Origin of the sequence: Lentzea sp. NPDC092896 (assembly GCF_044754905.1) — a bacterium.
GTDB lineage: Bacteria > Actinomycetota > Actinomycetes > Mycobacteriales > Pseudonocardiaceae > Lentzea.
The window spans coordinates 731,761-847,103 of record NZ_JBIVPX010000001.1 but is presented as its reverse complement, the minus strand read 5'-3'; the positions used below and the strand labels follow the sequence as shown (position 1 = coordinate 847,103).

At 70.2% G+C, this 115,343-nt stretch carries 34 protein-coding genes and 1 pseudogene (2 of these 35 only partly in view); 13 read left to right on the top strand and 22 right to left on the bottom strand.

The window, feature by feature from the left end; genetic code table 11:
- On the bottom strand, positions 1-337 hold the 5' portion of the coding sequence (locus ACIQF0_RS03585) for a S8 family serine peptidase (protein ID WP_401024028.1). The gene continues 1,487 nt to the left of window position 1, outside the view; the window shows 337 of its 1,824 coding nt (coding positions 1-337); it begins with the start codon at positions 335-337; its stop codon lies off the left edge, out of view.
- Between the two features lie 238 nt (positions 338-575).
- On the opposite strand from ACIQF0_RS03585, the gene ACIQF0_RS03580 reads away from it, so the two are divergent.
- A complete protein-coding gene (locus ACIQF0_RS03580; RefSeq protein ID WP_401024025.1) occupies positions 576-1,532 on the top strand; it encodes a hypothetical protein in 957 nt (318 codons plus the stop codon).
- A 329-nt stretch (positions 1,533-1,861) separates the two neighbouring features.
- Here the strand turns inward: ACIQF0_RS03580 and ACIQF0_RS03575 are convergent, their stop codons facing one another.
- On the bottom strand, positions 1,862-2,443 hold the full coding sequence (locus ACIQF0_RS03575) for an NUDIX hydrolase (RefSeq protein ID WP_360030614.1): 582 nt from the start codon (positions 2,441-2,443) through the stop codon (positions 1,862-1,864).
- 86 nt (positions 2,444-2,529) lie between these two features.
- On the opposite strand from ACIQF0_RS03575, the gene ACIQF0_RS03570 reads away from it, so the two are divergent.
- Positions 2,530-3,672 (top strand): helix-turn-helix domain-containing protein, encoded by a 1,143-nt coding sequence (locus ACIQF0_RS03570; protein ID WP_401024022.1) that lies wholly within the window; start codon positions 2,530-2,532, stop codon positions 3,670-3,672.
- On the opposite strand, the gene ACIQF0_RS03565 is transcribed toward ACIQF0_RS03570, so the two are convergent.
- On the bottom strand, positions 3,669-4,562 hold the full coding sequence (locus ACIQF0_RS03565) for a ParB/RepB/Spo0J family partition protein (RefSeq protein ID WP_401024019.1): 894 nt from the start codon (positions 4,560-4,562) through the stop codon (positions 3,669-3,671). The two genes, ACIQF0_RS03570 and ACIQF0_RS03565, sit on opposite strands and share 4 nt — an antisense overlap.
- A gap of 77 nt (positions 4,563-4,639) precedes the next feature.
- The gene (locus ACIQF0_RS03560) at positions 4,640-5,032 is read right to left on the bottom strand and encodes a CoA-binding protein (RefSeq protein WP_401024016.1); all 393 of its coding nucleotides are present in this window, start codon (positions 5,030-5,032) and stop codon (positions 4,640-4,642) included.
- A gap of 118 nt (positions 5,033-5,150) precedes the next feature.
- Here ACIQF0_RS03560 and ACIQF0_RS03555 point away from each other — a divergent pair, with 118 nt between their 5' ends.
- The gene (locus ACIQF0_RS03555) at positions 5,151-5,573 is read left to right on the top strand and encodes a YciI family protein (protein WP_401024014.1); all 423 of its coding nucleotides are present in this window, start codon (positions 5,151-5,153) and stop codon (positions 5,571-5,573) included.
- On the opposite strand, the gene ACIQF0_RS03550 is transcribed toward ACIQF0_RS03555, so the two are convergent.
- Positions 5,567-6,331 carry a PucR family transcriptional regulator gene (locus tag ACIQF0_RS03550; RefSeq protein ID WP_401024011.1) on the bottom strand — a complete coding sequence of 255 codons (765 nt, stop codon included), beginning with the start codon at positions 6,329-6,331 and terminating at the stop codon, positions 5,567-5,569. The genes ACIQF0_RS03555 and ACIQF0_RS03550 overlap by 7 nt on opposite strands.
- Before the next feature lie 114 nt (positions 6,332-6,445).
- Complete coding sequence (locus ACIQF0_RS03545; protein WP_401024009.1) at positions 6,446-7,366, bottom strand: PucR family transcriptional regulator; 921 nt, start codon at positions 7,364-7,366, stop codon at positions 6,446-6,448.
- 108 nt (positions 7,367-7,474) lie between these two features.
- On the opposite strand from ACIQF0_RS03545, the gene ACIQF0_RS03540 reads away from it, so the two are divergent.
- Both ACIQF0_RS03540 and ACIQF0_RS03535 read left to right on the top strand, forming a co-directional pair.
- Positions 7,475-8,185: a Crp/Fnr family transcriptional regulator gene (locus ACIQF0_RS03540; RefSeq protein WP_401024006.1), complete on the top strand. Its 711-nt coding sequence runs from the start codon at positions 7,475-7,477 to the stop codon at positions 8,183-8,185.
- A 25-nt stretch (positions 8,186-8,210) separates the two neighbouring features.
- Positions 8,211-8,615 (top strand): DUF6069 family protein, encoded by a 405-nt coding sequence (locus ACIQF0_RS03535; protein ID WP_401024003.1) that lies wholly within the window; start codon positions 8,211-8,213, stop codon positions 8,613-8,615.
- A gap of 48 nt (positions 8,616-8,663) precedes the next feature.
- On the opposite strand, the gene ACIQF0_RS03530 is transcribed toward ACIQF0_RS03535, so the two are convergent.
- The 10 genes from ACIQF0_RS03530 to ACIQF0_RS03485 form a co-directional block, all read right to left on the bottom strand.
- The gene (locus tag ACIQF0_RS03530; protein ID WP_401024000.1) at positions 8,664-9,665 is read right to left on the bottom strand and encodes a beta-ketoacyl-ACP synthase III; all 1,002 of its coding nucleotides are present in this window, start codon (positions 9,663-9,665) and stop codon (positions 8,664-8,666) included.
- A 13-nt stretch (positions 9,666-9,678) separates the two neighbouring features.
- Positions 9,679-11,034: an aldehyde dehydrogenase family protein gene (locus ACIQF0_RS03525; RefSeq protein ID WP_401023997.1), complete on the bottom strand. Its 1,356-nt coding sequence runs from the start codon at positions 11,032-11,034 to the stop codon at positions 9,679-9,681.
- A 6-nt stretch (positions 11,035-11,040) separates the two neighbouring features.
- Positions 11,041-11,712 (bottom strand): PAS domain-containing protein, encoded by a 672-nt coding sequence (locus tag ACIQF0_RS03520; RefSeq protein ID WP_319973429.1) that lies wholly within the window; start codon positions 11,710-11,712, stop codon positions 11,041-11,043.
- A gap of 351 nt (positions 11,713-12,063) precedes the next feature.
- Positions 12,064-14,736: an ATP-binding protein gene (locus ACIQF0_RS03515; protein ID WP_401027676.1), complete on the bottom strand. Its 2,673-nt coding sequence runs from the start codon at positions 14,734-14,736 to the stop codon at positions 12,064-12,066.
- Complete coding sequence (locus tag ACIQF0_RS03510; protein ID WP_401023995.1) at positions 14,736-17,333, bottom strand: LuxR C-terminal-related transcriptional regulator; 2,598 nt, start codon at positions 17,331-17,333, stop codon at positions 14,736-14,738. The genes ACIQF0_RS03515 and ACIQF0_RS03510 overlap by 1 nt, the downstream gene beginning before the upstream one ends.
- Positions 17,334-17,486: 153 nt before the next feature.
- On the bottom strand, positions 17,487-17,936 hold the full coding sequence (locus ACIQF0_RS03505; RefSeq protein ID WP_360030638.1) for a hypothetical protein: 450 nt from the start codon (positions 17,934-17,936) through the stop codon (positions 17,487-17,489).
- Positions 17,937-18,010: 74 nt separating this feature from the next.
- Positions 18,011-19,708: a 3-hydroxyacyl-CoA dehydrogenase family protein gene (locus ACIQF0_RS03500; protein ID WP_401023992.1), complete on the bottom strand. Its 1,698-nt coding sequence runs from the start codon at positions 19,706-19,708 to the stop codon at positions 18,011-18,013.
- A 14-nt stretch (positions 19,709-19,722) separates the two neighbouring features.
- Complete coding sequence (locus tag ACIQF0_RS03495; protein ID WP_401023989.1) at positions 19,723-49,503, bottom strand: SDR family NAD(P)-dependent oxidoreductase; 29,781 nt, start codon at positions 49,501-49,503, stop codon at positions 19,723-19,725.
- Positions 49,504-49,527: 24 nt separating this feature from the next.
- Positions 49,528-76,875, bottom strand: a complete 27,348-nt coding sequence (locus tag ACIQF0_RS03490; protein WP_401023986.1) for a type I polyketide synthase — start codon at positions 76,873-76,875, stop codon at positions 49,528-49,530.
- 36 nt (positions 76,876-76,911) lie between these two features.
- A complete protein-coding gene (locus ACIQF0_RS03485; protein ID WP_401023984.1) occupies positions 76,912-84,711 on the bottom strand; it encodes a type I polyketide synthase in 7,800 nt (2,599 codons plus the stop codon).
- 276 nt (positions 84,712-84,987) lie between these two features.
- On the opposite strand from ACIQF0_RS03485, the gene ACIQF0_RS03480 reads away from it, so the two are divergent.
- The 3 genes from ACIQF0_RS03480 to ACIQF0_RS03470 are packed head-to-tail and all read left to right on the top strand — an operon-like array spanning position 84,988 to position 88,854.
- Entirely contained in the window at positions 84,988-86,010 is a 1,023-nt protein-coding gene (locus tag ACIQF0_RS03480; protein WP_360030648.1) for an FkbO/Hyg5 family chorismatase, read from the top strand.
- A 35-nt stretch (positions 86,011-86,045) separates the two neighbouring features.
- Entirely contained in the window at positions 86,046-87,254 is a 1,209-nt protein-coding gene (locus tag ACIQF0_RS03475; protein WP_401023981.1) for a 3-deoxy-7-phosphoheptulonate synthase, read from the top strand.
- A 25-nt stretch (positions 87,255-87,279) separates the two neighbouring features.
- Positions 87,280-88,854: a bifunctional 3-(3-hydroxy-phenyl)propionate/3-hydroxycinnamic acid hydroxylase gene (locus tag ACIQF0_RS03470; RefSeq protein ID WP_401023979.1), complete on the top strand. Its 1,575-nt coding sequence runs from the start codon at positions 87,280-87,282 to the stop codon at positions 88,852-88,854.
- Here ACIQF0_RS03470 and ACIQF0_RS03465 read toward each other — a convergent pair.
- Entirely contained in the window at positions 88,851-90,095 is a 1,245-nt protein-coding gene (locus tag ACIQF0_RS03465) for a DUF222 domain-containing protein (RefSeq protein ID WP_401023977.1), read from the bottom strand. The two genes, ACIQF0_RS03470 and ACIQF0_RS03465, sit on opposite strands and share 4 nt — an antisense overlap.
- Positions 90,096-90,181: 86 nt before the next feature.
- Positions 90,182-92,932: an AAA family ATPase gene (locus ACIQF0_RS03460; RefSeq protein ID WP_401023974.1), complete on the bottom strand. Its 2,751-nt coding sequence runs from the start codon at positions 92,930-92,932 to the stop codon at positions 90,182-90,184.
- 285 nt (positions 92,933-93,217) lie between these two features.
- On the opposite strand from ACIQF0_RS03460, the gene ACIQF0_RS03455 reads away from it, so the two are divergent.
- From ACIQF0_RS03455 to ACIQF0_RS03440, 4 genes are read left to right on the top strand one after another with little or no spacing between them, the layout of a single operon-like run.
- Positions 93,218-94,591: a glycosyltransferase gene (locus ACIQF0_RS03455; RefSeq protein WP_401023972.1), complete on the top strand. Its 1,374-nt coding sequence runs from the start codon at positions 93,218-93,220 to the stop codon at positions 94,589-94,591.
- Between the two features lie 7 nt (positions 94,592-94,598).
- Positions 94,599-95,654, top strand: a complete 1,056-nt coding sequence (locus ACIQF0_RS03450) for a DegT/DnrJ/EryC1/StrS family aminotransferase (RefSeq protein ID WP_360030660.1) — start codon at positions 94,599-94,601, stop codon at positions 95,652-95,654.
- A 3-nt stretch (positions 95,655-95,657) separates the two neighbouring features.
- The gene (locus ACIQF0_RS03445; RefSeq protein ID WP_401023968.1) at positions 95,658-96,827 is read left to right on the top strand and encodes a cytochrome P450; all 1,170 of its coding nucleotides are present in this window, start codon (positions 95,658-95,660) and stop codon (positions 96,825-96,827) included.
- A gap of 10 nt (positions 96,828-96,837) precedes the next feature.
- A complete protein-coding gene (locus ACIQF0_RS03440; RefSeq protein WP_401023965.1) occupies positions 96,838-97,032 on the top strand; it encodes a ferredoxin in 195 nt (64 codons plus the stop codon).
- Between the two features lie 3 nt (positions 97,033-97,035).
- Here ACIQF0_RS03440 and ACIQF0_RS03435 read toward each other — a convergent pair whose 3' ends face one another.
- Positions 97,036-97,749, bottom strand: coding sequence for a LysR substrate-binding domain-containing protein (locus tag ACIQF0_RS03435; protein ID WP_401023962.1), 714 nt, complete (start codon positions 97,747-97,749; stop codon positions 97,036-97,038).
- A 56-nt stretch (positions 97,750-97,805) separates the two neighbouring features.
- On the opposite strand from ACIQF0_RS03435, the gene ACIQF0_RS03430 reads away from it, so the two are divergent.
- A complete protein-coding gene (locus ACIQF0_RS03430; RefSeq protein ID WP_360031271.1) occupies positions 97,806-98,168 on the top strand; it encodes a DUF5997 family protein in 363 nt (120 codons plus the stop codon).
- A gap of 6 nt (positions 98,169-98,174) precedes the next feature.
- On the opposite strand, the gene ACIQF0_RS03425 is transcribed toward ACIQF0_RS03430, so the two are convergent.
- From ACIQF0_RS03425 to ACIQF0_RS03415, 3 genes and pseudogenes are all read right to left on the bottom strand, one after another.
- On the bottom strand, positions 98,175-99,359 hold the full coding sequence (locus ACIQF0_RS03425) for a cytochrome P450 (protein ID WP_401023959.1): 1,185 nt from the start codon (positions 99,357-99,359) through the stop codon (positions 98,175-98,177).
- Positions 99,356-104,443: pseudogene (locus tag ACIQF0_RS03420) on the bottom strand (SDR family NAD(P)-dependent oxidoreductase); the annotation flags it as partial. The pseudogene ACIQF0_RS03420 and the gene ACIQF0_RS03425, both read right to left, overlap by 4 nt.
- Before the next feature lie 30 nt (positions 104,444-104,473).
- Positions 104,474-115,343 carry the 3' portion of a type I polyketide synthase gene (locus ACIQF0_RS03415; RefSeq protein WP_401027672.1) on the bottom strand. Its footprint extends 8,915 nt past the window's final position, so only the last 10,870 of its 19,785 coding nucleotides appear in the window; its start codon lies off the right edge, out of view — the gene reads right to left on this strand; it ends in the stop codon at positions 104,474-104,476.

Here is a 115,343-nt window from a genome sequence, read left to right as displayed (position 1 = left end):
CGGCCTTCTGGTCGCGCTCGTCCTGCTCGACGAGCGTGATCAGGTAGTCGGAAGCACCGCCCAGCGCCATGATCTGCGGCTGGGCCTGGAACGGGCGCACGTCGGCCACGTAGCTCAGCCGCGAGACGCGCGCGGTGCTCGTCATGCGGGCGAGGTAGGTGCCGTCCTGGACGAACGCGCCGAGCCGCACGCCGAGGCCCTGGAGCTGGTGGCGCTGGCCGTCGTTCAGGGTGGTGCGGAACTGCAGCAGGTAAGCGCTCTCCGCCGGTGCGGCGACGGCAGGAACGCCGCTGATCAGGGAGAACACGGCGGCGACGGACAATATTGTGCGCAGCACGAAGACAACCTCCATCGGCAGGGGTGGCGGCGACCGGAGGGAGTCACCGCCCGTGACCAGCACGTTACCGCTCAGGACCAGGTCAGGACATCAGTCGTTCGGCGGTGATCATCTAGCGGGACGATGTAGAAGAATCCGTTCGGCCGCCCGCATTCGTTCACCCGGATGGTGCATCCGGAGTAACGTCCGATCGGGTAAGCCCGACATGCCCGGCAAAGCATTTCCGCGCGGAGGACGGATGCCAGTCTCACCTGAGCAGCTGATGGAAGAACTGCGCACCTTGTGCCGTGGGCGCGGTGTGCAGACTCCCGGTATCGACTTGCACGTCGGACCGGCGCTTCGGCAGGTGTGCGGCATCGTCGAGACGGACGGCGCGGAAGCCGTGCGGACGAAACTGCGCGACTGGGTCCTGAACGCGACGCGCGGTTTCCCGGTCGAGGTCCGCAACGCCGTTCTGGCGCCGCTAGGACTGCACGACGACGCGCAGTTCCGGTTCCTCAACGAACGCATCGAGTGGCTCGCGAAGCAACAGGACCGCGGGGCGCGCACGGTGCGCAGACGGATGGACGCCGGACTGCAGCGCCTGGTGGAGGTGGCGCTGCAGCCGGCTCCTTCGACGACGCACGTGGCGCCATCGGAACTGTGGCACGTCAAGGAGTTCGACGCGCTGCTGAAGCTGGACGGTCCGACGCCCGCGTGCACGGAACGCCGGACCGTTGTGGCCGACACCGACGGTGTCAACGAGATCGCGTGGTCGATCACGATCCCCTCACCCACGCCCGACGGTGCTCCAGGTGACCTGGACGTGGAGGTGTTGCACGGGGTCGAGCTCATCGGCCACGAACGTCCGTCCCCGCGACGCTTCCTGATGAAGCTGCGGTTGCCCCGACCCCTCAACGCGGGACAAACGCACCAGTTCGCGCTCGAAGTGCGCGTGCCTCGGGGACAATCGATGCGTCCGACCTACGTGTTCTGGCCGGAGCGGATGTGCGAGTCGTTCCGGTTGCGGGTGCGGTTCGACCGGGACGACCTGCCTGATGCGGTGTGGCGCGTCGAAGAGGCTCTGGCACGCGACACCGACGACCTGACGCCTTGGCCGCAGGCGCTGCCACTGGACGAGATCGGGGAGATCGACGTGCAGTTCCCCCATCCCCGCCAGGGCCGCGGCTACGGCGTGCAGTGGACGCCACGCTAGAAGCCGTGCGGGTTCAGATCATGTCGATGCAGAAGTGCGGTTCCACGGCTGACACCTCCCTTTGATGGCCAGGGAGAACCGCAGTCCGAAACGAAGTCAGATCACCGTTGCGATGAAGACGCTTCCTGCCATGAAACCGAGGAAAAGGCAGACAGCGGCAACCTTCATGACGGTGGCGAGTGAGCAGATCATTCTCATCGAAGAATTCACCTTCTCATTCTGACTGGCTTTCGGGCTGTTGTTCTCGCCGATGCACCAAGAGTGGCTTTTCGCCAGTCGAATGAGAACGGGTTTCCTGTTTCCAGCGAAATGAGGAAACCCTGGGAATGCTATTTCTGGGTCGTGCGGCGCAACGCCATCACGAGCAGCGCGTGCGAACTGCCGGCGTGCGGGAGCATGCCCTGCCGGACGAGGTCGAGCGCGTGGCAGAACGGCATGGTCCGCACGCGCAGGTCCGCCTCACCGGGCTCGAGCGCCGCCTCGCCCTGGGTGAGGTCGGTGGCGAGGAAGATGTGGTCGACGTGGTTGCTCAGGCTGTCCGCGCCGTGGATCTGGCCGAGCCGTTCCCACTTCGCCGCCCGCAGCCCGGTCTCCTCCGCGAGCTCACGACGTGCCGCGGCCAGCGGATCAGCGTCCGAGTCGTCGACGGCGCCGCCGGGCAGCCGCCACTCGGTGCCGCCGTGCGTGTAGATCCACTGCCGGGTCAGCACGACCTCGTCGTCGTCCTGGATCGCGAGGATCGTGACCGATCCCGGCGCCACGACGTGCGTGTAGGTGCCATGTCCGCCATCGGGTCTGACGACGCTGTCAGAGCGCACCTCGAACCACTGCGACCGGTGGACCACGTTGGTCGCCAAGCGCTGCCAGACCATCACCACACCAGCCGCCTCGTCGAGCCGCGTCATCACCATGACTCACATGGAACCATCGCCGACCGTTCCAGATAGCCCCAGTTGATCGTCAATCAACGGCCAATAAGTGGACATTCGGCATTCGGGTGTTTGGCGACGTACACACTTCCGGGGGGAGGGGGGTGAAGCCGTTGTCGCCCACGTTCGCCCAGGAGGTTCGCCGCCTGCGCAACGAGCGCGGGCTCTCACTCAGTCAGATGACCGGCCTCGTACCGTACAGCAAGGGACACCTCAGCAAGATCGAGAACGGCCAGGTTCACCCGAACCCCGAAATGGCCAGGCTCTTCGACAACGTCCTTCAGGCTGACGGTCACCTGATCGAACTAGCGGACGCGCCGGCCCGCCCGATTCCCAGTGACCACACCACTCTTCTCACCTTCGACTCGATGTTCGACCACCACCGCGCGCTGGGCCACCGGCTGAGCCCCGAGGTGGTGTTGTCCAGTCTCCGCCCCCAGGTGGACGCGCTGAGTTCGATGGCCCGCTCGGCCGACGACCCCGGTCTCGGCCGCGGCCTCTGGTTGCTGGCCGCCCGCTACGCCGAGTACGCGGGCTGGATGGAACAGGAACGCGGCGACGACGCCTCGGCGGCCGAACTCACCCGGCGCGCCGTCCAGTACGCCGCGCGAGGCGGTGACCCGGACCTGGAGGCCTACGCCTACGTCCGGGCCTCGGAGTTCGCCCTGTACCGCGGCGACGCCCACGCCACCGTCAACTTCGCCCGCAAAGCGGGCAAATCCCGTTCCACCGCGGTGAAAGCCGTGGCCGCCCAACGCGAAGCCCAGGGCTACGCGCTGGCAGGTGCCGCGGACCGCTGCCAGGCCGCCCTCGACCGCGCCGCGGAACTCCAGGGAGCGCTGGGCGAAACCCGTTACGGCACAACGAGCATCGTCGACCAGGTGGCCATCGCCCGCGCCTGGTCGTTCCACGACCTGGGCCGCCACGCCGAGGCCGCCGTCATCCTCGACGACCAGATGCCGCTGATCGCCCCCACCGCCCTGCGCGCCCGCACCCGCTTCGGCCTGCGCAGGGCTCTGGCCCACGCCGCGGCGGGCGACGTCGACCACGCCTGCGACCTGGTGGTCGACCTGCTCGACGACATCCGGCAGGTGCAGTCCGCGACCGTCCACATCGACCTGACCGCGTTCAGCAAGTTGTTGTCCCGCTTGAGACCCGCGGCGGGGCGCGAGGTGGCGGGCGAGATCGGCGAGATCCTGTTCGAGTCCTAGACGGCGGCCCGGTCCTCGCGTTCCAGCGCCTCGGCCATCTCCACCCAGGCCTCCGCGACCCCGCGAGCCATGTCCGCCACCAGTTCCCGGCAGTGCGAAGGCACCCCGGACACCACGGTGGCCCACTCCCCGGACGACACCGCGTGCGCCTCCAGCCACCGCAGGACCAGCCGCCCGTGCTCGTTGAACCGCAACGACGGGTCCCGTCGCAGAATCGGCAGGGTGGCGTCAGGATCGCGGACGTCGGCACGTCCGGCGGGCAGCGCCTCGCCGGCCCGCTCGGAGGCGCGCATCCGTTCGGGCACCGGGTCCAGCCCCGCGCTGAGCCGGCGGCGGACGTCCCGGACGGTGCCCGGCGACACCCCGGAGGCACGGGCGATGTCGCGCAACGAGGCGTCGGGCCGTTCGGCCACCAGCCGCCCGGCGAGCCTGCGCCCGGCGGCGGAGTTGACCGGCCTGACCTTGCCGTCGCGGCCCACCCGCACCGGGGCCTGGCCGCCCACGGCGCGCCGCAGCACGCCGACGGACTTGGCGGCGAGGCCGGTGGAGGCCGCGATCGCACGGTCTGAGCACTGCGGGTGCGACCGCAGCAGGCGCCGGGCCGCGGCCTCGCGGTCCGCGGTCGACAGCGTCGCCAGGTTCAGCGACACCGACAGCCCGAACAGGTCCTCGACGGGCCCGTCGACGTACTCGACCTCGACGGAACGGCAGCCGCGCAGCACGGCGGCCTTCAGGCGGTGGGTGCCGTCGACGACCCTCATCGTCGGGCGGTGCACCACGATCGGTGGCAGTGAGGCGCCGGACGACGCCAGTGAACGAACGAAGTCGTCGCTGCAGCCGCGAAGGCGCGGCGATTCGGCGGACCGCAAGGCGGTGATGTTGACGAGCATGCGAAATCAAGCCCCCCAGGCTGATTGTCTCCAGAACCCCCAGGTGTCCGGACGACCAGGCCAGGTTAGCTAGTCGTTCAACGGGAGCGCCACTCGATCGCGGGACACACGTCCATCACCATGCGCAGGCCGGCGTCGCGAGCGCGCGCGTACGCCGCGTCGTCCACCACGCCGAGCTGGAACCACACGGCCTTGGCACCGATCTCCGCGGCCTCGTCCGCGAACTGGCCGGCGTCCTCCGAGCGGCGGAACACGTCCACGACGTCGACCGCGAACGGGATGTCCGCCAGGGTCGCGTAGCCCTGCTCACCGTGCACGGTCTCGGCGGACGGGTGCACCGGCACGATCTTCTTGCCGCGCTGCTGGAGGAAGCGGGCGACGCCGTGGGCCGCGCGGGACGGGTTGTCCGAGAGCCCGACGATGGCCCAGACCTGGCAGTTCTCGAGGATCCAGTCGACGTCTTCGCGCATGCTTCCCACAGTAACCCTGTGACGCCGGTCACAATTGACGGAAGCCGGTCGAAACGCCGGGGTCCCCGATCGACGCCTGGGTAGAAACGCACCAGACACCAGGCAGAGGAGACCCGAGATGCGCTTCATGGTCATCGTCAAGTCCACCCCGGAGACCGAGCAGGGCGTGATGCCGACGTCCGAGGAGCTCGCCGCCATGGGCAACTTCAACGAGGAGCTCGTCAAGGCCGGCGTGATGCTCGCGGGCGACGGCCTCTACTCGAGCGACAAGGGCGCGCGGGTCAGGTTCGACGGCAAGGGCGCGACGACGGTCATCGACGGTCCGTTCACCGAGTCCAAGGAGCTGATCGCGGGCTTCTGGATCTGGGAGCTGCCGAGCCTGCAGGACGCCGTCGAGTGGCTGAAGAAGGCGCCGTTCCAGGAGGGCGAGGTCGAGATCCGCCAGGTCCACGGCGACGAGGCGTTCGGTGACGCGCTGACGCCCGAGATCAAGGCGCAGGAGGACCGGCTGCGCGAGCAGATCGCCTCGCAGAGTCAGTGAGTGCGCGGAAGCGGCACTTCCGGCGCTGAGTGCGCGGTCAGCGCGACGCTCAGGGTCAGCAACGCACGCGGCGAGGTCGGACGGCAGCCCGTCAGCCGTTCGATCAGCCGCAGGCGGTGGTCGAGCGTGCTGCGGTGGATGTCCAGCCGCCGCGCCGCCGCCGCGCGGTTGCCGTCCTCGCCGATGAACGCCCGCAACGCGTCCAGCAACGGCTGTCGCGCCACCACGGGTTCGATCACGCGGACCAGCCGTTCGGCGACGTGCGGCTGGCGCAGCACCGCGAAGTCCGCCAGGACGCCGCGCAACTCGTAGACGCCCGGCGCGCGGCGGGAAGCGATCCGCAGGACGTCCTCCGCCGTCGCGCGGGCAGCCGCGAGGTCGCGCCGGGGCGCCCAGGCGACGCCCATCCACACGTCAGCGCCGAGCCGTTCGTACAGGTCACGTGCCAACGCGAGCTGGCCGTCCTGGGCGCACGGCAGCAGCACGTATCCGCCCTGGACGCCGTCGAGCACCAGGGCGTCGGGGTTGTCCCGCAACGACTCCAGCACGCGAGCGGCATCGTCCTCAGTGGACGCGCAGAACGCGATCACCGCGTACGCGAGCGCCAGTCCGTCGAAGGAACCGTTGTCACGCCCGGAGAGCAGGGTTCTGGCGAGCTGACGGCGGGTCGCCACGTCCTCGACCGGGGGAAGGCCGAACGGACGGAGGATGTCACGCAGCACGTCTCCCAGCAGCCTGCTGTCCAGCACGGTGGTCACGCGTCGCCTCCTTGAGGTGGCCTGCGGTGTCGCACCGAACGGTAGGGAACTGTCGACAGTTGGCACAGACGGCTTGAGGGAGGCTTGACGTTCACCGCGGCGAGCTGAATCCGTTCAGCCCCAGGCGTTCGCGCGGCTCATCCCGATCGCCGTGCCCAGAACCGCGAGGTCACGCGGGTTGACGGGGCTCAGCCCGGTGAGCTCCTCGATCTGCCACAACCGGTAGTCGATGGTGCTGCGGTGGATGAACAGCTTCCTGACAGCTACCGCCCGGTTGCCGTCGGCCTCCAGCAGCGCCAGCACGGTCTCCACCAGAACGGGGTTCGCCAGCAGCGGCGCGACGACCTTGTCCAGCTCGTCGCGGACCTCCGGCGTCTGGACCATCGCGCTCTCGAACAGCACGTCGTCGATCCGGTAGACACCGGGCGGCCGGCCGAGCGACGACACGAGCGCGTCGATCTCGTCCACCTCCCGACGCGCCAGGGGAACGCGCGCGGCGGGCCGTTCCGCGACGCACAGCCACATCTCGCCGCCGATCTCCAGGCACACCTCCCGGCACAACGCCAGCGCGGCCCCTTCGGAGACCGGCAACAGGAGATGACCGGACGAAGCGCACAGCACGGTCCCACGTCGGCGGAAAGCGTTTACCACTCTATCTGTCAAGGCCCCGCGCACCGAGACGACGGTGTAGAACGCGGCCGCGCCATCGGGTGCGCCACCGCCGAGCACCGCGTCCGCCAGCCCGTCGTCGGCGGCGCAGAACGACGCCATCAGCTCGGCGGCCAGCGCGGTTCCGGCGGCGGCCAGCGCGCGGGCGTCACCGCCGTCGTCCAGCATGGCCTCGGTCAGCAGCCTGTCGGTGGACCGCAGGGCCACGACCACGTGCGCGACCGGGACCTTCGCCGAACGCAGCCGTGAGCCGACGCGGTGCGCCACCGTCACGGCGGCGTCCTCCCAGCCCTCGGCGTCAGCGGCGGCGGCCCGGTAGACGGCGAGGAACTCCTCGTGCAGCAGGCGACCGACGTCGAAGAGCACGGGTCCCTCCCATCTTTCGCACCGCTGAAGGATTTCAGCGCGGGCAGTGGGGAAACCCCCAGCGTTCTCCAGCGGTACGCCAGTGCCCGCGACCCTAACGTCGGGTGCATGGCACCTCAGCTGCTCGCCCCGGCGCGGCCGCCGATCCTCACGCCTTCGCAGGAGGCCTGGCGCCAGTTCGCGCAGGCCCTCTCCCCCGTCGAATTCGGCCGCGGCGAGGTCATGCTCCGGCTCGGAGTCCCCGCCGACGACCTGATCGTGGTGCGCTCGGGCAAGGCGAAGACGTGCTGCACCTCCACCGACGGCCGCGAGCTGGTGCTGGACTTCCACTGCGCCGGCGATCTCCTGGTGGAGCCGACGCTGTTCGACGCGGCGCCGTCCGTGTCGACGACGGTGGCGATCACCGACGTGCGGGCGGGCCGGATCTCGCGGGCGGACCTGACGCAGTGGCTCGCGCTGTGCCCGGAGATCACCGAACGGCTGCTCGGCCAGATCGCCCGCCGGCAGCGCGAGTCGCACCAGATGCGCATGGACCTGGTGCAGATGGACTCCCCCGCGCGCCTCGCGAAGGCGTTGCTGCGCCTGGCAGGACGGTTCGGCACCGACCGCCGCGGCGGGTTGCTGATGATCGAGGACCTCACCCAGGAAGAACTCGGCCAGTACGTCGGGTCGCGCCGCGACACCGTCAACAAGACGCTCTCGGACTTCGCCCAGCGCGGCTGGATCTCGATCGAGCGCAAGAGCATCTTCCTCACCGACCCGGCCCAGCTGTCCCGCCGGGTCCGCGTGGGCATGCCCGCCGTGCCCGCGCAGCGCTGATCCGACAACGCAGGGAGATCCTCAGGTGACAACAGAAACCAAGGCCGGCACGGGCAAGGTCGTGCTGGGAGTCGTGGCCGCGATCGTGGTGGCCTCGATCGGCAACGCCGTCGTGTCGTACCTGGCGCAGGCGCTCGGCGCCGACCCGAACGCCGTCGAGGGCCTGAAACCCCAGGGCTACGTCGTGCTGACCGCGCTGGGAGTGATCATCGCCGCGATCGCGTGGGCGACGATCCGCAAGCGCGCCAAGGATCCCGCGCGCACGCTCGGCAAGCTCGTCCCGATCGTCGTCGTGGTGTCGTTCCTCGCCGACGTCCCGGTCTTCTTCCTGCCGGGGTCTTCAGTCGTCGGCGTGCTCGCGCTGATGGTCATGCACGTCGTCGTGGCCGCGGTCTCGGTGCCGATCTTCCGTCGCGTGCTTCCGGTGTAGCAACAGGAAGAACGGCCGGGAGGTGCGTCCTCCCGGCCGTTCTCGTGTTCACTCCGAGAGACCGAGCTCCGGCCACACCAGCGTCGTGGCGCCCCACGTGAGGCCGCCGCCGAACGCAGTGAGCAGTACCTTCTGCCCCGCCGCCAGCTCCCCCGACCGCACGCCGTGCGCGAGCGCCAGCGGGATCGAGGCGGCGGAGGTGTTGCCGACGTCGGTGATGTTGGAGACGAACTTGTCGCGCGGCACCCCGAGTTCCGCCGACACCGCGTCCAGGATCCGGGTGTTGGCCTGGTGGGCGATGACTCTGTCCACATCGGACGCGACCCAGCCCTGCCGCTTGATCGCGTTGCGCGACGCGGCGGACATGCGCGCGACCGCGTTCGCGAAGACCTCGCGGCCCTCCATCTGGAAGAACTTGTCGCCGTGCGGCACGATGTCGCGCGACGATCGTTGCCGCGAGCCACCGGCCGGCACGGTGATCAGGTCGGACAGCTCGCCGTCCGAACCGAGGTCGAACGGCCCGAGCGCGCCCGGCTCGTCCGGTGATCCCGCCCGCAGCACCACCGCTCCCGCGCCGTCGCCGAAGATGACGGACGTGGTGCGGTCCTGCGGGTTGAGGATCGTCGAGTAGGCGTCTCCGCCGATCATGATGAGGCTGTCCACGATGCCGGCCGTGATCAGCCCGGCGCCCACCCCCAGCCCGTACACGAATCCCGTGCACACGGCCGCGATGTCGAACGCGGGGACGTCGATCAACCCCAGCCGCGACGCGATCTCCGGAGCCGTCGCGGGACAGGGCCTGTCGGGTGTCGTCGTCGCGAGGATCACCGCTCCCGCGCCCGGCACGCCCGCCGAGCGCAGTGCCCGCCGCGCCGCCTCGACCGACAGGTCCGAGGTCGCCATGCCGGGTTCGACCACGTGCCTCGTGGCGACCCCGATCCGCGACCGGATCCACTCGTCGGTGGTGTCCAGCTTGGCTGTCAGTTCGTCGTTGGTGACCACTCGCGGCGGGAGCCATGACCCGAGTCCCGCGACCACCGCTGCGCGCATTCTCCGACCTTCCTCACCGTTCGTCAGCCAGGACTTCCGGGAGGAAGTGGCTGGGAAACCCTTGGAACACCACGGGACGCTGGAACCGTTCGACGGCTCGTACGCCCACCGAGGTGTGGAACGGCGACGTGGTCGCGGGCCAGGGACCGCCGTGGTGCATGGCCGGGGTCGTCGCGATGTCGTTGGGCCACTGGTTCCACACGATCCGCCCGGCACGCCCGGTCAGTTCGCTGACCAGTTCGGGCAGAAGGTCGTCGTCCTCGCCGTGCACGGTCGCGGTCAGCTGCCCCGGCAACGCGGCGGCGAGCTCCAGCAGTTCGTTGCTGTCGCGGTAGGTCACCACGACGGACACGGGCCCGAAGCACTCGCTGAGCACGTCGTCGTGGCCGTTCAGCACGTCGGCGGCGGTGGTGCGCAACAACGTGGGCGCGTGCCCGCCCGCCCCGGAGCCGCCCTCGACGAGCACGTCGAGGAACTCCGTCAACGCCTCCACGCCGGTCTCGAACCGCTTCGCCACGAGCTTGTTGAACAACGGCTCCGCCCGCAACGCGCGCACCTCGGCGGCGACGTCGTCGGCGAAAGCCTCTGGTACGACGAGAAGTCCGGGCTTCGTGCAGAGCTGCCCGCTCTGCTGTGCCAACGCCTGAGCGAACCCGCGCGCGATCTCCTGACCGCGCCTGCGAACGGCCCGAACGGTCACGAACACCGGGTTCACGCTGCCGAAGCCGCCGTAGAACGGGATCGGCTCGGGCCGGGTCGAGGCGAGGTGGTGCAGTTCGCGGCCCACGCGGCTGCTGCCGATGAACGCGACGGCCTTGATCCGCGGGTCGAGCACGAGCTGACGGGCCTGGCGCCGGCCGTGCACGAGCGCGAACACGCCCTTGGGCAGCACCGCCTCGACGATCTCGGCCGTGCGGTCGGCGAGGTCGGGATAGCTGTGGCTCGCCTTGACCACGACCGGGCACCCGGCGGCCAGCGCCGACGCGGTGTCGCTGCCGGCCACGGAGAACGCGAACGGGTACGAGGTGGAGCCGAAGACGGCGACCGGTCCGAGCGGGACCAGCACGCGGCGCAGGTCCGGCCTCGGCCCGGCGGGCCACGCCGGGTCCTCGCGGTCGACGACGACCCCGTTGACCGCGCCCGAGCGCAGGTACTCGGCGAACGAGCGCAGCTGGAAGGTCGTGCGGGCGACCTCCGCGCGCAGGCCCTCGCCGGGGAGCCTGCACTCCCACTCGGCCAGCGCGACCAGGTCTTCGGTCTCGCGGTCGAGCGCCTCGGCGACGGCGTCCAGTGCCGCCGCCCGCTCGTCCGGCCGGGTCGTGCCCCACTCACGGGCGGCGTCCGCCGCCCGGTCGAGGATCTCCTCCACGACGGCCTACTTGATGTAGTCGGCGGAGACCCGGGGCGGCCAGCTGGCGACGCTGAGCACGCCGAGGCTGTAGGCGCGCGAGACGAGGGCGGCGCGGTTGGGGGCCTTGAGCTTCTTGAGCATCGTGCCGACGTGGTACTCGACGCCCTGGCGCGACAGGAACAGCCGCGACGCGAGGCGCACGGTCGACTCGCCGGTGGCGATGCCCTCGAGGATGCGGGCGTCGAGCTCGGTGAGGATGCGGTTGCGGTCGACCACGACGGCGTTGGGCTGCTCGCCCTTCTCCGGGTTCACGACGACGACGAACTGCACCAGGCCGCCGTGCACGTCGTGGACGGCGATGCCGGTGATGTCACCGGTGAAGACGGCGTGGCGCGGGCCGATGCCGGCTAGGTGCTCCACGAAGCGCTGGCGGCGGCCCTCGACGAGGCGGTCGAACTGCTTGCGCATCGGGCCGTGCACGCCGGGGTGCAGCAGCTCGTAGAAGCTGCGGCCGAGCAGTGACTCGCGGGAGTGGCCGAACTGGGTCACGAAGTCGTCGTTGGCCTCGACCACGCGCAGCTGCAGGTCGAGACGGGCGAGGCAGAGACCGGAGCGTTCGAGCAGTGAGCGGAACACGTCCGCGTCCGGAACGGCGATCTGGTCGGTTGCGAGAGAACCAGCGGCAACAGTGTGCATCAGAGAGAATCCCTCTCGTGCAGAAGTGAAACTTGAGGCGGCCACAAGGCGATCTAGAACTATTTCCCGATTCTCACCTTGACACGTTGAATCGTAGGAAGATCTGCCGAACCCGGTCAACGAGGTGTGAGGGGTGGCCCCTAATGTTGTGGTAGGGGTGGGCCGGGGGTTCGGGGAGGCGTCCGCGTATTTCGGTAGGGCGTTTCGGGTGCGTCTCACCTGATGGCGCGCCACGGCCCTGAACTGCGAAGATGCCCACGCGACCGATCGAGACGCCACCGCGCGGTAACTGAGGCACAGCTCAACTGTGCGGCACATGCGCACAAGAAATTCGTAGATGTGTCGCCGGTGTTACGCGTGGGGCGGGTAGGCCCTGGCGAGTGCGCCGGGCAGTTCCGTGCGCCGGCGGATGCCGAGCTTGCGGAACGAGTTCGTGAGGTGCTTTTCGATCGCCCGCGAGGTCACGGCGAGTTCGTCCGCTATTTCCGCGTTGGTGAGACCGCGGATCACGAGTCCGGCGACTTTGAACTCGGCGCGGGTCAGCGCCACGACGATGCCGGGTGAATTACCGTCGAGTTCCTTCGCGATTCTTTGAGCCAGTCTTTCGGCGCCGCTTTCCAGCGCGAGCTGATACGCGTCGCTGAGACGGCGTTGCGCCTGAGGGTCGCCGTCGGCGCGTTCGCGCGCGCCTAGGTGCAGCAGCGTCTTGGCCCGTTCGAACGGGTTGGCGTGCAGGACCTCGACGGCCTCGCGCAGCATCTCGAGGCCCTGGCCGCCGGGCGTGTAGCGGCCGAGCACGGTGAGGGCCCGCCCGATGCCGAGCGGCGCGCCCCACTCGACGGCGCGGTCCCAGCCGGCCATCGCGGCTTGTCTCGCGGCCGCGAAGTCGCCGAGCTGAGCATGTAGCCGTGCGACGTACACGCACCAGGGCAGCAGCACGGGATTGCGCCACCCGGCTGCGTCGAACACGCGCCCGCAGTCCTGGAGGCGTTCGAGCGCCTGCGCGTGCTCCCCCGCCAACGCCTCGCCCATCGCGTGCAGCATGCGGTACACGGCCTCCACGCCGGCGGGTTCGTCGCGATCGGGCCGGGAGGCGAGGAGTTTCGCGATCAGTCCGGGGTCACGCAGGTCCACGGCGACGGCGATGAGCCCGATCGCGGCGGTCGTGGTGTCGCCGCGCCAGTCCAGCACGGCGAGGTCGACGGCGTGTTCGGCGGCCGCGCGGGCCTCCCCCGGTTTGCCGAGGTGCATGAACACGAACGACTGCTGGGCGCGGATCAGGGCCTGCTCGACGGTGGTCGTCGCCTGCCCGAACGCCTGGTCGAGCCACGGCACGGCCTCGTGCGCGGCGTCGGCGGCGGCGAGGACCTTGATGAGCAACGGCAGTGCGGTGTGCACGTGCGTGGGGTGCGGCGGTTCCTGGCGCAGCACGGTCCGTGCGATCGCCGCGACCTCGTGCGCGGGCAGGCGGGCCGTGAGCATGGCGGCGTCGAGCAGCACGATCTGCAGTTCGCGTTCGCCGGGGGTGGCGCCGCTGATCTGCTGGAGGCGGTGCGCGGAGTCGGCGAGCAGCGCGGGGTCGGAGTGCCAGGCATACCGTTGCCGAGCCTCGAGCCGGTACGCGAGTTCCTGGTTGTGGGTGAGGCCGGCGGCGACGTGGTCGATGAGGTCGCGCACGGGCCGGGGCGCGGAGCCGAGGGCGGTCGGCGCGATCCGCACGAGCGCGGCCGCCCGTTCCTCGACCTCGCGGAACAACGGCACCGCGTAGGAGATGTGCCGGACGGAGGCCGCGGGGTCGAAGAGGCGTTCGGCGGTGGCGAGGTCGACGAGCAGCCGGGCGCGTTGCTCGGAATCCCTTGCCACGTCCCGCAACGCGCGGCGCAGATAGCGGGCGGCGACCTCGGGCGCGCCCCTGCGCAACGCGGTCGCGGCGGCTTCGCCGAGCGCCTCGATCGCCCACGGACCCTGCGCGGCGGTGACGGTGAGCAGCCGGGCCGCGACCTGTTCGGCGGGCCTGCCGTTGTCGTGCAACAGCTTCACGGCCTTGGCCTGCCAGTCGTCGCGTTCGCCGACGGGCATCGACTCCTCGATCGCGTCCCTGATCACCGGCCTGCCGAGGACGAGACCGGCCTGGTCGAGGACGCGCTGGGCCTCGCCCGCCTGCCGGTCGGTGAGCCCGGCGAGCCTGCCGACGAGCTCGTCCTCCCCGAGCACGGCCGCGGCCTTGGCGAAGTCCTGGGCGAAGAACGGCTGGGTGGCAAGGTCGCGCACGAGCCGTTCCTTGAGCCGCGCGGGCCGCAGTTCCCGGACGTGCGGGACCTGGTCGGCGGTGGGGCTGGTGACGTGGTGCAGCACCGCGCACAGGAACATCGGGTTGCCGCCGGTCACGGCGTGGCACGCGGCGACGAAGTCCTCGTCGGGGCGCCGGCCGGTGCGGTGTTCGACGAGTTCGGCGACCGCCCGCGGCGACAGCGGTTCCGGGCGGATCTCGGTGCTCCCGGGCAGTCCGCGCGTGCTGTCCCTGGTGGCCGCGACGAGCAGCACCGGCTCGCTGTCCAGCACCGCGGCGACCGTCACCAGCCAGTGCAGCGACGGGTCGTCGGCCCACTGGAGGTCGTCGATCAGCAGCAGTACCGGCTGCTCCGCGCCGATCGCCCGCAGCAGCGCGGTGAGTCCGCTGATCGCCGCCTCCTGCACGGCGAACACCGAGTCGACCGGCGTGTCCTCCTCGAACACCGGTCTCGCGAGGCCCGCCGGGCCGCTGAGCAGGCGAGCGCCGTCCTGAGCCAGCACGGGGTCCAGCAGCTGGCGGGCGACGCCGAACGCGAAGTCCCGCTCCAGCGCGGAACAGGTGGCCGTGAGCACGCGGAAGCCGGTGGCCCGCGCCCGCAGCGCGTCGAGCAGCGCGGACTTGCCGCAGCCGAGCGGTCCGGTGACGACGATCCGGCCGCCGCTCCCCCGGCGGGCGCGGTCCAGCGCCTCAGTCAGCCGGCGCAGTTCGCCGGTGCGTTCGAGCAGGATCATCACGAGGCCAGGTAGTCCGCCAGCTCCGCACGGCTGGAGATCCCGAGTTTGCGGTAGGCGCGGGTCAGGTGCACCTCGACGGTCCGCAGCGTGACGAACAGGTGGTCGGCGATCTCCCGGTTCGTCACGCCGGCCGCCGCCAGGTCCACGACCTTGCGCTCGCTGGCCGTCAGCACCGCCAGTCGGTCCACAGTGGACGGCACGCGCATCCGCCCTCCGACGCCGAGCAGCAACGTCCTGGCCGAGTCCGCGAGTGCTCCGCTGCCGGCCCGCAACGCCAGCCCGACGGCGGCCCGCAGGTGCGCTCGCGCCTGCCGGGGATCGCCCGCGCCGGACCACCGCTGGCCCAGCAGCAGTTCGGTCCGCGCCTGCTGGATGAGCGACGGCACCGCGGCGAACCCGTCCGCGGCGGCCCTGGCCATGTCCATCGCGCCGGGCCCGATCGTCGTGTAGGCGCGTGCCAGCAACGAGAACGCGGCCGACTCCCTGGTCGGCCAGGTCCTGGCCAGCCGGTCCGCCTCCCGCGTGGCGGCGGTGGCGTCCCGTCCGGCCAGCGTCATCACCTGCACGACGTCGATCCACGTGGGCAGCGCGCCGGGGTCGCTGAGCCCGACCGCGGACATCACCGCCTGGCAGGCCGCCATCCGTTCGGCCGCCAGCGGGACGTCGTCCTGCACGAACGCGAGCCAGCCGGACGCGCGCAGGTACTCGCGGTGCACCGGGGTGAGGTGCCGGACGTCGTCCTCGTCGACCTCGTCGAGCAGCTTCTCCGCGAGCGGGGTGTTGCCGGTCTGCAACGACAGCCAGGCCAGCAGGACGATCGCGCGCGGCAGCCGCCAGCCGCCGTCGCGCATCGCCTGGACCGCCGTCGCCGCGTCCTGGGTGGCGCGCGGGAGGTCGCCCAGCGACATGTGGACGAGCGCGCGCTGCACGAGCGATCGGCAGCGGGCGAGCGAGTCCCCGTTGCCGGCGAAGGCGTCCACGGCCCGATCAAGCACGGAAAGCGCTTCCCCAGCATGGCCCGCCACGCGCAGAACCGTTGCGGCGGAGAGCATCGACCAGTCGGTGAGCGCCTCGGAGTCGACGAGGGCGGCCCGCGCGTACCCGACGGCGGCGTCCATCGCTCCCCCGCCGCGCATGACGGCCTCCGCGACGACGCCGAGCAGACACCGTTGTGCCGTGGTGTCTCCCGCCGGCGGTGGCGTGGCCCTGGCGACGGCCGCCGCGACCACGCGGGCGTCGTCGAGGTCGATCGACAGCTGCACGGCGTCGAGCAGCGTCACCAGGTCCGCGGACAGCGCGGGATCCCTGGCCAGCCGCAGGAACGTGCGGGTGCGCCCGGTCAGCGCGTGCTTCACGGCGAGCGCGGCCCGCAGCTCCGGATCGGTGGTGCGGTGGAACGCGGCGGCGAGGTGTTCGCACGCCTGCGCGGGGTCGTGCCGGGACAGCTCGGTCGCGAGGTTGACCCGCAGCTCGACGTCGTCGGGGCTGAGCTCGACGAGACGGCGCAGGTAGCGGGACGCGTCCCTGGGCTGCCCGCCCGCGGCCGCCTCGTGCAGCACCTGCGACATCCAGGGCGCGTCGACGGCGGGCAGGTGGACGAGCTGGTCGGCCACGGCGCCCGCGTCGTGCCCGAACTCGTCCAGCACGACGGCCGCGCGGTGCCGCAGTTCGGCGGCCTCGGCCGGGCCGAGCACGTCGAGCACGCCCGCCCGGTACCACGCGCGGACGTGGTCGGGCAGGCCCTCGCCGAGCAGGTGGTGACGGCGCAGCGTGGAGATCCCGTTCTCGGCCACCCGCGCGGACACCCCGGCGAGCGGCCCGACGAGTTCCTCCCGGTCGACGACCACGAGCGCGGTGGCGATGGCGCGCAGGTGTTCCGGCTCGTCGCGCAACCGGCGGGCGGCGACGAGTTCGACGGACTCCTGCCGCAACGCCCGCGCGGCGCGGATGTCCGCGAGCACGGTCGTGAGGTGACTCGGGACGCCACCGGACAGGCGCAGGCACAGGTTCGTGAACACCGCGTCCGGCGGGAAGTGCAGGGTCGTGGAGATCATGTCGGCGACCTGCGGCGTGGTGAGCGGCTGCAGGTCGACCACGTGCGCACGGGCCAGATCCACGTGCAGCGGCGAGTTCTGCGACAGCACCAGGCTGACCGGTTCGGCGCCGAGCCTGCGCAGCACGAAGTCCACCCAGCGCACGGTCGCGTCGTCGCACGCGTCGAGGTCGTCGAGGACGAGGCAGACGGGCGACTGCCGCGCCAGCGCCACGACATCACGCCACATGCACCGGTACGCGCGGTAGAGAGAGGCGGCGGACGTGTCCGGCAGTTCCGGAACTCCTATGTCGGCCTGGGCGAGCATCCGGCGGGCGACGGTGAGCGGCAGGCGTTCGCCGCGGCCGCCCGCGCTCAGCACCGTTGTCCCGGCCCGGGTCTCGGTCCCGGTGGCCAGGCGCAGGACGGCGGACTTGCCGGAGCCACGACCACCGCGCACGAGCACGGCCTGCGCGCCCCTGCCCCGACGGGCCGCGGTCGTGTGGTGCGCCACCGCGGTGAGCACGCTCTCACGACCGAAGAGCTCCGACTGGTCGTCCACCACCTACCGCCTCAGGCTCGAAGAGTGACCCTGCGCCGAGGATAATTGCCCCAGGTGACCGGACCGCAAACTCCGCGAGGCAAGTGTCAAAGTCTGGCACGGTGATTCCGCATTGTGCGGGTGGCGAATCCACCGCCGGTTCCAGTCAGTGAACTAATACGCCACAACGCGGCCGGGCACAACCCGGTAGAGGCTCGGTTTCTCCGGGAGGAACGCGAGCCCGAAGCGGGTGAGGAACTCGCCGAAGGCCGCGTCCACGAAGTCGTCGTCCGGCAGGCCGTCCCACGTCTCGGCGGCGGCCCGCGCGACGTCGACGGCGGTGCTGTCGTAGACGACGAGATCCGGCAGGTCGCCCGCGAAGTAGCCGCGTGCCAGCGAGATCGGCGACGAGCTGTCGTCGAGGAACCCCACCACGTCCCACCTGCCCTCGGTCGCCTCGCTCAGCGCGAGACGGGCGGCGACCTCGGACGAGGTGGCGTAGGTGACGCGGTAGCCGCGGCGCACCAGTTCCTCGATCACCGCGAGCGCCGGTAGTGCCTGGCCCTGCGCGGGATTGGCGAAGATCGCCACGTGCCGCCGTCGGGTGCCGACCTCCTCGGCCATCGTTGATGACCACCTCTCTGCGAACGACGTGCTGCCTGATGCCGTTGTACGGCATTCAATGCCAGGGGAATGCCTCACTTTCCTTTGTTCCCGAGCCGGAATCCGCTGCCCGTTTTCTGCCCGAGGTGACCTGAGGCGACGAGCCGTCGCAGTTCCTCTGCGGGTGCGGGTTCTCCGGTGGGAGAGGCCGCGCTCAGCGTCTCCAGAATGGCGAGCGAGATGTCGAGCCCAATGGTGTCGAGGAGGGTGAAGGGGCCCATCGGGTGGTGGAACGCGGTCACGATCGCGGTGTCGATCTCGTCGACCGTGACGTCGGTGCGGCCGAGCATGCGAATGGCGTCGTTCAGGTACGGGAACAGCACGTGGTTCACGATGAACCCGACGCGGTCCGCGCAGTCCACTCCGGTCTTGCGCAGCCACTTCACCAGCGCGTGGGCGGTGGCGTGCACGTCGTCGGCGGTGTGGCTGGTGCGGACGATCTCGACGAGCTTCATGACCGGCGCGGGGTTGAAGAAGTGCAGCCCGATGACGTCCCGCGGGCGGCTCGTGACGTTCGCGCAGTCGGTGACGGAAAGGCTCGACGTGGTGGTGGCGATGATGGCGCCGGATTTGACGGCGGCGTCGATGCCTTGCAGCACGGCGCTTTTCACGGCCATGTCCTCGGCGACGGCCTCGATGACGATGTCGGCGTCGGCGAGCGTCTCGTAGCCCGTGCCGGCGGTGAGCCTCGCGAGGACGTCCTCACGGTCCTGTTCGGACATCCTGCCCTTCTGCACGAGTCTGGTCAGGGACGAACAGATCTGCTGGCGCGCGGCCTCGGCCTTGTCCGGGGTGCGGGCGACGAGCGTGGTGGGAATGCCCGCCACGATCAGGACTTCCGCGATGCCCCTGCCCATCAGCCCGGCGCCGACGACACCGGCACGGCGGATCTCACGTGGTTCGCCGTCGCTCACACGGTTGCGGGGCGGGGGCTGGATCTCGCCGCGGCCGTCGTACCGGTGGAAGCCCCTGCCCGTTTTCCGCCCGAGGTGCCCTTCCTCGACCTTGCGGTCCAGCAGCGGGGACGGGACGTAGTCGGCGGAGCCGGTGCTGTCGTGGAGGTGGTGGAGAGCGTTGCGGACGGTGTCCAGTCCGATCAGGTCGAGCAGGTGCAGCGGGCCGAACTTGAGGCCACAGCCCAGTTTCAATGCGGCGTCGAGGTCCTCGACGGTCGCGTAGCCCTCGTCGGCGAGGTTCATCGTGCGGTTCATGCACGCGTACAGCAGCGCGGTGGCCGCCTCGACCGGCCGGCAGCCGAGACTCACGAGCTCGGTTCCCGCCAGCCGGACTGCCTTGCGTGCCAGGTGAAACGCCTCCGGGGAGACCATGGACGTGCCGATCAGGCTCGCGTGCCGCCCGTACGGCGGAGGGATGGAGTAGCGCAGTCCGACGACGCGGTCCGGCGCGCCGGACGCGATGGCGAGTTTCGCCACGGACAGCGTCGAGGTGGCGGTGAGGAAGACCGTGCCCGGCGCGCACTGGTCGGCGAGCTGCCGCAGCACGGTCTCCTTGACGCCGAAGTCCTCCGGCAGGGCCTCGATGACGAGGTCGGCCCGCTTGAGGTCGACCAGCTCCGTCGCGAGGCCCAGCCGGGAACCGCCGAGCCTGTCGTGGACGCGCGCCAGCACCTCGAGATCGCTGTCCACGCCGATCACCTCGGCCCCGTTCGCGAGCAGGACCTGCGCGAGGCCCTCACCGAGGCTGCCGAGCCCCACCACACCGATCACGAGCATGTCCGTCTCCTAGCCTAGAGACCGAGTTCTTCGTCGAGCATCGCGAACATCTCGTCGTCCGAAGCCGACTCGAAGTCCTTCTCGGTGCTGGTGTTCTTCGCCCACTTCGTGCGCAGGACGTCGAGCCGTCCGGCGATCTGCTGGTGCAGCGCGGGATCCACGCTGGCCGCGGCGAGCGCCTTCTCGAACGCGTCGAGGTCGGCGAGCACGCTCGGCAGCCCGGCGGCCGGCGCGTCGGCCAGCAGCTCGGTCCTGAGGTGGGCCACCAGGTCGTTCGGCGTCGGGTAGTCGAACACCAGCGTGGCGGGCAGCCGTAGCCCCGTCGCGCCGCCGAGCCGGTTGCGCAGTTCGACCGCGGTGAGCGAGTCGAAGCCGAGCTCCTGGAACTGGCGGTCGCCCTCGATCTGCTCGTTCTCGCCGTGGCCGAGCACCTCGGCGACCTGGCCTCGCACCAGGTCCAGCAACGCGTCGGTGCGTCCCTGGTCGGTGAGCGCGGTCAGGCGGGCGATCAGCGAGTCCGCCGTTTCCTGGCCTGCCACGGCCTTCTTCGACCTGGTGCGCACGAGTCCGCGCAGCAGCGGTGCGACCTCGTGGTTGCGCAGGACCGCGAAGTCCAGCTTGACCGGAAGTGTCGCCGCGGCACCGGTTTCGAGCGCCTCGTCGAACAGGGTGACGCCGAGTTCCCGCGTGATCGCCGGCATGCCGGAGCGAGCCATGCGTTCGGCGTCCTGGGCACTGAGCATGCCGGTGTCCCAGGCGCCCCAGGCCATGCTTGTCGCCTTCTTGTTGTGCGCCTTGCGCAGTGCCGCGAGGGCGTCGAGGAAGGCGTTGGCCGCCGCGTAGTTGGCCTGACCCGCGTTGCCGAACGTGCCGGCGACGCTGCTGAACAGGATCAGGGTGGCCTGCGGTGCCAGTTCGTGCAGGTACCAGGCGGCGTCGACCTTCGGCTGGAGCACCGGGCCGATGCGGTCCAGCGTCAGGGATTCGATGGTGGCGTCGTCCAGGACGCCCGCCGCGTGGACGATCGTCGCCGGGTTGTGCGCCTTGAGCAGCGCGGCGAGATCGTCGCGGTCACTGACGTCGCAGGCCGCCACCATGACGTTCGCCTCGAGGTCGCTGACGTCCGCCTGGCCGGTGCGGCTCGCGAGGACGAGGTCCTGGACGCCGTGGTTCTCGACGAGGTGCTTCGCGATGATCCGGCCGAGACCGCCCGTGCCACCGGTGATGAGCACCTTGCCGTAGTCGATGGTCGTCTCGCCGCGTTCCGCCCTGGCGAGGCGGCCGCCGAGGATCTCGCCGTCGCGGACGACGATCTGCGGTTCCTCGGCCTGGATCGCCTGCCGCAGCACGGCGAGGCTGGAGCGCTGGTCGTCGACGTCGAGCAACCCGAACGTGCCGGGGTGCTCGGACTGCGCGGCCCTGACGAGTCCCCAGACCGCCGCTGCCACGGGGTCGGGTGCTTCCCCGCTGGTCGCCGCGATCGCGTTCTTCGTGACGAACCAGAGCCTTCCCGGCCTGTTCGCCGTGATCCACTGCTGGACGTTGACCAGGGCGTCGCTCACGGCGGCGTGCGTGGACTCCACGACGTCGTCCGAGAGCGCCTTGACCTCGGTGAGGACGACCTCGGCGTCGGCGGTCTCGATGGAGTCGTAGACGCGTCCGGCGACGAAGTGGTCGACCAGTCCGAAGTGGTCCTCGCCCGCGATCGCCACGGTGGCGTTGACGGGTTCGGTGGCGTCGATCGGCGTCCAGCCGAGCGTGAACAGGGCGTCGCGGGTGGTGTTCTCGTTGAGCTGCCCCGTGTTGACGGCGCGGACCACGAGCGACCGGACCTCGGCGACCGGGTTGCCCTGCGGGTCGGCGACGACGACGTGCATCGCGCCGCTGTCGTTCCTGGTCATCCTGACCCGGACCGCTGCCGCACCGGTGGCGTGGATCTTCACGCCCTCCCAGCTGAACGGCAGCCCCGCTCCCCCGTCGCCTTCCTGCAGCAGCGCGGTGTGCAGCGTGGCGTCGAGCAGCGCCGGGTGGAGTCCGAACGCGCCGGGTTCGACGCCGTCGGGCAGCGCGACCTCCGCGAGGACGGCACCTTCGTGGCGCCACGCGTTCTTGAGGCCCTGGAACGTGTCCCCGTAGGCGAACCCGATCTCGGCGAACTTGTCGTAGACCCCGTCCAGTTCGATCGGCTCCCCTAGCGGCCACTCGGTCAGCGCGGTGCCGCGGCTCGCGCTGCTGCTGAGCGTGCCGCCGGCGTTCTCGGTCCACGGCAGGTCGGTGTCCTCGGGCCTGCTGTAGATCGTGACCGAGCGCCTGTCGTCCTCCTCGGCGCCGATCGCGACCTGGATCTGCACGCCGCCCTGCTCGGGCAGCAACAGCGGTGCCGCGATCGTGAGCTCTTCCAGCGTGTCGAGCCCGAGTTCCTCACCGGCCTTGAGCGCCACCTCGACCAGCGCCGCACCGGGCACGAGCGCCCGTCCCATGATCACGTGGTCGGCGAGCCAGGCGTGCGTCCGCAGCGAGATCCGGCTGGTGAACAGGTGCCCGTCCTGCCCGGCGAGCTGCACCGCCGCACCGAGCAACGGGTGCCCGACGCTGCCGAGACCGGCCGCCTTCACATCGGTCGCACCCTCCACGACCTTCGGCCAGTACGACTGCCGGCGGAACGCGTAGGTGGGCAGGTCGATCTTCCTGGCCTGGCCGAGCAACGGCGTCCAGTCGACCTTGGCGCCCTCGACGTGAGCCTGGCCGAGCGCGGTGAGGAACCGCGTGACCTCGTTCTCGTTCCGCCTGATCGTCGGAATCGCTCCGTCGACCAGCGGGGTGAGCGCCGCGTCGGGCCCGATCTCCAGGAACGTCTTGTCTCCCAGCGCGGTCACGTTGTCGTGGAACCGCACGGCGTCCCGGACGTGGCCGACCCAGTAGTCGATCGTCGTCGGGTCACCGCTGGTCTGGAACGCGATCGCCGGTTCGCTGAAGGTGATCTCGCTGATCGCCTCCCGGAAGTCCGGCAGCATCGGCTCCATCAACGGCGAGTGGAACGCGTGACTCACCTTGAGCTGCTTGTACTTCCACTGCTTGGCGATCTTGAGGACCTCGTCCTCCTCGCCCGCCAGCACCACGGTCCGCGGCCCGTTGACGGCCGCGATCGACACGTTGCCCGTCAGGTACGGCGTCACCTCCTCCTCCGAGGCGATGACGGACACCATCGCGCCGCCCTGAGGCAACGCCTGCATGAGCGCGGCCCGCGCCGTGATGAGCTGACAAGCGTCTTCCAGCGTCAGCACCCCGGCGACGTGCGCCGCCGCGACCTCACCGATCGAGTGCCCGGCAACGTGATCCGGCCTGACCCCGAACGACTCGACCAGCCGGTACAACGCGACCTCGACGGCGAACAGCGCCGGCTGCGCGAACCCGGTCTGGTTCAGCGCCTCCTGGTCCTCACCCCACATGACCTCGCGGAGTGCGGGGTCGAGGTGCTGCAACGCGTCGTCGAGCGCCTCGGCGAACACGGGATACGCCTCGTACAGCTCACGGCCCATGCCGATCCGCTGCGACCCCTGCCCGCTGAACAGGAACGCCACCGGCTTCCTGCTCACCGCCCCACGAGCCACGACCTCACCGCCGAGCACCACGGCCCGGTGATCGAACAACGTCCTGGCCGTCAGCAACGAGTACGCGACGTCCTTCGCAGCTCCTCGGGCCTGCCTGATCCGCTCGACCTGGCCGTCCAGCGCCGCCTCGCTCCGAGCCGAGACGATCCACGGCACCAGGCTGCGTCCCTGGGCCGAGTCGCCCCCGAGCGCCGAGTTGTCCACAGCCGCCGAGTTGTCCACAGATTCCCGCGCGTCCCCCTGACCAGCATTTTCATCGCGTACGCTGGAAATTGGGGGGATCCCCAAGCCTCCAGGCGCTTCCAAGATCACGTGCGCGTTCGTGCCGCTGATGCCGAACGACGACACCGCCGCCCGCCGCGCCCGCTCCACCGCAGGCCACGCGGTGTTCTCCTGCACCAGCTCGACCGCGCCCTCGCTCCAGTCGACGTGCGACGAAGGCGTCGAAGCGTGCAAGGTCCGCGGCAACACCCCGTGCCGCATCGCCTGCACCATCTTGATGATGCCCGCGACACCGGCCGCCGCCTGCGTGTGCCCGATGTTCGACTTGATGCCACCGAGCAGCAGCGGCACGTCCCGATCCTGCCCGTACGTCGCCATCAGCGCCTGCGCCTCGATGGGGTCACCCAACGAAGTACCCGTGCCATGCGCCTCGACAGCATCGACATCAGCAGCAGACAACCCAGCAGACGCCAACGCCTGCCGAATCACCCTCTGCTGCGACGGCCCGTTAGGCGCCGTCAGCCCGTTGGACGCGCCATCCTGGTTGATCGCAGAACCACGCACGACCGCCAGAACCGTGTGCCCCAAACGCACCGCATCCGACTGACGCTCCAACACGAGCAGACCAACACCCTCAGACCAACCGACACCATCAGCCGTGTCCGAGAACGCCTTGCACCGCCCGTCCTCAGACAACCCACGCTGACGGGAGAACCCGACGAACGACCCCGGCGTCGACATCACGGTCACACCACCGGCCAACGCCAACGAGCACTCACCGGCCCGAAGAGCCTGCATCGCCCAGTGCAGCGCCACCAACGACGACGAGCACGCGGTGTCGATCGACACCGACGGCCCCTCAAGCCCGAGCGCGTAGGACACGCGCCCAGAGATCACCGAAGGCGACGCACCGGTCGAACCGAAGCCCTCGGTGTCCGCACCGCCGATGAGCTGCGTGTAGTCGTTGTACATGACACCGGCGAACACACCGGTGGAGCTGCCACGCAACGATGCCGGCGCGATCCCGGAACGCTCCAACGCCTCCCACGCGGTCTCCAGCATGAGCCGCTGCTGCGAGTCCGTAGCGACGGCCTCACGCGGTGACATCCCGAAGAACTCCGGATCGAACTGGTCCGCGTCGTGCAGGAAGCCACCGGCCCGCACGTACGACGTGCCGGGGTGGTCGGGGTCCGGGTGGAACAACGTGTCCAGATCCCACCCGCGGTTCGTCGGGAACGGCGTGATCGCGTCGACGCCGGAAGCCACGAGGTCCCACAGGTCCTCCGGCGACGACACTCCACCGGGGTAGCGGCAGGCCATGCCGACGATCACGATCGGATCGTCCGAAGTGGACACCAGCGCGGGCAGGTCCGAGACGTCCGTGACCGCTCCGAGCAGCTCGTCCTTCAGATACCCGGCCAGTTGCGCCGACGACGGGTAGTCGAACACCACGGTCGCCGGCAGCTTGAGCCCGGTGACCGCCGTGAGCCGGTTGCGCAGCTCGACCGCGGTCAGCGAGTCGAACCCGAGCTCCTGGAACGCCCGCGCCGGGTCGACCGCCGCGATCGTGTCGTAGCCGAGCACGGCCGCGACCTCGCCACGAACCAGGTCCACCAACGCCTCGCCCCGTCCGGCTTCGTCCAGAACGGACAGTCGCTGCACCAGCCCGGACGCCGTCTCCGATCCGGCGACCTTGCGCCGCGCCTTGACCCGGATCAGCCCGCGCAGCAACGGTTTCACGTCGCCGTTCTGCTTCAGCGCCGCCAGGTCGAGCCGCACCGGAACCACCGCGGGTTCCGTTCCGGCGACCGCCGCGTCGAACAACCGCAGCCCCAGCTCGGACGAGATGGCCGGCATGCCGGAGCGCTGCATCCGTTCGGCGTCCTCGGCCGACACCATGCCGGTGTCCCAGGCGCCCCACGCCAGCGACACGCCGGGCAGCCCGTTGAGCCGCCGGTGCGCGGCCAGCGCGTCGAGGAACGCGTTGCCGGCGGCGTAGTTGCCCTGCCCGGCGTTGCCGAACACTCCGGCAGCCGACGAGAAGACCACGAACTTCGACGCCTCGCCGGCGAGATCGTGCAGGTTCAGCGCCGCATCCACCTTGGCACGCAACACGGAATCAACCCGCTCCGGCGTGAGCGACTCGATCACACCGTCGTCCAGCACACCGGCAGCGTGCACGACGCCGCGAACCTTGTGCTGCTTCAGCACCTCCCACAACGCGGCCCGGTCAGCGGCATCGCAGGCGACGACAGAAACCTTCGCACCCAACGCTTCCAGCTCGCTCACGTCGCCAGAACCGCTGCGACTCACCAGCACCAGCTCGGTGACCCCGTGCGTCTCCACCAGATGCCGGGCCACGATCCGGCCAAGTCCGCCAGTGCCGCCCGTGATCAGCACCGGGCTCTCCCAGCCGGCGTCCTCAGTCTCGCCCGCGACCCGTCCAAGACGCGCCGCCCGGGCCTCGCCGTCCCGCACGACCAGCTGCGGTTCGTCGAGGTCCAGCACCCCGAGCAGCGTCGCGAGCGACGACTCCTCGGCGTCCAGGTCGATCAACCCGAACCGGTCCGGGTGCTCGGTCTGCGCGGTCCGCAGCAGTCCCCACACCGCCGCGCCGGCCAGGTCATCACCCCCGACCGCACCGCGCGTGACGAACACCAGCCGCCCGTCGCGGTCCTCGCGAATCCATTCTTGGACCAGCTCCAACGCCCGGTGCGTCACGGCCCGCACCGACTCCGCGTTCTGCTCCCCCGCGACCGGCACGAGCACGACGTCCGTGTCCGCCAGGGAAAGCAGGCCCTCGACCCGTCCGACGGACAGCCCGAGCGCGTCCGGCCCGAGCACGCTGACCGTCTTGCCCGCCTCGGCCGGCGGCACCGCGACAGGCGTCCACCGCACCGCGAACATCGCGTCCAGCTCTGCCGGCTGCTCGGCCGCGACGGCCCGCATCACCAGCGACTCAACGGACGCCACCGGGTTGCCGGCCGGGTCGGCGAGCGCGATCCGCAGCCCGTTGCCGTCGCGGGTCATCTTGACCCGCAAAGACGTCGCCGCGGTCGCGTGCAGCGACACGTTCTCCCACGCGAACGGCAGCCCGGCCGACCCGCTCTCGTCGAGCAGCGAGGCGTGCAGCGCGGCGTCGAGCAACGCCGGGTGCAGCCCGAACGGCTTGACGTTGACGTCGTCCGGCAACGCCACCTCGGCGTACGTGGTGTCACCGTCCCGCCAGGCCGCCCGCAGCCCCTGGAACAGCCCGCCGTAGGCGAACCCGGCCTCCGCGAACTTCTCGTAACACCCTTCCACGTCAACGACTTCAGCCTTCGGCGGCCACACCGAGGCGTCGAACTCGACGCGCAGCTCGCCCTTGGCCAGCACGCCGCTGACCACCTGGGTCCACGGCGCGTCGGTCACCTCGTCAGGCCGCGCGTGGATGGTGAACGTCCGTCGGTCGTCACCGGCCGACACCTTCATCTGCAGCGCGAGTCCACCGTGCTCCGGCAGGATCACCGGCGCCGACAACGTCAGCTCCTCCAGCCGGTCCAGCCCGACCTCGTCCCCGGCCCGCATCGCGAGCTCGACAAGTGCCGCCCCCGGCACCATCACGCGTCCCATGATCGTGTGGTGGCGAATCCACGGATGCGTGCGTGCCGCCAGCCTGCTCGTGAACAGGAACCCTTCCCCGTCAGCGAGTTCCGCCGACGCGATCAGCAAGGGGTGCCCGACGGCGACCATGCCGATGCCGGACGCGTCGTCCCCGCCGATCCGCACCGCGGGCCAGTACCGCTGGTGGTCGAACGCGTACGTGGGCAGGTCGATCTTCCTGCCACCGACGTGGAACCCACTCCAGTCGACCTTCACCCCTTCAACGTGCAGACGGGCCAACGCCGTCAACGCCGCAACGCGCTCATCCTTGTCCTTGCGCAGCAGGGGAATCGCGTCCTCGACCAGAGCACTGAGCACCCCGTCCGGCCCGACCTCGACGAACGTGGTCGCGCCGCCATCCCTGAGCCGCTGGACGTTGTCCGTGAACCGCACCGCGTCCCGGACGTGGTTCACCCAGTAGTCAACGGTCGTGACGTCCCCACTGGCCACCACAGGAATGCCAGGCTGGTGAAGCGTGATCTCCGCGAGCGACTCGCGGAAGTCGTCCAGCATCGGCTCCATCAACGGCGAGTGGAACGCGTGCGACACCTTGAGCCGCTTGCTCTTCCACCGCCCAGCGATCGCCAGCACGTCCTCTTCCGCACCGGCGATCACCACAGACCGGGGCCCGTTGACAGCCGCGATCGACACGCCGTCCGTGAGGTGCGGCAAAACCTCGTCCTCAGATGCCTGAACCGACACCATCGCGCCACCCTCGGGCAACGCCTGCATGAGCGCCGACCGAGCCGTGACGAGCAGACACGCGTCCTCAACGCTCAACACACCGGCAACGTGCGCCGCCGCGATCTCGCCGATCGAATGCCCGGCGACCTGATCGGCCTTGACGCCCCAAGACTCCAGCAACCGGTACAGCGCCACCTCAACGGCGAACAACGCCGGCTGCGCCACCCCGGTCTGGTTCAACGCCTCCGGGTCATCTCCCCACATCACGTCCCGAACGGCGGGGTCGAGGTACATCAGCACCGCGTCCAGCGCCTCAGCGAACACGGGGAACGCCTCGTACAACTCACGCCCCATGCCAGCCCGCTGCGACCCCTGCCCGGAGAACAACACCGCGACCGACCGCTGCGACAACGCGACCCCGGACGCCAGCACCTCACCCCCGAGCACCACGGCCCGGTGGTCAAACCGCGCCCGAGTGCTCAACAACGAGTACGCCACGTCCTCAGGCGTTCCCAGAGCAGTCCTGGCCCGCTCAATCTGCCCAGGCAACGCCTCTGCAGTCCGCGCCGACACCACGAACGGCACCAGTCCGCCCCCGAGCGCCGAGTCGCCCGCGAACACCGAGTTGTCCACAGCCGCCGAGTTGTCCACAGATTCGTCTACGACCCCCTGACCAGCATTTTCATCGCGTACGCTGGAAATTGGGGGGATCCCCGAGACTCCCGGCGCTTCCAAGATCACGTGCGCGTTGGTGCCCGAGAGCCCGAACGACGAAACGCCGGCTCGGCGCGGTCGCGACACCGCAGGCCACGGCGTCGCCTCGGTGACGAGCTCGACCGCCCCCTCGCTCCAGTCGACGTGCGACGACGGCGAAGTCACGTGCAGGGTCGGCGGCACAACGCCGTTCCGCATGGCCTGCACCATCTTGATCACGCCCGCCACGCCCGCGGCGGCCTGCGTGTGCCCGATGTTCGACTTGATACCACCGAGCAGCAGCGGCACCTCCCGATCCTGCCCGTACGTCGCCAGCAACGCCTGCGCCTCGATCGGGTCACCCAAGGTCGTACCCGTGCCGTGCGCCTCAACCGTGTCGACATCAGCAACGGACAACCCAGCAGACGCCAACGCCTGCCGAATCACCCTCTGCTGCGACGGTCCGTTAGGCGCCGTAAGCCCGTTGGACGCACCATCCTGGTTGATCGCAGAACCACGCACGATCGCCAGAACCGTGTGGCCAAGTCGCACCGCATCCGACTGACGCTCCAACACGAGCAGACCGACACCCTCGGACCAGCCAACACCATCAGCGGAATCGGAGAACGCCTTGCACCGCCCGTCCTCCGACAACCCGCGCTGGCGAGAGAACCCGACGAACGCACCCGGCGTCGACATCACCGTCACACCACCGGCCAGCGCCAACGAGCACTCACCGGCCCGAAGTGCCTGCGCCGCAAGGTGCATCGCGACCAGCGACGACGAACAGGCGGTGTCGATCGACACCGACGGCCCCTCGAACCCGAACGTGTAGGACACCCGGCCCGACACCACCGAGGGCGACGTCCCGGCCCCCTGGTGCCCTTCGGAATCGGACTCCAGGATCTGCGCGTAGTCCGAGTACATGACACCGGCGAACACACCGGTTCGACTACCGCGCAACGACTGCGGGTCGATCCCGGCCCGTTCCAGCGCCTCCCAGGTCGTCTCCAGCAGGATGCGCTGCTGCCCGTCCGTGCCGAGCGCCTCCCGCGGCGACATCCCGAAGAACGCCGGATCGAACTGGTCCGCGTCGTGCAGGAAGCCACCGGCGCGCGCATAGGACGTGCCGAGATGGTCGGGATCCGGGTGGAACAGCGAGTCCAGATCCCAGCCGCGGTTCGCCGGGAACGGCGTGATCGCGTCCGTGCCCGACGCCACCAGGTCCCACAACGTCTCCGGCGACGTCACGCCACCGGGGAACCGGCAGGCCATGCCAACGATCACGATCGGATCGTCCGAAGTGGACACGAGCGCGGGCAGATCCGCCACCACGTCGGCCGAACCGAACAGCTCGGCGTGCAGGTGATCGGCCAGCGCGATCGCCGTGGGGTAGTCGAACACCAGCGTCGCCGGCAGCCGCAGCCCGGTCGCCTCGGTCAGCTGGTTGCGCAGCTCGACGGCGGTCAGCGAGTCGAACCCGAGGTCCTGGAACGCCCGCGTCGCGTCCACCGCGTCGATCGAGGCGTGGCCCAGCACCGAGGACACCTGCGTGCGCACCAGGTCGACGAGAGCCGAGTGCCGGTCGGCGACGTCCATCGCGCCGAGCTTCTGCACCAACCCGGAAGCGGTGGCGGACCCCGCCGCCGCACGCCGCGCCCTGACCCGGATCAGCCCCTGCAGCAACGGTGCCACCGCACCCCGTGCCCGCAGCGTCGCGAGGTCGAGCCGCACCGGAACGGTCAGCGCCGCCCCGCTCGTCACAGCCGAGTCGAACAGCTCCAGCCCCTGCTCGACCGTGATCGGCGGCATGCCGGCGGCGGTCATCCGCGCGGCCTCGGCCTCGGTCAGCTCGCCGGTCATCCCGCTGACACCGGCCCACACACCCCACGCCATCGACGTCGCGGGCAGCCCGGATGCCTTGCGGTGCGCGGAAAGCGCGTCGAGGAACGCATTGCCCGCCGCGTAGTTCGCCTGCCCGGCGTTGCCGAACACACCAGCGGCCGACGAGAACACCACGAACGCCGTAAGGTCCTTGGCCAACTCATGCAGGTGCCACGCGGCATCAGCCTTGGGCTTGAGCACGTTCGCGACGCGCTCCGACGTCATCGACTCGATCACGCCGTCATCCAGCACACCGGCCGCGTGCACGACACCTCGGATCTCGTGCTGAGCAAGGAGTTCCGCGACAGCGTCCCGGTCAGTCACGTCACACGCGGCAACGGTGACTTGCGCTCCCAACGCCTCCAGCTCGGCCGTGTCGGCCTGACCGCGACGACTGACGAGCAGCAGCTCCCGAACCCCGTGCGCCTCAACGAGATGCTTCGCGACGACCGCACCCAGCCCGCCGGTACCGCCGGTGACCAGGACCTTGCCTTCCCACCGAACCTCGGACTCACCGGTGACCCGCGCCAGCCGCGCGGCCAGCACCTCGCCGTCCCGCACCACCAGCTGCGGCTCGTCGACCCCGAACGCCACGGAAACCATTGCGGTGGAGAGGTTGTTGCCGCACAGGTCGATCAGTCCGAACCGCTCCGGGTGCTCGGACTGCGCCGACCGCACCAGCCCCCAGACCGCCGCGGCCCCCATGTCCTCACCGCTGGTCGCACCGCGCGTGACGAACGTGAGCCTGCCGTCCTTACCGCTGCTGATCCACTCCTGCACCAACCCCAGCACGCGCGACGTGTTGCGATGCGTGCTGCCGAGCACGTCCTCCGACCCCACGATCGGCACCAGCACAAGCCCCGCGTCGGTGTCGGCGATCGAGTCGACGACCGGGAACCCGAGGTCGAGCACGTCCGGCCCGAGCACCGCGACCGACGCGGGCGCGGCGACGTCCTCCTGCGTGACCGGCACCCACTCGAGCCCGAACAGCTCGCTCTGCCTGGCCTCGCCGAGCTGTTCGACGTTCACGGCCCGCACGATCACGGCCTCGACCGTGGCGACCGGTGCACCCGTGACGTCGGCCAGCGCGATCGTCCTGCGCATGCCGCTCTCGTCGCGGGTCAGCTTGACGCGCAGTTCGCTCGCCCCGGTGGCGTGCAGCGTCACGCCCTCCCACGAGAACGGCAGACCGGCGTCGAGCGTCTCGTCCAGCAACGCGGCGTGCAGCGCCGAGTCGAGCAACGCCGGATGCAGCCCGTACGCGGCACCGTCGACGTCCTCCGGCAACGCGAGCTCGGCGTAGATCTCCCCGCCGGCCCGCCAGGCCGCCTTGAGGTTCTGGAACGCGTGCCCGTAGGCGAACCCGGCACTCGCGAACCGCTCGTAGCACTCCTCGTAGTCCATCGCCACGGCCCCGGCAGGCGGCCAGACGGCGGCGTCGAAGTCGCTGCCGCTCGTGCCACTGGCCAGGAAACCGGTCGCGTGCTGCGTCCACGGCAAGTCCGGCGCGTCCTCAGGCCGTGAGTGGATCGCGTACTGCCGACGACCGTTGCTCTCCGCACCGACCTTCAACTGCACCTGCACGGCGCCGCGCTCCGGCAGAACGAGCGGCGCGGCCAGCGTGAGGTCGTCGACCCGGTCGAGCCCGACCTCGTCCCCGGCCCGCATCGCGAGCTCGATCAGGACGGCGGCCGGCACCAGGTTGCGCCCCATGATCACGTGGTCCGCGAGCCACGGGTGCGTGCTCAGCGACACCCGGCTGGTGAACACGACGCCTTCGCCCTCGGCCAGTTCCACCGACGCGCCGAGCAACGGGTGCCCGACGCTGACCAGCCCGAGCCCGGACGCGTCCGACGCCTTCCCGGCACTCGCCGGCCAGTACCGCTGCCGGTTGAACGGGTAGGTGGGCAGCTCGACGCGCTTGCCGCCACCGTAGAACCGCGCCCAATCAACATTGATTCCGTCAACATGTACATGACTCAGTGCAGTCAACATTGACTCAACATCGGACTTGACCCGCGTCAACGTCGGAATCAACCCGTCAACCATCGCCGTCAACTGCGCGTCCGGCCCGACCTCGACCAGCGTCACGTCACCCAACGCCGTCACGTTGTCGTGGAAGCGCACGGCGTCCCGAACGTGGTTCACCCAGTAGTCGACGGTCGTGACATCGCCGGATGTCGACATTCCTACAACCGGCTCGTGGAACGTCAGCGCGCTGATCGCCTCGTGGAAGTCCTCCAGCATCGGCTCCATGAGCGGCGAGTGGAACGCGTGCGACACCTTCAGCCGCTTGCTCTTCCACCGCTCCGCGACTGCCAGCACCTCCGCCTCAACACCGGCGATCACCACAGACCGCGGCCCGTTGACGGCGGCGATGGACACACCGTCCGTCAGGTGCTCACGCACCTCGTCCTCGGACGCGATGACGGACACCATCGCGCCACCGGCCGGCAACGCCTGCATGAGCGCCGAACGCGCCGTCACCAGCAGGCACGCGTCGTCCAGGCTCAGCACACCCGCGACGTGCGCGGCGGCGATCTCACCGATGGAATGCCCGGCAAGCTGCGAAGGCCGCACCCCGAACGACTCCAGCAACCGGAACAACGCCACCTCGACCGCGAAGATCGCAGGCTGCGCGTACCCGGTCTGGTTCAGCGCCTCGGCATCATCGCCCCACATGACCTCGCGCAACGCGGGGTCGAGGTTGACCAACGCGGCGTCCAACGCCTCGGCGAACACCGGGAACGCGTCATACAGCTCACGCCCCATGCCAACGCGCTGCGACCCCTGCCCGGAGAACACGAACGCAAGCGGCCGGTTCCGCACCACACCACTGGCAAGCTCGACGCCGTTCCACACCACCGCCCGGTGGTCGAACAACGCCCGCGTGGTCGCCAGCGAGAACCCGGCGTCCACAGCGGACACACCACTCGCCACGAGCGCGCCGACCTGCTCGACCTGCGCCCGCAACGACGCCGCCGACTTGGCCGACACCACCAGCGGCGCCCCCACGACCTGAATCGATCCCGGCTGGCCGGCCCCCAGGGGGCTCGAGGCCCCCATCTCAATCATCTCAGGCAGGTCCGACAATTCCTGAGCGTCCGGGGCTTCCAAGATCACGTGCGCGTTCGTGCCGGAAACACCGAACGACGAGACGGCGGCGCGGCGGGCACGAGACACCTCGGGCCACGAAGCGTTGCCGGTCAGGAGCTGAACCGACCCCGCCTCCCAGTCCACGTGGGACGACGGCGCGTCGACGTGCAGCGTCTGCGGCACGACGCCGTGCCGCAGCGCCTGCACCATCTTGATCACGCCGGCGACACCGGCCGCGGCCTGGGTGTGACCGATGTTGGACTTGATCGAACCGAGCAGCAGCGGCGACGGCCGGTCCTGCCCGTAGGTCGCGAGCAGCGCCTGCGCCTCGATCGGGTCACCCAGAGACGTACCGGTGCCGTGCGCTTCGACGACGTCGACGTCCGCAGTGGACAGACCGGCGGACGCCAGCGCCTGCCGGATCACCCGTTGCTGCGAAGGTCCGTTGGGCGCGGTCAGGCCGTTGGAAGCGCCGTCCTGGTTGACCGCCGAGCCGCGCACGACAGCCAACACGTTGTGGCCGTTGCGAACAGCGTCAGACAGTCGCTCCAGCACGACCACGCCGACCCCCTCGGACCAGCCGACGCCATCGGCGGAGTCGGAGAACGCCTTGCAGCGGCCGTCCGGCGACAGCCCGCGCTGCCGCGAGAATCCGATGAACGCGCCGGGAGAAGCCAGCACGGTCACACCACCGGCCAGCGCCAGCGAGCACTCACCGGCGCGGAGAGCCTGCATCGCCCAGTGCATCGCGACCAACGACGACGAACACGCCGTGTCGAGCGTGACCGCGGGCCCCTCGAAGCCGAACGTGTAGGAGACACGGCCCGACACCACCGAAGGCGAACCGCCGGTCGTCTGGTAACCCTCGGAATCTCCTTCGAGCAGCAGCGAGTAGTCGTTGTACATGACACCGGCGAACACACCGGTCGGGCTGCCCTTCAGCGCGACGGGGTCGATCCCCGACCGCTCCAAGGCCTCCCACGACGCCTCGAGCAGCAGACGTTGCTGCGCGTCGGTCGACACCGCCTCCCGCGGCGACATGCCGAAGAACTCCGGGTCGAACTGGTCGGCGTCGTGCAGGAAGCCGCCGGACTTCGTGTACGAGGTGCCGATGTGGTCGGGGTCCGGGTGGTAGAGCGAGTCGAGGTCCCAGCCGCGGTTGGACGGGAACTCGGTGATGGCGTCGCGGCCGTCGACCACGAGGTCCCACAGCTGTTCCGGTGAGGCAACGCCGCCGGGGTAGCGGCAGGCCATGCCGACGATCACGATCGGATCGTCCGAAGTGGACGTCAGCGCGGGCAGCTCCGGCACCGCGTCCGAGGCGCCGAACAGCTCGTCGCGCAGGAAACCGGCGAGCACCGCGGACGTCGGGTAGTCGAAGATCAGCGTGCTCGGCAGGCGCAGGCCGGTGACACCGGTCAGGCGGTTGCGCAGGTCGACCGCGGTCAGCGAGTCGAAACCGAGGTCCTGGAACGCCTTCGCCGGGTCCACCGCGGCGACGCCGTCATGCCCGAGCACTGCCGCGACCTCGGTGCGCACCAGGTCGAGCAGCGCGGTGAGCCGTGCCTCCGGCGCCATCGCGGTGAGGCGCCGCACCAGTCCCGAGTCGGCCTGGGCCGCCGCGCGACGGGCCTTCGTGCGGATCAGTCCGCGCAGCAGCGGGCGGATCTCGTGGTGGCCGCGCAACGTCGCGAGGTCCAGGCGCAACGGCAGCAGCACCGCGTCCTCACCGGCGATCGCCGCGTCGAACAGCGCGAGCCCCTGCTCCACCGACAGCGGCGGCGTTCCGCCCCGTGCCATGCGTTCGGCGTCGGCCTCGGACAGCATGCCGGTCTGGTCCCACGCGCCCCACGCCAGCGACACCGCCAGCAGCCCGGCCGAACGCCGGTGCTGTGCCAAGGCGTCGAGGAACGCGTTGCCCGCCGCGTAGTTCGCCTGCCCCGCCGCACCGAACGTGCCGGCGGCGCTGGAGAAGAGAACGAAGTTGTCGAGGTTCTTGGTGAGCTCGTGCAGGTTCCAGGCAGCATCGACCTTGGGCTTGAGCACGGCCGACAACCGCTCCGGCGTGAGTGACTCGATCACGCCGTCGTCCAGCACGCCGGCGGTGTGCACGACGCTGCGGACCTTGTGCTTCTTCAACACCTTCTGCAACGCCTTGCGGTCACTGACATCGCACGCGACGACGGCGACCTTGGCGTCCAAATCGGACACTTCCGCCTTGCCGGTGCGACTGACCAGCACCAGTTCCTGGACGCCGTACCGTTCGACGAGGTGCTTCGCGATCACCCGGCCCAGCCCGCCGGTACCGCCGGTGATCAGCACCGGCCCGGTGAACTCGCCCGGCTCCGCCGCCTCGGCCCGCGCGAGCCGTGCCACGGAAACCTGACCGTCCCGCACCCGCAGTTGCGGCTCGTCGATCGCGAGAACCCGCTCGGACACCTCGGCATCGGTGTCGATGAGAGTGAACCGGCCGGGGTGCTCGTTCTGCGCGGCACGGACCAGTCCGTGCACCGCGCTCGCGGCCAGATCGTCCTGCCGTGTCACGAACACGAGCCGTTCAGCGCGCTCCTCGGCAACCCAGCGCTGCACCAACTCCAGCGCACGGGCAGCGAGAGCGTGCGTCTGCGCGACGACGTCCCCGTCGCCAACGAACTCCTCCACACACACGGCGGCCGCACCGGCGTTGGGCAGCGACACCGGCACCCAGTCGAGCCGGAACAATGAGTCGCGATCCACCGCGCTCACCTGCTGCCCGGACACCGCCCGCGTCACCAGCGACGCGATCGTCGCGACCGGAGCGCCCGTCGTGTCGGCGACCGCGATCACCCACGCGTCCCCGTCGCGCCGCAGCCTCACCCGGACCGACGCCGCGCCGGTGGCGTGCAGCGACACGCCTTCCCACGAGAACGGCAGCCCTGCCTCGGCCCCGTCGAAGAACCCACCGGCGTGCAGCGTGGCGTCGAGCAGCGCCGGGTGCAGGCCGAACGCCGCCCCGTCCACGTCCTCGGGCAGCGCGACCTCGGCGAACACCTCGCCGTCCCCGCGCCACACCGCTCGCAGTCCCTGGAACACCGGCCCGTACTCGAAGCCGTTCTCCGCGAACCGCTCGTAAGCCCCTTCAACGTCAACGTCAACGCTCTCCGCGTCCGGCGGCCAGGCGGTCGCGTCGAAGTCACCGGCAGACGCGCCACTCGCCAGGAAGCCGGTGGCGTGCTGCGTCCACGGCGAGTTCTCGCCATCCGGTCGTGAGAAGACTCCGACCGTGCGACGCCCGTTCTCCTCCTCGCCCACCGCGACCTGAACCCGCACCGCACCCTGCTCGGGCAGCACGAGCGGCGCGGCCAGCGTCAACTCGTCGACGCGATCGAGCCCGACCTCGTCACCCGCGCGAACCGCAAGCTCCAGGAACGCGGTGCCCGGCAACAACACCTGTCCGAACACGCGGTGATCCGCGAGCCACGGGTGCGAGCCCAGCGACAACCGGCTCGTGAACAGCACCCCGTCCGCTCCAGCGACGTCGACCGCCGCCCCGAGCAACGGGTGCTCCACCCGCGTGAGCCCGAGCGCGCCGACGTCACCGGCCCTGCGCACCGCCTTCGGCCAGAACATCTGGTGCTCGAACGCGTAGGTGGGCAGATCGACCTTCCGTCCACCTGTGTACAGCGGCGTCCAGTCAACATTGATTCCGTCAACATGTACTTGACCGAGTGCGGTCAACATTGACGCGACTTCACCGCGGTCACGCCTCAACACGGGCGTCGAGCCGTCCACCATCGCGCTCAACTGGGCGTCCGGCCCGACCTCGACCAGCGTGACGTCACCCAGCCGAGTGACGTTCTCGTGGAATCGCACCGCGTCCCGGACGTGGTTCACCCAGTAGTCGACGGTGGTGACATCGCCGGAGGTCGACATTCCGACAACGGGATCGCGGAACTCGATCCCGCTGATCGCCTCACGGAAGTCGTCCAGCATCGGTTCCATCAACGGCGAGTGGAACGCGTGCGACACCTTCAGCCGCTTGCTCTTCCACTTGGCCGCGACAGCCAGCACCTCGTCTTCAACACCGGCGATCACGACCGTGCGCGGCCCGTTGACCGCCGCGATCGAGACGCCAGCGGTGAGGTGCGGGGTGACCTCGGCTTCGGAAGCGATGACGGACACCATCGCGCCACCGACCGGCAACGCCTGCATGAGAGCCGCCCGCGCCGTGACAAGCAAACACGCGTCCTCAAGGCTCAACACACCCGCGACGTGCGCCGCCGCGATCTCCCCGACCGAGTGCCCGACCAGGTGGTCCGGCCGCACCCCGAACGACTCGATCAACCGGTACAGCGCCACCTCGACGGCGAACAACGCCGGCTGCGCGACCCCGGTCTGGTTCAGCGCCTCCTGGTCGTCGCCCCACATGACCTCGCGCAGCGCGGGGTCGAGGTTGACCAGCGCGGCGTCGAACGCCTCCGCGAACACCGGGAACGCCTCGTACAGCTCACGCCCGGCCCCGATCCGCTGCGCCCCCTGCCCGGAGAACAGGAACGCCAACGGCCTGCCCGCCGCCACACCTTCCGCGACGACCTCACCGCCGAGCACCACGGCCCGGTGGTCGAACAGCGCTCGCGTGGTAGCCAGCGAGAACCCGACGTCCACAGCGGACACACCACTGCCCACCAACGCCGTGATCCGCTCAACCTGCGCCCGCAACGCCGCCGCGGACTTCGCCGACACCACCAACGGCACCGCTTCGAACAACGGCACAGCGCCGACCCGCGGAATCGATTCGGACTGGCCGGCCCCCAGGGGGTCGCGAGCCCCCATCCCAATCATCTCAGGCAGGTCTGACAATTCCGGAGCGTCCGGAGCCTCCAAGATCACGTGCGCGTTCGTGCCAGAAACGCCGAACGACGAGACGCCAGCGCGACGTGCGCGCGACACCGAAGGCCACGTACGCGACGAGGTCAGCACCTCGACGGCGCCGGACTCCCAGTCGACCTGCGTGGTCGGCGTGCCGACGTGCAGCGTCTCGGGCAGCACGCCGTGGCGCAGCGCCTGCACCATCTTGATCACGCCCGCGACACCGGCGGCCGCCTGCGTGTGGCCGATGTTCGACTTGATCGAGCCCAGGTAGAGCGGCTCGGCGCGGTCCTGCCCGTACACCGCCAGCAGCGCCTGTGCCTCGATCGGGTCACCGAGCTTGGTGGCGGTGCCATGCGCCTCGACGGCGTCGACATCCGCCGGCGACAACCCGGCCGAAGCCAGCGCGGAACGGATCACGCGTTGCTGCGACGGACCGTTCGGCGCGGTCAAGCCGTTGGACGCGCCGTCCTGGTTGACCGCCGAGCCGCGCACGACCGCCAGCACCGTGTGGCCGTTGCGAACAGCATCAGACTGGCGTTCCAGCACCAGCAGACCGACGCCCTCGCCCCAGCCGGTGCCGTCCGCGTCGTCGGAGAACGCCTTGCACCGTCCGTCCACGGAAAGCCCGCGCTGACGGGAGAACTCGACGTAGGTGGTGGGCGTCGACATCACCGTCACGCCGCCGGCCACGGCCAGCGAGCACTCCCCCGAGCGCAACGCCTGCGAAGCCAGATGCAGTGCCACCAAAGACGAAGAGCACGCGGTGTCGACCGTGACGGCCGGGCCCTCGAAGCCGAACGTGTAGGAGACACGGCCCGAAGCGATCGAACCCGCGCTGCCCTGACCCTGGTGCCCCTCGAACTCGCCACCGTCCAGAATGGACGCGTAGTCGTTGTACATGACACCGGTGAACACGCCGGTCGCACTGCCGCGCAACGAGGCCGGGTCGATCCCGGAGCGCTCCAGCGCCTCCCAGGTGGTCTCGAGCAGCAGGCGCTGCTGCGAGTCCGTGGCCAGCGCCTCGCGCGGCGACATCCCGAAGAACGCCGGGTCGAAGGCCCCCGCCTCGTGCAGGAAGCCACCGGCGATCGAGTAGGTCGTGCCCGCGTGGTCGGGGTCCGGGTGGTAGATGCCGTCGACGTCCCAGCCTCGGTTGACCGGGAACTCCGTGATCGCGTCGACGCCCTCGGCCACGAGCCGCCACAGGTCCTCCGGCGACGACACGCCTCCGGGATAGCGGCAGGCCATGCCGACGATCACGATCGGATCGTCCGAAGTGGACACCAGAGCGGGCAGAGACGACACCGCGTCCACAGCCCCGAACAGCTCGTCCTTCAGGAAACCGGCGAGCACGGCGGCGGTCGGGTAGTCGAACGTCAGCGTCGCGGGCAGGCGCAACCCGGTGACCTCGCCGAGGCGGTTGCGCAGTTCGACCGCGGTCAGCGAGTCGAAGCCCAGCGACTGGAAAGCGCGCGACGGGTCGATCGTCTCGCCGTCGCTGTGTCCGAGCACCGCGCCGACCTCGGCCCGGACCAGGTCCAGCAACGCCTCCAGACGGCCGGTGTCGTCGAGGCCGGTCAGCTTCCGCACCAGCGACGACGACGTGCCGGACGCCGCCACCCGACGAGTGCGGACCTTCACCAGCCCCTGCAGCACGGCCGGAACCTCGCCGCGCGCACGGAACACCGGCAGATCCAGCCGCAGCGGCAACACGAGCGCGGCACCCGAAGACAATGCGGCGTCGAAGAGTTCGACGCCTTCCGCGGGCGTGATCGGCGGCATGCCCGACTTGGCGAGCCGCTCGGCATCAGCGCCGGACAGCATGCCCGTCTCCGCCCACGCGCCCCACGCCAGCGACACGCCCGGCAGGCCCAGCGAACGGCGGTGCTCGACCAACGCGTCGAGGAACGTGTTGCCCGCCGCGTAGTTGCCCTGGCCCGAGGAACCGAAGATGCCCGCACCGGACGAGTAGACGACGAACGCCGAAACGTCGCCTGCAAGCTCGTGCAGGTTCCACGCGGCATCGACCTTGGGACGCAACACGTTCGACAGACGCTCTGGCGTGAGCGACTCGATGACGCCGTCGTCCAGAACGCCCGCGGTGTGCACGATGGAACGGATCCGATGCCCCGCAAGGAGGTTCGCGACGGCGTGCCGGTCGACGACATCGCAGGCCGCGACCGTGATCGACGCGTCCAGCTCCGCCACCCAGTCCGGCGTCTCACCGCGACGGCTGGCCAGCACCAGTTCGCGAACACCATGTGCGGCCACGAGATGCCGCGCGACGACCTGGCCGAGCCCACCGGTACCGCCGGTGATCAGCACAGGTCCTTCCAGCACAACGCTCTCGCCGGCGGCGACGCGGGCGACGCGCGGCACGAAGACCTCGCCGCCCCGCACCCGCAGCTGCGGCTCGGCACTCGCGAGCGCCGCGTCCGGCAGGTCGCCGTCGATCTCGATCAACGCGAATCGTCCGGGGTGTTCCGACTGCGCGGCCCGCACGAGTCCCCAGACCGCCGAAGCACCCAGATCGCCTTGCCTCGTCACGAAAACGAGCTTCTCGGCACGTTCGGCCGCGATCCACTCCTGGATCTTCGCGAGCGCCTGAGCCGTCACCGCGTGCGCGGCCTCGACCGGAGAGCCTTCCGTCTCGACGCGTTCGACGACGTGGGCCGCCGGAACCGCCTCGGTGAGGGTGATCGGCACCCAGTCCAGCCCGAACAACGCGTCCTGCGCGGCGCTGAGCCGCGGTGCCGACACGGCCCGCGTGACGAGCGACCCGACCGTCGCGACCGGCGTACCGACGGTGTCGGCGAGGGCGATCTCCATGGAACTGTCGCTCGTGGTCCGCAGCCGCACCCGCAACGACGTGGCGCCGACCGCGTGCAGTGCGACGCCTTCCCACGAGAACGGCACCGCGCCCTCGGTCCGCTGGTCGGCGAACGCGACCGCGTGCAGCGCCGCGTCCAGCAGCGCCGGGTGGATGCCGAAGCCGGTGGCGGTGACGTCCTCGGGCAGCGCGACCTCGGCGAACACCTGGTCGCCCAGCCTCCACGCGGCCCGCAGCCCCTGGAACGCGTGCCCGTAGTCGAACCCGAGTTCCGCGAACCGCTCGTACGCGCCGTCGATCTGCACGGCTTCCGCGCCCGTGGGCGGCCACGTCGAGGTGTCGAAGTCCGCGGTCGTGGCGCCGGACGTCAGGAAGCCGGACGCGTGCTCGGTCCACGGCAGGTCGCTGTCCTCTGGACGGCTGTGGATCGCCACCGCCCGCCGGTCACCGTCCCCGCCGACCCGGATCTGCACCTGAACGGCACCGGACTCGGGCAGCACGAGCGGCGCCGCGATCGTCAGCTCGTCCACTCGATCGAGGCCCACCTCGTCCGCGGCGCGCAGCGCGAGTTCGACGAGTGCCGCGCCGGGCACGAGGACCTTGCCGTGCAGCGAGTGGTCCCGCAGCCACGGGTGGGTGCGCGGCGACAGCCTGCTCGTGAACAGCAGACCTTCTCCCCCGGCGAGCTCGACGGCGGCACCGAGCAGCGGGTGCTCGACCGCGCCGAGACCGGCCGACCGGACATCCGAGCGCGTGGACACCTCCGGCCAGAACGTTCGCTGCTCGAACGCGTAAGTCGGCAGGTCGATCTTCCGGCCATGTTGACAGAACCGGTTCCAATCAACGTTGACGCCGTCAACGTTGATTCGACTCAATGCCGTCAACATTGACTTGACCTCGTCAACGTTGCGCCGCACCGCGGGCACGCAGCCGTCCACCATCGCGGACAGCACGCCGTCCGGCCCGATCTCCACGAACTTCAGATCACCCAACGCGGTGACGTTGTCGTGGAAGCGGACCGTGTCGCGGACGTGGTTCACCCAGTAGTCGACGGTGTCGACATCGCCGGATGTCGACATTCCTACGACCGGCTCGTGGAACGTCAGCCCGCTGATCGCCTCGCGGAAGTCGTCCAGCATCGGCTCCATCAACGGCGAGTGGAACGCGTGGCTGACCTTGAGCCGCTTGTTCTTCCACTTCTGCGCGATGGCGAGCACTTCTTCTTCGACGCCGGCGATCACCACGGACCGAGGCCCGTTGACCACCGCGATGGACACGCCATCGGTCAGGTGCTCGCGCACCTTCTTCTCGGAGGCGACCACGGACACCATGGCGCCACCGGCAGGCAACGCCTGCATGAGCGACGCACGCGCCGTCACGAGCTGACAGGCGTCTTCGAGGCTGAACACGCCGGCGACGTGCGCGGCGGCGATCTCGCCGATGGAGTGGCCCGCGATGTGGCGCGGCTTCACGCCGTAGAACTCGAACAGCCGATACAGCGCGACCTGGAACGCGAACAGCGCAGGTTGCGCGACCCCTGTCTGGTTGAGCGCCTCCTGGTCGTCACCCCACATGACCTCGCGGACGGCCGGGTCGAGGTTGGCCAGCACCGCGTCGAGCGCCTCGGCGAACACGGGGAACGCCGCGTACAGCTCACGCCCCATGCCGATCCGCTGCGACCCCTGCCCGCTGAACAGGAACGCCGTCTCGCCGGGCGTGGCGACACCGCGAGCCAGCACCTCACCACCGAGCACCACGGCCCGGTGGTCGAACAACGCGCGCGTGGTCAGCAACGAGAACGCGATGTCCGCCGCGTCTCCCGGCCACGCCTTGATCCGCTCGACCTGCCCGGCCAACGCGTCCGCCGAGCGCGCCGACACCACGTAGGGCACGAGGTCCTGCTGAATCGATCCCGGTTGGCGGGCCCCCAGGGGGCCGCGAGCCCCCATCTCAATCATCTCAGGCAGGTCTGACAGTTCCGGCGCGCTCGGCGCTTCCAAGATCACGTGCGCGTTCGTGCCCGAGACGCCGAACGACGAGACCCCGGCGCGACGCGGGCGGGAGACGGAAGGCCAGGTCGTCGCGGCCGTGACCAGGGAGACCTCGCCCGCGGTCCAGTCGATGTGGGTCGACGGCTGGTCGACGTGCAGGGTCGCGGGCACGACGCCGTGACGCATCGCGTGGACCATCTTGATGATGCCGGCGACACCGGCGGCGGCCTGGGTGTGGCCGATGTTCGACTTGATGGAGCCGAGCAGCAGCGGCGACGGCCGGTCCTGGCCGTACACGGCGAGCAGCGCCTGCGCCTCGATCGGGTCACCCAGGGTGGTGCCGGTGCCGTGCGCTTCGACGACGTCGACGTCGGTCACGGAAAGCCCGGCCGAAGCCAGCGCGGAGCGGATCACGCGTTGCTGCGACGGGCCGTTCGGCGCGGTCAGGCCGTTCGAGGCGCCGTCCTGGTTGACCGCCGAGCCCCGCACGACCGCCAGCACGGTGTGCCCGTTCCTGACAGCGTCGGACTGGCGTTCCAGCACCAGCAGACCGACGCCCTCGCCCCAGCCGGTGCCGTCGGCGGCGTCGGCGAACGACTTGCAGCGGCCGTCCATCGCGAGACCGCGCTGTTTGGAGAACGCGACAAACGAGCCCGGCGTCGACATCACGGTCACGCCGCCGGCCAGTGCCAGCGAGCATTCGCCGTTGCGCAGAGCCGAAGACGCGAGGTGCAGTGCCACCAAAGAAGAAGAGCAAGCCGTGTCGACGGTGACGGCGGGGCCCTCCAGTCCGAAGGTGTAGGCGACACGGCCGGACAGGACGCTCTGTGCGGTGCCAGTGCCCTGGTAGCCCTCGAAGATGTCGTCGGACACCAAAGTCGAGTAGTCGTTGGACATCACGCCCGCGAACACGCCCGTTTTGGAGCCACGAACGGAAGCCGGGTCGATGCCCGCACGCTCGAAGGCCTCCCACGCGGTGCGCAGCAGCAGCCGGTGCTGCACGTCCGTGGCGAGTGCCTCGCGCGGGGACATGCCGAAGAAGTCCGGGTCGAACGACGGGGCGTCGTGCAGGAACCCGCCCTGCATCACGTGGGTCTTGCCGGCGGCGTCCGGGTCCGGGTCGAAGAGCCCGTCGAGGTCCCAGCCGCGGTTCGACGGGAAGCCCGTGACGCCGTCGCGCTCCTCGAACACCAGGCGCCACAGGTCTTCCGGCGACGCCACGCCGCCTGGGTAGTGGCAGGCCATGCCGACGATCACAATCGGGTCGTCGGAAACGGCTCCAGCGACCACTTCCGGCACGAACACGTCCGCGCCGAACAACTCGTCCACCAGGTAGGAGGCGAGGGCGCCCGCGGTCGGGTAGTCGAAGATCAGGGTCGCGGGCAGGCGGATGCCGGTCGACGCGGTCAGGCGGTTGCGCAGCTCGACGGCGGTCAGCGAGTCGAACCCGAGACCCTGGAACGTGCGGGTGCGATCCACTTCGGACGCGCTGCCGTGGCCGAGCACGGCGGCGACCTCGGTGGCGACCAGTCCCAGCAACGCTTCCAGCCGGGCGTCGGAGCCGAGCCTCGACAGTTCGGCGACAAGTCCTTCCGCGGCAACGGACTGGGCGGCTGCGCGCCGCTTCGGGGTCTTGATCAGGCCGCGCAGCAACGGCGGCGGCGTGCCCTGGGCGCGCAACGCGGGAAGATCCAGGCGAAGCGGCAGCAGGAAAGCGTCCGATCCGGCGGCACCGGCGTCGAACAGGGCCAGGCCCTCGGCGACCTTCAGCGGAGGCATGCCGGACCGGGCGATGCGCTGCATGTCGGCGTCCGACATCGCGGCGGTCATGCCCGAGGTCTGTTCCCAGGCGCCCCACGCCAGCGCGACGGCGTGTTGCCCGGATGCGCGGCGGACACGAGCGAGAGCATCGACGAACGCGTTGGCAGCGGCGTAGTTCGCCTGTCCAGCGCCGCCGAACGTACCCGCGGCCGACGAGAACAGCACGAAAGGCACGTCGGGCAGCAACTCGTGCAGGTGCAGAGCCGCGTCCGCCTTCGGGCCCAGGACAACGCCGATGCGCTCCGGCGTCAAAGATTCAACGACACCGTCGTCCAGCACTGCGGCCGTGTGCACGACGCCGCCGACGGAGTGCCGCGACAGCAACGATTCCAGCGCCGAACGGTCGGAGACGTCACACGCCTCGACGATCACGTCCGCGCCCAGCTCCCGCAACGCCGAGACGTCAGCGGAGCCGCTGCGCGAGACCAACAGCAGCTCACGAACACCGTGCTCCGCAACGAGGTGCCGGGCCACCAGCTGACCGAGCCCGCCGGTCCCACCGGTGATGAGCACGCGACCCGACCAGGACAACTGCGAGGTGGGCAGCGCGGCACGGGCGAGGCGGGCGGCCAGAACGACACCGTCGCGGATCGCCAGCACCGGCTCGTCGGTCGTCAACGCGTGCAGCACCGCACCGACGGAGGCGTCGGAGAAGTCCAGGTCCACCAGCACGAAACGGCCGGGGTGCTCGGACTGCGCCGACCGCACCAGTCCACGCGCGGCGGCCGCGGCGAGATCGTCGCCGTCCACCGCGCCGCGCGTCACGAACGCGAGCCTGCCCTCAGGCCGCGTCACGAACTCCTGGATCAGCGCCAACACCCGCGCACACGTCTCGCGAACATCCGTGCCGACCACAGGAACCAGCGTCAAATCGGCATCGGTCAACTCGGAGACGACCGGACCGGCGGCCAGCGACAGCACGTCCGGCCCGAGCACCACGACGGACTGCTCCCCGAACCCGGCCGGCAACTCGACAGGCGCCCACTCGATGCGGAACAACGAGTCGCGCTCGACCCCGGACCCCAGCTCGTCAACGGGAACCGGCCGCGTCTGCAGAGCCTCCACGGACGCAACAGGTGCGCCGGTCGCGTCGGCGACGGCGATCTCCATCGAGCCGTCCTCGCCGCGCGACAGCCGCACCCGCACCGCGGAAGCACCTGACGCGTGCAGCGACACGCCCTGCCAGGAGAACGGCAGTCCACCGCGGCTGATCGAGCCGAGGTCACCGAACCCCGCAGCGTGCATGCCGGCGTCCAGCAAGGCCGGGTGCAGCCCGAACGCGCCGCCATCAACGTCCTCGGGCAGTGACACCTCGGCGTAGACGACGCCGTCACCGCCGCGCCAGACCGCTTGCAGGCCCTGGAAAACCGGGCCGTAGTCGAAGCCCATGTCGGTGAAGCGCTCGTACGACCCGGCGATGTCGACGGACTCGGCACCGGCGGGCGGCCACACCGAGGCGTCGAACGACACCGCGTTGGTGCCCGAGCCGAGCACGCCGGAAGCGTGCTGAAGCCAAGGCGTGTCAACGGAACCCTCGGCTCGCGAGAAGATCGCGACGCTGCGCTTGCCCTCGGCGTCGGCCGCGCCGACGGAGACCTGCACCTGGGCGGCGGTGTCCGGCGTCAGCACGAGGGGCGCGGCGAGCGTGAGTTCCTCGACGCGGTCGCAGCCGACCTCGTCCGCCGCGCGAACGGCGAGTTCCAGGAATGCGGTGCCGGCGAACAGAACCCGGCCCGTCACGACGTGATCCGCGAGCCAGGGGTGCGTCGCCAGCGACAACCGGGACGTGAACAGGTGGCCCGACGAGCCGGCCAGCTCGACGGCCGCGCCGAGCAGCGGGTGACCGACCGAGCCGAGGCCCGCGCCGCGCACGTCGCCTGACTGCGTCTTCGGGCGCGGCCAGAACCGCTGCCGCTGGAACGCGTAGGTCGGCAGGTCCGCCTTCTGCGCCCCGGAACCCTCGAACAGCCGGGTCCAGTCCACCGGAACGCCCGCGACGTGCAGCCGCGCCAGCGCCGTCACGAACGCCAGTTCCTCGCCGCGGTCCTTGCGCGCGGTCGGGATCGCGTCGTCGACCATCGCGGCGAGCACGCCGTCCGGACCGACCTCGACGAACGTCTTGTCGCCCAGCGCGGTCACGGTGTCGTGGAACCGCACGGCGTCGCGAACGTGCCGAACCCAGTACTCAGGTTGTTCAACAATCCCACGACCCAACAAAGGAATTGAGGGATTGTTGAACGAAATGCCGGAGATCGCCGCGCGGAAGTCGTCCAGCATCGGCTCCATCAGCGGTGAGTGGAACGCATGGCTGACCTGCAGCTGCTTGACCTTGCGCGGTGCGGCGCCGGCCGCAGGATCGTTGAGTTGTTCAACAATCCTACGTGCCTCTTGTTCCACACCGGCGATGACCAGCGACGCCGGGCCGTTGATCGCGGCGATCGAGACGCCGTCGGTGAGGAGCGGGAGGACCTCGTCCTCCGTGGCCTGCACGGCGATCATCACGCCACCGGCCGGCAGCGCCTGCATGAGCGATGCGCGCGCGGTCACCAGCGCGCAGGCGTCCTCCAGCGAGAACACCCCGGCGACGTGCGCGGCCGCGATCTCACCGATCGAGTGGCCGGCCACCTGCTCCGGCACGAGTCCGAACGACTCCAGCAACCGGAACATGGCGACTTCGAAGGCGAACAACGCGGGCTGCGTGTAGCGGGTCTGCTCCAGCGCCGCGGGGTCGTCACCCCACATCACCGAACGCAGCGCAGGGTCGAGGTGGGTAAGAGCAGCGTCGAACGCGGCGGCGAACACGGGGAACCGGGCGTGCAGCTCACGTCCCATGCCGAGACGCTGCGATCCCTGTCCGGAGAACAGGAACGCGAGCGTGGTCTCGTCGGCGGCCACCCCGCGGGCGAGCTCGGTGCCGTCCGGCAGCACCACGGCACGCTGCTCGAACGACGCCCGCGCCGTCGCCAGCGTGAACGCGATGTCCAGCGGAGACAGGGAGTCCACGACCGCTTGCAGCCGATCCCGTTGCGCGTCCAGGGCAGCCGTGGTGCGACCGGACAGAACCCACGGCAGCACAGCGGGAGCGGACACGACCGGGGCGCCTTCGACGACCAGCGCGGGAGCCTGTTCGAGGATCACGTGCGCGTTCGTGCCGGAGACACCGAACGCGGACACTCCGGCACGCAGCGGGCGGTCGACCGAGGGCCACGGCCGCGCGTCGTGCAGCAACGACACGTTGCCCTTGGTCCAGTCGACCTGGGTCGAGGGCGTGCCGAGGTGCAGGGACCGGGGCAGCAGTCCGTTCTGCAGCGCCATGACGACCTTGATCACACCGGCGACACCCGCGGCCCCCTGGGGGTGACCGATGTTGGACTTGATCGACCCGAGGTAGAGCGGCTCGGCGCGGTCCTGCCCGTACACCGAGAGGATGGCCTGCGCTTCGATCGGGTCGCCCAGCGTGGTTCCGGTGCCGTGCGCCTCGACGGCGTCCACATCGGACGGTGCGAGGCCGCCGTTCTGCAGTGCCTGACGGATGACGCGCTGCTGCGAGGGCCCGTTCGGCGCGGTCAGGCCGTTGGAGGCACCGTCCTGGTTGACGGCGGAACCGCGCACCACGGCGAGGATCTTGTCGCCGGCGCGCTGCGCGTCGGACAGGCGCTTCAGCACCAGCACGCCGACACCCTCGGACCAGCCGGTGCCGTCCGCGTCGTCCGAGAACGCCTTGCAGCGCCCGTTTCCGGCGAGCCCGCCCTGCGAGGTGAAGGCGGCGAACCCGGCGGGCGTCGTCATGACCGCGACACCACCGGCCAGCGCCAGGTCGCACTCACCGGCGCGCAGCGCGGACGAGGCGAGGTGCAGTGCCACCAAAGAAGAAGAGCAGGCGGTGTCGACCGTGACGGCGGGACCTTCCAGTCCCAGCAGGTAGGAGATGCGGCCGGAGAGGACGGAAGCGGCGAACGCGGTCGTGGCGTACAGGCCGACGTCCTCGCCCGAGCGCGAGAGCAGGTCGGCGTAGTCCTGCGAGGTCGTGCCCATGAACACGCCGGTCTTGGTGCCGCGCAACGACTGCGCGTTCACGCCCGCGCGTTCCAGGGCCTCCCAGGCGGTTTCGAGCAGGAGGCGCTGCTGCGGGTCCATGACGACGGCTTCGCGGGGCGAGATGCCGAAGAACCCGGCGTCGAACGACGCCGGGTCTTCGAGGAAACCACCTTCGACGGTGGCGGAGTGGAGATCGGTGACGTCCCAGCCGCGATCGGCGGGGAATCCGCCGATCACGTCCCTGCCTTCCGCGACGACCTGCCAGAGCTCCTCGGGCGAGGCCACCCCGCCGGGGTACCGGCAGCCGATGCCCACGATCGCGATCGGTTCCACCGCTGCGGCGATCAGCTGCTGGTTCTGCTTGCGCAGCCGGTCGATCTCCTTCAGTGACGACCGCAGAGCCTCGACGTACTGGTTAGCAGAGGTGGTCATCGCGCTTCCTTCTCGGATCGCCCGCTAGTCCATGGCGTCCCCGATCGCCAGACGCAGGAGGGCTTCGCCGTCCATGTCGTCGATCGATTCCGCCTCGGCTGCAAGCACAACATCTCCGGCGCTGTTGTTTTCCCCACTGTCCTGAGCAAGTTGGAGCACCAGGTCCAGCAGCCCCGCCTGCCGCAGACGGCTGATCGGGATCGCCGCGAGCGCGTCCCTGATCGGCGCGTCGGGGTCGTTGGCGGTGGTCGCGGCCTCACCGAGCAGTTCCGTGCGGATGAACTGGGCCAGCGCGGCGGGGGTCGGGTAGTCGAACACCAGCGTCGCGGGCAGCGCCACGCCGGTGACCACCTTGAGCCGGTTGCGCAGATCGACCGCCGTCACCGAGTCGAAGCCGACGTCGCGGAACGCCCTGGTCGGCCCGAACGCCTCCGCGCCGTCGAAGCCCAGTGTCGCCGCGGCCTCCGTCCGGACGAGGTCGAGCAGTGTGCGTGCGCGTTCCGCCTCGGGCAACGCCAGCAGCCGTTCCCTGAGTCCTGAGTCCGTCGTTTCCGGCTCTTCCAGGGCCTCCCTGACCGTCGGGATGCCCATCAGCAACGGGCTCGGCCTCGACGCCGTGAAGCTCGGCGCGAACTTCTCCCAGTCCATGTTGGTGATCGTCAGCGACGTGTGGCCGTCCTCGACCGCCTGCTGCAGCGCGGTGATCGCGAGTTCGGGTTTCATCGTGTGCACGCCGCGGCGGCGCAGCTGTTCGGCGCCTTCCTCGTTCTCCGACGCCATTCCGGAGTCCGCCCAGGCGCCCCACGCGATCGACGTCGCCTTGAGGCCCTGGGAGGCCCGGAAGTGCGCGAGGCCGTCGAGGTAGGCGTTCGAGGCGGCGTACGCGGGTTGCGCGCCACTGCCCCAGCTCGCCGCACCGGACGAGAACAGGATGAACGCGTCCAGGTCGCTCGTCAGCTCGTGCAGCAGCCAGGCCGACGTCATCTTGGCCTGGAGCAAGCGATCCAGCTGATCGATGCCCACCGCGTCGGTGGTCGCGTTGCCTTCGACGATGCCGGCCGCGTGCACCACGGCTCGCAGGTCGGGCACCGCGTCGATCACCGCCTTCAGGCTCTGCCGATCCGACGCGTCGCAGGCCGCGATGGTGACGCGCGCTCCCAACGCTTCCAGTTCCTCACGCAGTTCCGCGGCCCCTGGTGCCTGATCACCGCGACGACTGGTGAGCAGCACGTGCTCGGCGCCTCGTCCGGCGACCCAGCGGGCGACGTGACCGCCCAGCGCGCCGGTGCCGCCGGTGATCAGGACCGTGCCGCGCGGGACCCACTCCGTGGACCGGGGCGCGCGCTGGGCCGGGACGAGCCTGCGGCCGTGGACGCCGGTGTCACGGACCGCCAGCTGGTCCTCACCGCCGCCGTTCGTGATGGCGGCGACCAGGCCCTGCTCGATCTGGCCGTCGATGGTCCCGGGCAGGTCGACCAGGCCACCCCAGTGCCGCGGCAGGTCGAGCGCCGCGACCCTGCCGAGGCCCCACAACGCCACCTGCTCGGGGTGGTGCACGGGATCGGTCGCGCCGGTCGAGATCGCCTGTTTCGTGACCGCCCAGAACGGCGCGGTGCTGCCGGCGTCACCGAGTGCCTGCAGGAGCAGGACGTTCAGCGCGAGACCGAGCGGTGTAGCGGTGAACTCGTGGTGCGGCGCGTTCTCCGTGCCGAGCAACGAGATCACGCCGACCGGTTCGATGCCGATCAGCTCGGTGGCGAGCAGCGCGCGTTCGGCGTTGGAGCGGACCGTGATCCGCACGAGGTCGCTGCCGAACGTCCGCAGCACCGCCTCGGTCCACTCGTCGACGTGCTCGGGAACGGCCGCGAGCCAGGTGCCGTTGATACCGGTGGCCTGGACGCCGCGCAGGAGCTGCCACGAGTCGCGGTAGCGCCAGCCATCCACAGTGGACTGCGTCTGCTGCTTCGCACGCCATTCCCTGAGCGCGGGCAGCACGTTCTCCGCGTCGACGCCGAGAGCACCGGTGAGCTCGCCGTTGTCGACCAGCTGCCAGAACGCGCTGTCCTCGGCGTTGACGACCTTGGCGCCCGCCTTGGGCCAGAACCTGCTGCGGCTGAACGGATACGTCGGCAGGTCGATCCTGCGGCCGTCGCACTTCCACCGCACGTCGAGGCCCGCGACCCACGCCTCGGCGAGCGAGGTCGTGAACCGGCGGCTGTTTCCCTGGTCGCGGCGCAACGAGCCGACCGTGACCAGTTCCGTGCCGTCCGCTTCGGCCGTGGCCTGCGCGGACATCGTGAGCACCGGATGCGGGCTCGCCTCCACGAACACGCGGTAGCCGTCCTCGATCAGCTTCCTGGTGACCGCGACGAACTCGATGGGGCGGCGCGCGTTCTCGTACCAGTAGCCGGCGTCGAGGGTCGCGGTGTCGACGCGTTCGGCCTTGACCGTCGAGTAGAACGCGATGTCGGTCGTGCGCGGCGTGATCGTGCCGAGCAGGTTCATCAGCTTCTCGCGCAACGGTTCGACCTGCGGACCGTGCGACGCCACCGTCGACGCGACGACACGTGCCCGGATCTCCCTGGCCTGACACAGTTCCACGAACTCGTTGAGCTCCTGCAGAGCACCGGCGACCGTGCAGGCGTTGGGGCTGTTGATGCCCGCGATGGACAACACCGGCCACTGCTCGATGAGCTCGCGCGCTTCCTCGACCGGCAACGCGACGCTTGCCACCGCGCCGTTCCCGACGAGCTCGTCGGCGAACAGCTGCGACCGCAACACGACGATCTTGGCCGCTTCGTCGAGGCTGAGCGCCCCGGCGACGTAGGCGGCGGCGATCTCGCCCTGCGAGTGACCGACGACCGCGGCGGGTTCGACGCCGTTCGCACGCCACGTCTGAGCGAGCGACACCATGACCGCGAACAGCGTCGGCTGCAGCACCTCGATGCGTTCGAGGAGTGCGGCCTCACCGCGCAGCACGTCGATCACCGACCAGCCGACGAGCTCGCCGATCGCCGCGTCGCACTCGGTGATCCAGTGCGCGAACGTCTCGTCCTCGTCCAGCAGCGCGACCGCCATGCCGTGCCACTGACTGCCCTGACCGGGGAAGATGAACACCGGCGCACTCTCTTGCGCGACGCCTTGGACCACTTCGTCCCCGATGAGCACCGCACGGTGGTCGAACACCGACCGGGTCGTCAGCAACGAGAACGCCAGATCGTTCGCATCGCTCTCCAGCGCGCGCACCTGCTCGATGCGCGCCTTCAACGAGGCCGGCGACTTCGCCGACACGACCAGCGGCACCACGCCGCTCTGCTGAATCGATCCCGGCTGGCTGGCCCCCAGGGGGCTTTCATCCCCCATCCCAATCATCTCAGGCAGGTCTGACAATTCCGGCCGGCTGGCCTGAGCTGGGGCTTCTTCGAGGATCATGTGCGCGTTGGTGCCGGAGATGCCGAACGCCGAGACGCCCGCGCGGCGCGGGTGGCCGTTGGTCTCCCACTCGCGGGCCGACGTCAGCAGCTCGACCGTGCCCTCGGACCAGTCGACGTGCGAGGACGGCGCGGCGACGTGCAGCGTCTGCGGGAGAAGGTTGTGGCGCAGCGCCAGCACCATCTTGATCACGCCCGCGACACCCGCGGCCGCCTGCGTGTGGCCGATGTTCGACTTCACGGAACCCAGATAGAGCGGTGACGACCGGTCCGCGCCATAGGTGTTGATCAGGGCCTGGGCCTCGATCGGGTCGCCCAGCGCCGTGCCGGTGCCGTGCGCCTCGACGACGTCGACATCGCTCACGGACAGACCGGCGTTCGCGAGAGCAGCGCGGATCACGCGCTGCTGCGAGGGGCCGTTGGGTGCGGTCAGGCCGTTGGACGCGCCGTCCTGGTTGACCGCCGAACCGCGGATCACCGCGAGCACCTGATGCCCGTTGCGCACCGCGTCGGACAGCCGCTCCATCACGACCATGCCGACACCCTCGGACCACCCGGCACCATCGGCGTCGTCGGAGAACGCCTTGGACCTGCCGTTCGCCGCGAGAGCACCCTGCCGGGTCAACTCGGCGAAGGCGAACGGCGTGGTCATGATCGTCGCGCCACCGGACACGGCCAATGAACACTCACCGCCGCGTAGCGCCTGCACCGCGAGATGCATCGCGACGAGAGAAGCGGAACATGCTGTGTCGACGGTGACCGCGGGTCCCTCGAAGCCGAACGTGTAGGACAGGCGGCCCGAGATCACCGATGCCGCGAGACCCGTGGCCGCGTGCCCCTCGGTGTCCTCGGCCGACGACGTCAGCAACGTCGCGTAGTCCTGGCCGTTCGTGCCGACGAAGACACCGGTCTGCGACCCCCGCAACGACAGCGGATCGACGCCGACCCGTTCCAGCGCCTCCCACGTGGTCTCCAGCAGGAACCGCTGCTGCGGATCCATCGCCATCGCCTCACGCGGCGAGATCCCGAAGAACGCCGGGTCGAAGTCCGCGGTCCCGGCGAGGAATCCGGCCTCGCGCGTCACCGACGTGGACAGCACCGACTCCACGTCCCAGTCGCGGTCGACCGGGAACGCGCCCATGCCGTCCCGCCCGTCGACCAGCAGCTGCCACAGCTGTTCCGGCGTGGTGACGTCACCGGGGAAACGGCAGGCCATGCCGACGATCGCGATCGGTTCGTCGCCCCGCACGACGACGTTCTCCAGCGACTCGGCCGCTCCACCACGCAGGTGGTCGGCGAGCCGGCGCGGCGTCGGGTAGTCGTAGACGAGCGACGCGGGCAACGTCCGGCCGGTCGCCGCCGACAGCTGGTTGCGCAGCTCGACCGCGGTCAGCGAGTCGAACCCGAGGTCGCGGAACTCCTTGTCCACGCCCACCGCGTGCGGTCCGGCGTAGCCGAGCACCGACGCGACGGCCGTGCGGACGACCTCCAGCACGTCACCGCTGACCTCGATCTTCTTGCGCGCCTTGGGCTTCTTCTCCGGCAGGATCGCGATGGCGACGGTCGGCGCGTCCTCCGCGACCGCCCGCCACATCGACTCCACCGCCAGGTCGGGACGCATGGTGATCGCGCTCAGGTCCGCTCCGACACCGTCCGCCATCCCGGAACCGGCCCACGCACCCCACGCGATCGACGTCGCGTTGAGGCCCTGCGCACGCCGGTCCCGCGCTATGGCGTCGAGCACGGCGTTGGCGGCCGCGTAGTTGGCCTGACCGGGGTTGCCGAGAGCGCCCGCGACCGACGAGAACAGCACGAACGCGTCCAGCTCCCGATCGCACGTCAGCTCGTCGAGCACCAGGGCGGAGGCGACCTTCGATCGGAACACGTCCGCGAACCGTTCCGGCGCAAGGCCTTCCAGCACGCCGTCGCTCAGCACGCCGGCGGTGTGCACGACGGCGTTCGGCGAGTACGTGTTCAGCAGGTCGGCAACGGCCGCGCGGTCCGCGACGTCGCACGCCACGATCTCCGCGTCCAGTTCCTCCTGGAGCTGGGCGGCTCCCGGCGCGTCGAGACCGCGCCTGCTGACCAGCACGATCTTCTCCACGCCGCGCTGCTTGAGGTCACGGGCGACGTGCGTGCCGAGCGCACCCGTGCCACCGGTGACGATGACGGTGCCATGCGGCTCCCACATCGCATCGGTGGGCTGTGCCGCGTCGTACCGCCTCGCGAACACTCCGTCCGCCCGGATCTCGACCTCGGCCTCGTCGCCGGCGAGTACCGCTGCCAGCTCGGCGACGTCACCGGTGATGTCGACCAGACCGCCCCACTGCGCGGGCAGCTCCAGCGCGGCGACTCGCCCGAGGCCCCAGACCGCGCTCTGCGTCGCGCTGGTCGCGGCACCTCGCGTGACTGCCCAGACCGGAGCGCTCACACCCTTGCGCGCCAACAACTGGATCAGCTCCATCGTCGCGATCACGCCGTGCGGCACGCCGTTCTCGTCGGCCTCGCCGTCCAACGCGAGCAGCGACACGATCCCGTCGACTGGCGTCTCCGGCAGTTCCTGCACCACCGTGCCGTTGACGGCCGACGCGACCTCGCGAGCGAAGTCGTCCTCAGCGCCAAGCACCAGCCACGTCCCGGAGACGTTGCCACGCGGGGTGATCCGCTCCCACGACTCGCGGTGCCGCCATGAATCCACAGTGGACTTGGCGCGGTCGACCGGCGCGACGTCGAGCACGGTCGGCCAGTAGCGCTCGTGCTGGAACGCGTACGTCGGCAGGTCGACCCGCCGTGCGCCGGTGCCCTCGAACAGCGCGCCCCAGTTCACGGTCGCGCCGCTGACGTGCAGGCGGGCAAGTCCGGCGACGAACGCCTGTTCCTCGCCGCGGTCCTTGCGCAGCAACGGGATTCCGCTGACCATCGCCGACAGCACGCCGTCCGGTCCGATCTCCAGGAACGTGCTGCCGTCGAGCGCGCGCACCGTGTCGTGGAAGCGCACGGTCTCCCGTACGTGCCGCACCCAGTACTCGGATTGTTGAACAATCCCACCAGTCAACAACGGGATCGTCGGATTGTTGAACGAAATCCCGGCGATGGCGGCGCGGAAGTCGTCCAGCATCGGCTCCATCAGCGGCGAGTGGAACGCATGGCTGACCTGCAACTGCTTCACCTTGCGCGGCCCAGTGCCAGACGCGGCACCGGACGTAGGATCGTTGAGTTGTTCAACAATCCTACGTGCCTCTTGTTCAACACCCGCGATGACCACGGCGTTCGGACCGTTGACCGCCGCGATCGACACGCCCCCGGTGAGCAGCGGGGCGATCTCCTCCTCGCCGGCCTCGATCGCGAACATCGCGCCACCGGTCGGCAGCGCCTGCATCAGCGAGGCGCGCGCGGAGATCAGCGTGCACGCGTCTTCGAGGCTGAACACGCCGGCGACGTGCGCGGCCGCGATCTCGCCGATCGAATGCCCCGCGAGCCGGTCGGCCTTGATGCCGAACGACTCGGCCAGCCGGTAGAGCGCCACTTCCAGCGCGAAGATCGCAGGCTGGGCGTTGCCGGTCTGGTTCAGCGCGTCCGCGTCCTCGCCCCACACGATCGATCGCAACGCGGGGTCGAGGTGCGCGAGCACGGCGTCGAAGGCGTCCGCGAACACCGGGAACCGCTCGTACAGGTCCCGGCCCATGCCGAGCCGCTGCGACCCCTGTCCCGTGAACAGCAGCGCCAGATCGCGCTCACCCGTCTCTCCCCTGGCGATCTCCACGCCGTCCACCAGCACCACCCGCTGCTCGAACGCACTGCGCGACACCGCCAGCGAATAGGCCAGGTCGAGCTGCGAGGCGTCGACTGAGCCAAGACCCGCGAGCTGATCGGCCAGCGCCTCCTCGGACCGGCCTGACACCACGAGCGGCACCACCGCAGCGGTCGCCGTGACCTCGGGAACCGCGGCCGCGAACTCCGGCGCCTCCTCGATGATCACGTGCGCGTTCGTGCCGGAGACACCGAACGACGAGACACCGGCACGGCGCGGGTGGCGGCCAACAGGCCAGTCCCGGCGTTCCATGAGCAGCTCGACGTTGCCGGTCTGCCATTCGACGTTGGACGACGGCGCGTCGACGTGCAGCGTCTGAGGCAGCACGCCGTTGCGCAGCGCCATGATCATCTTGATCACACCGGCGACACCGCCGGCGGACTGCGGGTGGCCGAGGTTCGACTTGATGGACCCGAGCAGCAGCGGGGTCTCCCGGTTCTGCCCGTACGTCGCGAGCACGGCCTGCGCCTCGATCGGGTCGCCCAGCGTCGTACCCGTGCCGTGCGCTTCGACAGCGTCCACTTCGGACGGTTCCAGACCGGCGTTCGCCAGCGCCTGGCGGATCACGCGCTGCTGTGACGGGCCGTTCGGCGCGGTCAGGCCGTTCGAGGCGCCGTCCTGGTTGACCGCCGAACCACGCAGCACGGCGAGCACCTCGTGGCCGTGGCGGCGAGCGTCCGACAGGCGTTCCAACAGCACCACACCGGCGCCTTCGGACCAGCCGGTGCCGTCGGCGGACTCCGCGAACGCCTTGCAGCGGCCGTCCGGCGCGAGTCCACCGGCTGCCGTGAACGCCGAGTAGGCGTTCGGCGTGGTCATCACCGCGACGCCACCGGCCAGTGCCAGGTCGCACTCACCGTTGCGCAGAGCCTGCGCGGCCCAGTGCATCGCGACCAGCGACGACGAGCAGGCCGTGTCGATCGTGACGGCCGGGCCCTCGAGGCCGAGCAGGTAGGAGATGCGGCCGGACAGCACCGACGCGGAGAACGCCGTCGTCGCGTACGGGCCGGTCTCCTCCAGCGAGCGGGTGAGCAGCGACTCGTAGTCCTGGCCGGTGGTGCCGACGAAGACGCCGGTCAGGCTGCCCTTCAACGACGTCGGGTCGATGCCCGCTCGTTCCAGCGCCTCCCACGAGGTCTCGAGGAGCAGGCGCTGCTGCGGGTCCATCACGACGGCCTCGCGCGGCGAGATGCCGAAGAAGCCCGCGTCGAAGTCGGCGACGGCGTCGAGGAAACCGCCCTCGAACGTCGAGCTGGCGAGCCGTTCCAGGTCCCAGCCTCGATCAGTGGGGAACCGCGAGATCACGTCCCGCCCCTCGAAGACCAATTCCCACAACGCTTCCGGTGTCGTCACGCCGCCTGGGTAACGGCAGCCGATGCCGACGATCGCGATCGGGTCGTCGGTGGCGATCGTGGCCGCGCGGACCTCGATCTGTTGCGCTCCGCCGAACAGTTCGTCGCGCAGGTGCTGCGACAGCGTCGTCGCGGTCGGGTAGTCGAAGACGAGCGTCGCGGGCAGGGCGAGCCCGGTCGCGGTCTTCAACCGGTTGCGCATCTCGACCGCGGTGACCGAGTCGAAGCCGAGCTCGCGGAACGCGCGGGCCACCGGAACCTGGTCGCTTTCCTGGTAGCCCAACGTCTTCGCGGCCTCGGCGCGCACGAGGTCGAGCAGTGCGCGGTCGCGTTCGGCCTCGGTCAACCGGGAGAGTCGCTGCTTGAGCTCCGACTCCTCGACGACCTCGTCGGCCAGCGCCGCCCGCACCTCGGCGATACCGCTGAGCAGCGGGCTCGGGCGTTCGGCGGTGAAGCTCGGCGCGAACCTGGCCCAGTCGACGTTGGTGACGGTGAGCTGGGTCTGGTCGTCGGCGACGGCCTGGCGCAGCACCTTCATCGCGAGTTCTGGGGGCATCGCGCCGATGCCGATCCGTTGCAGCGCCTCGTACATGCCGTGATCGGCCGCCATGCCGGCGTCCGCCCACGCGCCCCACGCGATCGACGTCGCCTGCAGACCCCGCGACCGGCGCAGGTGAGCAAGTCCGTCGAGGTAGGCGTTGGCCGCGCCGTACGCGGGCTGGCCGCCACTGCCCCAGCTCGCCGCACCCGACGAGAACAGGATGAAACGGGCCTGTGGCGCGAGTTCGTGCAGGTGACGGGCCGCGGTGATCTTCGTGTCGAGCAACGCGGTGACGTCCTCGTACCGGATCTCGTCGATCGGGGCGTCGCCGGTGCCGATGCCCGCGGCGTGCACGACCGTCGTGAGGTCGTCGATGTCCGCGAGCAGGGCTGCCAGTGCGTCCCGGTCCGCCGCGTCGCAGGCCGCGATCGTGACGCGAGTGGTCGTTTCGAGCTCCGCCTTGAGTTCGGCCGCGCCGGGTGCGTCGAGGCCGCGGCGGCTGGTGAGCACCAGGTGCTCAGCCCCGGCCTCGGCCATCCAGCGAGCCACGTGCCCGCCGAGCGCGCCTGTGCCGCCGGTGATCAGCACCGTGCCGGACGCCTGGAAGTCCGGGCTGTGGTGGGCGTTCGTGCGGACGAGACGGCGGGCGAACACGCCGTTGTCGCGGATCGCGACCTGGTCCTCGCCGCCGGTCAACGCGGCCGCGAACCGTTGCGCGGCCTTGTGGTCCAGCGTGCCGGGCAGGTCGATCAGGCCGCCCCAGCGGCGGGGCAGGTCGAGCGCGGCGACGCGGCCGAGGCCCCAGATCGCGGTCTGCGCCGGGTCTACCTCCTCGCCGCCGACCGCGACGGCGTTGCGGGTGACGGCCCAGATCGGCGCGCTGACACCGGCTTCCGCCAGTGCCTGGACCAGCGTGATCGTCGCTTGCAGGCCGGTCATCGCGATGACGCCGTCGATCGTCTCGGGCAGGCGCGCGGTGAGGTCCACGCGGGTGATCTGCTCGTCGACGTCGAGGTGAACGGCGTTGAGAGCGTCGATCACGTCCTGAGCAGCTGTGCCGGACGTGACGACCAGCCAGGAACCGGCCGGGGTTCCGCTGACGGTGACCGGCGTCCACTGGTCGCGATACCGCCAGGTGTCCATTGTGGATTCGGACTTGCGGCGGCTGCGCCATTGCGCGAGCGTGTGCGCGACACCCTGCCCGACACCCATGTCCTCCAGGCCGCCGTTGTCGACGAGCTCCCAGAACTCGGCGTCGACCGGGTCGGAGGTGTCCTTGACGAGCGGTTCGGGCCAAAACCTCTGGTGGTCGAACGGGTAGGTCGGCAGCGCGGCGCTCCGGCCGCCGGGGTACTGCCACCGGACGTCGAGGCCCGCGACCCACGCCTCGGCGAGCGAGGTCGTGAACCGGTGGCTGCCTCCCTGGTCGCGGCGCAGCGAGCCGATCGCGACGATCTCGGTGCCGATCGCCTCCGCGGTCTGCTGCGCGGGCAGCATCAGCACCGGGTGCGCGCTCGACTCGATCAGGACGCGGTGGCCGTCCGCGACGAGCCTCTCGACCACCTTCGCGAAGCTGACGGGCTGCCGGGCGTTCTGGAACCAGTACTCGGCGTCGAGGGTCGTGGTGTCGATGCGCTCGGCCGTGACGGTCGAGTAGAACGGCACGGTGCCGGGCTGCGGCGTGATGTCGGCGAACAGGTCCAGGATCTGGTCGCGGAGGCGGTCGACCTGCGCGCAGTGCGAGGCGACGGTCGAGCCGATCACGCGGGCCCGGATGTCCTGGGCCACACAGCTTTCCACGAACTTCTCGAGCGCGGGAACGTCGCCGGCGACCGTGCAGGCGTACGGGCTGTTGACGCCCGCGATCGCCAGCTCCGGCGGCAGCAGCTTCTCGACTTCCGGTGCGGGCAAGGCGATGCTCGCGACGGCTCCGTTGCCGACGAGTTCGTCCGCGAACAGCTGCGACCGCTTGACCACGATCTGCGCGGCCTGGTCGAGGGTGAGCGCGCCGGCGATGTAGGCGGCGGCGATCTCCCCCTGCGAGTGGCCGACGACCGCGACGGGTTCGACGCCGTTCGCGCGCCACGTCTGGGCGAGCGAGATCATGATCGCGAACAGGGCGGGCTGCAGGACCTCGATGCTCTGAAGCAGCTCGGCTTCACCGCGCAGCACGTCGATGACCGACCAGCCGACGTGTCCGGCGATCGCCCGGTCGGCCTCGGCCATCCACCGCGCGAACGTCTCGTCCTCGTCGAGCAGCGCGACCGCCATGCCGTGCCACTGGCTGCCCTGGCCGGGGAACACGAACACCGGCCCCGGCCCAGCGTCTGCGACCGCACCTTCGACGACCTCCTCGCCGACGATCACCGCGCGCTGGTCGAACCTGCTGCGCGCGGCCAGCGAGAACCCGACGTCGATCGGGTCGCAGCCGCCTGCCACCAGTGCCTTGATCCGCTCGACCTGCGCGCGCAGCGAGCCCGCCGACTTCGCCGACACCGCGAGCGGCACCGCGCCAGCCTGCTGAATCGATCCCGCCTGGCTGGCCCCCAGGGGGCGGCGAGCCCCCATCCCAATCATCTCAGGGAGGTCTGACAATTCCGGAGCCTCGAGGATGACGTGGGCGTTCGTGCCGCTGATGCCGAACGACGACACACCGCCGCGACGCGGCCGGTCGACCTCGGGCCAGTCGCGGGACGACGTGAGCAGCTCGACGGCGCCCGCGTCCCACTCGATGTGCGACGACGGCGCGGACACGTGCAGCGTCTGCGGGAGCACGCCGTGGCGCAGCGCCATGATCATCTTGATGACACCGGCGACACCGGCCGCCGACTGGGTGTGGCCGATGTTCGACTTGATCGAACCCAGGTAGAGAGGCTCGGCGCGGTCCTGTCCGTAGACGGCGAGCAGCGCCTGCGCCTCGATCGGGTCGCCCAGCGAGGTGCCCGTGCCGTGCGCTTCGACGGCGTCGACGTCCAGCGGGGTCAGGCCCGCGGACGTGAGCGCCGCGCGGATCACCCGTTGCTGCGACGGGCCGTTCGGCGCGGTCAGGCCGTTGGACGCGCCGTCCTGGTTGACGGCGGTGCCCTTCAGGACCGCGAGGACGTTGTGGCCGTTTCGCAGGGCGTCCGACTGGCGTTCCAGCACGAGCAGGCCGACGCCCTCGGAGAACCCGGTGCCGTCCGCGCCCTCGGAGAACGCCTTGCAGCGGCCGTCCGACGAGACACCGCGCTGCCGGGAGATCTCGATGAACGTCGCCGGCGTCGACATCACCGCGACGCCACCGGCGAGCGCCAGCGACGACTCCCCCGTCCGCAGCGACTGCGCCGCGAGATGCATTGCGACCAAGGAGGAAGAACACGCCGTGTCGATCGTGACGGCCGGACCTTCCAGACCGAGCACATAGGACACTCGGCCGGACGCGACCGACGGCGACGAGCCGGTCCCGTGGTGGCCCTCGAACTCACCGCCGAGCAGCTGCGCGTAGTCGTTGTACATGACGCCCGCGAACACGCCGGTGTCGCTGCCGCGCAACGAGACCGGGTCGATTCCGGCGCGTTCGAACGCCTCCCACGCGGTCTCCAGCAGCAGGCGCTGCTGCGAGTCCGTCGCGAGGGCTTCACGCGGCGACATGCCGAAGAACGCCGGGTCGAACTCGCCCGCGTCGTGCAGGAAGCCGCCGAGCCGCGTCGAAGAGGTGCCGATGTCGTTGCCGGAGAACAAGGTGTCGAGGTCCCAGCCGCGGTCGGACGGGAACTCGGAGATCGCGTCCGTGCCGTCCAGCACGAGCCGCCACAGGTCCTCGGGCGTGCTGACCCCGCCGGGGAACCGGCAGGCCATGCCGACGACGACGATCGGGTCGTCGTCCGACACCGGCCGCGTGGCGACGACATCGCCGCCGTCCGCGCCGAACAGTTCGTCACGCAGGAACGCCGCGAGCACGTGCGCGGTCGGGTAGTCGAACACCAGGGTCGCGGGCAGCCGCAGCCCGGTGACCGCGGTGAGGCGGTTGCGCAGGTCGACGGCGGTCAGCGAGTCGAACCCGAGGTCGCGGAACGCCCGCGAGGCGTCGAAGTTGTCCAACGCCAGCACGGCGCTGACCTGCGCGCGGATCAGGTCGAGCAGCGCGTCGAGGCGTTCGGCGTCGCCCAGCGGACGCAGCTTCGCGGCCAGACCGGTCGCCGCGTCCGAACCGGCGACCATGCGGCGGGCGCGCGTCCGGATCAGGCCGCGCAGCAACGAGGGAACCTCGCCCTGTGCCCGCAACGTCGCGAAGTCGAGGCGTGCGGGCAGCAGCACCGCCTCTCCTGAAGCGATCGCCGCGTCGAACAACGCCGTGCCCTGCGCCGGCGTGATCGGCGGCATTCCGGCGCGCACCAGCCGTTCCCGGTCGGCGTCGGTCAGCGAACCGGTGAGGCCGACCGTCGCCTCCCACGTGCCCCAAGCCAGCGAGACGGCGTTGCCGCGGTGTTCGGCGAGCGCGTCGAGGAACGCGTTGCCCGCAGCGTAGTTGCCCTGGCCCGCGCCGCCGAGAATGCCTGCGGCGGAAGAGAAGAACACGATCCTCGCGTCGGGCAACAGCTCGTGCAGGTGCCACGCGGCGTCGACCTTGGGCCGCAACACCGTGTCGAACTGCTCGGGCGTGAGCGACTCGATCACGCCGTCGTCCAGCACGCCGGCGGTGTGCACGACCGACTTGACCGTGTGCTTCTTCAGCAGCCGCTGCAACGCCCTGCGGTCACTGACATCGCACTTGACAACCTTGACGGCCGCGTCGACCTCCCAGTCGGGCTTGCGACCACTCCTGCTGGCCAGGATCAGCTCCGTGACGCCGTGCTCGGCGACGAGGTGCTGGGCGATCACGCCACCGAGCCCACCGGCGCCGGTGATCAGGACCGGGCTCTCCCAGACGGTCTCCTCGGTCGCGGCGGCGCGCTGCAGCCGTGGCGCGAAGAGCTGCCCCTGCCTGATGCGCAGGTGCGGTTCGTCCGCGGCGAGCGCCTGCGGCAGAAGGGCTTCGTCGTCGATGTCGGCCAGCACGAACCGGCCGGGGTGCTCGGTCTGCGCCGACCGCACCAGGCCCCAGACGGCCTGCCCGGCCAGATCGCCTTCGCGGGTAACGAAAGCCAGGCGCTCGGTGCGTTCGGCGGAGATCCACTCCTGGAGCTTGGCGAGCACGCGGGTTGTCAGCGTGCGCGTCGACTCGATGACGTTGCCGTCGCCCGCGACGTGCTCGATGACGACGTTCTCGGCCACGTCGGACGGCAACGCGGTGGGCGTCCACTCAATGCGGAACAGCGAGTCGCGGTCGACCTCGTTGCGCGGCACCGCGACGGGCCGCACGACGAGCGACTCGACCGTGGCGACTGGTTGGCCGGTGGTGTCGGCGAGCGCGATCTCCATCGCGTCACCGTGGGAGCGCAACCGTACCCGCAGCTCCGTCGCGCCGGTGGCGTGCAGTGACACGCCCTCCCACGAGAACGGCAGTCCGGCGCCGTCCTTCGCGAGCAACGCGGCGTGCAGTGCGGAGTCCAGCAACGCCGGGTGCAGGCCGAAGCCCGAGGTCTCCTCGGACGTGGTGACCTCGGCGTACACGTCGTCGCCGGAGCGCCACACCGCGCGCAGGCCCTGGAACGCGGGCCCGTACTCGAAGCCCATGTCGGCGAAGCGCTCGTAAGCTCCTTCGACGTCAACGCTTTCGGCTTGAGGCGGCCACGCGGTCGCGTCGAAGTCGCTGGTAGCGGTGCCGGTCGACACCGTGCCGGACGCGTGCTGGGTCCACGGTGCTTCGTTCTCGGTGCGTGAGTAGATCGCGATCTGGCGGCGTCCGTTCGCGTCCTCGGACTTCACCGCGACCTGCAGTTGCACGGATCCGTCGAGGACCAGCGGCGCGGAGATGGTGAGCTCGTCTAGGCTCTCGCAGCCGACCTCGTCGCCTGCCCGGACCGCGAGCTCGACGAAAGCCGTCCCGGGCAACAGAACCGTGCCGCTGACGGCATGATCCGCGAGCCACGGGTGGGAATGCGCCGACAGCCTCGAGGTGAACAGCACGTCCTCGCTGCCCGCGACGCTGACCGCCGCGCCGAGCAGCGGGTGTTCGCCGTGCCGTGCCTGCCCGGACGGCCAGAAACGCCGTCGCTGGAACGCGTACGTGGGCAGGTCGATCAGCTTGCCGCCGGGGAAGTCCCACCGGACGTCGAGCCCTCGCACGTGCGCCTGCGCGAGTGCGGTGAGCAGATGCCCGCCTTCGTTGCGCCGCAACGTTCCGAGCACCACAGCCTCGGTGTCGTGCGACTCGACAGTCTGCTCGACGCCGAACGTCAGCACCGGGTGAGCGCTCGGCTCGACGAAGAACCGGAACCCGTCGCGCAGCAGGGCGCTGGTGGCGTTCTGGAACTCGACGGTCTGGCGCAGGTTAGTGAACCAGTAGCCGGCGTCCATGACCGCGGTGTCGATCGGTTCGCCGGTCACCGTGGAGTACAACGGAATCGTGCCGGTGCGCGGCCGCACCTCTGCCAGGTCAGCCAGCACCCGCTCGCGAATCGCCTCTACCTGCGGGGTGTGCGAGGCGTAGTCGACGGCGATCATGCGCGCCCGGATGCCCTGCGTCTCGCACTCCAGCACGATCTCGGCGAGCGCCTCGACCTCGCCCGCGACGACCGTGGCGCGAGGCCCGTTGACGGCGGCGACCGCGACCCGGTCCTCGAACCGCGCGATCCTTGGCCGCACCTCGTCCACCGGCAACGGCACCGACAGCATGCCGCCCTTGCGCGACAACGCCTCGTCGACTGCCTGCGAGCGCAGCGCGACCACACGGGCCGCGTCTTCGAGAGTGAGCGCCCCGGCGACCGCTGCCGCCGCGATCTCACCCTGCGAGTGCCCGACGACCGCCTGCGGCTCGACACCGTGCGAACGCCAGACCTCGGCCAGCGACACCATGACCGCCCACAGCACGGGCTGCACGACGTCGACCTGGTCCAGCGGGAGTTCGTCGCGAAGGACCTCGATCAACGACCAGTTCACGAACGGCCGCAGCGCCGCGTCGCACTCGGCGATCTTCCGCGCGAACACCTCGTTGGTGGCCAGCAGTTCGCTGCCCATGCCGACCCACTGCGAGCCCTGACCGGGGAACACGAACACGGTCTTGCCCGCAGTCGTGACCTGGCCGGTGACGACGTCCTCGCCGACGACGACCGCGCGGTGATCGAACGCCGTCCGCGCGGCCAGCGTGAACCCGACGTCGACCGGGTTCGCCTCGACCGCCCGGATCCGTTCGACCTGGGCTTCCAGCGCTTCCGCGGTTTTCGCCGACACCAGCATCGGAACCGGACCGGGCTGCGGTTCCGACTGGGTTTCGGGAAGGCTCGGAGCCTCCAGGATCACGTGCGCGTTCGTGCCGGAGACGCCGAACGACGAGACGCCGGCGCGACGCGGGCGGGAGACGGACGGCCACTCGCGCGTGGAGGTCAGCAGTTCGACGGCGCCGGCCTCCCAGTCGACGTGCGACGACGGCTCGGTGATGTGCAGGGTGCGCGGCAGCACGCCGTGGTGCAGTGCTTGCACCATCTTGATCACCGACGCGACACCGGCGGCGGCCTGCGAGTGGCCGATGTTCGACTTGACGGAGCCGAGAAGCAGCGGTTCGGCGCGGTCCTGGCCGTACGTGGCGAGGAGCGCCTGGGCCTCGATCGGGTCGCCCAGCGGCGTTCCGGTGCCGTGCGCCTCGACGGCGTCGACATCCGTGACCGAGAGACCGGCCGATGCCAGCGCCGCGCGGATGACTCGTTGCTGTGACGGGCCGTTCGGGGCGGTGAGGCCGTTGGACGCGCCGTCCTGGTTGACCGCGGAACCACGGACGACCGCGAGGATGCGGTGGCCGTTGCGCAACGCGTCGGACTGGCGTTCCAGCACGACCTGGCCGATGCCCTCGGCCCAGCCCACACCGTCCGCGGAGTCGGAGAACGCCTTCGAGCGCCCGTCCTCGGAAACGCCGCGCTGCCGGGAGAACTCGATGAACGTCGACGGCGTGGACATCACGGTCACACCGCCGGCCAGTGCGAGGGAGCACTCCCCCGACCGCAGCGACTGGATCGCCCAGTGCATCGCGACCAGCGACGACGAGCACGCCGTGTCGACCGTGACAGCAGGGCCTTCCAGGCCGAACACGTAGGACACGCGGCCCGAGGCGACGCTGCCCGCGCTGCCCTGACCCTGGTGTCCTTCCATGTCGCCGCCGCCGACGACGGACTGGTAGTCGTTGTACATCAGGCCGGTGAACACACCGGTCGCGCTGCCCCGCAACGACGATGGGTCGATTCCCGCGCGCTCCAGGGCTTCCCAGGCGGTCTCCAGCAGCAGGCGCTGCTGGGTGTCGGTCGCCAGCGCCTCCCGCGGCGACATGCCGAAGAACGACGGATCGAACTCGGCCGCGTCGTGCAGGAACCCGCCGGACCGCGTGTAGGAGGTGCCGATGTGGTCAGGATCCGGGTGGTAGAGGCCTTCGAGGTCCCAGCCGCGATCGGACGGGAACCCGGTGACGGCGTCGACCTCGTCCATCACCAGCTGCCACAGCTCTTCCGGCGACGTGACGCCACCGGGATAGCGGCAGGCCATGCCGACGATCACGATCGGATCGTCCGAAGTGGACACCAGGGCAGGCAGGTTCGGCGTGGCGGCAACGGCTCCGAGCAGCTCGTCGCGCAGGTAGGAGGCCAGCGCGCCGGACGTCGGATAGTCGAAGATCAGCGTCGCGGGCAGGCGGATGCCGGTCGACGCGGTGAGGCGGTTGCGCAGTTCGACAGCGGTCAGCGAGTCGAAGCCGAGGTCGCGGAACTGCTGCGCCGGATCGATCACCTGGGCGTTGACGTGACCGAGAACCCCGGCGACCTCCACGCGGACGACGTCGAGCAGCGCTTCGAGCCGGTCGGTCTCGGAGAGCGCGGACAGCCGGGAGACGAGCGTGACCGCGGTGTCCGAGCCGGCGACCGAGCGCTTCGAGCGCGTCCGGACCAGGCCGCGCAGCACCGGCGCCACCTCGCCCTTGGCCCGCAGCACGGCGAGGTCGAGCCGGAACGGCGCCAGCGCGCCGCCACCGTGCGCGACGGCCGCGTCGAACAGCTCGACGCCCTGCTCCACCGAGATCGGGGGCATGCCGGCGCGGCGCATCCGCTCCACGTCCACTTCGGACAGATGTCCGGCCATGCCGCCGTCCCAGGCACCCCAGGCGAGCGAGACGGTGTTCGGCCGGTGCGCGGCAAGCGCGTCGAGGAACGCGTTGGCCGCGGCGTAGTTGCCCTGGCCCGCGCTGCCGAGCGTGCCGGCGACGGAGGAGAACAGCACGAACCTGTCGAGGTCGCCGGCCAGCTCGTGCAGGTGCCACGCGGCGTCGACCTTGGGCTTGAGCACGGTCGCGAGGCGCTCCGGCGTGAGCGACTCGATCACGCCGTCGTCCAGCACACCGGCGGCGTGCACGATCGACCGGACCGGGTGCTTCTTCAGCAGTCTCTGCACGGCCTTGCGGTCCGACACATCGCACTTCGCGACGGTGACGCGCGCGTCCAGTTCGGCGACCCAGGCGGGCTTCTCGCCGCGCCGGCTGACCAGCACGAGGTCCTCGACACCCTGCGAGACAAGGTGTTTCGCGATGACGCCGCCCAGTCCACCGGTGCCGCCGGTGATCAGCACCGGTCCCTGCCAGGTGACCTCGCTCCGCGCGTTGTCCGCTCGCGCGAGCCTGGCGGCCTTCACCACGCCGTCACGGATGATCAGCTCGGGCTCATCGATGCCGGATGCCCGTGCGACGAGCTCGCCGGAGTCGGTGTCGATGATGCCGAACCGGCCGGGGTGCTCGGTCTGCGCCGATCGCACGAGGCCCCGCACCGCCGCGCCCGCCAGGCAGCCCATGCCGGTGACGAACACGAGCTTCTCGGGCCGCTCGTCGGCGATCCACTCCTGAAGCCGCTGGAGCGCTTGCGCCACGAGTGTGTGGGTTGCCTGGACGACTTCGCCCTCGGCGACGACGTGCTCCACCACGACGTCCGCGGCGGGCTCGGCGGGCAGGCCGGCCTCGACCCAGTCCAGGCGGAACAGCGAGTCGCGGTCGGTCGTGCTGAGCTGCTCGGCCGAGACGGCGCGCACCACGAGCGCGTCCACTGACGCGACCGGTGCGCCGGTGGTGTCGGCGAGCGCGATGGCGAGGCTGCCGCCGGTGCGGGTCAGCTTCACGCGCAACGCCGTCGCGCCCGTCGCGTGCAGCTGGACGCCCTCCCACGAGAACGGGAGCCCGGCGCCGTCGTCCACGAGCAGCGCGGCGTGCAGCGCGGAGTCGAGCAGCGCGGGGTGCAGTCCGAAGCCGTTCACCGACACGCCCTCGGGCAACGCGACCTCGGCGAACACGGTGTCGCCGCTCCGCCACGCCGCCCGCAGCCCCTGGAACGCGAGCCCGTACTCGAACCCGCTCTCCGCGAACCGCTCGTAGGCGTCCGCGACGTCGATCGCCTCGGCGTTCGGTGGCCATTCGCCGACCTCGGCGACGGCCCCGCCGGACCCGAGCACGCCGGTGGCGTGCTCCGTCCACGGCTCGTCGACGGCGGCCTCGGCCCGTGAGTAGACGGTGATCGAGCGGCGGCCGTTCTCCTCGACGCCCACGATCAGCTGCACCTGGACGCCGCCGCTCTCCGGCAGCACCAGCGGCGCGGCGAGCGTGAGCTCCTCGACGCGATCCAGCCCGACCTCGTCCGCCGCCCGGACCGCCAGCTCGACCAGCGCCGCGCCCGGCACGAGCACCGCACCGTGCACGGCGTGGTCGGCGAGCCACGACCGGCGCGACAGCCGCGCCGTGAACAGGTAGCCCGCGCCACCCGCGAGCTCGACCGCGGCAGCGAGCAGAGGGTGCTCCACCGCGCCCAGCCCGGCCGACCTGACGTCGGACTTCGCGGTGCTCTCCGGCCAGTACGACTGGTGCTCGAACGCGTACGTAGGCACGTCGACCCGTCGACCGCCGGTGTACAGCTGCGCCCAGTCAACGTTGATTCCGTCGACATGTACATGACTCAGTGCAGTCAACATTGACTCAACATCGGACTTGACCCGCGTCAACGTCGGAATCAACCCGTCAACCATCGCCGTCAACTGCGCGTCCGGCCCAAGCTCGACCAGCGTGACGTCGCCCAGCCGCGTGACGTTGTCGTGGAAACGGACGGTGTCGTGGACGTGGTCGACCCAGTAGTCGACCGTGGTGACATCGCCGGATGTCGACATCCCGACGACCGGCTCGTGGAACGTCAGCCCGCTGATCGCCTCGCGGAAGTCGTCCAGCATCGGCTCCATCAACGGCGAGTGGAACGCGTGGCTGACCTTGAGCCGCTTGTTCTTCCAGTTCTCCGCGAGGGCGAGGACCTCCGTTTCCACACCGGCGATGACCACGGACCGCGGCCCGTTGACGGCGGCAATGGACACGCCAGCGGTCAGCTGGGCGCGCACTTCTTCCTCGGACGCGATCACCGACACCATCGCGCCACCGGCCGGCAACGCCTGCATGAGCGCCGCCCGCGTCTGGACGAGCTTGGCCGCGTCTTGCACGCCGAACACTCCGGCGACGTGCGCGGCGGCGATCTCACCGATGGAATGCCCGGCAAGCTGTGAAGGCCGCACCCCGAACGATTCGAGCAGCCGGTACAGCGCCACCTCGACCGCGAAGATCGCAGGCTGCGCGTACCAGGTCTGGTTCAGGGCCTCGGCGTCCTCGCCCCACATGACCGCGCGGACGCCTTGGAGGTGCTCCAACACCTCGTCCAACGCCTGCGCGAACGCCGGGAACGCCTCGTACAGCTCACGTCCCATGCCCAGCCGTTGCGAGCCCTGCCCGGAGAAGACGAACGCGAGCGGCTTCCCGCTCACCACGCCCTGGGCGACGACGTGCCCGCCCAGCACCACGGCCCGGTGGTCGAAGGTCGTCTTCAGCGCGAGCGAATACCCGATGTCCCGCGCATCACCCTCCAGCGCGAGCACCCGCTCGATCTGCCCGTCCAGCGACGCCGCGGACTTCGCCGAGAGCAACCACGGCACCGCGCCAACCAGCGGAATCGATTCCGACTGGCCGGCCCCCAGGGGGCTCGAGACCCCCATCTCAATCATCTCAGGCAGGTCTGACAGTTCTGGAGCACTCGGTGCTTCCAAGATCACGTGCGCGTTCGTGCCCGAGACGCCGAACGACGAGACGCCGGCGCGACGCGGGCGTGAGGCAGCGGGCCACTCGGTGGACGTCGTGACCAGGGTGACGTCGCCGGCCTCCCAGTCCACGTGGGTGGAGGGTTCGTCGGCGTGCAGCGTGGCGGGTACGAGGCCGTGGCGCATCGCGTGCACCATCTTGATCACGCCCGCGACGCCCGCGGCGGCCTGGGAGTGGCCGATGTTCGACTTGATGGAGCCGAGCAGGAGCGGTTCGGCGCGATCCTGGCCGTAGGTGGCGAGGAGCGCCTGGGCCTCGATCGGGTCGCCCAGCGTCGTGCCGGTGCCGTGCGCCTCGACCACGTCGACGTCGGTGACCGACAGGCCCGCGGAGGCCAGGGCCGAGCGGATGACGCGTTGCTGTGACGGGCCGTTCGGGGCGGTCAGGCCGTTCGAGGCGCCGTCCTGGTTGATGGCCGAGCCGCGCACGACCGCCAGCACGGTGTGGCCGTTGCGGATCGCGTCGGACTGGCGTTCCAGCACGAGGAGGCCCACGCCCTCGGACCAGCCCACGCCGTCCGCGGTGTCGGAGAAGGACTTGCAGCGGCCGTCGGCGGACAGACCGCGCTGGCGGGAGAACTCGATGAACGTCGACGGGGTCGACATCACCGTGACGCCGCCGGCGAGTGCGAGGGTGCACTCGCCGTTGCGCAGGGCCTGCGAGGCCAGATGCAGTGCCACCAAAGAGGAAGAGCAGGCGGTGTCGACCGTGACGGCCGGGCCCTCGAAGCCGAAGGTGTAGGAGACGCGACCGGACGCGAACGTTCCGGCGCTGCCCATGCTCTGGTAGCCCTCGAACTCGCTGCCGCTGATCACGACCGAGTAGTCCGTGTACATGACGCCCGCGAAGACGCCGGTCGCGCTGCCGCGCAACGACACCGGGTCGATGCCGGCGCGTTCCAGGGATTCCCAGGCGGTCTCGAGCAGCAGGCGCTGCTGCGAGTCGGTCGCGAGGGCCTCGCGCGGGGACATGCCGAAGAACGCCGGGTCGAACAGCGGTGCGTCGTGCAGGAAGCCGCCGGAGCGGGTGTAGGAGGTGCCGATGTGGTCGGGGTCCGGGTGGTAGAGCGCGTCGACGTCCCAGCCGCGGTTGGCCGGCATGTCGGTGACGGCGTCGACGCCGTCCACCACCAGGCGCCACAGGTCTTCCGGCGACGACACGCCTCCGGGGTAGCGGCAGGCCATGCCGACGATGACGATCGGGTCGTCGGAGACCGCGGAACGCGCCTGCGCCACCGGAACGATCGTGTCGGCGCCGAAGAGTTCGTCGCGCAGGTAGGAGGCGAGCATGCCGGCGTTCGGGTAGTCGAAGATGAGGGTCGCGGGCAGGCGCAGGCCCGTGACCGCGGTGAGCTGGTTGCGGAGTTCGACGGCCGTGAGCGAGTCGAAACCGAGTGACTGGAAGGCGCGGCCGGGGTCGATCTCATCGGTGCCCGCGTGGCCGAGGACGGTGGCGACCTGGCCGCGCACGAGGTCCAGCAACGCTTCCAGGCGCGCGGTGGCGTCGAGCGACGCCAGGCGGCCGGTGAGCGAGACGGCGGTGTCCGAACCCGCCACGACGAGGCGCGGGCGGGTCTTGATCAGGCCACGCAGCATAGGCGGGATGTCGCCGCGGCCGCGCAACACAGGCAGGTCGAGACGCACGGGAACGGCGTTGCCGGCGGTGATGGCCGCGTCGAAGAGCTCGACGCCCTGCTCGACGGTGATGCCGGGGATTCCTGTGCGCGCCATGCGTTCCGCGTCGGCGCCGGACAGCATGCCCGCGATCCACGGACCCCACGCGAGCGACGTGCCGGGCAGGCCGGTCGCGCGGCGGTGCTCGATGAGGCCGTCGAGGAACGCGTTGGCGGCGGCGTAGTTGCCCTGTCCCGCCGTGCCGATCGTGCCCGCGACCGAGGAGAACACGACGAAGGCGTCGAGGTCCGTCGCCAGCTCGTGCAGGTGCCAGGCGGCGTCCACCTTGGGGCGCAGCACGGTGCCGACGCGGTCAGGCGTCAGGGACTCCACGGTGCCGTCGTCGAGGACGCCCGCGGTGTGCACGATCGCGCGAACCTCGTGACGTGCCAGCAGGTCAGCGACGGCGGCGCGGTCGGAGACGTCGCACGCCTCGACGGTGACCTGTGCGCCCAACGCTTCCAGCTCCGCGACGTCGGCCTCGCCTCGGCGGGAGACGAGCAGCAGGTCGCGGACGCCGTGTGTGGCGACGAGGTGGCGTGCGATCACCAGGCCGAGTCCGCCGGTGCCACCGGTGAGGAGAACCTTGCCCTGCCAGGAGAACTCGCCGGACGGAGCCAGGCGGGCCAGCCGCGGCACGAACACCTCGGTGCCGCGCAACCGGATCTGCGGCTCGTCCAGCGCGAAGACCTCCGCCGGAACGTCGCCGTCCGCCTCCACCAGCACGAAACGGCCTGGGTGTTCGGTCTGCGCCGACCGCACCAGGCCCCACACCGCCGCCGCACCCAGGTCGCCGGGACGCGTGACGACCGCCAGGCGGTCCTGCCGTTCGTCGGCGATCCACTGCTGCAGGCGGGCGAGCACCTGCGACGTCAGGGCGTGCGCGGACTCGATCGGGGAGCCCTCGGAGACGACGTGCTCGATCTCGACCGCGGCGGTCTCAGTCGGGAGTGCGACGGGGGTCCAGTCGACGTGGAACAGAGCCTCGCGCGCGATTCCGGAGTCATCGGCGGGGATCGGGCGGGTGACGAGCGAGTCGATCGAGATGACCGGGGTGCCGTGGGGATCCGTCGCGGTGATGGCGAACGACTCGCCCTGAGGCCGGATGCGCACGCGCAGCGCGGACGCACCGGTCGCGTGCAGCGAGACGCCTTGCCACGCGAAAGGCATGCCGCCCTCGGACGTACTGAGGTCTGCGGCGTGCAGGGCTGCGTCCAGCAGGGCGGGGTGCAGGCCGTAGCGATCGGTCTCGTCCGCGACGGAGACCTCGGCGTAGACGTCGTCGCCGCCGCGCCAGGCCGCTCGCAGGCCTTGGAACGCCGGTCCGTACGCGAAGCCGTTGTCCGCGAGACGCTCGTAGAACCCTTCCAGGGAAAAGGGTTCCGCTCCCTGCGGCGGCCACACCGCGGTGTCCAGGACCGTCGCGGTGCCGGACGCGAGATAGCCGGTGCAGTGTTCGAGCCACGGTGTGTCCGGGTCGAGCCGGGAGTACACGGTGATGGAGCGGCGTCCTGTCGTGTCCTGGGCGCCGACCGCGACCTGGAGCTGCACCGGGTCGCTCAGCACGAGCGGTGCGGAGAGGGTCAGTTCGTCCAGGCGGTCGAGGCCGAGCTCGTCGGCGGCGCGCAACGCGAGTTCGGCGAAAGCGGTGCCGGGGAACAAGGTTCGGCCGCCGACGACGTGGTCCGCAAGCCATGGCTGGGTGGCGGCCGAGAGCCTGCTGGTGAACACGACTCCCTGGCCGTCGGCCAGTTCCACCGCCGCGCCGAGCAGCGGGTGGGAGACGGCGGTGAGGCCGAGTCCGGACGCGTCGGCGTTCTTCGCGGTGGACGGCCAGAAACGCCGGCGCTGGAACGCGTACGTCGGCAGGTCGGTCCTGGTGGCGCCCTCGTAGAACGGCGTCCAGTCGACGTCGGTGCCCGCGACGTGGAGGCGGGCGAGCGCGGTGATCAGGGTCTGGGTCTCGGGGCGGTCCTTGCGCAGGGAGGGGATGCCGTCGACCAGCGCGGACAGCACGCCGTCCGGGCCGATCTCCAGGAACCTCCTGTCGCCCAGGGCCCGCACGGTGTCGTGGAAGCGGACCGTGGCGCGGACGTGGCGGACCCAGTAGTCGGCGTTCGCGACGTCGCCCAAGCCAGGGATGGTGGGGGCGTTGAAGGTCAGGTGTTCGATGGCGGCGCGGAAGTCGTCCAGCACCGGGTCCATCAGCGGCGAGTGGAACGCGTGGCTGACCAGGAGCTGCTTCGACTTGCGGCCCTCGAACCGGGCGACGACCGCGCGGGCTTCGTCTTCCGCGCCGGCGACGACGAGCGAGTCCGGGCCGTTGATCGCGGCGATCGACACGCCCGCGGTGAGGTGCGGGGTGACCTCGGCTTCGGTGGCCTGCAGCGCGATCATCACGCCGCCGGTGGGCAGGGCCTGCATGAGCCGGGCTCGGGCCTTGATTAGGGTGCAGGCGTCTTCGAGGCTGAGCACACCCGCGACGTGCGCGGCGGCGATCTCGCCGATCGAGTGACCGGCGACGTGGTCGGCTTTGACGCCGAATCCCTCCAGCAGGCGGTACAGCGCGACCTGCAGGGCGAAGATCGCGGGTTGCGCGGTGCCGGTCTGGTCGAGGGCCTCGGCGTCGTCGCCCCACATCGCGCTCACGTCGAGGTGCTGGGCGACCTCGTCGAACGCGCCGCGGAACGCCGGGAACGCCTCGTACAGCTCGCGCCCCATGCCGAGACGCTGGGAGCCCTGACCGCTGAACAGCATCGCGAGCTGCTTCTCGCCGGCGGTGCCGCGCGCGATCTCCGCACCGTCGAGCAGAACCGCGCGGTGCTCGAACAGCGTGCGCGACACCAGAGCGTGGCCGACGTCCTTCGCCTCCGCCGTGATGTCGCGCAGCTGGGCGATCTGAGCGGTGAGCGCCGCCTCGGACTTGGCCGAGACGAGCCACGGAGTGCCCGGAACCGAGGCCCGGTGGCCGGCCGGTTCCGGGGCGGGCGGCGCTTCCAGGATCAGGTGGGAGTTCGTGCCCGAGACACCGAACGACGAGATGCCGATGCGGCGGGGCCGGTCGACGGACGGCCACGGGGTCGCGGAGGTCAGCAGCGAGACCGAGCCCGCCGTCCAGTCCACGTGGGACGAAGGCTCGGTGACGTGCAGGGTGCGCGGCAGGACGCCGTGCCGCATCGCCTGGACGACCTTGATCACCGAGGCGACGCCCGCCGCCGCCTGCGTGTGCCCGATGTTGGACTTGATGGAGCCGATGTAGAGCGGGACGGCACGGTCCTGGCCGTAGGTGGCGATCAGGGCGGCTGCCTCGATCGGGTCGCCCAGGGTGGTGCCGGTGCCGTGCGCCTCCACGGCGTCGACGTCAGCAGGCATCAGACCGGCTGAGGCCAGCGCGGCGCGGATCACGCGTTGCTGTGACGGGCCGTTCGGCGCGGTCAGGCCGTTGGAGGCACCGTCCTGGTTGACGGCCGAACCACGCAGCAGACCCAGAACGTGGTGGCCCGCGGCCACGGCGTCCGACAAGCGCTCCAAGACCAGCATGCCGGCCCCCTCGGCCCAGCCGACGCCGTCCGCCGAGTCGGAGAAGGCCTTGCAGCGGCCATCCGAGGCAAGGCCGCGTTGCAGGGTGAACTCGATGAACGAGCTCGGCGTGGCCATGATCGTCACGCCGCCGGCCAGCGCCAGCGAGCACTCGCCGCCGCGCAGAGCCTGCATCGCGAGGTGCATGGCGACAGAGGACGAGGAGCAGGCGGTGTCGACGGAGACCGCGGGGCCCTCGAAGCCGAACGTGTAGGAGAGACGGCCCGACAGGACGGACGCGATGAGGCCGGTGGAGGCGTGCCCGTCGCCGTCCACCGACACCAGGTCCGCGTAGTCCTGGCCGTTCGTGCCCACGAAGACACCGGTCTGCGAGCCGCGCAACGACGAGGGATCCAGACCTGCGCGCTCCAGAGCCTCCCACGTCAGCTCCAGCATCATGCGCTGCTGCGGGTCCATGCCCAGGGCCTCGCGCGGCGAGATGCCGAAGAAGTCCGCGTCGAACGAGGCCAGGTCGGTCAGGAACCCGCCCTCCTGCGCCAGCGACTGGTCGCGCAACGAGGACAGGTCCCAGCCGCGGTCGGCCGGGAACGGGGAGACCAGGTCCCGTTCGGCGACAACGGCTTCCCACAGCTGCTCGGGTGTGGTCACCCCGCCGGGAAAGCGGCACGACATGCCCACGATCGCGATGGGCTCGCTGTGCTTCTGCTCCAGTTCGAGGACGCGTTCGCGAGACCGGCGCAACTCGACCGTGACTCGCCTCAGGTAGTCGGCAACCTTGTCCTGCTGCTCTTCCTGCACTGGTCCGTCCTCATTTCGTGCGGGCAAACACTGCTTCTACGAGAGGTCGAGCAACTCGTCGTCGATGATGTTCAGGAGGTCCTCGACGGAGACGTTGCGGATGTCGTCGTCCGAAGTGGACACCGGCTTCTTCAGGCGCCCGAGCAGCTTCTCCAGACGCTCGCGGATCGCGTCGTGATCGGCAGGCGACGACGCCACAGCGGCTTCGAACCGGGTCAGCTCGGCCAGCGCGGAGCCGTCCGTCGCGGCGGACAGGCCGGTCAGCAGGTGCTCGGCGACCAGGCGCGGCGTCGGGTAGTCGAACACCAGCGCCGACGGCACGGGCAGGCCCGTCGCGGACTTCAGGCGGTCGCGCATCTCCACAGCGGTCAGCGAGTCGAAACCCTGGTCGCGGAACGCCTTCTCGGCTTGGATCGACTCGACACCGGAGTAGCCGAGCACCGCGGCGGCCTCGGAGCGCACCAGGTCCAGCAGCACCCGCGAGCGATCGGCCTCCGACAGGCCCGCGAGCTTCTCCTGCAACGCCACCTCGGCGCCGGCCACGTCGGCCTCGGGTGCCAGTGCCGCGACGACCTCGGGAATCGACGAGATCAACGGCGACGGGCGTGACGCGGTGAAGCCGGGCGCGAACCGGGCCCAGTCGGTGTTCGTGACGGTCAGAACAGTCTCGCCGTCGGACACCGCCTGCACCAGCGCGGTCAGCGCCAGCTCGGGATCCATCGGCAGCACGCCGTGGCGGCGCAGCTGGTCGTAGGCGTGCGGGTCGGTCGCCATGCCGGCCTCGGCCCACGCGCCCCACTGCACGGACGTCGCCACCAGGCCCTGACCGCGCCGGAACTGCGCCAGCCCGTCCAGGTAGGCGTTCGCGGCCGAGTAGGCGGGCTGGCCGCCGCTGCCCCACGCCGCCGCGCCCGACGAGAACAGCACGAACGCGTCGAGACGCCCGGTCAGCTCGTGCAGGTTCCGTGCCGCCACCATCTTGGCGCGCAACAGGTCCCCGAGCTGGTCGGCGGACAACTCCAGGAGCGGCGCGTCGCCGCTGTCGACTCCGGCGCAGTGCACGACAGCCCTCAGATCAGGCAGACCGTCCAGCAATTCCTCGAGAGCAGCGCGATCGGCGGCGTCGCAGGCCTCGACGAAGACCTCGGCGCCGAAGCCTTCGAGCTGCGCCACCAGGTGCTCGATCCCTGGGGTGAGCGAGCCACGACGGGAGGTCAGCACGATGCGCGAAGCACCCCGCGCGGCAACGGAACGAGCCACGAACCCGCCCAGCGCCCCGGTGCCACCGGTGATCAGGACCGTGCCGGACGGCGCCCAGTCCTCGCCGTGCTCACCGCGCGGCGCGGGCACCAGGCGACGGGCGAACACACCGTTGCCGCGCACCGCGATCTGGTCCTCGCCGAGCGAGTTCCGCAGCGCGGCCTGCAGACCCTGCGCGATCTGGTTGTCCACGCCGCCCGGCAGGTCGATCAAGCCGCCCCACCGGCGCGGCATCTCGAGTGCGGCGACCCGGCCCATGCCCCACAACGCGGCCTGCACCGGCGACGTCACGATGTCCCCGTGCCCGGTCGACACGGCGCCGCGCGTCACCGTCCACAACGGAGCCTCGATGCCCTCGAGGGCCTTCAGCAGTTCCACAGTTCCGGCCAGCGGATAAGGCACGTCACCCGAGTCGTCCGCGACGCCGAGCAGCGAGACGACACCCGTGAACTCCCGGCCGGCCAGCCCCGAGACCTTGTCCAGCGGCACGGCGACACCGCCGAGGATCTCCACGACGTCCCGCGTCCAGGTGTCCTGCTCCCCCGGCGGCACGACGACCAGCCACGCCCCGGAGAAGGCACCGGACAGCGAGAGCCGGTCCCACGACTCCCTGAACCGCCAGGAATCCACAACGGACTGCGACCGCTGCCGTGTCCGCCACGACGACAGGGCCGGCACGACCGCCGCCGCGACGTCGGGATCCAGCTCCAGCACGGACGCCAGCTCGTCGTTCTCCACCAGCTGCCAGAACGCCGCGTCGAGCGGATCGGCCCTGCCGACCTCGGCCTCGGGTTCCGGCCAGAAACGAGAACGCTGGAACGCGTACGTCGGCAGGTCGACGCGCACCGCGCCGGTGCCGTCGAACAGCACGGACCAGTCGACTGGCACTCCCACGACGTGCAGGCGTGCCAACGCCGACACAGCGGAGGACTCCTCCGGCCGTTCGCGGCGCAGCATCGGCACGACGGCGGTGTCCAGCGGCACCGCGCCCGTCTCGGTCATCTCCGCCACCAGCGCCGACAGCACGCCATCAGGGCCGAGTTCGAGGAACGCCGACACACCCTGACGCCCCAACGCGCGTACGCCATCGGAGAACCGCACGGCCTCACGCACGTGCCGCACCCAGTACTCCGGCGAGGTCAGCTGTTCGCGCAGGGCGAGCTGCCCGGTCACGTTCGACACGACCGGGATCTTCGGCTCGGAGAACGACAGTCCCTCGACGACCGCGCGGAAGTCGTCCAGCATCGGGTTCATCAAGGGCGAGTGAAACGCATGGCTGACCGGGAGACGCTTAGTCTTGCGATCGGCGAACCGGGCCACGACCGCCTCGACGCCGTCCTCGGTGCCCGCGATGACGACAGAACGCGGCCCGTTCACCGCCGCGATCGACACCTCGGAACCCAGCAGCGGCAGCAGTTCCTCCTCCGTGGCCTGCACCGCGACCATCGCCCCGCCCGGCGGCAGCGCCTGCATCAGCCGCGACCGCGCGTCGACCAGCCGGCACGCGTCCTCCAGTGAGAGCACGCCGGCGGCGTGCGCGGCGGCGATCTCGCCGATCGAGTGCCCGCCCACGAAGTCCGGCCGCACACCGAACGACTGGGCGAACCGGAACAGCGCCACCTCGATCGCGAACAACGCGGGCTGGGTGTACCGGGTCTCGTTCAGCGCGTCGAAGTCGTGGCCCCACATGACGTCGCGCAGCGTGCCGTCCAGGTGTTCCAGCACCGCGTCGAACGCCGCGGCGAACACGGGGAACCGCTCGTACAGCTCGCGTCCCATGCCGAGCCGCTGCGAACCCTGCCCGGAGAACAGCACCGCCAGCGGACGCTCCGAGGCCACGCCACGGGCGATCTCCATGCCGTCCACGACCACGGCGCGGTGCTCCAGCTGCGTCCGCGTCGACACCAGCGACGCCGCGACGTCCAGAACGGGAGTCTGCACCGCCCGGAACCGCTCCAGCTGCGCGTCCAACGCGGCGGAGTTCTTGGCCGACACCACCCACGGCACCACCGAGAGCACCGACGACGGCTCCTCCGCCGTCCCCTCGACCTCGGGTGCCTCCTCGAGGATCACGTGCGCGTTCGTGCCGGAGACACCGAAACCCGACACGGCGGCCCGGCGTTCCCGCGACACCGACGGCCAGGGCTGCTCCGAGGTCAGCAGCTCGACGCGGCCACTGCTCCACTCCACGTGGGCTGTCGGCGCCGTCACGTGCAGGGTGCGCGGCAACGTGCCGTGCCGCAACGCCATCACCATCTTGATCACGCCCGCGACACCCGCCGCGGCCTGCGTGTGGCCGATGTTCGACTTCACCGATCCGAGCCACAGCGGCCCGGAGGAATCGGTGCGGTTCTGGCCGTAGGTCGCGAGCAACGCCTGCGCCTCGATCGGGTCGCCCAGGGTCGTGCCGGTGCCGTGCGCCTCCACCGCGTCGACGTCCGAAGTGGACAAACCAGCGGACGCAAGCGCTTGCCGGATCACGCGCTGCTGAGACGGGCCGTTCGGCGCGGTCAGGCCGTTCGACGCGCCGTCCTGGTTGATCGCCGAACCGCGCAGCACCGCGAGAACGGTGTGACCGTGGCGGCGAGCGTCGGACAACCGCTCCAACACCACGAGACCGGCGCCTTCCGACCAGCCCGTGCCGTCAGCGGAGTCGGAGAAGGCCTTGCAACGGCCGTCCGCCGACAGTCCGCCCTGCCGGGAGAACTCCACGAACGTCTGCGGCGTCGACATGATCGTCACACCGCCGGCCAGCGCGATCGACGACTCGCCCGACCGCAGCGACTGCGCGGCCCAGTGCAACGCGACCAGCGACGACGAACACGCGGTGTCGACGGTGACGGCCGGCCCCTGCAGTCCCAGGGTGTAAGCGACGCGACCGGACACAACGCTGCCCGCGGTGCCGGTCGTCCAGTACCCCTCGGTCCCGGCGGGCGCGTCCAGCAGCCCGGCGCCGTAGTCGTGGTACATGACGCCCGCGAACACACCGCCGTTGGTGCCGCGTAGCGAGGCGGGATCGATGCCCGCGCGTTCCAGGGCCTCCCACGAGACTTCGAGCAGCAACCGCTGCTGCGGGTCCATCGCCAGCGCCTCGCGCGGCGAGATCCCGAAGAACTCGGCGTCGAAGTCCGCCGCGTCGTGCAGGAACCCGCCGCTGCGCGTGTGCGAGGCGCCGTCGAACAGCTTCTCCAGGTCCCAGTTGCGGTCCGCGGGGAACGGCGACACGACGTCGCCGCCCGCCATCACCAGCCGCCACAGGTCCTCCGGCGAGGCCACCCCGCCGGGATAGCGGCAGGCCATGCCGACGATCGCGATCGGCTCGTCCGGCGCCGACCGCACCATCTCCAGCGGCACGACGGAAGCCCGTTCGCCCAGCAGCTCCGCCCGCAGGTGCCGGGCCAGCACGGCCGGGGTCGGGTAGTCGAACGCGACCGGCGCGGACAGGTGTAAACCGGTCGCGGCGGTCAGTCTGTTGCGCAGGTCGACCGCGGTCACCGAGGTCAGGCCGAGCTCGCGGAACGTCTTCTTCGACTCGGCGCGCTCGGCGCCGGTCAGCCCGAGCACGCCCGCGACCTCGGTGCGCACCAGGTTGAGCAGGAAGATGTCCTGCTCCTCCGGTGACATCGCGACCAGGCGCTGGCGTAAGGCGGAGAGGTCACGCTCGTCCGGGGTGGCGAGCCGCGCGGAGACGTCGATCAGGCCGCGCAGCAACGCCGGGACCTCGGTCGACGACGTCTGCTCCCGCAGCGCCGCGCTGTTGATCCGCATGATCACGGCCTGCGCGAGCCCGGCCGAGGTCGCGACGTCGAACATCGCGGAGAACTCGTGCGCCGACAGCTCACCCACGCGCGACGCCGTGGTCGGCGCGTCCGTCGACCCGACCGCGAGGAACGTCGCGGCCAGCTCGCGCTTGCGGCGGTAGCGGGCCAGCGCGTCGAGGAACGAGTTCGCCGCCGCCTGCTCGCCGGAACCGACCAGGCCCAGCGCGCCGGCGACCGTGCAGAGCATCACGAACGCGGTGACGTCACCGCTCTTCGTGAGCTGGTGCAGGTTCACCGCACCGTCCACAACGGACCGGAACACGTCGGAGCGCGGCACGTTCGCCATCGGCTTCGCGGGGTGCTCGCCCTCACCGTGGATGACCGCGGTGATCGGCCGCTTGAGCTTGCCGAGCACCTCGGCCAGCGCCGCGCGGTCCGCCACGTCGCAGGCCGCGACCGCGACCTTCGCGCCCAGGGCGGACAGTTCCGACTCGAGCTGTGCGGTCGCCTCGTCGGCGCGGCCGCGCGGGCTGATCAGCAGCAGGTGGCGCGCGCCGTACGCGGCGACGAGATGCCGGGTCAGCGCGGCGCCCATCGTGCCGTCCGCACCGGTCACGACCACGGTGCGCTTGGGGTCGATGCGCAGCACCTCGTCGCTGTCGACCGACGCCGAGACGCGCTTGAGCCGCGGCATCAACGCGATGCCCGAGCGGATCGCGAGCTGCGGTTCACCGGCGGCGACCGCGAGCGGCAGCATGACGGTGGACGGCTCCAGGTCGTCGATGTCGATCAGCGTGAACCGGTTCGGGAACTCGACCTGCAACGACCGCAGCAGTCCCCACACCGGCGCGTGCACGAGGTCGCGCACGTCCTCGACGCCGGCCGCGACCGCGCCGCGCGTCAGCACGACCAGGCGGGAGTGCGCGAACCAGTCGTCATTCACCCACGTGCGCAGCACTCCACCGACCTTGCGCAACGCCTCCTGCGCCGCCGTCGTGAGCTTGCCGCCGGTGTCCATGTCGTCGGGACAGCACAGCACCGCGACGTCCGGGGCGGGCTCTCCGTCCACAACGGACACGTGCAGCGACGCCGCGTCGAGATGCGTGGCGACGTGCACACCGGCGGACGCCAGCGACGCGGTCAGCCCGAACACGTCCGGGCCGACGACCGCCCAGCGCTTGGCCAGCTCCAGACTGTTGGTCCGCACGGACGGCATCGGCGCCCAGTCCATGCGCAGCAACGACTCGTGCTGCCCGCCGCTCGCGGCCCGCAGCCGGGCCGGTCGGTCGAGCAGCACGTGCCGGGTGATCTTGCCCGAGGTCGTGCGCGGGATGTGGTCGATCTCGTACAGCTCTTCCGGCACCTTGAAGTTCGACAGCTGCTCGCGGCAGGCGTCGTACAGGCGCACCGGGTCGAGACCCTCCTTGCCAGGCACGACGAACGCGATCGGCACCTCGCCGAGGATGTCGTGCGGCTTGCCGACCACCGCGGCGTCGGCGACACCGGGAACCTTGAGCAGCACCTCCTCCACCTCGCCGGGGTGGATGTTCTCGCCGCCGCGGATGATGAGCTCCTTGACGCGGCCGGTGATCGTGACGTAGCCGTACAGGTCCCGCCTGGCCAGGTCACCGGTGCGGTACCAGCCGTTCGGCATCGCCTGCGCCGTCGCCTCCGGCTGGTTGTGGTAGCCCGCCATGAGACTCGGGCCGCGCACCCACACCTCGCCCTCGGCCTCCACGTCGACGTCGACGTGGGTGTCCGGGTCGACGAGCCGCACCGCGAGGCCCGGCACCGGCAGGCCGACCGAACCCGGAACCCTGGTGCCCTGCGGCCAGTTCACCGTGATCAGGCCACACGTCTCGGTGCTGCCGTAGCCGTCGAGCAGCGCGACGCCGAACAGGGCCTCGAACTCGACCCGCAACGCCGGCGGGCACGCGGCACCCGCGGTCAGGCAGCGCTGCACCGTGCCCGCGGAGACCTCGCGCGTGCGGGCAACTTCCAGAAGATGGTGGTACATGGCGGGAACACCGCACATGAACGTGTAGTCGTCGCCTTCCAGCGCGGCCAGCACCTCGTCCGCGGCGAACCCGTCGAGGATGCGGGCCGAAGCACCGACCGCCGTGACACCGACGACGCACAGCACGTGAGCGAGAGAGTGGTGCAGCGGCAACGGCCACAGCACCTTGTCCTCGCGACTCAGGCCGATGACCGGGGCGTAGCAGGCGGCGACCGACCACAGGCAGCTGCGCTGGGTCGACAGCACGCCCTTCGGTTTGCCGGTGGTGCCGGAGGTGTAGAGCATGAACGCCACGTCGTCGAGGCCCTGGTCGTCCCGCGCGGGAACGACCGGTTCCGTCGAGGTCAGTTCCTGGTACGACGCAACGGAACCGCCGCGCGGGAGCGGTTCGTCGCCGCTCACCACCACCTGGAGGTAGGGGCGGCCCGGCAGGAGCTTGCGGACCTGGTCGAGGTGCGCGAAGTCGGTGATCACGACGCGGGCACCGCTGTCGTCCAGCACGTAGGCGAGCTCGGCGTCGGCGGAGTGCGGGTTGAACGGCACCGCGACCGCGTTCGCACGCGTGACGCCCAGGTAGCTCTCGATGATGTCGACGCTGTTGCCCAGGAAGATCAGCGCGCGGTCGCCCGGCTGCAGCCGCAGGCCGGCGAGATGCCCGCCGAGCCGCCGGGTGCGCAGTTCCAGGTCCGCGTACGTGACCGCACGGCGCGAGTCCGCGAACGCGACCTTCCCCGGCTGGTTCGCGGCGTGGTGGCGCAGCAGTTCGGACAACGGCCGGATCAGTTCGGTTCGAAACATCCCGACGTCGCTCCCTATTTACTGGCTTACTGGAGACGTGGCCTGCACCTCGAGCGATGCTAGCCTCGGCCTCATCTCGCCGGTAAGTAGGAAATCCCCTAGCACCCCCCTAGGACCCCCCTATCATCCGGCCGAAAGTGCTTTCTCCTGGCGCAGCCGTTTTGCGGAGCCCGCCCGGTGGCTAATCTTTGATCACCGGCCCGGAAGAGCAGCCGGAAACAATAATTCGGCTTCACTTCGCAAAATTCTTTACCTACTCCTCGGAGGGGCATTCCAATGACTCAGGCGCAGCAGAAGGTGAACCTTCCCGGCTCGGTGTTCACCGGCCTGACCGAAGTCAGCCACGTCGCGGCCACCGGAAACGTTCTCGGCGTTGTCAACTACACGACCGAGTGCACCGACCCGCGCGTCGAGAATGGCCTCCTCACCCTCGACCTGCACATGGCGAGCGACCTCGGCGAGGCATTCGCGGAGGTGTGGACGACCACCGGCACCGTCGAGACCGGCGAGCACCACGGCGTCGTTTACGCCCACGACGGCGAGTACCTCCTCGTCGCCGGGCGGATCGCCCCGACGGGCCGCTACACCGAGGACACCCGCGCCGCCTACGTCGCCGCGCTCGACCTGATGGACGGCCTCGGCTACAAGAACTGCTTCCGCATGTGGAACTTCCTCAACGACATCAACGGCGACAACGCCGAGGGCCTGGAGATCTACCGGGACTTCTGCAAGGGCCGCGCCGAGGCGTTCGAACTCTTCCACTTCGGTGACAAGGAGGTCCCGAGCGCGACCGGAATCGGCTCGCAGGGCGGCGGGATCGCGTTCTACTTCCTCGCCTCCCGCTCCGCCGCGCTGACGTCGGTGGAGAACTCCAAGCAGATGGCCGCCTACCACTACCCGCGGCAGTACGGTCCGCGCCCACCCAAGTTCGCGCGGGCCACCTACCTCGCCGCCACGCACACCGACCGCAGGTCAGGGCAGATCTACGTGGCCGGTACCGCCAGCATCCGCGGCCACGAGACCCTGCACGACGGCGACATCGTGGCGCAGGTGACGTTGTCGCTCGACAACATCGAGCACCTCGTCTCCGACGAGAACCTGGCGGACTACGAGATCAAGCAGGGCAATTCCTTGCTGAACCTCGACAACATCAAGGTGTACGTCCGCCACCGCTCCGACATCCCCACGGTCCGCAGGATGTGCGAGGAGCGTTTCTCCCCGAACGCCCGCGTCCAGTACCTGAACGTCGACGTCTGCCGCGCCGATCTCCTCGTGGAGATCGAGGGCGTCATCGCCTGACTCGTCCGGCCGAACCAGAGACAGGAGCGAGAACAATGCCTCAGACGGTGAAGCTGACCGAGTTCACGCAGACGCAGACGGCGGCCCCGTGGATGACGTTGCCGGCGACGCAGCAGCCGCACTGGCACCACCACCCCGACTACGACCTGATCGAAGCCGAACTGTCCGGCGCGCTCCCCTTGGTCGCGCATTCCGAAATTCGCGAGGCGAAACGTGCCCTGGGTCTCGCCGCGCTCGGTGAGGCGCGTGTCCTGCAGCTCGGCGACTGCGCGGAATCGTTTTCGGACGCCGACCAGGTGACAACTTCCCGAAAGGTGCGCAACATCGGGCGCATCGCGTCTCGGCTGGCGGAACGAACCGGGCAGCAAGTGGCTCGTTTCGGACGCATGGCCGGGCAGTACGCGAAGCCCCGTTCGAGCAACTTCGAAACGATCGACGGAGTCGATCTGCCGTCGTTCCGCGGTGAGCTGGTCAATTCGTCCGAGCCCGGCGTTTTCGCCCGCAGGCACGATCCGGAGCGAATGTTGCAGGCCTACGACGCGTCGGCCGCCGTCATCCGAGAAGTGCGCGCCCACTGGTCGGGAAGTGCCGAGGAACTGTCCGGTGGCCCGTGGGTAGCTCATGAGGCATTGGTGCTGGATTACGAGAACGCGCTCATTCGCACCGACGAGCGCACCGGCGAGCAGTTCCTCACCTCGACGCACTTCCCGTGGATCGGTGAGCGCACCCGCCAGCTGGAGAACGCGCACGTCAACATGTTCTCCGCGATCGCGAACCCGATCGGTGTGAAGGTCGGCCCGACCGCCGACCCCGAGACCGTCGTGCGGCTGTGCCAGCTGCTCGACCCGCACCACACGCCCGGCCGTCTGACGCTCATCGTCCGCATGGGCCGCGAGGACGTCCACGTCGCCCTGCCGTTGATCGTGCGCGCCGTGCGGCGCGCCGGCCACCCCGTCGTCTGGATCTCGGACCCCATGCACGGCAACACGGTCACGGCCGAATCTGGGCGAAAGACTCGACATGTCACCCATATCATCGAGGAGGCCACGGCGTTCCGGCACATCCTCGAGACCGAGGGCGCGCACGCGGCCGGCTTGCACCTGGAAGTGGCCGCGACGGACGTGACGGAGTGCGTCGGCGGGTCCGTCCCCGACGAGAACGCTCTCTCCGCGCGCTACGAGACCCTCTGCGACCCGCGGCTGAACCCCGAACAGGCGCTCGGAGTGATCGACTCGGTGTTCTGATTCCCCCAGGCAGACAGGGAAACTGATGAAGTCACACACCGCCGACGTCGCGGTAGTCGGCTGCGGCCCGGTCGGCCTCGTTCTGTCCATCCTCCTCGCGCACAGGGGATGGCGGGTCGTTCTGCTGGAGAAGTACCGCGGCCAGTACCCCTTCCCGCGCGTGGTCGCGTTCGACGGTGAGACCGCCCGCTCGTTCGCCTCGGCCGGCATCGGCGCCGACCTGATGGAACTCGGCGAACCCCTGGGGCAGTACATGTTCCAGAACGCCGAGGGCCGCGAACTGTTCAGCTTCGAGGCACCGTACGAGCCCGGCCGCGACGGCTGGCCGATCGCGACCGTGATGCACCAGCCGACGTTCGAACGGGCGTTGCGCGAACACGTGCTGACCCTGCCGAACATCACGACGTTGTTCGGGCACAAGGTGGAGGCGGTGCGGGACCACGGCTCGCACGTGTCGATCACCGCGCCCGGACCGGACCACGAGGGTGACGTCACGGCGGCCTTCGTGATCGGGTGCGATGGCGCCAACAGCTTCGTCCGCGACGTCATGGGCTCGCGGATGATCGACCTGAACTTCAAGCACGACTGGCTGCTGGTCGACGTCGTCTTCCACGAGAAGCGCGCGTTCCGGCCGAACGACGTGCAGGTGTGCGACCCGGCCCGGCCGACGACGATCGTCGCGTCCGGCCGCGGGCACCGGCGCTGGGAGTTCATGCGGCTGCCCGGCGAGTCGATCGAAGAGATGTCCACCGTGGAGCGCATGTGGGAGCTCTTGGCGCCCTATGACGTGACCCCCGCGAACGCCGACCTGACGCGCAACATCGTCTACACGTTCCAGGCGGCGATGGCGGACAAGTGGCGCAACGGCAGGATGTTGCTGGCCGGGGACTCCGCGCACCTGATGCCGCCGTTCGCCGGCCAGGGCATGTGTTCCGGCATCCGCGACTCGGTGAACCTGGCGTGGAAGCTCGACCTGGTGCTGCGGGACCTGGCCTCTGACTCTCTGCTCGACGCGTACCAGGCCGAGCGTGCCCTGCAGGTGCGGCACACGATCGAGATGTCCATCGAGGTGGGCAAGATCGTGTCGGAGCTCGACCCGGTGGCCGCCGCGCGGCGGGACGCGTTCCTGATCGCCATGCAGGCCAAGCCCGAAGGTGTGGACCTCGCGCCGTCCGCCTACGCGCTGGAGGACGGCATCGTCCGGCGCACGCCGGACATCACCCTGCCGCACGGCGAACTCTCGCCCCAGGGCGTGGTGGCGCGGGGAACCCAGCGGGACCGGTTCGACGACGTCGTCGGACGCGGGTGGCAGCTGATCACGACGCTCGACCCGTACGAGGCGCTGGGCGAGGACGAGCTGGAGTTCCTGAAGTCGCTGGGGACGCACCTGGTGCGGGTGATGCCGGCCGGGATTCCGCCGAAGATCGCTCGGGCGCACGAGGTCGTGGACGTCGAGCGGCTCTACCTGCCCTGGCTGGCCGGGTACAGGAAGGTCGCGGCGCTGGTGCGGCCCGACTACTACGTGTTCGGGTTCGCCGCGGACCGGGCCGACCTGCCCGCACTGGTGAACGACCTGAAGGCGCAGCTGCCGTTGCGCTAGACCAGAACTGGAGCCGGGCGTGAGCGCGGTTGCGGCATTGTCCAGGTGTGCAGCACGTTGCGGCGGGCGGCACGGTCCGGATCCAGCCAGCCCGGTGGGTAGAACCGCGGCAGGCCCTGCACCATCCTGATCTCCCACTCGCTGTGGTGGATCAGGCGGTGGTGGTTGCGGCACAGCAGCACGGCGTTGCCGACGGAGGTCTCGCCTCCGTTGGACCAGAACCGGACGTGGTGGGCGTCGCAGTGTTTCGGCGGGCGCTCGCAGCCGGGGAAGGCGCAGCCCTGGTCGCGGGCCACCAGCACGCGGCGGATCGCGGCGGGGAAGGTGCGGGCCTTGCGGCCGATGTCCATCGGCTGGGAGCGCTCGCCCAGGACCAGCGGGATGATGCCGGCGTTGCAGGCGAGCTGACGGGCCTCGGCGGCCGGGATGCGCTCGCGGTTGTCGAGCATCGCCTGACCCTCCTGGCTCACCAGGTCCTCGTAGCGCATCGTCAGGGTGAGGCTGACCGGTTCGCCACCGTGTTCGGGCAGCTGGTCGGCGCGCAGCATCAGGTCGACGAGCTCGGCCAGCGCGTCGCCCTCGCGTTCGGAGCGGGTGCGGAGGTCCGGGCCTTCCTCAGGCGTCTCCGGGCGTGGCTTGGCCAGCGGGTCCATCAGAGCCTCGTACTTCGCGCCGGTGATCTTGTCGAGCTTCGCCCAGATCTCCAGGCACTCGCCCTTCCAGCGCATCATGTGCTGGTTCGTCGGCGGTGCGGGCTCGGTGTCGCGGGGCTCCGGGTCGTCCTGGTACAGGCGGTAGGCCAGTTCCCTGCCGAAGGAGCGGACCGCGCTCGGCTCATGAGCCTGCGCGAACTCCACCACCGGGGCCTCGGCCGCGGCGGGAAGCTTCTTCATCACCTCGGCGACGGCGGAGATGTGGTCGGCGGAGAGCGTGCCGTCCGCGACCGCGGCGGCGGTCATCGGGAGTTCCGGCTCCAGCCTGCTGCCCGTCGGGGTGATGTCGTGGCTCAGTGCGTGCGCGTTCGCGAGCCACTGCCGGGCGGTCTTCAGGTCCCAGCGGACCGCGTGCCGCAGCACCTGCGGCAGGTCCTTGTACCCGAGCTCGGCGGCCGCGCCGCGACGGTCCAGTTCAGCGAGCTTCCGCAGCACCGCGTGCTCACGAACCCTGATCTCCACGACCTCACTGACGACGCTGTTCAGCAGCTCGTCAGTCGAGAGGAGGCACGGGTCCGGTTCGCTCATGTGTTCGACACTACCGCAAGATCACGTTTTGATAACGGGCGAGAGCGGACACGATCGAGTGAAAGCGCGGCGTCCTCAGTGGAGGATCAGGCCGTGCTGGGCAGGTACGAGTGCAGATCCGCCGGGAGATCCTTGCGGTACTTGACGTTCAGCTTCCGGTACACCCTGGTCAGGTGCTGCTCGATGGTCGACGGCGTGATGTAGAGCTTCGACGCGATCTCCCGGTTCGTGTAGCCCACCGCGGCCAGGGCGGCCACCCGCCGTTCCGCGTCGGTCAGCGTCGCGATCGGATCGGCCGGCTTCTCCTCGGCCGGAGCGTCCTCGCCGTCGGCCTTTCCCCGCGAGGGCAGCAACTCCTCGCACAACTCCGCGGCGTCGCAGACGTTCGCCACGTGCCACGCCCGCCGAGCCACGGTCCACGCGCGCCGGTGTTCCCGCAAGGCCTGGTGTGCCTTGGACAGATCGGCCAACGCGCGGGCCAGCTCGTACTGGTCGCCGTACTCCTCCAGGATCACCACGGCGTCCTGCAGCAGCTGCGGCCGGTTGTGCGGCTGGTTGGTGGCGGCCAGCAACCGCAACGCCACCCCGCGGGTGCGCGAGGCTTCCGGGCCCAGCCGGGCGAGCTGTTCGTTGATCAGCCGCTTGGCCTCGTCCCGGTTCGCCCCGTGCTGCAGCCACGCCTCCGCGGCCGACGTCCGCCACGGCACCACCCCTGGCTGGTCCACGCCCCAGGACGTCATCAGCTCGCCGCAGGACAGGAAGTCCGCGAGCGCCGCGTAGTGCCGGGACGTCGCCAGGTAGTGGTGGCCGCGCGCGTACAGGTAGTGCAACCCGTACCGCGACTGGAACATCGCCTCGGGCACCGGCTGTTCCAGGAACGACGCCGCGTCCTCGTGCCGTCCCATCTTGGTGGCCGCGTTGATGAGGATCCCCAGCGGCATGCCCAGCGCCACGCCCCACCCGCCGGCGGGCATGAGGTCCAGGGCGTTCTGGGCGTGCTCGAACGCCGTGGTCAGGTCGCCGCGCCGCAGCGACACCTCGGCGCGCACGCACGAGAAGAAGGCGCGCGCGACCGCGAGGTTCTTGGTCCGCGCCTCGTCCAGCAGCTTGTCGCACCACTGCGCCGCCACGTCGAGCCGGTCCGCGTAGACCAGGGCCTGCAACGCCAGCATCGCCGACTCCGGGCCCCACCAGCCGCTGTCGGACGGTCGCGCGGCCTGCAGCACGTGCTCGGCGTCGGTGGCCGAAGCGTCGTTGTTGCCGTACGTCAGCACGTTCGCCAGGGAGGTGACGGCCTTCAGCATCGGTCCGGAGGTCAGGCTCACCGTCCGGGTCTTCACGGCCTCCGGGGTGGACGTCGCCCGGCGGGCCAGGGTCGGGTGCGAGCAGGCGAGCCACAGTTCCATGGCGCGCAGGCCGTTGCTCGACGTGGTGGTGCGCCGGACCCGGTCCATCGCCTCGGTGGCCTCGTCGACCTGGCAGTTCCACAGCATCGGCTGCACCAGCGACGTCACGTCCCGGTCGGAGAGCTGTCCGGCTCGCATCGCCGGGATCACCGTGCCGAGCCTCCTGCCGGCCGCGGACGGGTTGCCCCGCCACTCCACCCGCACCAGCTTCGCCGCGATCGCCGCGCGCCCGTGCACCTCGACGCACGCCCGATGAGCCAGTTCCAGGTAGCGCAACGCGGTGTCGATCTGTTCGTCGCGCAGGGCGTGCTCGGCGGCCTCCACGAAGACCGGCACCATCCACGGGTTCTCGGAGTGGTCGGCCATCACCAGGTAGGGAGCGACCTCGGTGGCGGGCGCGCCCTCGTCGTGCAGCAACAACGCCGCGCCGAGGTACATCTCCTTGCGGTCCTGAGTGGACAGATCGTCCAGCACGGCTCCACGAGCGGCCGGGTCGCGGAACCAGCCGTCGCACAGCAGCCCGGCCTCGTTCATCACGTCCAGCGCGGACGCCACGGTCTCGGTGTCGGCGCGGGCCAGGCGCCCCAACGACTCGCGCGTCGCCTGCTCCCCCGTCACGGCCAACGCCCGCGCGACGGGCAGCACGTGGTGGTCGCTGCGGTGCAGACAGCTGACCAGCGCGCGCCGGTAGCTGGGGCCGATCACCAGACCGCCGTCGTCGCGCGGTTTGCAGAGCCGTTGGTCGTCGAGCAACGACCGCACCAGCAACGGATTCCCGCCGGACAACGCCATCGCGTCCACGGCGTGCACCGGCGCCTCGAACAACTCGTCCAACGACCCCAGCGGCGCCAGCTGGACGTCACGGCAGTGCGGGTGGCGCAACAACTCGGTGTGCAGCGCGGTGTGCGCGGCGCGCGGCGAGGCGGTCTCGCTGAGCATCAGCAGCACCTTCGCCTGGCCGATCCGGCGGATCAGGTACAGCAGCCAGTGCAGCGACGACGAGTCGGCGTGCTGCACGTCGTCGATGCCGATCACCAGTGGCGTCTCGGCCGTGAGATCCAGCAGCGCCAGGCACAACGCGTGCAGCTGGCGGGCGGAAGGACCGTCAGCACTGCGGGCGGCGGCGTCGAGCAGTTCGCCGACCTCCTCCGGCGCGTCCAGGGGGTGGAAGATCTGGCTCGCCACCCCGAACGGCAGATCCCGCTCGAACGCCGAGCAGGTGGCCTTGACGAAGCCGGCGCCGGAGGCCTCACCGAACGCGTGCAGCAACTCGGTCTTCCCCGACGCGACAGGGCCGGTGAGCAGGGCGACCCTTCCAGATCCTGACAGGGAGTCCGCCAACAACGTCTCCAAGGTGGCCCACTGGTCGTCCCGCTCGATCAGGCCGGCGAGCCTCGCCTTGGTCATGCTGTTGTCAGACGTCCCGGTCATGATGATGTACCTCTCGCCAGGAAAGCCGTCGTGCCGCAGCGCGGTGTGTGCTGATGAGGCACCACCACGTTCCCCCAGCAGCGCGGGCATGACGGGTCGGCACCGAGCGTCGCAGGCGAACGCATCCCCCTCAAATCGATACGCGCCGGTTCTAGGTGTTCTCCTGGAGTACCGGTGCTTTCGAACACTAGGTCTTCTTCTCGAGAAGACCGCCGCTCTGGGACAGGGCACCTCGAGGTCCGGCAGGCTCGCGGTCATCAGGCGTCAGTCCGAAGGGTGAAGTCCATGAGCCAGCGGCCGATCCTGTTCGTCAGTCTGCCGGAGAGCGGCCTGCTGAACCCGATGCTCGTGCTAGCGGAGGAGCTGTCGCGCCGCGGTGTCGAGAACCTGTGGTTCGCCACCGACGACAAGGGTCGCGAGGAGGTCGAGGCGGCGGCGGTCGGTTCACCGATCGAGTTCTTCTCGCTGGGGGACGTGATCCCGGAGATGTCCTCGGTCACCTGGCCGGACGACGTCTACGCGAAGGTGACGCAGCGGTCGCGGTTCAAGGCGCGCAAGGCCGTCATCGAGCAGACGAACCGGCCGGAGCAGCGGATTCCCAAGTACCGCACGCTTGCGGAGCTGGTGGACAGGATCGAACCGGCGCTGATGATCGTCGAGTCGATGTGCATGTTCGGCTACGAGGTCGCCATCACCAAGGGAATCCCGTACGTGATCAGCAACCCGTTCGTCGCGTCGAACCTCGTGACGTCCGCGATCCCGATCGGTCCGACTTACACGCCGAAGGACTTTCCGCGCCCGCACACCGGTCTGCCCGCTGACATGTCCTGGACACAACGGTGGGCCAACAGGTTCTTCGGCTGGCGCACGCTCGCGACCGCGTTCACCAAGGACAACAAGGACCGCAACGCGCGCAACGCCAAGGTGATCGCCGAGCTGGGCATCTCTCCCAAGGCATTCGGCCAGTTCGCGCGGGTCGAGCAGGCCGAGATGGTGCTGTGCTACTCGATCCCGGAGATGGACTACCCGTTCGACGTCCCGGAGAAGATCCGCACGGTCGGCGCGCTGGTGCCCCCGCTCCCCCAGGCGGAGCCCGGCGAGCTGGGCACGTGGCTGGACGCGCAGAAGTCCGTCGTCTACATGGGGTTCGGCACGATCACGCGGCTGACCCGGGACCAGGTCGAGGCGTTCGTCCAGGTCGCCCACAGGCTCGACGGCCGGCACTCGGTCCTGTGGAAGCTGCCGCGCGACCAGCAGGAGTTCCTGCCCGCCACGCTTCCCGGCAACCTGCGCATCGAGACGTGGGTGCCGTCGCAGCTCGACGTGCTGGCGCACCCCAACGTCAAGCTGTTCTTCACGCACGCGGGCGGAAACGCCTACACCGAAAGCATTTACTTCGGCAAGCCGATGGTGTCACGGCCGCTGTGGGTCGACTGCTACGACCAGGCGATCCGCGCCACGAGCTTCGGGGTCGGGCTGACCCTGGACCAGCCGCACATCGTCGACCCGGACGACGTCGCAGACAAGCTGACCCGCGTCCTGGACGACCCGTCGTTCACCGAGAACGCCGAACGTCTCGCGGCGCTGCAGCACTCCGCCGGGGGCCGCAAGACGGCCGCCGACCTGATCCTCTCTCTGCCCGCACTGGCCTCGAAGTGAGTTGACGATGAGCTACCGCTATCCCGTCTCGATGCCTTCGTTGCGCGGCAACGAGCTCGAGTACACGACGAAGGCCGTGACGGACGGCTGGATCTCCTCGCAGGGTCCCTACGTGCCGCAGTTCGAGGAGGCCTTCGCCGCCTACAACGACGTCAGGTACGGCGTCGCCTGTTCTTCCGGCACAACGGCTTTGACGCTCGCGCTGAGGGCTCTGGGCGTCGGTCCCGGCGACGAGGTGATCGTGCCCGAGTTCACGATGATCGCCTCGGCGTGGGCCGTGACCTACACCGGCGCCACCCCGGTCTTCGTGGACTGCGCGGACGACCTCAACATCGACGTCACGAAGATCGAGGAGAAGATCACCCCGCGCACGAAGGTGATCATGCCGGTGCACATCTACGGCCGGCGGTGCGACATGGAGCCGATCCTCGAACTGGCCTACGAGTACAACCTGCGCGTGGTCGAGGACTCGGCCGAGGCGCACGGCGTCAAGCCGACCGGGGACATCGCCGCGTTCTCGTTGTTCGCCAACAAGGTCATCACCTCGGGTGAGGGCGGTGTCTGCGTCACGAACGACCCGCACCTGGCGCGGCAGATGGCACACCTGCGCGGCATGGCGTTCACCCGCGACCACAGCTTCCTGCACAAGAAGCTCGCCTACAACTTCCGGATGACCAACCTGCAGGCCGCGGTCGCGCTCGCGCAGACCGAACGCCTCGACGAGATCATCGCGACGCGCGCGCAGATCGAGAAGCGGTACGACGAGGGTCTTCGCGGCATCGCCGGCATCACCCTCATGCCGCCGCGGGACGTGTTGTGGATGTACGACCTGCGCGCGGAACGCCGGGAGGAGCTCAGGACCTTCCTGGCGGACAACGGCATCGAGACCCGTCTGTTCTTCAAGCCGATGAGCAGGCAGCCCGGCTATCTCGACCCGGTGTGGCCGACGCTGAACGCGAACCGGTTCGCCGAGGACGGGTTGTACCTCCCCACCCACGCCGAGCTGACCGAGGACGACCAGGACCACATCGTGGCGCAGGTCCGCCGGTTCTACGAGGGATGAGACATGACGAGCACTGACCTGGTCCCGTTCATGATGCGCCGCCCCGGCGTGCCGTTCCCTCCTCCCGAGTACGAGGGGTTCCGCACGAAACCCGGCCTGACGAAGGCCGCGTTGCCGTCCGGCGAGACGGTGTGGCTGGTGACCAGGCACGAGGAGGTGCGCGCGGTCCTCACCGATCCGCGCATCAGCTCCAACCCGACGCACGAGGGGTTTCCGCGGCCATCACGGACCGTGGGCGCGCCGTCCGCGGACGACGTGCCGGGCTGGTTCGTGTCGCTGGACCCGCCGGACCACAACAGGTTCCGCAAGGCGCTGATCCCCGAGTTCACGGTGCGCCGCATCAGGGCGTTGCGCCCGGCGGTCGAGCAGATCGTCGACCACGCCATCGACCAGATGCTGGCCAAGGGCACCACGGCCGAGCTCGTCGAGGACTTCTCGCTGACGGTCCCGTCGCTGGTGATCTCCGCGCTGCTGGGCGTGCCGAAGGTGGACCGCGACTTCTTCGAGGAGAAGACGAAGGTCCTGGTGACGCTGATGTCGACCGACGAGCAGCGGGACAAGGCGTCCGAGCACCTGCTGCGCTACATCAACCGGCTGATCACGATCAAGTCCAAGCGTCCCGGCGACGACCTGATCAGCAAGCTGCTGCAGGGCGGTCTGCTGACGCCGCAGGAGCTTTCCGGCGTCTCGATGCTGTTGCTGATCGCGGGCCACGAGACGACGGCGAACAACATCTCGCTCGGTGTCGTCACCTTGTTGCAGCAGAAGCAGTGGATCGACGACGACCGCATGATCGAGGAACTGCTGCGCTACCACTCGGTGGCGGACCTGGTCGCGTTGCGGGTGGCGATCGAGGACGTCGAGATCGGCGGCCAGCTCGTCAAGGCGGGCGAGGGCATCGTGCCGCTCGTGGCCGGCGCGAACCACGACCCGGAGATGTTCGAACGGCCGGACGAGTTCGACCCGTCCCGTTCGGCCACCGGGCACGTGGCGTTCGGGTACGGCGTGCACCAGTGCCTCGGGCAGAACCTGGTGCGGCTGGAGATGGACGTCGCCTACCGCGGCCTGTTCCGGCGCATTCCGACGCTGGAGCTCGGCGTCGCGCTGGACGAGCTGCGGTTCAAGTACGACGGAGTCCTCTTCGGACTCCACGAGCTACCTGTGCGTTGGTGAAAGGATCGTCATGGCTCGGATCAGTGTGGACACCGGCAAGTGCATCGGCTCGGCTCAGTGCGTGCTGGCCGCGCCGGACGTGTTCGACCAGGACGACGACGGGTTCGTCACCGTGCTCGACGCCACCCCGTCGGGCGACGCGGAGTCGGCCGCGCGGACGGCCAGGGGCATCTGCCCCGCCCAGGCCATCACCGTGCACGACTGAGGTTCAGCGACCGCGACGGGGTTTCGCGCGCTTGGCGGGCTGCTTCTTCTGCGCGGGCGCGGGACCCCGTCGCTGCTGTTGCTGCTTGGGCGCCTGCTTCTTCTTCTCGGGCTCCGGCGCGGGGCCGCGGGTGCTGTTGACCGAGCGGCCGCGAACGATGCCGATCATGTGCTCGACCAGCTCGGGGTTCTCGTCGCGGATCGGGAACGACAGCGCCACGCGGGACTGCGGCGCGTCCGAGAGCGGCACGTACTTGAGGTCCTTGCGGTGGTGCAGGCGCGCCAGTGACTGCGGCACGACCAGCATGCCGACGCCCGCGGCCACGATCTGGATGGCGTCCAGAGTGGTCTCCGGCCGTTCGACCGGCGCCTGACCGGGCCGGACGTCCCAGCCGAGGGTGTCGTCGAGGGGCTGCCACAGAACGTGCTCGGCCAGGTCCTCAACGGACAGTTCGTCGGCCGCGGCGAACTCGTGGTCCTTCGGGAACACGACGACGCTGGTCTCGGTGTAGAGCGGGATCGCGTGCAGGTCCTCGCGGTCGCCGGGCAGCCGCAGCAGCGCGGCGTCGGCCTCACCGGACCGCACCTTCGCCCCTGCTTCGGCGGCGGTCACCTGGACGAGGGTCAGCGGGGTCTCCGGCAGGCGTTCCTCCCAGACCCGTGCCCACTTGCCCGGCGTCACACCTGGGACGTACGCGAGCGTGAAAGAGCCGGTCACGCGCTGAGGCTACCGGACGCAGCGGTTACTCTTTGCGCATGAAGTCGCAGCAGACCATGAAGCCCGCCACCGCCGCCAAGAAGCTCGGCGTGTACCTCGAGGCCACCCCCGAGGAGTTCCAGGCCGGCGTCGTGTCGCGCGACGAGCTGAACGAGCTGCAGGCCAACCCGCCGGAGTGGCTGGCGAACCTGCGCAGCAACGGCCCGCACCCCAAGCAGCTCATCGCGCAGAAGCTCGGTATCTCGGCGTCGGGCCTGGTGCGCGCCGGCATCACCGAGGCGCTCACCACCGACCAGATCACCGCGATCAAGGACGAGAACCCGGACTGGCTGGTGCGCGAGCGCGCCACCTACAAGGAGTTCAAGGCCGAAGAGGCGCGCCTGGCAGAGAAGGCGCGCCTCGAGGAAGAAGCGGAGTGACCCCGCTCACCAGGTGACGGGAAACTTCTCCAGACCGCCCGCGAGCCGTCCACCGGGGTGGGATTCGAGCTCCGACTCCGGCACGGCGAGTCGCAGCCCCGGCAGGCGTTCGAACAGCGTGGTGTAGGCGACGGCGAGGATGATCCGCACGAGCGGGGCGCCGGTGCAGTGCCGCATGCCGTGACCGAACGTGAAGTGGTGGTTCGGCGAGCGGGTGACGTCGAAGTCGTGCGGGTTCTCGAACGCGCGCGGGTCGAAGTTCGCGAGGCTGAAGTCCAGCATCACGAGGTCGCCCTCCTTGATCGTGACTCCCCCGATCTCGATGTCCTCGCTGGCGTAGCGGGGCAGGACGGGCGAGCTGATAGTGGCGCGCATGACCTCGTCGACGGCGCGGGCCATGATCTCCGGGGCGGCCATGGCCTTCGCGCGCTGCTCGGGGTTGCGCAGGAACAGCAGCACGCCGAAGTCGAGGTGGCTCGCGAGGCCCGCGAGGCCGGTGAATAGCAGCGTGACGACGTGGAGGCCGATCTCCTCGTTGGTCAGGCCGGTCTCGATGAACCGCGAGATGACGTCGTCGCCGAGCTCTGACCTGCGACGTTCGCCGATGTCGGCGGCGAAGGAGAACAGCGGGTCCATGCCGGCCTCCGCGGACTCCTGGTCGGAGGCGCCGACGGTGTCCATCATCTCCAGGAGCTTGGCGCGGTCCTCGACGGGGATGCCGACCATGTCGCACAGCGCCTGCTGCGAGTAGTCCATCGAGTAGGCGTCGTGCAGGTCGGCGGGCTGGCCTGCGGCGATGATCGCGTCGATCTTGTCGTTCGCGATGCCGATGACGCGCTCGCGGCGTTCGATGACGCGGCGGGCGGCGAAGCTCTTGGTGTAGAGGACGCGCTTCTTCTCGTGGCGCTCCTTCTCGACCTCGATGTCGTCGGCGGTGATGAGCATGTCGAGCATCGGGTTGCGGAAGTAGCGCGGCGCGTTGGCGGGGTCCTTGTGGCTGCGGCCGAGTTTCTGGTTCTGCAGCAGCGACTTCACCTCGGCGTGGCGGGTGACGAGCCAGCCCTCGTCACCCGCGGGCGTCCGGATGCGGCACACCGGCGCCTGTTCCTGCAACCGCAGCCGGAGTTCGCTGAACGTCAGGATCGACGGCAGTTCGACCCCGATCAGGGGCAGTTCCTGCGATGTGGTCATCGGACGCCTTCCAGTTTCTCGATACGGGTGCTGAGCCAGTCCTCCATCACGTCCGCGACGACGCCCGCGTCCTCCTTGACCATCGCCATGTGGTCGGTGGCGACGACGCGGATCTCGTCGGCGGGCACGTCGACGTCCTGGTTCGTCGTGACGAGGTCGGTGCCCTTGACCTCGTTGGCGCAGCGGATGAGCAGCTTCGGGACCGTGCTGTGGAGGCCGGTGTCGATGATGAGCGGGAACCAGTGCGCCATCGCGGACAGGCGGGTGCTGTTCATGTTCACCGCGGGCGAGTCCATGGTGTTGAAGTAGTTCGTGGTGACGGCTCCGAAGTCCATGCCCTCACTGGAGTTGTAGTTCATGCTCAGGGTGTCGAGCATGATCACCGCTTCCGGCGTGATCCCCCAGGTCTCCTCGAGCACGGCGGCCGCGAAGTAGGCGAGGGTGCCGCCGGAGGAGTGTCCGACGAGGACGAACGGGTCGCCGTCGGTGCCGTTGAGGATGCTCTCCGCGACGAACCTGGCGGCGGCCTCCGTGGTGCGCGGTAACGCTTCGCCTTCGTTGAAGCCGATGAGCGGGAGCGCTGAGACGTGGCGTTTGCCGCGCAGGTGGGCGGCGAGCCGCGCGTACATGTGCACGCCGGCGGTGGCGCCGGGTGCGCTGACGCAGACCAGTTTCGGCAGCTTCGGGCCGTCGGCGAGGGTGACGGGAACGGGCAGGTCCTCCAGTTCGGCCGGGCTGTCGAACATCGGGCGCAGGGTGGCGACGGCCTTGAGCAGCCGGAGGCCCTCGACGACCTTGCCGCTCGAGACGCTGTCCATGAACAGCCCGAACACCGTGTCGTGCGCGCTGACCGCCAGGCCGTTGCTGGTGGCGGGCCCGGCGATGGTGCCCAGTTCGGCGTCGACCCGCGCGGCGAGCGCGGCCGGGGTGCCGCTGTCGAACACGGCGCTGCCGGGGAGTTTGAGGTTGAGCATGTCGTTGAGCTGGTTGCGCAGCTCGACGGCGATGAGGCTGTCGAAGCCCAGTTCCAGGAAGTTCTTCTCCGGGTCCACTTTGGACGGCTCGTTGTGGCCGAGCAGCGCGGCGCACGTGCCGGCGACGAGTTCGCGGACCTGGCTGACGCGGTCGTCGCCGTCGAGGGTGCGCAGCCGGTCGAGGACCGTCACGGCCGCCATCTGGCTCTGCTGCGGGAGGAGCTGCTCGTCGACGATGTCGCGCAGCAGCGGGGCGACGCGCTGCTGGTTGCGGTTGACGTGCATGGGGACGACGACGCGCCTGTTCCCGGCGAGTGCGGCGTCGAACAGCGCGAGGCCCTGTTCGGCGGCCAGCGGTGGCATGCCGGAACGGGTGATGCGATCCATGGCGGCGTCGCTCAGGCCCGCGGTCATGCCGCTGTCCTGCGCCCACGGTCCCCAGGCGAGGCTGATGGTGTTCTCGCGGCTCTGGGCGAGGGCGTCGAGGTAGGAGTTGGCGGCGGCGTAGTTGCCCTGACCGGGCGCGCCCATGACGTTGGAGACGGAGCTGTAGAGCACGAGCAGCTTGAGGTCGCGCTGGGCGAGCAGGTGCGCGGCGTCCACCTTGGGCGTCAGGACCGCTCGGAGACGGTCCGGGGTGAGCGCGTCGACCAGCGCGTCGTCCAGCACGCCCGCCGTGTGGATGACAGTGGTGAGCGGGCGTTCCGTGGCGGCGAACAGGGTCTGGACGTCGTTGGGGTTCGAGACGTCGGCGGCCGCGATGGTGACGGTGGCGCCCTTGCTCTCCAGCTCCTGCTTCAGGTGCTGCGCACCGGGTGCCTCCTCGCCGCGGCGGCTGGCGAGCAGGAGGTGCCGCACGCCGTGCCTGGTGACGAGGTGCTTCGCCAGTTCGGCGCCGAGGCCGCCGGTGCCACCGGTGATCAGGACGGTGTCGTCCTCGCTCCACTCGTAGGTGACGTCGGGGTTCTCGGGCAGTTCCCTGAGGCGGGCGACCTCTACCTTGCCCGCGCGGACGACGACCTGCGGTTCGTCGCCGTTGACGAGGGAGGTGAGCAGAGCGCCGGAGACGTCGAGGCCGTCGCTGTCGACGAGCAGGAACCGGCCGGGGTTCTCGGCCTGGGCGGTGCGGACCAGGCCCCACACGGCCGCCGCGGCCAGGTCCTCGCCCGCCGCGGCACCACGGCTCACGAAGACGACGCGGGAGTTCTCGAACTTCAGTGCCTCCTGCAGGATGCTCAGCGCTCGCTCGGTCTGTGCGTGGGTCGTCTCCGGCGTGTTGTCGCCCGTGACGGCCACGACGAACACGTCCGGTGTCGTGTTCTGGGCAGCCTCGGTGAGGGTTTCGCCGTAGCCGCTGACGGACTGGCCCGCCGCGTACAGGACGTGGGCGAGGTCGAACTCGTCGCCGCCGATGATCGCCCAGCGCGCGCCAGTGATGGCCGGTGCGTCCACTGTGGACTTCACCCAGTTCAGCTCGTAGAGCGCGGGACGGCTGGCGTTCGGCTGGGTGCCGGGGGCCATGGTGCTGCGCGGCCAGAACCGCTCGGTGTCGAACGGGTAGGTGGGCAGCGCGGTCTTCCTGCCCTGTTTTGGCCAGCTGATCTTGGCGCCGACCGTGTAGAGCTTGGCCAGCGCCGTGATGAACGCCGTGACCTCGTCCTTGTCGTTGCGCATCGTCGGGATGGCGCGGTCCACCAGGGCGGCCAGGACGGCGCTGGGGCCGATCTCGACGTGAGTGGCTTCCCCGATGCGGCTGACGTTGTCGGCGAAGCGGACGGTGTCGCGAACGTGGCTGACCCAGTACTCGGGGTTTGTGACGTCGCCGGTCGCGCTGAACGGGATCTTCGGCGGGTTCAGCGCGATGGTCCCGATGGCGGCGCGGAAGTCGTCGAGCATCGGTTCCATCAGCGGCGAGTGGAACGCGTGGCTGACTTTCAGCTGCTTGGTCTTGCGGTCGCCGAACCGCGCGGCCACCTCTCGTGCTTCTTGGTCGACACCGGCGATGACGACCGAGTCCTCGGCGTTGACGGCGGCCAGGGAGACGCCTGCGGTGAGGTGCGGCGTGACCTCGGCCTCGGTGGCCTGGAGCGCGATCATCACGCCGCCCGCCGGGAGGTTCTGCATGAGACTCGCCCTGGCCGTGACGAGCTTCGCGGCGTCTTCGAGGCTCAGGACGCCGGCGATGTGCGCGGCGGCGATCTCGCCGATCGAGTGGCCCGCGACGTGGTCGGCCTTGAAGCCGTGGCTCTCCAGCAGCCGGTACAGCGCGACCTCGAACGCGAACAGCGCGGGCTGGGTGTGGCCGGTCCGGTCGAGCCGGGTCTCGTCCTCCCACATGATCTCTTTGAGGCCTGTGGGGAGGTGGCGGAGGGCGGCGTCGAGGGCCTCCCGGAAGGCGGGGAACGCCTCGTGCAGCTCCTTGCCCATGCCGACGCGCTGGGCGCCCTGGCCGGAGAACAGCGCGGCGAACGGCTTGCGCTGCACGGTCCCGGTCGCGATGACCTCGCCCTCGAGGAGGACCGCGCGGTGGTCGAACGTCGTCGGCCTCGTGGTGAGCAGCGAGTACGCGATGTCCTGCGGCTCTCCTTCGAGCGCCTTGACCTGCTCGACGCGGGCCTTCAGGGCGTTCGCCGACTTCGCCGAGACGACGAGCGGATGCCGGCCCGCCAGCCCCTGAATCGATTCCGGCTGGCCGGCCCCCAGGGGGTCGCGAGCCCCCATCCCAATCATCTCAGGCAGGTCTGACAGTTCTGGCGCCTCTTGGATGATCACGTGGGCGTTGGTGCCGCTCACCCCGAAGGACGAGATGCCGGCGCGGCGCGGTTTGCCGCCCCGCGGCCAGGCGGTGGGTTCCGTCAGAAGCGACACGCTGCCCGCCGACCAGTCGACGTGCGACGAGGGTTCGCTCACGTGCAGGGTCGGCGGCAGGGTGTCGTGGCGCAGCGCCTCCACGATCTTGATGACGCCCGCGACACCGGCCGCGGCCTGGGTGTGGCCGATGTTGGACTTGATCGCGCCGAGCCGCAGCGGCGTCGCGCGGTCCTGGCCGTAGGTGGCCAGCAGCGCCTCGGCCTCGATCGGATCTCCCAGCACCGTGCCGGTTCCGTGGGCCTCTACGGCGTCCACGTCGGACGCGGACAGGCCTGCCGAGGTCAGCGCGGCCTTGATCACCTCGCGCTGGGCAGGGCCGTTCGGGGCGGAGAGGCCGTTGGAGGCGCCGTCCTGGTTGATCGCGCTGCCCGCGACGACGGCGAGCACCGGGTGGCCGTGGCGCTGGGCGTCGGAGAGCTTCTCCACCAGCAGCAAGCCGATGCCCTCGGCCCAGCCGGTGCCGTCCGCGTCGTCCGAGAACGCCTTGCACCGGCCCGAGGTCGCGAGACCGCCCTGACGGGTGAATCCGGCGAAGTTCGACGACGTCGCCATGACGGTGACGCCGCCGGCCAGTGCGAGGGAGCACTCGCCGTTGCGCAGCGCCTGAGAAGCCAGGTGCAGGGCCACCAAGGACGAGGAGCACGCGGTGTCGACGGTGACGGCCGGGCCCTCGAAGCCGAACGTGTAGGAGATGCGGCCGGAGATGACGCTGGCCGCGGTGCCCATGCCGGCGTGCCCCTCGACGTCCTCCTGGGAGGCGATCAGGACGTGGCCGTAGTCCTGGCCGTTGGTGCCGACGAACACGCCGGTCCGCGAGCCGCGCAACGACGTCGGGTCGATGCCCGCGCGTTCGACGGCCTCCCAGGTGGTCTGCAGCAGGAGTCGCTGCTGCGGGTCCATGGCCAGGGCCTCGCGCGGCGAGATGCCGAAGAAGCCGGGGTCGAAGTCGGCGGCGTCGTAGAGGAACCCGCCCTGCAGCGTCGCGCTGGTGCCGCCGGCCAGCGTGCCCAGGTCCCAGCCGCGGTCGGTCGGGAACCCGGTGATGGCGTCACGGCCCTGCACGACCAGTTCCCAGAGGTCTTCCGACGAGCGGACGTCGCCGGGGAAGCGGCAGGCGATGCCCACGATCGCGACCGGTTCGTGCCTGCCGGACTCGACCTCCTCCAGGCGCTTGCGGGTCTGGGCGAGATCGGCGGTGACCCACTTCAGGTACTCAACGAGCTTCTCTTCGTTCGGCATCGCCGGAAACCTTCCGTCCGCGTGGTGGGGTCAGCGCTCGGTGCGTCGGCCGAGTTCGTTGTCGATGAAGGCGAACACGTCGTCCACGGTCGCCGAGTTGATGCGGTCGTTCACGGCTTCCTCGGACTTCGCGCCGCCGTACTGGGCGAGCAGCGTGCGCAGGCGGGCGGCGATTCCGGCCCTGTCCTCGTCGGGGCTCGCGGCCAGCACGGCCTCGAACCTGTCGAGTTCGGTCGCGAGCGACGGCCCGGTGTCGTCGCCGAGCAGTTCGCCCGCGAGGTAGGCGGCGAGTTCGTCGGGTGTCGGGTAGTCGAAGACGAGGCCCGCGGGCAGTTTCAGGCCCGTAGCGGACGCGAGGCTGTTGCGCAGCTCCACGGCGGTCAGCGAGTCGAAGCCGAGGTCGCGGAACTGCTTGTCGTTGTCGATCGCCGCGGGCGTCGCGTGCCCGAGGACGCCTGCCGCGTGGCCGCGCACGAGGTCGACCAGGTACTTCGCCCGGTCCTCCACCGGCACGGCTTCGAGCGTGGCCGCGAAGTCCACAGTGGACGTGTCACCGGCGCCGGCCGCGCGCTTTCCGCCGCGCACCAGGCCGCGCAGCACCGCCGCGACCGGGCCGTTCGTGCGGCCGGTGGTGATGCGGGCGGGGACGAGCACGGCGTCCTCGCGTGAGGTCGCGTCGTCGAACAGCGCCATGCCCTGCCGGACGGACAGCGGCGGCATGCCGGTGCGGCCGATGCGGTCCATCGCGCCGTCCTGCAGATGTGCTGTCATGCCAGCGGTTTGCGCCCACGGACCCCACGCCAGCGAGGTCGCCGGCAGGCCCTGTGCGCGCCGGTGTTCGGCCAGTGCATCGAGGAACGCGTTGGCCGCGGCGTAGTTGCCCTGCCCGGCGCTGCCGAGCACGCCGGACACCGACGAGTAGAGCACGAAAGCCTGGAGCTTCTGCTTCTTCGTGGCCTCGTGGAGGTTCCAGGCGCCGTCGACCTTGGGCTTGAAGACGGTGGCGAGCCGCTCCGGGGTGAGCGAGCCGATGATGCCGTCGTCGAGCACACCGGCGGTGTGGATGACAGCGGTCAGCTTGACGCCCTTGACCACCTTCTTCACCGCCTTGAGGTCGGCGGTGTCGCAGGCGGCGATCGTGACGTCCGCGCCGTGGGCCGTGAGTTCCGCCTGCAACGCGACGGCTTCCGGTGCTCCCGGGCCTCGCCGGGAGACGAGCAGGAGGCGCGTGACGGCGCGTTCGGCGACGAGGTGACGGGCCAGTTCCGCGCCCAGACCGCCGGTGCCGCCGGTGATCAGGACGGTGCCTTCCGGGTCCCACTCGGCCGTTGCGACCGTGTCGGTGACGCGGGCGAGACGAGCGACGAAAGCGTTGCCGTCGCGGACGCGGACCTGGGTCTCCCCCGCGTCGAGCAGCCCGGTGGGCAGCGGGGTGCTGCCATCGGTGTCGACGAGCAGGAAGCGTCCCGGGTTCTCCGTCTGGGCCGTGCGGACCAGGCCTTCGACGGTCGCGCTCGCCAGGCCGCTCGTCACGAACGCGAGCCGTTCGTCGGACTGTTGGAGAAGCTCCAACGCCTTCGCGGCCAGTTCGTGCGCCTGGTCGACGCTCTCCCCGGCGAACCGCACTTCGCGCACGTCCGCGGCGGGCTGGGTCTCGGGTGCGGGCACCCATTCCAGGCGGAACAGCGAATCCTGGTGGTGCTGGGCCGCGAGCGGCGCGCCGAAGACGACGTTCCGCGCAGACACGACCGGCGAACCGCTGGTGTCGACGGCGGCGAACTCTCCGTCGCGCAGCCTGACCCGCACCGTGTCTGCGCCGACCGCGTGCAGGCTGACGCCGTGCCACTCCAGCGGTACCCGCGTGCCCTCGGTGATCCGGATCGCGCAGTCGAGCAGTGCCGGGTGAACGCCGTAGAACTGGGCGTCCGCAACGCCTTCCGGCAGCGTGACCTCCGCGTAGACGGCGTCGCCCGACTGCCAGATCTGGTCGCCGATCGCCGTCGCGCCCTTCGGCGGCCACTCGCTGACCGTGAATCCGGCCCGGTACTCGCCTTCCGCGAGGGTTCCGCTCGCGATCCTGCTGAACGGCTGTTCGTCGTTCGGTCGCGTGTAGACGGTGAGGGAGCGCTTTCCGTTGTCCGGCGCGCCGATCCACACCTGCAGCACGCCGGGTGTGAGCGGCCCGGTGACGGTGAGCTCCTCGACCGTGCCGTACCCGACCTGGTCGGCCGCCCGGAACGCGATCTCCGCGAACGCCGTCTCCGGGAACGCCACCGCGAGCCGGTTGGTGAACACGACGGCGTCCTCCTGCGCGACGCTCATCGCGGCGCCGAGCAGCGGGTGGTCGGCCGGTCCGAGGCCGAGCCCGGAGGCGTCGGCGGACTGGGCCATCGGCGTCGGCCAGTAGTGGTCGTGGTCGAACGCGTAGGTGGGGAGGTCGACGCGCCGGGCGCCGGTGCCCTCGTAGGCTTCCGCCCAGTCGACGTTGGTGCCCGTGACGTGGAGCCGTGCGAGCGCGGTGAGCCAGGCCGTGGTCTCGTCGCGATCCTTGCGCAGCGCGGGGATCGCTCCGTCCACCAGTGCCGACAGCACACCGTCCGGCCCGATCTCCAGGAACGCGGTGACTCCCGCGGCTTCGAGCGCCGCGACGCCGTCGGCGAACCGCACCGCTTCCCGGACGTGCCGCACCCAGTACTCCGGCTCGGTGAGCTCGGCACCCGCTACGGCGCCGGTGAGGTTGGAGACGAGGGGGATGCGGGGCGCGGCGAGGTCCAGCGCCGTGACCACGGCGCGGAAGTCGTCCAGCATCGGCTCCATCAACGGCGAGTGAAACGCATGGCTGACCGGCAAACGCTTAGTCTTGCGCCCCAACGCGGTGAACCCGTCAGCGATCTGGTGAACCGCTGTCTCCTCACCGGCGAGCACCAGCGACCTGGGCCCGTTGATGGCCGCGATCGACACCTGCTCGGTCGTCGTGACCTCGTCCTCGGTGGCCTCGACCGCGATCATGGCTCCCCCGGCCGGGAGTGCCTGCATGAGTGCGGCGCGCGCGTTGACGAGTGTCGCGGCGTCTTCGAGGCTGAAGACTCCGGCGACGTGCGCGGCCGCGATCTCACCGACGGAGTGGCCGCCGACGTAGTCGGGCTCGATGCCGAACTTCTCGGCGAGCCGGAACAGCGCGACCTCGATCGCGAACAGCGCGCGCTGCGTGTTCCCGGTCTGGTCGAGCGCCTCGCCGTCGCCCCACATGACATTGCGGACATCGACGTGCTCAAGCACCTCGTCGAGCGCCTTCGCGAACGCCGGGAACCGCTCGTACAGCTCACGCCCCATGCCCAGCCGCTGCGAGCCCTGCCCGGAGAACAGCACGGCGAGCTTGCGCCTTCCCGCCTGCCCCTGAGCAACCTCGACTCCGTCGAGCAGCACCGCGCGATGCTCGAACCGCGAGCGCTTCAGCAGCGAGAACCCGACGTCGAACGCGTCGGCCTCAACAGCGCTGACCCGCTCGATCTGTGCGCGCAGCGAAGCGGGGGACTTCGCCGAAAAAACGAGAGGCGCCCCCTTGGGGGGACGCGAAGTCCCCTTTCCAATCATCTCAAGCGGGTCTGACAATTCCGGAACGGCCGGCGCGGCTTCCAAGATCACGTGCGCGTTGGTGCCCGAGATGCCGAACGACGAGACGCCGGCCCGGCGCACCCTGTCCGCGGCGGGCCACGGGGTGTTCTCCCGCAGCAACGACACCGCGCCGGCGGTCCAGTCGACGTGCGACGAAGGCGCGGTGAAGTTGATCGTGCGCGGCAGCAGGCCGTGTCGCAGCGCCATCACCATCTTGATCACACCGGCCGCGCCCGCGGCGGCCTGCGTGTGGCCGATGTTGGACTTGATCGAGCCGAGCAACAGCGGCTCCGAGCGGTCCTGGCCGTAGGTCGCGAGCAACGCCTGTGCCTCGATCGGGTCGCCCAGGGTCGTGCCCGTGCCGTGTGCCTCGACCGCGTCGACGTCGGCGAACTTCAGGCCCGCCGAGGCCAGCGCCTGCCGGATCACGCGTTGCTGTGAGGGTCCGTTGGGCGCGGTAAGGCCGTTGGACGCACCGTCCTGGTTGACCGCCGAACCACGCACGACCGCGAGCACGTCATGCCCAGCCGCGACCGCGTCGGACAGACGCTCCACCACGAGCACACCGATGCCCTCGGACCACGCCGTGCCATCGGCGGTGTCGGAGAACGGCTTGCACCGGCCGTCCCGCGCGAGGCCGTCCTGCAACGAGAACTCCATGAACGCACCCGGCGCCGACATCACCTGCACACCGCCGGCCAGCGCCAGCGAACACTCGCCGTTGCGCAGCGCCTGAACCGCCAGGTGCAACGCGACCAGCGCCGACGAGCACGCCGTGTCGATCGTCATCGACGGACCTTCCAGCCCCAGCGCGTACGACACCCGGCCGGCGATCACGCTCGGCGAGGTCCCGGTGCCCGAGTACCCCTCCAGCGCCTGCTCCGACGCGAGCATCAGGTGCGCGTAGTCCTGTCCGGACGCGCCCACGTAGACGCCGGTCCGCGAGCCCCGCAACGTCAGCGGGTCGATTCCCGTGCGCTCCAACGCCTCCCACGACGTCTCCAGCACGAGCCGCTGGTGCGGGTCCATCGACACGGCCTCGCGCGGCGAGATCCCGAAGAACGCCGGGTCGAACGACGCGATGCCGTCGATGAACCCGCCCTGCCCGGTGACGGACTGCCCGGCGCCGTCACCGACGAGGTTCTCGTCCCAGCCGCGATCAGCCGGGAACCCGCCGATCGCGTCCCGCCCGCCCAGCACCAGCTCCCACAACTCCTCAGGCGACGACACACCACCGGGGAACTTGCAGGCGATACCCACGATCGCGATGGCCTCGTCCGACACGCGAACCGAGTCCTCGACCTCGGTGGTGCCACCGAACAACTCGGCGACGAGGTGTTCGGCCAGCGCCTGCGGGGTCGGGTAGTCGAACACGAGCGTCGCGGGCAACGTCAGCCCCGTCGCGGTGCCGAGCCGGTTGCGCAGCTCCACCGACGTCAGCGAGTCGAAGCCGAGCTGCCGGAACTCGCGGTCGCCGTCGATCGCGTCGGCCGAGGCGTGTCCCAGCACCGCGGCGGCCTCACCCCGCACCAGGTCCACGAGCGTGCGCACCCGCTCGGCCGGGCGAACGTCCTGCAACCCCTGCAGTGCAACGGTTCCCTGCGCACGCGCCGCGGTTCGGCGGCCGCCGCGCAGGAGGTTGCGCAGCAGCGGCGGCACCATCGTCGTGCCGGCACCGGTGATGATCCGCGCGGGCACGACGAGCGGCTCGTCCACGCCGATCGCCGCGTCGAACAACGCCAGTCCGTGCTCCAGCGAGATCGGCGGCATGGACGACTTCTCCAGCCGCTCCAACGCGGCCGCGTCCATCGTCTTCGTCATGCCGACCTCGGACGTCCACGCACCCCACGCCAGCGACACCGCGGGCAGTCCCAGCGAACGCCGGTGATGCGCGAGCGCGTCGAGGAACGCGTTGCCCGCCGCGTAGTTGCCCTGGCCGGCGGTGCCGAGCACTCCGGACACCGACGAGTACAGGACGAAGTGCGCGTCCGGCACCAGCGAATGCAGGTTCCAGGCCGCGTCCACCTTGGGCCGCAACACCTTCCCCAGTCGCTCCGGAGTCATCGACGCGATCACACCGTCGTCCAGCACGCCGGCCGTGTGCACGACAGCGGTCACGTCGTGTCCATTGAGGACTGCGGCCAACGCTTCCCGGTCAGCAACGTCGCACGCGGCGATCGTGACATCCGCGTCCAGTCCGAGAAGCTCTTCCGTACCCGGTGAGTTCAGGCCGCGGCGACTGAGCAGCAACAGCTTCCTCACGCCCTGCGCGACGAGGTGCCGGGCGAGTTCCGCACCCAGGCCGCCGGTACCTCCGGTGATCACGACGGTGCCGTCCGGGTCCCAGCCCGCGGGCACGGTGATCACGATCTTGCCGATGTGCTGGGCACGACTCATGAACCGGAACGCGTCGCGCGCCCGCCGCACGTCCCAGGCCGCGATCGGCAGCGTGGTCAGCACGCCTCGCTCGAACAGTTCCACGAGCGCGACGAGCATGCGCTGAACGTGGTCCGGATGCGCCTCTCCGAGGTCGAACGGCCGGTAGAAGATCCCCGGCACGTCCTCCCGCAGATCGGTCTTGCCCATCTCCAGGAACCGCCCGCCCTCGCCGAGCAGCCGCAGCGAGGCGTCGATGAACTCGCCGGTCAACGCGTTCAGCACCACGTCGACCTGCGGGAACTTGCTCTCGAATCCGGTGTCGCGGGAGTTGCCGATGTGGTCGTCGTCGAGGCCGAGGCCGCGCAGCACGTCCCACTTGCCCTCACTGGCGGTGGCGAACACCTCCGCGCCGAGGTGCCGGGCGACCTGGATCGCCGCCATGCCCACGCCACCGGTGCCGGCGTGGACGAGGACCTTCTCCCCCGGCCGCACGTTCCCGAGCTCGATCAACGCGTAGTAGGCGGTGAGGAACACCAGCGGCACCGACGCGCCCTGCTCGAACGTCCAGCCGTCCGGAAGCCTGGTCAGGTAAGGCTCCTCGATGACGCCGACCGGTCCCATACCGCCGAACAGCATGCCGAACACCGGGTCGCCGACCTTCAGATCCTCGACCTCGGGCCCGATCTCCGCGACCACACCGGCGGCCTCGGCGCCGAACGAACCCGCCTCGCCCGGGTACATGCCGAGCGCGTTCAGCACGTCGCGGAAGTTGAGTCCGGCCGCCCGGATCGCGACACGAACCTGCTTGCCCTGCAACGGCTCCGGCGTCCACGGCGTCAGGACGAGGTTGTCCAGGCTGCCCTTCGCGGTCGTGTCGAGCCGCCACGGGGTTCCGGTCGGCGGCACCAGCGTCGGCCCGGTCTGCAGACGCGCCAACCGTCCAGCGTGGACAGTGCCGCCGCGGACGATCAGCTGCTGCTCCTCGGTGACGAGCATGCCGGGTGTCAGTTCGCCGTGCTCGTCCAGGTCGACGAGCAGGAACTGGCCCGGGTTCTCCGCCTGGGCGGACCTGACGAGTCCCCAGGCCGCCGCCGCGCCGAGCTGGCTGATCGGTTCGTCCCCGATCGCCGCGGCGCCGCGGGTCACGAACACGACGCGTTCTTCGGCGTTCTGCAGGATCTCCAGCACGCGCTGGGTCGTCTCGTGCACGGACTCGCCGTTGATCTCCACGACCCGCGCGCCGATCTCGGTCGCCTCGCCGACCTGCACGGGCACCCATTCGACGCGGAACAGCGAGTCCTGCACGGGATTGCTCGGCGCGGCGGCCGCAGGCGTCCTGACCACCAGCGACTTCACCGACAGCACCGGTGCGCCCTCGACGTCGACCGCGGTGACCTCGACCGCGTCGCCGCCGGTGTGCTTCAGTCGCACGCGCAGCCGCGACGGCCCGATGGCGTGCAGCGACACGCCGTTCCACTCGAACGGCAACCCCTGCCCGGCGCCCTCCACGAACGTGATGGCGTGCAGCGCGGAGTCGAGCAGCGCCGGATGCACGCCGAACGTCGCCGCGTCGTCGACGCTGTCCGGCAACGCGACCTCGACGAGCACCTCGTCGCCGTTGCGCCAGGCCTGTTGCGCGCCTTGGAAGATGGGCCCGTACGTCAGTCCGCCTTCCGCGAGCGTCTCGTAGAAGTGTTCGAGGTCAAGGCTTTCGGCGTTCTCCGGCGGCCATTCGCTCGTGTCGAACTCGGCCTGGTGCTGTCCCTCGGCGAGGGTGCCGCTGGCGTGCTGGATCCACTCGTCCGCACCGGGGTGCTGCGAGTGCACGCTGACGAGCCGGCGCCCGTGCTCGTCCGGCGCTCCGACCCGCACCTGGACCGCGACGGCCTCCCGTTCGGGCAACACCAGCGGGACGACGATCGTGAGCCCGTCGACGCGGTCGCAGCCGACCATGTCGCCCGCGCGGATCGCGAAGTCGAGGAACCCGGTGCCGGGGAAGAGCACCGCTCCACCGACGACGTGATCGGCGATCCACGGGTGCGTCGCGAGGCTGAGACGGCCGCTGAGCACGAGTTCGTCGGTGCCCGCGACGGCGATCGCCGCACTGAGCAACGGGTGACCGCCGGACCTGAGCCCGTACGCGGCGGGGTCGCCCGCGCGGCCGCCGACGGTGGCCTTGGGCCAGAACCGCTCGTGGTCGAACGGGTAGGTCGGCAGCGTGATGAGCCGCCCGCCCTGGAGCCAGGGCGTCCAGTCGACGTCGATTCCGGCGACGTGCAGCTGGCCGAGTGCGGTGGCCAGGGCGACCTGCTCGGTCTTGTTCTTCCGGAGGGTCGGAATCGCGCCGTCGACGAGAGCCGACAGCACCCCGTCCGGCCCGATCTCCAGGAACTTGGTCGCCGGGATCTTCGCGACGTTGTCGGTGAACCGGACCGCGTCGCGGACGTGGCCGACCCAGTACTCGGGATCGGTGACGTCGCCGGTCGTGCTGATCGGGATCTTCGGCGCGTGGAAGGTGATGGTGCTGATGGCGTCGCGGAAGTCGCCGAGCATCGGGTCCATCAACGGCGAGTGGAACGCGTGGCTGACCTTGAGCCGCTTCGTCTTCTCGAACCGCGCCGCGATGGCTTCGACCTCGGCCTCGTCGCCCGCGATGACGACACTGGCCGGCCCGTTGACGGCCGCTATCGACACGGTGCTCGTGAGGTGTTCGCTCACCTCTTCTTCGGTTGCCTGCACGGCAACCATCGCGCCGTTGCGCGGCAACGCCTGCATGAGACTCGCGCGCGCACTGACCAGCTTCGCCGCGTCCTCCAGACTGAGCACGCCCGCGACGTGCGCCGCCGCGATCTCGCCGATCGAGTGCCCGGCGAGGTGGGCGGGCTTGATCCCGAAGGCCTGCAGCAGCCGGTAGAGCGCCGTGTGGAACGCGAACAACGCCGGCTGCGTGTAGCCGGTCTGGTTGAGCTTCTCCTCGTCGTCGCCCCAGATCACGCTCTTGAGCTGCGGGTCGAGGTGCGCCAGCACGTCGTCGAACGCGTCCGCGAACCGTGGGAACCGCGCGTACAGCTCACGACCCATGCCGAGCCGCTGCGACCCCTGCCCGGAGAACAGCGCGGCCAGCGTGTGCTCCCCCGCCACCCCGCCGGCGATCTCGGCGCCGTCCAGCAACACCGCGCGGTGCTCGAACAACGCCCGCGACTTCACCAGCGAGTACGCGACGTCGACCGGCGCCGCCTCGACCCCGCGGATCCGCTCGACCTGAGCCGCCAACGCCGCCGCCGACTTGGCCGACACCGCGAGCGGCACCACACCGGCCGACGGAATCGATTCGGATTGCCCGGCCCCCAGGGGGCTGCGAGCCCCCATCTCAATCATCTCAGGCAGGTCTGACAGTTCTGGAGCACTCGGCGACTCCAAGATCACGTGCGCGTTCGTGCCACTGATGCCGAACGACGACACGCCCGCGCGCCACGGCCGGTCCACCGAAGGCCAGGCGGTGTTCTCCGTCAGCAGCGAGACCGCGCCCGTCGACCAGTCGATGTGCGACGAAGGGGCGGTCACGTGCAGGGTCCGCGGTAGCAGGCCGTGCTGGAACGCCATCACCATCTTGATCACGCCCGCCGCGCCCGCCGCCGCCTGCGTGTGGCCGAGGTTCGACTTCACCGAACCCAGCCTCAAGGGCTCGGCGCGGTCCTGCCCGTACACGGTCAGCAGGGCCTGCGCCTCGATCGGGTCGCCCAGCACGGTTCCGGTGCCATGAGCCTCGACGGCGTCCACATCGGACGGTGTCAGCCCGCCGGACGCAAGCGCTTGCCGGATGACTCGTTGCTGCGAGGGGCCGTTCGGCGCGGTCAGGCCGTTGGACGCGCCGTCCTGGTTGAACGCCGAACCACGCACGACCGCCAGCACCGGGCGCCCTGCGGCGACAGCGTCGGAAAGCCTTTCCACGACGAGGATGCCGACGCCCTCGGACCAGCCGGTGCCGTCCGCGGACTCGGAGAACGCCTTGCACAGCCCGTCCGGCGCGAGCCCTCCCTGCCGGGAGAAGCCGGAGAACGACGTCGGCGTCGCCATCACCGTGACGCCACCGGCCAGCGCCAGCGAACACTCACCACCGCGCAACGCCTGTGCCGCCAGATGCAGCGCAACCAGGGCCGACGAGCACGCCGTGTCGATCGTGACCGCGGGCCCTTCCAGTCCCAGCGCGTAGGAGATGCGGCCGGAGATCACCGACGCCGCGAGGCCGGTTCCGGCGTGGCCTTCCAGGTCTTCGTTGGAGGCCATGACGACGTGCTGGTAGTCCTGCCCGTTCGTGCCGACGAACACGCCGGTCCGCGAGCCGCGCAACGAGGCGGGGTCGACGCCGGCGCGTTCGACTGCCTCCCAGGAGGTTTCCAGCAGCAGGCGCTGCTGCGGGTCCATCGCCAGTGCCTCGCGCGGCGAGATCCCGAAGAACGCCGGATCGAAGTCCGCGACACCGGTCAGGAAGCCGCCGCGCAACGTCGAACTCTGCAACGACGCCAGGTCCCAGCCGCGGTCGGCCGGGAAGTCCGACATCGCGTCATTGCCCTCGACCAGCAGGCGCCACAGGTCTTCCGGCGAGTCGATGTCACCGGGGAAGTGACACGCCATGCCGACGATCGCGATGTCGTCGGTGGTCTGCACGACCGACACGTCGTCGATGTCGGCACCCTCGCCGAGCAACGACGCCAGCAGGTGCTCGGCCAGCACGCGCGGCGACGGGTAGTCGAAGACGAGGCCGGCGGGAAGCGCGAGCCCGGTGATCTCGGTGAGCTGGTTGCGCAGTTCGACGGCGGTCAGCGAGTCGAACCCGATGTCGCGGAACGCCTTGTCGCTCGCCACCGCCTCCTTGCCGGAGTAGCCGAGCACCTGCGCGGCGCGC

Bases quoted from the DNA above. Each gene is read 5' to 3' on its own strand.
- ACIQF0_RS03440 (WP_401023965.1), top strand. From the start codon at position 96,838: ATGGCTCGGATCAGTGTGGACACCGGCAAGTGCATCGGCTCGGCTCAG.
- ACIQF0_RS03485 (WP_401023984.1), bottom strand. From the start codon at position 84,711: ATGTTTCGAACCGAACTGATCCGGCCGTTGTCCGAACTGCTGCGCCAC.
- ACIQF0_RS03515 (WP_401027676.1), bottom strand. From the start codon at position 14,736: ATGATCCTGCTCGAACGCACCGGCGAACTGCGCCGGCTGACTGAGGCG.
- ACIQF0_RS03475 (WP_401023981.1), top strand. From the start codon at position 86,046: ATGCCTCAGACGGTGAAGCTGACCGAGTTCACGCAGACGCAGACGGCG.
- ACIQF0_RS03500 (WP_401023992.1), bottom strand. From the start codon at position 19,708: ATGCTCGTGATCGGTGTGGTGGGGCTCGGCAGCCTCGGTGAGGGCCTC.
- ACIQF0_RS03560 (WP_401024016.1), bottom strand. From the start codon at position 5,032: ATGCGCGAAGACGTCGACTGGATCCTCGAGAACTGCCAGGTCTGGGCC.
- ACIQF0_RS03495 (WP_401023989.1), bottom strand. From the start codon at position 49,503: ATGACCACCTCTGCTAACCAGTACGTCGAGGCTCTGCGGTCGTCACTG.
- ACIQF0_RS03465 (WP_401023977.1), bottom strand. From the start codon at position 90,095: ATGAGCGAACCGGACCCGTGCCTCCTCTCGACTGACGAGCTGCTGAAC.
- ACIQF0_RS03555 (WP_401024014.1), top strand. From the start codon at position 5,151: ATGCGCTTCATGGTCATCGTCAAGTCCACCCCGGAGACCGAGCAGGGC.
- ACIQF0_RS03530 (WP_401024000.1), bottom strand. From the start codon at position 9,665: ATGCGCGCAGCGGTGGTCGCGGGACTCGGGTCATGGCTCCCGCCGCGA.
- ACIQF0_RS03430 (WP_360031271.1), top strand. From the start codon at position 97,806: ATGAAGCCCGCCACCGCCGCCAAGAAGCTCGGCGTGTACCTCGAGGCC.
- ACIQF0_RS03425 (WP_401023959.1), bottom strand. From the start codon at position 99,359: ATGACCACATCGCAGGAACTGCCCCTGATCGGGGTCGAACTGCCGTCG.
- ACIQF0_RS03470 (WP_401023979.1), top strand. From the start codon at position 87,280: ATGAAGTCACACACCGCCGACGTCGCGGTAGTCGGCTGCGGCCCGGTC.
- ACIQF0_RS03455 (WP_401023972.1), top strand. From the start codon at position 93,218: ATGAGCCAGCGGCCGATCCTGTTCGTCAGTCTGCCGGAGAGCGGCCTG.
- ACIQF0_RS03575 (WP_360030614.1), bottom strand. From the start codon at position 2,443: ATGGTGATGACGCGGCTCGACGAGGCGGCTGGTGTGGTGATGGTCTGG.
- ACIQF0_RS03460 (WP_401023974.1), bottom strand. From the start codon at position 92,932: ATGACCGGGACGTCTGACAACAGCATGACCAAGGCGAGGCTCGCCGGC.
- ACIQF0_RS03450 (WP_360030660.1), top strand. From the start codon at position 94,599: ATGAGCTACCGCTATCCCGTCTCGATGCCTTCGTTGCGCGGCAACGAG.
- ACIQF0_RS03505 (WP_360030638.1), bottom strand. From the start codon at position 17,936: ATGGCCGAGGAGGTCGGCACCCGACGGCGGCACGTGGCGATCTTCGCC.
- ACIQF0_RS03580 (WP_401024025.1), top strand. From the start codon at position 576: ATGCCAGTCTCACCTGAGCAGCTGATGGAAGAACTGCGCACCTTGTGC.
- ACIQF0_RS03540 (WP_401024006.1), top strand. From the start codon at position 7,475: ATGGCACCTCAGCTGCTCGCCCCGGCGCGGCCGCCGATCCTCACGCCT.
- ACIQF0_RS03565 (WP_401024019.1), bottom strand. From the start codon at position 4,562: ATGCTCGTCAACATCACCGCCTTGCGGTCCGCCGAATCGCCGCGCCTT.
- ACIQF0_RS03445 (WP_401023968.1), top strand. From the start codon at position 95,658: ATGACGAGCACTGACCTGGTCCCGTTCATGATGCGCCGCCCCGGCGTG.
- ACIQF0_RS03480 (WP_360030648.1), top strand. From the start codon at position 84,988: ATGACTCAGGCGCAGCAGAAGGTGAACCTTCCCGGCTCGGTGTTCACC.
- ACIQF0_RS03520 (WP_319973429.1), bottom strand. From the start codon at position 11,712: ATGCACACTGTTGCCGCTGGTTCTCTCGCAACCGACCAGATCGCCGTT.